This window comes from Agathobaculum sp. Marseille-P7918 (genome assembly GCF_964248325.1).
GTDB lineage: Bacteria > Bacillota > Clostridia > Oscillospirales > Butyricicoccaceae > Agathobaculum.
In genome coordinates, this window is sequence record NZ_CAXTXI010000003.1 from 114,175 (window position 1) to 226,822 (window position 112,648).

The window sequence follows — 112,648 nt, forward strand, 5'->3', positions numbered from 1 at the left end:
AACAACACAGGAGGAACTGCTCGGCCTGATTGCACAGCTCAATGAAAGTCCGCAGATTTCGGGCATTCTGTGTCAGATGCCGGTACCGAAGCATATCTCCGAGCAGGCGGTTATCGACGCCATCGACCCGAAAAAGGATGTTGATGCGTTTCATCCGGTCAACGTCGGTAAGATCATGACCGGGAATTTCGACTTTGTGCCGTGCACGCCCGCAGGCGTCATGGAGCTGCTCGACGAATATCAGATTGATCCCAAAGGCAAGGAATGCGTCATTGTCGGACGGTCGAATATCGTCGGAAAGCCGATGAGCATGCTGCTGCTGCACCGTCACGGCACGGTTACCATTTGCCACAGCCGCACGCAGCACCTCGATGAGGTCTGCCGCCGCGCGGATATTCTGGTTGCGGCAGTAGGCAAGGCAGGCTTTATTACGCCCGATATGGTCAAGGACGGCGCGGTTGTGATCGACGTGGGTATCAACCGCAATGCCGAAGGCAAGGTCTGCGGCGACGTGGACCCCGCGGTGGCGGAAAAGGCGTCGTACATGACGCCGGTTCCGGGCGGCGCAGGCCCCATGACCATCACCATGCTGATGAAAAATACACTCAAGGCTGCCAAACTGCAAAATCACGCATAAACCGCTCTGCTTTTGCGTGGAAATCATTGACCTTTTTTGCCAATCATCTTATAATAAAGATAATAAGGCGGCCGGGGAGAATCGGCGCGGATGGCAGGGAGGAAAAACAATGGATATGAAAAAACTGGCGGGCGACAAAGCCGCAGAGTACGTAAAGGACGGCATGGTCGTCGGTTTGGGCACCGGCTCGACCGCGTATCATATGGTGAACGCAGTGGGCGAGATGGTCAAGAACGGCCTCAAGATTCAGGCAATTCCGACCTCCAAGGCCACGGAAGCACAGGCACGCGAACTGGGCATCCCGCTGCTGACAATCGATGAGGTCGATCATGTCGATCTGGATATTGACGGCGTGGATGAGATCGACCCGCAGTTTAACGCCATTAAGGGCGGCGGCGGCGCGTTGTACCGCGAGAAGGTTGTGGCAACGCTCGCCAAGGAAGTCATCTGGATTATGGACGAAAGCAAGCTGGTCGATAAGATCGGCGCATTCCATCTGCCGGTTGAGATTGCACAGTACGGTTCCAAGCAGGCGATGGCCAAGATGGAGGAATACGGGTTTCACCCGGTGCTGCGTGTGCGCGACGACAAGACCTTCGTAACCGATAACGGCAACTTTATTGCCGACCTGCACCTCGGCGCGGGCTTTGATATCGAGGATGTCCGCGAGAAGATCAGCGGCATTGTGGGCGTGCTGGAGCACGGCCTGTTCCTCAACATGTGCAAACGGATGATTGTTGGCTGCGCTTCGGGCGAGGTCAAGGTCATCGAGAACCCCGCAAAGTGATGGGAGATAGACGCACATCCGGACACCGGATTGGAGACCGAATTGGAGGTACTCCCATGGAGCGGACGCCGGCACGCCGCCGTTCGTCCGCAAAGCCGATGAAGCTCAATTACCGCATGCTGCTCTGCATTGCTGTTTTGGTGTTTTTCCTGTTGGCATTGCTGTTTTTCATTTTGTTTTTGTCGCGCGGCGGCAAAATTGATGAACTGAACAAGCAGGTGGAAACGCTCAATGGGGAAAAAACCAGCCTGTCCGAGCAGGTTAATACCCTGACGCAGGACAATCAGACCATGCTGGCGGGGCTGACGGCTGCTTTGCCTGACCCGACCACGGCGCAGACCGATGATCTCACCGCTCTCATTCCTCAGCTGACCGAGGGCGTGTATGTGGTGCGCAGCACAGGAACGCAATACCAGTATCTGAGCGTGCCAACCGGGTATCTGCAGGATAAGCTGACCGCTTATCGCGACAATGCGGAAGGATATTCCGTTGTGGAAGGCGATGCGCCTGCCTGCACCTGCTGGGTGCTGTTCCCGGACCGGGTTATCGGTCTGGCAGAGGGGGATAAAGGCTTTGTCAGCATGGACCGCGCCGCTACCGGCAGCGCAACCACTGTGCCGAGCGGGATGTACGCCTTTGTGGCGAGTTTCTTCGCATAAAATTGCAAAAAAACGCGCGGCAGGACTTGACATGGTCCTGCCGCTTGTGTTATGCTACTAAAAGCCGCATTGTGCATTGGCCCCAGTTAAGTGCGCCCGAATCCCGGTCGCCGCCGTGCCAAGCGTGACTCTACAACGAAAGAGAGGGAAAACCAACATGTATGCCATTTTGAAAACTGGCGGCAAGCAGTACAAGGTATCTGAGGGCGACGTGATCTACGTGGAGAAGCTCGGCGTAGAGGACGGCGCGACCGTTACGTTTGACGAGGTTCTGGCTGTAGGCGAAGGCGACTCGCTGACCGTCGGCGCTCCGTATGTTTCCGGCGCCGCTGTAACCGGTACGGTCGAGAAGACCGGCAAGGGCAAGAAGATCAACATCTTCAAGATGAAGCCCAAGAAGGGTTACCGCAAGCGTCAGGGCCATCGCCAGCCGTACACCAAGGTGACCATCGCGTCCATTAAGGCGTAAGGCTGTGACGAAGGTCACATTTTCGTCGCGGGAGGATAAACTCCTTTCGGTGGACATCCTCGGTCACGCGGGCTACGCGGACGAGGGTGAGGACATCGTTTGCGCGGCGATTTCCAGCGCGGTCATGCTGACCCATGCTTTGCTGTTTGACGTACAACGCATCCCGGTCGATACTCTGATTGAGGATGACGGCGCGCATATCCGTATCACCCTGCCCCAAGGCGCGGGGATGGAACGCGGACAGGACGCGCTTCGAGCGCTCCGGCTGCATTTTACCGAGCTGGAACAGAATTATTCGGAATTTTTAAGCGTAATGGAGGTGCACACAGATGCTGAAGATTAGCTTACAGTTTTTCGCTCATAAAAAGGGCGTAGGTTCGACCAAGAATGGTCGTGACTCCGAGGCAAAGCGCCTTGGTGTTAAGCGTGCGGACGGCCAGACCGTTCCGGCGGGCAACATTCTCGTCCGTCAGCGCGGCACGAAGATCCATCCGGGTCTGAACGTAGGCCGCGGCAAGGACGACACTCTGTTTGCAAAGGTCGAGGGCGTTGTTCGTTTCGAGCGCCTGGGCAAGGACCGCAAGCAGGTTTCCGTTTACCCGCAGTAAACAATTGAGTATAGACAAAATCCCAGACGGTTGTCTGGGATTTTGTTTTAACAACCACATGAAAGGAGGACTTCCCTGTGTTTATTGATATTGCCAAAATTAAAATCGTGTCCGGCAAGGGTGGCGACGGCAAGGTCGGCTTTCACCGCGAGAAGTATGTCGCGTCCGGCGGACCGGACGGCGGTGACGGCGGTCGCGGCGGTTCCGTCATTTTCAAGGTGGACGATAATCTGTCCACACTGCTCGATTTCCGATATAAGAAGAAATACGTTGCCGGTGCGGGCGAAAACGGCGGCAGCAAGCGCTGCAAGGGCAAGGACGGTGCGGATTTGATCATCCGCGTGCCGCGCGGTACCATTATCCGCGACCAGAAAACCGGTCAGGTTATCAAGGATCTGTCGGATGACGAGCCGTTTGTCGCGGCCAAGGGCGGCAACGGCGGCTGGGGCAACACGCACTTTGCCACCCCGACCCGTCAGGCGCCGCGCTTTGCCAAGCCCGGACAGCCGGGCATCGAGCGCGATATTATTCTGGAGCTGAAGCTGCTTGCGGACGTGGGGCTGGTCGGCTTCCCGAATGTCGGAAAATCGACGCTGCTTTCCATGGTGTCTGCGGCACGCCCCAAGATCGCAAACTACCACTTCACTACGCTGGTCCCCAATCTGGGCGTGGTGTCGGTCGGTGAAGAGCAGAGCTTTGTCATGGCCGATATTCCCGGCATCATTGAGGGTGCGGCCGAGGGCGCGGGTCTGGGACATGACTTTTTGCGTCATATTGACCGCTGCCGTCTGCTGCTGCATCTGGTGGATGCGGCGGGCAGCGAGGGTCGCGATCCGCTCGACGACATTGAAAAAATCAACGCTGAACTGACCGGTTACAGCGAATTTCTCGCAGCGCGCCCGCAGATTATCGTGGCCAATAAGGTCGACCTGCTGGGCGACGATCGTGAGCCGGTGGAAAAGCTCAAAAAATATGCGGAAGAGCACGGCTTTTTGTTCGCGGAGCTGTCCGCGGCAACCAATCAGGGCGTAGCGGAGCTGATGCGCCTGACGTGGAACGAGCTGCAGCAGCTGCCGCCAGTGTTCACCTATGAGCCGGAGTTTGTCGAAACACCTGAGGACACCACGGGCGAGCGTGACTGGACGGTCGAAAAGGTGGACGACTATTATGTTGTCTCGGGCGCATGGGTGGACAAGATTATGGGTTCGGTCAACATCGACGACTACGAATCCCGTCAATATATGGATCGCATGCTCAAGAGCGCAGGCGTATATGACAAGCTCGAGCAGATGGGCGTGCAGGAGGGCGATTTTGTCGTCATCGGCGATCTGGAATTTGAGTACGTTTATTGATGGCCTGCCGCGATTGCCGGCAAAGCAGAAAGCGTAAAAAGTGAATACGGAAAATTGTTAAATTTTCTACAATTTATGTCTTTACAAGATTCCCGCTTTGCGGTATCCTGATAATAGGTATGGATATGCGCTGTCAAGGGACAGCGTACCGCCCTGCATCCAAATGAACGACTTGAATACAAGGGGGATATGAAAATTATGAGAGGCGTAGAGACCCGCATTCAGGAGATCCGCCGTCGTATTTTCCGCGAGGTGGCCCGCATGGCCTACCACACGGAGTGGCCGACGGACAGGCGAATCGAAGCGCTCCCGTATGAAATTATTCCGGGCGAAATCGGCAATTTCCGCAACGATATTTTCCTCGAGCGTGCAATTGTCGGCGAACGCTTGCGCTTGGCGATGGGCTTGCCCTGCCGCAATGCGGCGGAGCATTCGCCGGTATCGGATAACATCGAAGCCGCGACCCGTGAGGAAACCTATTACACGCCGCCGCTGGTGAATATCATCAAGTTTGCCTGCAATGCATGCAAGGAAAATGAGATTATGGTCACCGACGGCTGTCAGGGCTGTCTGGCGCATCCGTGCGTAGAGGTCTGTCCCAAGGGCGCCATCACGCTCGACCGCTATAACGGCCGCTCGCACATCGATCAGGAAAAATGCATCAAGTGCGGCCGCTGCGTGGACGTTTGCTCGTATCACGCCATCATTCATCAGGTGCGTCCGTGTGCCGCAGCCTGCGGTGTGGATGCGATCCGCAGCGACAAGAACGGCAAAGCGGATATCGACTATGAAAAATGCGTTTCCTGTGGCATGTGTCTGGTTAACTGCCCGTTCGGCGCGATTGCGGACAAATCTCAGATTTTCCAGATGATTCGCGCGATTCAGGCGGGTGAGCGCGTATATGCAGCCGTTGCGCCTGCTTTTGTCGGCCAGTTTGGTCCGAAGGTTACGCCGGGCAAGCTGCGTGCTGCGATGAAGCAGCTCGGCTTTGCCGACATTCTGGAAGTTGCCATCGGCGCGGACCTGTGCGCAGCGCAGGAGGCGGAGGACTTTGTCAAGGAAGTGCCGGACAAGCTGCCGTATATGGGTACATCCTGCTGCCCGGCATGGTCCGTGATGGCAAAGAAGATGTTCCCCGATCAGGCGGAGTGCATCTCCATGGCGCTGACGCCCATGACGCTGACCGCGCGCCTGATTAAGCACCATCATCCGGATGCCAAGGTCGCCTTTATCGGTCCGTGTGCAGCGAAAAAGCTGGAGGCAATGCGCAAGGATGTCCGCAGCGAGGTCGATTTCGTATTGACCTTTGAGGAAATGACCGGCATTTTTGACGCGCGCCATGTCGATCTGGAGTCCCTGCCCGAAGACCCGCATGGTGTTAACGACGCCTCCACCGACGGCCGTAATTTTGCTGTTTCGGGCGGTGTGGCGCAGGCAGTCGTCAACGTCATCAAGGAGAAATATCCCGAGCGCGAGATCAATGTGGTCAACGCCGAAGGTCTGCGTGAGTGCCGCAAGATGCTGCAGGCGGCCAAGGCCGGCAAGTATAACGGCTATCTGCTGGAAGGCATGGCCTGCCCGGGCGGCTGTGTTGCCGGTGCGGGTACCATGCAGGCAATCAAGAAGTCGGCGGCTGTGGTTGGGCTGTACGCCAAGCAGGCAGAGCACCCGACTGCGACCGGCACCGAGTATGTCAAGGAGCTGGACAAGCTCGTCGACTAATGGTTCCATGGAAAGGAACACCATTCCATCAGTGCAAAAAAGAACCGCCATTTGGCGGTTCTTTTCATTTTATGAGAGCAGTCAGGTTGTGATAGCGACTTTGCAGACCTCGTCGCGCCGCGCTTCAAACAGCGCGTAAGCTGCGTCGATTTCCGAAAGCGGGAAAATATGCGTGATAAGCGGGGTTGTGTCCAGTTCGCCCGCTGCAATCAAACGGAGGATTTCGGCGCAGTCGCAGCCGTCCACGCCGCCGGTCTTGAAGGTCAGATTTTTGCCATACATATCAGGCAGCGGCAGCACCTGTGGGCGGTCGTACAGCGCAACAATGGTGACAATGGCGTTGGGGCGCGCGCATTCCCATGCAAGCCGGAAACTGTCCTCCGTGCCCGCAACCTCGAGCACCACGTCCGCGCCGCCGTGTCCGCTGTTGTGCCGTACAAACTCAAGCGCATGCGCGGGCGAGACGGTCAGCACATCAGGGTAGTGTTCCTGCACAAAACGCCGCCGCACAGGGTCGCTTTCGCACATGATGATGCGGCGCGGACGGTGCAGCATGGTGCAGAGCAGCGTACAGATGCCGGTCGGACCCGCGCCGATAATAAATACGGTATCATTGGGGTGAATTTCCGAAATACGGGCGGCCCAGAAGCCGGTCGCAAGAATGTCGCCGGTAAACAGCGCCTGTCGGTCGGATACGCCGTCGGGAATGCGGTTCAGACCCTGGTCGGCATAGGGGACGCGGACATATTCCGCCTGTCCGCCGTCGATGCGGCAGCCGAGCGCCCAGCCGCCGTCCGGGTCCTCGCAGTTGTTGACAAAGCCGTTCTGGCAGAAAAAGCAATGTCCGCAAAAGGTTTCCACATTGACCGTGACCCGGTCGCCGGGTTTGACGGTCTGTACGGCCTCACCGACCTGCTCAACCACACCGACCATTTCATGTCCGACGGTTATGCCGGGGACGGCGCGCGGTACCGAGCCGTGCTTGATGTGCAGATCGCTGGTGCAGATGCTGGAGAGGGTGACACGAACAATAGCGTCGCGTACATCGCGTAGAACCGGTTTTGGTTTGTCGAGCAGGGCAAAGTGCCCCGGTTCTACATAGGTGTATGCAAGCATGCTTTTCTCCGCCCCTTTCCAATTGCATTTATTATAGAGCACGGCGCGAATAAAGTCAAATGCAGGCGCTTTTTGGCAAAGCGAAATACACGCATGGCTGACATCATACGGCTTTTATGGTATAATGATGCAATCAAACAGAAAAGGAAGGATGGACATGCCGGAAAAGATAACCGTGCTTCACTTCAGCCCGACAGGGGGGACGCGGCGCGCCGCGCTGCTGCTTGCGGGACAGATTGCATCACAGGTGGAGGAAATCGACCTGACCTTGCCGCAGCCTCAGGAAAAAACCTTCACGCCGCAGGACGTGGTGCTGGTGGCTGGACCGGTTTACGGTGGGCGGCTGCCCGCGCTGATGGTCGAGCGTCTGCGGCACTATACCGGCGGCGGTGCGTGCGCGGTATCCGCAGCGGTTTACGGCGGTCGAGCCTATGAGGATGCGCTGGTTGAGTTGGATGACCTTCTGGAAGCACAGGGGTTCTGCGTGACGGTAGGGACGGCTCTGCTGGCTGAGCATTCAATCGCACATACGCTGGCAGTCGGTCGGCCGGATGCGCAGGATGCGGCGCAGTTGGCCGGATTCGGCGCTCGTATTGCGGAAAAGCTCGATAAGGGTGATGCGAATGCGCCGCAGGTGCCGGGCAACCGCCCGTATCGGGAGTGGGCCGGTATGCCGGTTGTACCCATTGCAAGCGACGCCTGCGTCGGCTGCGGGGAATGTGCCAAAGTCTGCCCTGCACAGGCCATTCCGCTTGAGAATCCGTCGCAGACCGACAAGACGCGGTGCATCACCTGCATGCGGTGTGTGGCGGTTTGTCCGGTGAAAGCGCGTGCGCTGCCTGCACAGGTGCAGGATATGCTGGCGCAAAAGCTCGCGCCGTTTATGGAACGCCGGCCGGAGAATGAACTTTATCTGTGAAAATGCAAAAGAGGCTGACCCGTATCGGGTGCAGCCTCTTTTGCTGTAAGGGAAAGAGATTAACCGCGTACAATGTTGCGGTAGCGGCCGAGCGCGTCGTTCCAGCTGCTGTCATGCGCGGCGTCGCGCTGATCGGGCAGCGAATAGGTTTCCTGCAGGTATTTCCCGAGGAAAGCCGAAACCTTAACCGCTCCGGCGTAGTTGAGGTGGTCGCCGCGGTCGCGCGTGTCGCGCGTCCAGTCAATCGGCACCTCCTTGGGCATGGTGTTCAAATCGAGATAAGTCAGGTTGTTTTCCTTTGCAAAAGCCGCGATGCTGTTGTGTCGCGCCTGATTCCAGTTGATGGTACTCGGTGTGCTGACCAAAATCAGTTCGGCATTTTTTTCCTCACACAGTGCAAGCATATCCTGCAAACAGGATTCATTGAGCGTGGGAATCGGCGCGGACGTGTCAGTCGGCACCATGTAGTTTTTGGTGCTTGCGGCCGCAACGGCGGAGTTGTAGCGGAAGCCTTTGAGGTCGTCCGTCCAGGTGTATTCCACCGGACGGCCGAAGTCGTTGACCTTGAGCGACTTCCAGCGGTCATGATATCGAAGTACGGAAAACAGGTTTTTCGCGCGGGAGAGCAGATAGTCATTGAGCTTATACGGACGGAAGATTGCGTTGGTTTCCAGTATAACAACCGAGGGGCTTTGCCGTTCGAGCGCCTGCCGCAGGAAACGGTAGGAATCATAGAGCGGCTGGGCGGGAGTGCTGCACAGATAAGAGCGGAAACCGCGCTCTTCCCACATCTGCATAGGGGAGATTGAACTGTATGCCTCGCTGTCGCCCACAACCAGCACGTCGATAGAGTTTTCTCTTTCGCCCAATATGCCGCTGGCCAGCATTTCGGCGTCATTCACGCCAAAGGCTTTGTGGTTGTTTTTGGGCATGAACAGATAGGAGGCGGCCAGCATGAGTGCGCACAGCAGCGTCAGAAAACAGGCGCTTTTGACAAAGAGCGCAATATGTTTTTTCAAGTGGGACACACCTCCTTAGAATGCGGCATAAATCGGGTCAACCGGCACATAGCCGACGCCGTATGCGCCGAAAATGACCAGAAAGAAAAATGCGGCGTAGTAAACCGACCAGCGCAGTGCGAGCGGATGGCGGGCGATTGTCTCGCGCAAAGGGATGCCGCGCTCCCGCAGAATTCCGACCAGAAGCACCAGTCCGACAGCAACAGCAACGATGATAAAGTCCATCTTGTCCATGCCGAGCATCAGGAAACTGCGGTCGGTAAAAGAACCCAGTGAGAAATCCGTGACCATTGTGTGGAACATCGCCAGTCCCGTGCGCAGGCCGTTTGCACGGAAGAACAGCTCGCCCACACAGACCAGCAGTGCGGTGCGCACGATCTGCATGATGCGGTAGGGCAGGCAGGTGCGGTCAATGTGCAGAAATTTGGTCACGCGCTGCGCAATCGGGTCAAACAGACTGCCTGCAAGGATGAGTGCAAAGTGATACAGGCCGAAAAAGATGTAGTGCCAGCCCGCACCGTGCCACAGGCCGTTGCACAGCCAGACGACGCCAAGCACGAACGAGCCGGAGAGCAGCGGGCCATAGTGGTTGCCCAGACGGCGGCGCGCCGCACCCGTCAGCTTTTTCAGCGGGCCGGACATGGACAGCGGATAGAACACATAGTCCTTGAACCAGGTGCCCAGCGTGATATGCCAGCGCATCCAGAACTCGGAAATGCTGCGGGAGAAAAACGGCTGACGGAAGTTTTCGGGCAGGTGTACGCCGAAGATCTCGGCGCTGCCGATGACTACATCCATCGTGCCGGAGAAATCCATGTAAAGCTGGCAGGTGTAGCACACCATCGCCAGCGCGATCACACCGCCGTCATACAGGGCGTAATCGTTGAAAACAGTTTTGATGAGCAGATTGAGACGGTCGGCAATGACGATTTTTTTAATCAGACCGAACAGAATGCGCTGCATGCCGAAGGTCAGGCCCTGCCAGGTGACCGGACGGCCCTCCCAGAGCTGCTGCGCGGTCTGCCCATAGCGGCAGATCGGCCCTTCCATGATCTGCGGGAAAAAGCCGAGGAAGATTGCAAGGCGCGCCAGATTGCGGTCGGCGCGGATTGTGCCGCGGTAGACATCGAGCAGATAGGAAAGGGCCTGCAGCGTATAAAATGAGATGCCAATGGGCAGTAAGAATGCAGGCACGGGCAGCGAAACCGGAAGGCGCAGCGCGTGCAGCAGTGTGTTGAGATTTGTGCTGAAAAAGGCCGCGTACTTGAGTGTGATCAAGGTGCCGACTTGCAGGAGCGACGCGAACAGGAGAATGCGACGCTGCCGTCGTGTGAAGCGCTGCCGAATGGCTTTGCGCTCGCTAGGGGCGGCAGCGGCAAGACAGCGGTCTCGGTCCTGTTGTTCGGCGGTCAGCCAAAGGCCAAAATAGTGAATAGAAACGGTAGAAAACAGCAGAAACACCAACAGCTTGCCGCTGACTGACCAGAAAAACGCATAGCTTGCCGCAAGAAGAGCGACCCAGCGCAAACGCTGCGGCAGAATACGGTAAACGAGGACCGCCGCCGGCAGAAAAACGGCCAGATACAGCAGCGAGCAGTAGGATGTCATCGTTTAGCCTTCCTCCTGTAGACGGACGATCATGGTCCACATATCCTCGGCGGAATTGAAGTTAGCGGGAATGATCTCAACGGTTGGGATGGTGATATCAAACGCCTCCTCCAGCTCGGCGACCAGCGCAAGGATAGTCAGCGAATCCAGACAGTGCGAATCGATCAGGGTGCGGCAGGTGGTGTAATCCACGCCGGGTTGAAGTTCCTCCAGAATTGCAAGCAGTTGTTCCATAATAATCCGTCCTTTCATAAGCAGGTGAGTTGATTTCGTCAGTGGGCAGCGCATCGCGTACAAGAAGCGAACGGCCGTCCGGCATCAGCAGTACAATGCGCGGCAGCGCACGGCTGAGGAAAAGGGAAATGCCTTCGGTCATGCAGTAGGCGCCGGTATTCATAAAGGCGAACAGGTCGCCGCATTTGAGATCGGGTACCGGCAGCTGCTTGACCAGAATATCATTGACAGTGCACAGCGAACCGCACAGATTCCACGGCTCCGCCTCGCCCAGACGCGGCGGATACAGCCGGTGCGGAGGAAGCTGCATGGCCATGCGCTGTCCGTAATAGACCAGATGATGAATGCCGCCGTCCAGAATGGCGTAATTCTGGCCTTTGTTGTGCTTGACGTCGACCACGCGGGTCAGATAGGTGCCGCAGCTGGCGGCAATGCTGCGCCCAAGTTCCAGTGTGATATGCGCTTTGCAGCGCAGATTTGTCAGCATGGCGGAGAAGCCCGACAGAAACTCGGCTTCGTCAAAGTCCTCGGGGGAGAAATACTGTACCGGAAAGCCCGGGCCGAATTCCAGCTCGTGCACGATAAAGCCCAGCTTTTCCGCCAGCGAGCAGGCAAAGTCATCGAGCATGTCCAGTTCGCGCTGCAGCCGTTTGAGCGACGCCTTCTGCGTACCGGAGAAGTATTGCAGACCGCGGATGAGAATAAAGGGATGGTCGGTGCGGCTGCGGATGATTTGGATGATCTCCTGTTCCTCCAGCCCGAACTGGCTGCCGCTGGTCAGACGCAGCAGCACATGAATGGTGACGCGGTAGCGCGCAGCCAGTTGGCTGAGCAGCGCAAACTGACGGGCTGACTCGACTGTAAACAAACGCGGGCCGTTTTTCTGCGCAATCATTCGCTCGATATCCGCCGGGGTTTTGTACACGCCTGAGATGACCTGCGATTGGGCAGGGATATGCAGGCGGCGGCAGATCGCGGCTTCGCCGGGGGAGCAGACCTCAAAGCGCTCTACCTGGCCGCACAGCTCGCGCAGCAGAAAGGGATTGGCCTTGATCGCATAGCACAGGCCGACGCCGGTCGGCAGGCTGCGCCGCAGCAGTGCCACACGCTGCCGCAGGGCCTGCACATCGAACACATACAGCGGGGAGCCATATTGTGCGGTGAGGTTTTCAATTTGATGTTCGGTCATACGATCTCCTTTCTTGCCATGGCAAGCAGTCGCTTGCGGTCGGTTTTGCCGTTTTCGGTCAGCGGCAGGCTGTCCAACGGCTCGAGCGTGCGCGGCAGCATAAAAACGGGCAGCCGCTGCGCGAGTGCGGCGCGTACCGCAGCCTTATCGGCCGCGCCGGTATAAAAACCGTGCAGCCGTTCTTTCTGCGCGTCGTATACGCAGCAGCACCGGCTGACGCCGTCGACCTCCTGCACCGCGCGTTCGATTTCCTCCAGCTCGATGCGGTGGCCCATGTGTTTGATTTGAAAATCCTTCCGGCCGAGGAAGTACAGCTCGCCCGCAGCGCTCCATCGTCCAAGGTCGCCTGTACGATAGATCGGCTGCAAATAGCGGCTGTGGCCGGGGTGTTGCATGAATGCGGTTTGTGTCTGCGCGGGATTGTTGTAGTATCCGAGCGCAAGCGCTGCGCCGCTGACACAGATTTCGCCCGCCTGATCCGGCGTATGTATTTCCTGTCCCGCCTCGTCCAGCAGGAACACCCGCTCGTTCGGGAACGCCGTCCCGAGCGGGATACCCGCTGTATAATCTCTATCACTCTCTATCCTATGGTACGTGCAGTTGCACGTAATCTCGGTGGGGCCGTACAGGTTGACGAAATCCGCGTGCGGCAAATGCTCCATCCAGTTTTTCAGGTGTTTGGGCGGCATCACTTCGCCGCTGAACAGCACCTTGTTTACCGTTTCCGGCGTGCGGTAGTCCAGACCATGGAAGGAGGACACCAGGCACAGCGCGGAGACAGCCCAGATGAGCGTGGTGACCCGGTGCATGCAGAGCGCATCCATCAGCGCGGACGGTTGGGAGAACAGCCGCCGCGGCAGCAGCACGAGCGTGGCGCCGGTGTACAGAGCAGAATAAATATCCTTGACCGAAACATCAAAGTCAAGCGGCGCCTGATTGCAGATGACATCGTCCGGACCTATCCGGAACAGTTCGGTGAAGGGAAGAATGAAATCCAGCACGGAGCGGTGACTGACGACCACGCCCTTGGGCGTGCCGGTCGAACCGGAGGTAAAATTGCAGTACAGCGGGTCGCCGTCGATAGCGCCAAGGCGGATGCGCGTCAGCAGGGTATCGTCGGGCTGCGTTTGCAGCAGCTCTTCAACCAGAAAAATGCGTCCCACGCCGGGCAGCTGCGCGGCCAGCGCGGCATGTTCCCGGTCGGTCACGATGCAGGGGGCTTGCAGGACCGAGAGAATCTGCGTCAGCCGCGGCTGCGGCAGCGCGGGAGAGAGCGGAACATAAAAGCAGCCTGCGTACGCCGCGCCGAAAAAGGCGTACAGAGCTTCACGGCTCTTGTCCAGCAGCACCGGAACCGGTGCGGTGGGGGAGAGGTGCGCGGCAAGCGCGGTGCCGCAGCGGCGGCTGCGGTCAAGCAGCGTGTCAAAGCGGTCTGCGCCGTTTTCGTCGATGACGGCGGTTTTTTCCGGCCGCGCGGCGGCGGTGTGCTCTAAAAGTTCCAGGATGTTGTTCATAATTACCTCATTTTTGCTTCGTGCCGGTTTTCGGCGGGATGCTTATTTCTTATTGGCGGCCGGTGTGGAGGCGGCCTTCTGAGTGGATGTGGTCTTGTTGGAGGCCGTTGCGGCCTTCTGAGTGGATGCGGTCTTGCTAGAGGACGTTGCAGCCTTCTGAGTGGATGCGGTCTTGCTAGAGGACGTTGCAGCCTTCTGGGTGGAGGAGGACTTACCGGAAGCCTTCTTCACACTCTTCTTGGAGGATTTGACGCTGCCGGACTGCTTGACTGCCGCCTTCTTTTTGGTGGAGGAGCTGGCTTTGCTCTTTGTATCCGTGCTGGATGTGTCCTTGGTGTCGGCAGTGGTCGTTTGCGTCTGTGTCTGCGTGGTTGCCTCCTGTGCGGGTTCGGCGTTCTGGTCGGATTTGATAAGCGAAGAACAGCCGGTCAGCGCGGGCAGTGCCATCATCATAGCCAGAGAAATAGCGGCAACGCCTTTTGCGGTTTTATGATTCATTGACTTCATGTGTAAGATCTCCTTTGGTGTTTGGTGAAGAGCACTTGCTCTTGATGATGTTAAGATACTACGGCAGTATTTATAGACTCTTCAGCAAACCTAAAAAAATCTAAAGAAAGCAAAAAAATGGACAGACCCGTGAAAAAGGGTCTGTCCTTGGAATAGGGGATAGTATATAGAGAGGTATCAGAAGAGAGGATGACATCAGTGGAAATTCTCTTTTTCGATATTTTTGACCTCACTTAAGAAGATTGGCAGGTTTTCCGTCTGCCATTCAGTGACGCCTTCGAGAAAATCCGTGTTCAGGAAGGTGTCGGTGATGGCGATGCCGGTATACGGCGGCGTGATCCAGCCGCCCATGGTCAGTACGTTGGCATTGTTTACGGCGCGGCAGTTGTGCGCGCAGAAGGTATTTTCGCAAAGCGCAGCATAGACGTTCGGATATTTGTTAGCAACGATGCTCATGCCCATGCCTGTGCCGCATACCAGGATGCCGCGTTCAAATTCACCGCTGCTGACGCGGGGCGCTAAATTCTTTGCGGCCTGCCAATAGGCCATGCCGCCGTCTCCGGTGTCCTTGCTGCCCACATCGGTCACTTCGTATCCCAGTTCGGTCAAATGCTCCTTGACCGCTTCCTTGAGTGTAAAGCCTGCGCGGTCGGATGCTACAATGATTTTTTTCATGGCTTGCGGCGAAATTCGCCTTTCCTCCTTTGGTATTCAGGTTTATTTCTTACGGGCGACGGCGCGGCGCGCAGCCTCCGCGATATCCTGTGCGGTCAGCCCGATGGCTTGACGCAAATACTCCATTTTTCCCACTTCACCAAACCGGTCGCGGAAACCGACGCGTTCCATCGGGCAGGGGGCGTGCTCCACGAGGCATTCGGCCACCGCGCCGCCAAGCCCATTGAGGATGCTGGCGTTTTCTGCGGTGACGGCGCAGCCCGTGCGCGCGGTGCTGGCAAGCACCAGCTCTTCATCAAGCGGCTTGATGGTGTGAATGTTGATAATTTCGGCGGAAATGCCCTCGGCTTGCAGCAGCTCTGCGGCGTCGAGTGCCTCTGCAACCATGATGCCGCTGGCGAAAATCGAAACGTCGCTGCCTTCGCGCAGCAGGTTGCCCTTGCCGAGCGTGAACGGTGTGCTTTCATCATAAATATGTACTGCCTGTTTGCGCAGCAGCCGGATGTACACCGGTCCGTTGTGTGCAAGGATTTGCGGGAAGGCGGCGCGCAGCTGGGTGCCGTCCACTGGCTCATAGACCACCATGCCGGGGATATTGCGCATGATTGCAATATCTTCGGTGCTCATATGGGTGCCGCCGTTGAGTTCGGCTGTGATGCCGGGGTCGCTGCCGACCATTTTGACATTCAGTCCGGCATAAGCGACCGACAGCGTCACCTGATCACAGCAGCGGCGGGTGGCAAACGGGGTGAAGCTGTGCGTAAACGGGATTTTTCCCATCGCAGAGAGTCCGGCGGCGACACCAATCATGTTGGCCTCGGCAACGCCGACGTCAATCGCGCGTTCGGGGAAAACTGCCTGAAACCGAAGCACGGAAGAGGCGTTCATCAGGTCGGCGTCTACCGCGCAAATGCGAGGATCCTGTTTGCCGTATTCGATCAGCAGGTCGGAATATACTTCACGCAGACCTTGCGTTTCCAGTTCTCTTGCCATCATTGCACCTCCTGCTGTTCGAGCTTGCGGATTGCATTCTGCCACATATCCGTGGTTATCCCCTTCATGTTATGACTGCCAAGGCGGTTTTCCGCAAAGTCACAGCCTTTTCCCTTGATTGTGTCCAGAATGATCATGGACGGGCGGCTCTGGATTTTCTGTGCGGTGTCGATTGCGTGCGCAATGGCATCCACATCGTGGCCGTCCACCGTCTGCACATGCCAGTTGAACGCGCGCCACTTGGCGTCCAGCGGTTCCAATCCGTTGACCTGCTCGATGCAGCCGTCAATCTGCATTTTGTTGTAGTCGGTAAAGGCGATGAGGTTGCCCAGATGCCGGCTGCCCGCCAGCATGGCGGCTTCCCAGACCTGACCTTCCTGGCTTTCACCGTCTCCGATGCAGGCGTAGATGAAGCTGGGCAGTGCGTCCATTTTGGCGGCGATCGCCATACCGACCGCACAGCTGAAGCCTTGCCCGAGCGAACCGGTAGTCATGTCAATGCCGCGGGTGCGCTGCATATCGCAATGGCTGGGCAGCTGCGTGCCGGGACGGTTGAGCGTGGCGAGCGCCTCCTCCGGCAGATAGCCGCGCAGTGCGAGGGTCGCGTATACCGCCGGGCCGCCGTGTCCCTTGGACAGCACGAAGCGGTCGCGCTCGTTCCACTCCGGCTGCTCGGGACGGATACGCATGGCGTGGAAATACAGCACCGCGAGCAGTTCACACAAATCGACCGAACCGCCGATATGCCCGGCGGACAGTTCGCCAATCTCCCGGATGGTCATTTTTCGGATCAGCTGCGCCTTGTCGCGCAGCATCCGGCTGGTTTGCATGTCCATTTGGCAGCCTCCTTATAAAATCGTGCGGAGCAGGCGGCACAGTGTCTCCTGCGTCATGGTGGCGGGTGTCAGCTGCATCTGCGCGGCGGCGCCCATGCCGACCGCTGCAATATGCTCAATGTCCGCATCGGTCACACCCAGCTGCGACAGACGCACGGGCATCCCCATGCCGACCATCAGCTGTTCGATGCCGTCGGCCAGCGCCTGCACATCGGCATAGCCGAGGAACTGCGCGAGCGCCTGCATTTTGTCCGCCGCCATCTCAGTGCTGACGCGGATGAAGGCCGGCAAGGTGATGGCGCAGGCGGTGCCGTGGTTGGCGTGGAATTCGGTCGTCAGCGGGAAACTGACTGCATGCACGCCGGTGGTGCGCGTCTGGCTGAATGCTACGCCCGCCGTCAGTGCGGAGACGATCATCGCCGCGCGCGCCTGTGCATTTTGCGGCTCATCATAAGCGGTGCGAATATTTTTCAGAATGGTTTTCATGGCACCCATCGCCAGATAGTCGCACATCGGCTGGCTTTCGCGGTTCCAATAGGCTTCGATGGCATGACAGAATGCGTCCATGCCGGTTGAAGCGGTCTGCCCCTTGGGCAGCGTATAGGTCATTTCCGGGTCGATCAGCGCCACATCCGCCCAGAACTCGCCGCAGACAAACGGCATTTTAATGCCCGCGCGCGGATCGGTGAACACGCCGACGTTGGTCACTTCGCTGCCCGTACCTGCGGTAGTTGGGATGAGGATGAGGCGGGTGGTACGCGGTGCAAACTGCTTGGTACCGCCTGCGTAGTAGTCATAGATGCTGCCCTCGTTGGTGGTCAGGCAGGAGACGACCTTGGCTACGTCCAGACTGGAGCCGCCGCCTAGACCGACGATGGTTTGCGCACCGGCCTGTCGCGCGAGCGCAGCGCAGGCATCTACGCTGGTTGTGCTTGGGTTGGGCTCAATCTCGGAAAAATAGGTCACGGTTTTGCCGGTCAGCGCATTGCCGATCTGCTCCGCAGTGCCATTTTGATACAGGAAGGGGTCGGAAATGATGAGCACGCTGTCGCCGCGGATTTCATCGAGCATATTGCGTGCTGCTCCTTGCCCGCAGCGGATATGCGCGGGCATCCAAAAGCGAAATTCGGAATTCATGTTGCTTGCTTCCTTTCTTGTATAGAGGAGTTACATTTGGTTTGCCAGTTCGCCTTCCTCTTTTCTGCGCTGTTCGATAAGAATGCCCAGCGCGCCGATCAGCACGACCAGCATTCCGGCGATCTGCTTTCCTCCAAGCTGTTCGTCAAACAGGACAAACGAGATGACGCTGGAGACGACCGGCATGAACAGCAGAAAGATTTTGACCAGCCAGACGGGGAAATGGGAAAGGTTGTAGTAATAGACAATATATACCAGCGTCTGCCCCAGACCCGCTATGAGCAGGGCAAGCGCGAGCGGGCGGCTGCTGCCGATGCGCGCAAACTGATCGAAGGTGTGCATTGCCGCAGCGGTAGCGAGGAAAAACAGCATGGTAATGAAGTTGTTGTAATACGCAATCACCCGGTTGGAAACCGGATTGACCGGACTGCGCTGCACACTCTTGATCAGGAATGCATTGATCGAGACAAACAGCGCGCTGAGGATAAAAAACAGACAACTGGGGTCGATTTGCGATAGGCTGGATAAGCCAAGCCCCATCACCATCAGCACGCCGAACAGCATCACAAACGTGTACAGCCATTCGCGGCGGCTGAAGTGCTGCCGGTACAGGATGACGCTGATCAGATTGACAAACAGGATGTCTGTTTTGAGCAGCGCCGTGCCAATCCCGGCTGAGGCTGACATCTGTAGGCCGACAAACGCCGTATAGTCCAGCAGAAAGCCCATCAGGCCGATAAGGAACAGCCGGAACCGCACGCCGCGCGTGTGCAGTAAGGTATGCATTTCGCCTTTTCCGAGCATAATTATGGTTAAAAACAGCATGGTCAGCAGCCGGATAATGATGCCGACATTGAAAACCGACATGGATTCGACAGCTTTATTGCTGGCGACATAGTAGGTACCCCAGATCACGGCAAGCGAGAGTAAAGGGATCAGGTTTTTTGGTTTCATATTCGTTTCGCCTGCGATTCCCGCTTACTGCGCGTTTTTCTCCGCCTGCTTGGCTTTCCGCGCTGCGTTGATCTTGCGCAGAATGACCGGCAGGAACACAGAGCCGAAGGCGATGAGCAGCAGTGCGAGCGAGATAGGACGGGTGAAAAAGATCGAGAAATCTCCCTTGCTGACCAAAAGGGCGCGCTGGAGGTTCTTTTCCAGCGTGTTGCCGAGGATCAGGCCGAGAATGATGGGCGGCATCGGGAAATCGAGCTTGATCAGGAAAAAGGCAATAAGGCCGAAAATCATCATCAGGAAAATATCGTTGACGCTGTTATTGAGTGCAAACGTGCCGACGATGCAGAATACAAACACGATTGGGGTCAGGTATTTATTGTGGACGTCGCCGATCTTGGCGAACAGACGGATGCCGCCGAAGCCCAGCAGGCCCATGAACAGGTTGGCGATGAACAGGCCGACAATGATGGTGTACACCTTGGTCTGCTCCGAGGTGAACAGCAGCGGACCGGGGACGATGCCCTGCATCATCAGTGCGCCCAGCATGACGGCGGTGCCGGCGTCGCCCGGAATGCCCAGCGTCAGCAGCGGGATAAGTGCGCCGCCTGAGACGGCATTGTTTGCTGCCTCCGGTGCAGCGACGCCTTCAATGCGGCCGGTGCCGAATTCTTCGGGGTTTTTGCTCCAGCGGCGCGCTTCATTGTAGGCAAGCCACGAAGCGATGTCGCCGCCCGTGCCCGGAATCGCACCGATCAGCGTGCCGATCACACTCGAGCGCAGCATGGTCGGGAAGGTGGTGCGGATATCTTTGAGGGTCGGGAAGGTACGGCGCAGCTTGGTCTTGGTGCGCTCCGCGGTTTGAGAAATGGTTTCGGCGTTGAACAGCCCCTGCGAGAACGCATACAGACCGATCAGCACCGGCACCATGGCGATGCCTGCGAGCAGATAGGTCGAACCGAAAGTGAACCGCTTGGCGCCGGTCAGCGCATCCATGCCGACCGTGGCGAGCATCAGACCGATGACCGCGCTGATCAGGCCCTTGGTAACATCCTTGGAGGACAGGCTGGTGACCATGCTCAGGCCGAAGATAGCAAGCGAAAAATATTCGGCAGAGGTAAAGGACAGCGCAACCTTGGAAAGCAGCGGTGCGGTCCAGAGCAGCATGACGGCGCTGAACAGGCCGCCGAACGTGGATGCAAAGGTGGAAATGCCGAGCGCGCGCGCTGCTTCACCGCGCTGGGTCAGCGGATAGCCGTCCAGTACGGTTGCAGCGGAGTTGGCAGTACCGGGGGTTTTGATCAGAATCGCGGTGATCGAACCGCCGTAGATCGCGCCGCAGAACACACCCAACAGCATCAGGATACCGGTTGTGCCGTCAAACCGCAGGGTCAGTGGCAGCATTAGGCTCAGGCCCATGATCGAGGACAGGCCGGGCATTGCACCGACAAAGATACCAACAAAGGTACCCAGCAGCATGATGAGTAGATTCGTCGGCTGTAGGACAACGCCGATGACCGAAATTAAGCTTTCTAACATAGTTTCGCCTCCTTAAAACGAAAGAAGGATGCCGCCGGGCATTTTGAGCTGCAGCAGCACGACAAAAACGATGACGATGAACACGACAATGCCGGCCGTCAGTCCAATCAGCACCAATGGACGCCGTTCGCCCAGCAGGAACATAACCGAGGGGATCAGATAGATGATTGCTACATAGAAACCGAACAGTTTGAGCAGCAGGCAGAATAAGGCCAGCAGGCCGATCAGGATATAGATGCGCTTCATGCCGGTGGAGCGGAAATCAATCGGTTTTTCCTCTCCCTCCGGACGCGGGCGGACCAGTGTTTGTATGATCAGAATGACAGACAATAGTATCATTGCCACGCTAAGGATCATGGGCCAGACACCCGGCCCCATGGCTGTGCCCTGTACCGCCGCACCGCTTTGCAGGCTGCTGCGGATCATGAGCGCGGACAGCAGGATCAGGATGACCGAGATCCCGATGTTGTATTTTTTCATACGCTTTCACCTCGCAGGATACAAATAGGGCGCGAACCTAACACGGAGTGTTCGGTTCGCGCCCCGCTGTTACAGATATACGATATGGCTGGGTCAGCCAACCAGAGTGGTATAATAATCCGACTGCTCTGCAATAAAGCCGGCCAGATCGTCAACACCGATGGTGATCGGATCAAAATAGAAGCCTTCACGGGTCTCCGCATACTGATCGGAAGCGACGGCTTCGCTCAGTGCGTCCTGCAGGAATGTAACAATGTCATCCGGAGTGCCTGCGGGAGCGGCGATCATAATCCAGCTGAGCAGGTTTACATCGGCAAAGCGGTCATCGGTTTCCGCCATGGTCGGGACATCCGGAGAAGCGGTCGAACGCTCGGCGGAGGTCACGGCAATCGGAACCAGATCGCCGGAATCAATATTGCCGACTGCCGGCGCCATAGCGGAGATGCACAGTGAAACTTCACCGGACAGTACGCCCGCGATGGCATCCGGTGCGGAGTCATACGGAACGGAAGAAACCTGCAGGCCGGCACCTGTCAGAATAGAACCGAGCAGGTTGGGCACGGTACCAACGCCGGTGACGCCAACAGCCAGTTCGCCCGGATGTGCTTCGGCGTAGGAGATGAACTCTGCAAAGCTGGTAAACGGTGCGTCTTTGGATGCAAGCAGCAGATACGGGTCCTGTTCTACCGCAGCCAGCGGGATCATCGCTTCGGTCGGATTGATGTCGGTTGCACCGGAAACGTAATTGAGGACGAGGTCACAGTTGACCAGACCGAGTGTGTAGCCGTCCGCATCCCGTGTCAGGAAGTCCTCGGTGCCGATGAGGCCGGAGCCACCTTCCTTGTTGGTTACCGTGATCTGCTGGTCGATTACGTCTTTGGGGATGGCGTCCAACACGCCGCGGACCGCCAGGTCGGTTGTGCCGCCGACCTTATACGGGACGATGACTTCGATTCCCTTGGAGGGGTAATCTGAACCGGCGGTATCATTGCCGGAATCGGCGGTGTCGCTTGTGCCGCCGTTCGAGCTGCTGCACGCAGCCAACGATGCAGTCATGGTCAGGGCCAGCAACATAGCAAGAAATCTTTTCATTTCGCTCTCCTCCATATTGTTTCGAAACATACGAAACTAAAATTTACGAAATACGAAAGCTAAAACGAGCAATCGTTTTTCTTTTATGTTTTATATATATCATAACTATGATAAAGTGTCAATTTATTTTCGCATTTGATTTCGTATAAATTTCGAAAGAAAATTTGTGCATTCTGTTTTGCGCTTCATCAGAAAAAAGGACGCAGGAAAGGCAGCAGGTAAATGAGCTTTGTGTTCTATTATTTACTGCAAGCAGAGAGAAAACGGAATGAGAAAGTAATGCTGTATATGTTTGCCATTATTGTTATGCTCACTGGTTGACAATACTTTCCGTGATATGCTATAATGCAGAAAAGGAAAGGGTTTTAACTTCTAAACTTTCGAATTCACTTTCGAATTATTGCAGAGGTGGAATATGGGAAACACAAGGAGTCAGTATATCCTGAGTGCGCTGCGGGATCGTGGGACATTAACCGTGGCAGAGTTATCCGAGCAGCTGGGGGTTTCGCTGGTAACCATCCGAAAGGATGTTCGTGCGCTTGCCGCGCAAAATCTGATTGTTCGGCAGCATGGCAAAATTTCGCTGCCGCTCTCCACACAGCAATCCTATCTGCCATTTAATATGCGCTCGATTTCGCAGATTGACGACAAAAAACGCATTGCGCAGGTTGCGGCATCCATGATCGATCGCGATGACACGATTATTCTGGATGCAGGCACTACCACTTTGGCAATCGCCACCGAAATTCGTGGGCGGCCGCCGGTCAATATTGCGACCAACTCGATCAGCATTCCATATACTCTTTCGGACAGCGACCATTTAATCAGTGTGGCTGGCGGACAGATGCTCAACCACAGCCTGTGTACCGCAGGCTCGGATGCCGAGCATTTCTTCCGCAGTATTCAGGCGGAAAAAGCGTTTATCGGCCTTTCGGGTGTATGGGATAACCTCAGCCTGACGACCGGTTTGAAAGCGGAGGCGGCTGTCAAAGGGGCAATGATCGCGGCGGCGAAGAGGGTCATTGTCGTGGCGGCCAACCAGAAGTTTTATCATAGTCAAATGTTCAATTTCTGTGATGCGGACAAGATTGACACCATCATTACCACCGGACCGACTTTGCCGGAGAGCATATTGGAGCAAATCGAACGGTATCATATCCAGCTCATCTATGCCGATGCGGAGCAACCGGATCCGGCGGAGACATCGGACTGACAGCATGAAAAAAGGTAGACGGGATACCGTCTACCTTTTTGTTTTTATGTGGGTTCGGTTGGCGCTGCCGGTCGGGGCAGCGTCAATTCAAATTCGGTGTGCCAGCCGTCGTGCGGCGGACGCACCAGTCGGATAGAGCCGCTATGCAGCTCCGCTACCTTTTTGACGATCGCCATGCCAAGTCCCGTACCGCCGCCCGAGGTTCTGGCCCGATTCCCGGTGACGAACGGCTCAAACAGAGTGTCTGCCAACTCAGGGGGAATACCGACACCGTTGTCCGCCACCGTTAGTTGTACGGCATCAGGAGTGTCTGTCAGCCCGAAGAACAGCTTTGTTCCGGCAGGATTGTATTGCAGGGCGTTGCTGGTCAGGTTTTCCAGCAGCCGTCGCAGCAGGCGGGGATCAAAAGAGGCAGTGACCGACTCATCCGGCAGGTCGAGCGAGAGGGAAAAACCGCGAGACTCGATTTCAGGGTACTTTTCCGCCAGATAGCTTTTGCAGAATTCGCACAGGTCGGCAGTTTCCGCCTGCAAAACATAGTCCGGATGGTCGAGGCGGACGTAATCAAACAGCGTGTTCATCAGCACGGTGCTGTCCGAGGCTTTGCGGCAGATGGTTTCCAGATACTGCTGCTGCTTGTCGGGCGGCACTACGCCGTCGACCAGTGCTTGCGCATAGCCTTGGATGACGGTCAGCGGCGTTTTCAAATCATGTGACAGGTCGGCAAGCATACGCTGCTTGTCCTCATTGGCCGCTTGCTTTTCTGCACTGACCTGCTCTAATCGATCAAGCAGATGAGTGAAGCTATCGGTTACCTGCCGGAATTCGATGGGAAGCGCATCGGTGTTAACCTCCACACGACGGCCTGCGCCGTAAGCGACAATCGCTTTGTGCAGCGGCAGGATAGCGCGGCGGATTTTACGGCTGAACAGAATGGCCAGCAGAAGGATGACCACCAGAATGATAGGAAGGGAGAGCAGCGACAGTCGGTTGGCACTCTCCAGTGCTTTCAGATAGGCGGTTTCGGTAAAGCGCGGGCAAACAAAGACCAGCGTACGCTCCTCGCCGGTCGTCGTATTATAAACCGCTTTGGTAATGTCCCACTGGCCCTGATAAATGCCTTGCAGCAGCTCAAACTCCCGGTCGGATAGCTGTTCGAGCCATGGGAACAGATCGCCCTCGACAATCCGGTAATTCTCGTCGACAATGCAGTAATCCAGAAAATCAGCCTCGCCGGTTTCGCTGTCATAGCGGTGCAGCGCAATATAGTAATATCCGTCCCTTGGCATATCTGCCATTTCCTGTACGGTATAATACAGGTCGGAATCATATTCGTTAATCATCCAGAGGTCATCTGGGTGAAAATGCTCTTTGAAGTCGTTGTCTGAGGCATAAAGAATATTACTGTCCGCGTCAAACACCATAAAAGCGCAGCCGTTGAAGCGGCGCATGGGAATGGAGGCGAAATCATCCTGTTCCAGCGCCTCGCGGTATTGCAGCATTGTGCCGAGGGAGGGAAAGGCGTTGTCCAGGCGCTTGGAGATCAGTGCGTTGAGCGCGGCGTTGCTGAGAAACACCAGCAGCGAGCAGAGGATGAAATAGGAAATGCAGGTGCGCAGAAAACTTTTGCTCAGCAGCAGTTTATTGGTCTTCAATTTTGTAGCCCAACCCCCTGACTGTTTTAATATACTGCGGATTGGCCGGATCGTGCTCAATCTTGGCGCGCAGGTTGGAGATATGTACCATCATGGTGCTGTCATCGCTTTCGTAAAAGGTGCCGCCCACACATTCATACAGCTGTGCGCGGGTGAATACCCGGCCGGGGCAGCGCATCATTTCCGCAATGATTTTCAGCTCGGTGGAAGTCAGCGGAACGGTCAGACCATTTTTCCGCAGCACAAATTTATCCGTATCCAGTTCTAACTCACCGACGGTAAGCACGCGCGGCGCAGCAGTGGACACATTGTCCGCCCCGAGTTGATAATACCGACGCAGCGCTGATTTGACATAGGCAACAACTTCAAGCGCATTGAAGGGCTTGGTGATATAGGCGTCTGCGCCGATGTTCAGTCCGAGCACCTTGTCTGTGTCCATGCTTTTGGCGGACAGAATGATGATGGGCAGGTTGCTGAATTCGCGCACGCGCTGGATCAGCTCATACCCGTTCAGACCGGGCATCATAATATCCACCAGTGCCAGTGAAATGCCCCCTGCACGGATTTGCTCAAGCGCTGCAGTACCGTCCATGACGGACTGCACGGTAAATTCACTGCTCAGATACAATGTCAGCAGCTCGATGATGTCGCGGTCGTCCTCGGCAATCAGAATGGTATACTTCAAGATTTTCTCTCCGTTTCCGTTGCCCGGCAGACAAATCCACCGGAAAATCCTTTTATTGACAGGCACTTTGTGTGCTTTTCCTAATACTACTATAATCTTCTGCCAATAGCAAGAGCGATGGAAGGAAAAAGGATTGACAGAGCCTTTTGGCAGGGCTTAAGATTATGCAGGGAAAGAAAGGAAGTATGGAAATGAGGAAATCCTATGAAATCGACATGACGCGTGGGCCGCTGCTCAGCCGACTGCTGCTGTTTGCGCTGCCGTTGATTTGTTCGGGCGTGCTGCAGCTGCTGTTCAACGCAGCGGATATCATCGTGGTCGGTCGGTTTGCAGGCAGTCATGCGATGGCTGCGGTCGGATCCACCAGCTCGCTCATCAACCTGCTGGTGAATTTTTTTATCGGCATTTCGGTCGGTGCAAACGTGTTGGTGGCGCGCTTTTGCGGTGCGAATGATTTTGATGATGCGCAGGAAACCGTGCAGACCGCTTTGATTACCGCAGTGGCGGGCGGCGTGATTCTTGTTGTGCTGGGCATCTGTCTGGCGCGGCCCATGCTGGAGTGGATGGCGACGCCGGTTGAGGTGCTGGATCAGGCGGTGCTGTACATGCGTATCTATTTTATTGGCATGCCCGCGACCATGCTGTATAACTTCGGCGCGGCAATCCTACGCGCGGTGGGCGATACCCGACGGCCGTTGTATTTTCTGCTGCTGAGCGGCGCGGTGAATGTGGTGTGCAATCTGTTTTTTGTCATTGCGTTGCACATGGGCGTGGCGGGTGTTGCCACGGCAACCGTGATTGCGCAGGTGATTTCGGCAGTGCTGATTGTGTTGTGCCTGATGCGGGTGGACGGCATGTGCAACGTCAACCTCAAGCGGATGCATTTCCATCGGGATAAATTTGCCCGTATTATGCAGGTCGGTCTGCCGGCAGGTCTGCAAAGCGTGATTTTCAACATTTCAAACGTGTTGATTCAGTCATCGATTAACTCATTCGGCGCGATTGTGGTTGCGGGCAACACTGCGGCAAGTAATATTGAGGGCTTTGTTTATACCTCGATGAATGCGCTGTACCAGACCTCGCTCAGCTTCACCAGCCAAAACCTTGGTGCAAAGCAATACCGCCGCATCGATCAAGTGCTGGTGCGCTGTCTGGTGATGGTTGTTTTGATTGGCGTGGTGCTTGGCAACGGTGCGCATCTGCTGGGACAAAGCCTGCTGGGCATTTATTCGACCGATCCGGAGGTCATTGCCTATGGCATGATGCGTCTGGGCGTGGTAAGCGTTACTTATTTTCTGTGTGGCATGATGGACGTGGTCGCGGGCAGCGTGCGCGGCCTTGGGTATTCCATCCTGCCGATGCTGGTATCGCTGGCGGGCGCGTGTGTATTCCGCATCATCTGGATTTTTACCATCTTTCAGTGGCAGCACACGCTGTTCAGCCTGTATGTGTCCTATCCGATTTCGTGGGCACTGACCATCTGCGCGCATCTGGTGTGTTACTTTGCGGTACGGCGGCGGGTCTTTCCGAAGGCCGAGGAGCAGGCCGCTTGACGGCAGACCGTATAAAAAAAGAGCGTGCAAACCGTTTTCCGGTTTGCACGCTCTTTCGTTTTTCAGCGGTGGGATACGGTCCGTGCGCGAAAGGCGCGCAGGATGTGGCCTATCGTCAGACCAAGCAAGGAGATGACCGCGCCGATGAGCAGCGCGCTCCAGTCGGGAGCGTGCAGGCGGTGGGTGGACAGCATGTTTGCCAGCGTAAACGTCAGGTATGGTACCAGCATGTACAGCACGCCGCACAGCGGCAGGCAGAGCCAGAAACCCTTGTTCCAGCAATTGGTTTCTGCAACCAGAAGGGAAAATACAAAGGTTGCAGCGGGCAGCGCCAGCCACATAACCAGCAAGCCATATGCCATGCCGTCGGTCGCGCCGGTAAAGCACCAGAAGAACAGCAGAGCCAGCAGCCAGACAACAAAATAGCCTGCGGGTAAAAGAAAACGGGCGCGGTTCGGGTGTTTCGTCATAAGACCGCCTCCTTTGGCGCATATAAAGCGGGTGAAATGGCCTTCCGGATACCCTCAGTATAGCATTGCGTGGGGGCGTGCAAGGAGAGAATAGAAATTTGCCTGTCCGGTGAAAAAAAGCTGGGCATCTGCCGGCGCATGTGATATAATGGGTCGGAAAGCTGTCTTGACAGCGAAATTGACACATCGCGTGCGGCGCGGTAAAGAAGGGACAATATGGACAAGGTAAAAGAATTTCTCAAACGCAAGGATATCGTGATTTCGGTCAAACGATATGGTATTGATGCGCTCGGCGCGATGGCGCAGGGCCTGTTCTGCTCGCTGCTGATTGGCACCATCATTGACACGGTGGGCAAACAGCTGGGCATCCCGTTTCTGACGATGACGGTTGCGACGGTCAACGACACGGCGTATACGGTCGGATCGCTGGCTTCGGCCATGAGTGGTCCGGCGATGGCGGTCGCCATTGGCTACGCGCTGCGCTGTCCGCCGCTGGTGCTGTTTTCGCTTATCAGCGTGGGTTTCGCGTCCAATGCGCTAGGCGGCGCGGGCGGACCGCTCGCCGTGCTGTTCGTGGCAATCATCGCAGCGGAGCTTGGCAAGGCGGTCGCGGGAGAAACCCGCATTGATATTCTGGTGACGCCTCTGGTGACGATTGGCGTGGGTGTGGCGCTTTCTGCATGGTGGGCGCCTGCGCTGGGCGCGGCGGCGATGCAGGTGGGCAGTCTCATCATGTGGGCAACCAACTTGCAGCCGTTTCTGATGGGCATTTTGGTGTCCGTGCTGGTCGGCGTGGCGCTGACGCTGCCGATTTCTTCCGCCGCTATCTGCGCGGCGCTCGGCTTGACCGGCTTGGCCGGCGGTGCGGCGGTTGCGGGCTGCTGCGCGCAGATGATTGGCTTTGCGGTTATGTCCTTTCCGGAAAACCGTTGGGGCGGTCTGGTGTCGCAGGGTATCGGCACCTCCATGCTGCAAATGGGCAATATCGTGAAGAATCCGCGCATCTGGATTGCGCCCATTCTGACTTCGGCCATCACCGGTCCGATTGCAACCTGTCTGTTCCGGCTGGAGATGAACGGCCCGCCGGTATCCTCCGGCATGGGTACCTGCGGTCTGGTGGGGCAGATTGGCGTGTATACCGGCTGGTTGGATGATGTGGCTGCCGGTGTAAAGACGGCGGTTACCGCGCAGGATTGGGTGGGACTGCTGCTGATTTCGTTCGTACTGCCCGCAGTGCTGTGTCCGCTCATCAATCTTGCTCTGCGCCGTATCGGCTGGGTCAAAGACGGCGATATGACATTATAAAAAGAGGAGGCCGTGCGGCCTCCTCTTTTTATGCTTACAGTGTGCCCAGTGCGGGGAAAAAACGCGCGAGAAAGAAGAAAATGATGGGAAAGAGCACGGCAGGCAGCAGGTTGCCGACCTTGACCTTTTTGTCAAACATCAGGTTGAAGCCGATGGCAAAAATCAGCACCGAGCCGATGCAGGATATCTGGCTGATGAGCGCGTCGGTCAGCCACGGACGGATGAACCGCGCCAGCAGTGTGATGCCGCCCTGATAGATGAAAAGCGGCAGGATGGACAGGTAAACCCCCTTGCCCAGTGACGCTGCGAAGATCACGGAGGATACACCGTCGAGCACCGCTTTGGCAATCAAAATGGATGGGTCACCGTTCAGTCCATCCTCCAGCGCACCGACAATCGCCATAGCGCCCACGCAGAACAGCAGAGACGCGGCCACAAAGCCCTGCACGAATTTGCCGTCCTCGCTGCTGCCGGAAAAGCGGGTCTGGCACCAGGAGCCAAAATCGTTGAGCCGTGTTTCGATATCCAGCGCTTCACCGACGACTGCGCCCAGCACCAAACTGAGCACCAGCAGCATGGTGTGCTGCGTGGAAAGGGTGCCGTCTTCGATGGTCAGCAGGCCGCTTGCCGCGCCGCCGATGCCAATGAAAAACGTGCACAGCCCGAGCGCCTGCATGATGGTGGTTTCAAAACGCCGCGGCAGTCCGCCCTTGAGAAAAACGCCGAGTGTGGTGCCTGCGGCGATGGTGGCGCAGTTGACTATGGTGCCCAGTCCGATCATGTTGTGTATTACCCCTCTTCTGCTTTACTGTACTAAATTGAATTGTACGGCAAAAGCGGGGTAAAGTCAATTCTTTTCGGGCGTTCAATTACGGCGACGGTATTCTTCATAGGCTGCGATGGCAGCGGTGACTGCGGAGCAGAACAGGAAGATGACCCAACCCGGATGCCACAGGCCATAGAATATGCCAATGCACACATAAACTGCTGCTGCAACCGGAAACGCAATTGAGGCGAACAGCGAGCTGATCGGATGTTTTCGATCGTCGTCGGCATCCTTATCGCCATGGCGGCCAAGACCATACAGTTCACGGTAGTAGCCATCTTTGCGGCCGGACAGGATGCACAAAGCCACGCCTGTCGCGATTATAGCGAACATCACAAAGGTGCCGGGTGTTTCGCGGGGCAGCGCATCATTAAAAAAAGAGCGGGTGAACGGCGACAGGATGAACAGCGCGACCGCGGTTGCAATCATAATGTGCTTGCGCGTTTGGTAGCGGCCATACTCCTGCACAACGGCAGGATCGGGCTGTGCGCTTTCCGCGTGCGGTACAGCGTCCGGCTCTGCGGGCGCGGGCTCATCGGCAAAGCCGAATGTCTCGCGCAGTTCATCGGCTGAACCAATGGATGCAATGACAATACCGGTCGCCTCGGCTTCGTTTTTGCCCTCTTCCAGCAGGGCGTGATACTTTTCTTCCAAATTCGACAGCATATCGGCTTTGATGCGCTGCGTGTCCGCGTTCTGCGGCAGTGTAGCGAACAATGCTTCTATATAGTTACGAATCGTTTCCATTTCCCATATCCTCCTTTGTAAAACGATCGATCACGGTTTGAAGTACGTGCCATTCGGCACATTTGGCAGCATAGGCGCACCGCCCCTCGTCCGTGATGGTGTAATAGGTGCGCGGCCGGCCCTGCGTTTCGCTGCCTTGATAGGGCACGATCCAGCCCTGTTTTTCCAATCGTCCGAATGCGGAATACAGTGTAGTTTCCTTGATCGGGTACTCGCCGCCGCTGCGCCGCTCGATCTCGCGGGAAATCGCATAGCCGTACGAATCCCCCTCGCACAGCAGGCACAGAATCAGCATATCGTTATAACCGCGCATCACGTCGCTTCCCAGCATGGCGGGCCTCCTTTCTACTCCATCTGATGCAGTAATAATAACACAACTACTACGACAGGTCAAGTAGTTTGTGCGGGTTTTTCGATAAAAAAGAAAGCGGCCCATTTGGGCCGCTTTTTGTGCGGTTTCAGCAGTTTTCCAAATCAATAATCAGCTTTTTGCAGTAGGAACAGTACCATGCACGTGCTTCGGCGCGCTGCGTGGGCGTGTGGGAGCCGACCGTCAGTCCGCCACAGGCCCACAGGCCGAACAGCATTTTCTTGTCCTGCGGCTGCCAGCGCAGCGCTTTGTGGTCGCCCAACAGCTTGCCGTCGAGCATTTCTTTTCCGCAGTAAGGGCATTGCATCATCGGTCATACCTCCCTTAAAGATGTCGGTGGGTGAAACGGGTCATGACAGGCAGAATGGGGACTTGCGGAAGTGGTCGCCGCCGACGCGCAGCGCGGTGTCGGGATAGGCGAGGGCGTACAGGTCATCCGCGAGCGCATCGTGTGCCAGAGCGGGTTGCAGTGCGTCCGGCAGCGTGCGTTCGGTGACCGGTTTGACGATAACCGGCAGCGCGCAGGTGTCTTTCATGCGGCGCAGGATGTCCCGGCCGCGCGCACCGACGGCCAGAACGCGGACATATGCTGCGGTCGGCGGGATGCTGGTCGGCAGGTCAAGCCACGCCCGCATGAGCGCACGGCGTACCCGCGCGAGCGGATAACGGCGGGTTTGGGCGGCGGCGCAGACCGAAGCAAAGCTCGTATTGTCACGAATGGCGGCACGCAGCCGGTGCTCCAGTCCGTCGCCGCCGCAATAGCGGGCGAGTTCATCGGGCGACAGCCGCCGCAGATGTGCGAGGATGGCTTGGTCGACCGCGTTGCGCGTTACCGGTGCCGCGCCTTGTTCTATCGCCTGCGTAAGCGCTGCAAACGACGCCTCCGGCATCAGCGAACGGCAGGCATCCGCATCGCCTTGTGCAATCAGCTTGCGAAGATAGGATGCTGAGGGCAGACCGTCCTCCGGGACGTCGCTGTCGTGCGCACTGCCCGCACGTAAAACGGCAAGCGGCTGCATCATGCTCTCGAGCGTGTCCAGCGCGCACAGATATTCGACGGCGAGGGTGTTGTTGGGGCTGGTCAGCAGCGCGCCGGCTTCCGGGTCGGCTGCGCTGACCGCCTGCTGCATGGCGGCGGCATAGGGCAGTCCGGCCCCAAGCGCCTGACGCAGCGCGTCTGCGTGTTCTCCTTCTGCGCGCGACAGGTCGGCCGCGCGGCGCAGCAAGGCAAGGTCGGCATGCTCCGCGCCGAAGGACAGATGGGTCACGCAGCCCAGCGCATCCAGCAGCGAGACTGCGCCGAACGCAAAACCGGACGCCGACCACAGACAGGCGGACAGCGGTGTTTCGAGCACCAGATCCACGCCGCACTGCACGGCGGCCTCCGCACGGCGGTACTTTTCCATGACCGCAAGGTCGCCGCGCTGGACGAAATTGCCGCTCATCGCGCACACAATGGCCGTGTCTGCGCCCAGCGCGCGGCGGGTTTCGGCAAGATGATGTGCATGTCCCGCGTGGAACGGATTGTATTCGGCAACAATGCCGCAGACGGTCATAAACAGGCTCCTTTAAATCGCAAATACACAGGGGCATAGAGTAAAATTTGGCTTGTACATTTGCGCCAAATCGTGTAATATAAGAATGTAACATTATTATATCGGCTTCCGCGGCTTTGTGCAAGCCGCCAAATACGGCACAAGGGAGTTTTGCAAATGAAAGTTCTGGTTATCAACGCCGGCAGCTCTTCGCTCAAGTATCAGCTGCTCGACACTGAGTCCGGCGAGGTCATGGCCAAGGGTTTGTGCGAGCGCATCGGCATCGACGGCGTGCTCACCCACACCGGCAACAAGTCGGATGAGAAATTCAAGTTTGATATCGCAATGCCGACGCATAAAGAAGCGATCCAGGCGGTTATCGACGTACTGCTGGATCCCGAAAAGGGCGTTATCTCCTCGATGAGCGAGATTGACGCGGTCGGTCATCGCGTGGTACACGGCGGCGAGTTCTTCTCGGACAGCGTCATCATCACCGAAAAGGTCATCAAGGCGATCGAGGACTGCGTACCGCTCGCACCGCTGCACAATCCGCCCAACCTCATCGGCATTCAGGCTTGCCGCGACGTTATGGGTCCGGACGTTCCGATGGTTGCGGTATTCGACACCGCGTTCCATCAGACCATGCCGCAGTCGCATTACATGTATGCGATTCCGTATGAGTACTATGAGAAGTACAAGATTCGCCGCTACGGTTTCCACGGCACCAGCCACAAGTATGTTTCCCAGCAGGCTGCCGAGATGCTCGGCCGTCCGATCGAGGAGCTGCGCCTTATCACCTGCCATCTGGGCAATGGTTCTTCTATCTGCGCGATTAACCGCGGCAAGAGCTATGATACTTCGATGGGCTTCACTCCGTTGGACGGTCTGCCGATGGGCACCCGCGCGGGCAATCTGGACCCGGCTATCATTGAGTTCCTGGCTGAGCATGAGAATATCTCTGCGGCAGATGTTATCAATATTCTCAACAAGAAGTCCGGTATGCTGGGTATTTCGGGCGTTTCGTCCGACTTCCGCGATCTGGACGCCGCCATTGCCGACGGCAATGCGCGTGCGGCGCTGGCCAAGGAAATGTTCAACCTGTCGGTTAAGAAGATTATCGGCTCGTACATCGCGGAGATGGGCGGCGTAGACGCTATCATCTTTACCGCGGGCGTAGGCGAAAACGACCGTTCGGTTCGTTGGGACGTTTGCGAGCACATGGAGTATCTCGGCATCAAGATCGATCCGGAGAAGAACAAGTATCGCGGCACGCAGATGGATATTTCCATTGACTGGGCGCGTGTGCGTGTGCTGGTCATCCCCACCAACGAGGAACTGATGATCGCCAAGGACACCGAGCGTCTGGTAAACGAAGCAAAGTAACAAAGAAAACGGAAAAACGGGGCGGGGCAACAAGGCTTTGCCCTGTTTTTCTGCCGTCAGGGAGGACAATATGCAGGAAAACACACTTCGACAGGAACGGAAATACTGCGCGCGGCTGGGCTGGGCGATGGTGCTGACAACCGTGATCATGCTGGTGTGGCAAATGGGGCTGATGGCTTTATCGCTGGCCGGACGTTTGGCTGGCGGCGAGAGTACGTATATGCTGCTGGCGCTTGTGGGCTATTATCTGCCCGCGCTGCCGCTGTCTTATTGGCTGTGCCGCCGGATACCCGTACCCGAGCGCGTGCAGCGTCCACTGACCGTGCGTTTGCTGGTGCGCTGGTTTGTCATCGGCATCGGCCTGATGTGGGTGGGGTCGCTGATCGGATCGTGGCTCAATGATCTGGTCTATCAGATAGCAAATCTGGAGACAGTCGATCTGGTGACCGAAACCTTTAACGAAATGCCGCTGGTGGTCATGCTGCTGGGCGCATGCGTGCTGGGTCCGCTGTGTGAAGAGCTGTTGTTCCGTGGTCTGATTGCCGGGCGGCTGGCGCGGTATGGACAAAAACCGGCAGCATTTATTTCCGCGCTGCTGTTCGGTCTGTATCACGCAAACCTGTCGCAGTTTTTCTATGCGTTTCTGCTGGGATTGCTGCTGGCCTATGCGTATTTTTATACCGGAAAGCTCAAAACATCGGTCGTGCTGCATATGCTGTTTAATTTTTACGGGTCGTTTGTCATCTATCTGCTGCCCGAGGATGGAGTGCTGCCCGTACTGTACGGGCTGAGCTGGCCGGTTCTGACCATTGTGGGCGCGGTGCTGCTGGTGCGCGGCAGAAAACAGCAGTTGTGGGCGCATGGTCCGTGTGCGCCGTCCATGCGGACGGTATTTGGCAGCGTCGGCATGACCCTGGCTATCATTCTCTGCTTTGTGCAGGCGGCAACCATGTATGTTTACTAGAAAGGCGGAAATAGGCAATGCGAGTGGATTTGCATATGCATACGGGGTATTCGGCGGACGCCGCTTTCCCGCAGACCGTGGCGGATAAAGTGCACGCCTGTCGGGCGGCAGGGCTGGATATCATCGGCATCACCGACCATCTGGATTTTTACCGTACTCATGGTCCAGCGGAAAACCGGGACGCGGAAGCCTGCCTGCGCGACGTGCGGGCAGCCAAGGAAGCGGCGGAAGGGATTGAGGTGCTGGTTGGGATTGAAATCGGACAGATTCACGCCGATTCCGCGGCGGATGCGTTTGTGCGCGGGCACCAGCTGGACATGGTAATTGGCTCGCTGCATGCGATGCCCAACGACCTGGACATTTATTTTCACGATTATGAGCATCTGGACTGCGATGTGTTTTTGCAGGAATATTTTGATCAGGTACTGGAGATGGAGGCGCACGGCGGCTTTGACGTGCTGGCGCACATCGACTATCCGCTGCGCGTGATGAAGCACGGGGACTATGTGCCTTCCTTCGACCAATATATGGATCGCGTGCAGCAGGTGCTGCGCACCTGCATCGACCACGGCTATGCACTCGAACTGAACGCCGCAGGGCTGGCCGGATGGCAGAAAAAGGTCGGTCCGCCGCAGAATATCCTGTATGAATACCGCCGTATGGGCGGCGAACGCATCTCTATCGGCTCGGATTCACACACGCTGGATACGGTTGGCCGCGGCGTGGCGGACTGCACGGCGAATGCGCTGGACGCGGGCTTTACGACGGTCACCGTGTTCCGCGGACGCAAGCCGGAACAGGTGTCATTAACATAATAAGCAGGGAGAAATCATGTTATTTCATAATAGAAACGAAATCACGCACGCCGAAACCACAGTGCAGGGGCGCGCAAAGATCAATCTGACATTGGATGTGACCGGCCGCCGGGACGACGGCTATCATACGGTTAAAATGGTAATGCAGTCGGTCACACTGCATGACGAGGTCAGGGTGACTATTACCCACGGCGAGAAAAAACCGCGCGGCATTGTGCTCAGCTGCAACCTGCCCTATCTGCCGCTGGACGAGCGCAATCTGGCTTATCGCGCAGCGGATCTGTTCTATCAGCAGACGGGAACACTGCTGGAAACGTGCGAAATTCATATTGAAAAGCGCATTCCGGTGGCCGCGGGGCTGGCCGGTGGCTCGACTGACGCGGCGGCGGTGCTGCGCGCGCTCAATGTGCTGCATGAGACCGGACTGAGCGACGACGAGCTGTGCGAGATGGGACTGAAGATCGGCGCGGATGTGCCGTACTGCCTGCGCGGCGGTACGATGCTGGCCGAGGGTATCGGCGAGGAGCTGACCGCCTTGTCGCCCATGCCACATTGCTGGGTTGTGCTGTGCAAGCCGCCGTTTGGGGTTTCCACCAAGGAGGTTTATACGGAAATCGACGCGGTGGAGCTGAAAAACCGGCCGGATACGGCGGGCATGATTCGCGCGCTGGAAAACGGCGACTTTGCAGGAGTGTGCAAACGCCTGAGCAATGTTATGGAACTGGTGACGGCAACAAAGCGCCGCCAGATCGGAGAAATCAAGGCGTGTCTCGAGGAAAACGGCGCGGACGGTACGCTGATGAGCGGCTCTGGGCCGACCGTATTCGGCCTATTCTCGGATGAGGGCCGCGCAAAGACCGCGGCGAAAATGCTGTCCCGCCGCTTTGCGGATACTTTCCTGACTGAAACGGTATAATGAACCTGCCTTCCGGGCATACTGGGGACACCAGATGACGGAAGGCGGTATTTTTATGACACAGCAGACCAAACGGGCGGTAATTGCGGTGGTGACCGCGTGCAGCATACTGTTGGCAGGGGCATTTGCGCCGCAGCAGATGCGCAGCGCGTGGTGGTGCACGGCGTTTTCCGTCACCTGTGACGAGGCGGCGGCACCGTCGGAAAATGGAAATTCGGTTACATTTCGATGCAAATTGGTCGATTGGTGGTGCGAGATCACGGGATAAAACTTGCCGCGCCTGTCCCTCTGTGGTATAATAGCCGCAAAGCGGCATTCCTGTTTCGTACCGGAAAACCGGCCGCAAACCTACCAACGGAGGAAAAACATGAAGATTATCAATGAAAAGGGCAAGCTGTTCGGCATTATCAATATCGTCGACCTGCTTGTGCTGGTGGCGGCCATCGCTGTTATTGCGGGCGTAGGCTATAAGCTGTTTGCGCCTCAGATTGCAAATGCAGCTGCCAAACAGGTTCCCATGACCGTCACCGTCCGTGTGCGCGGCGCAACGCCCTTCCTGGTGCAAGAGGTGCAGCGCAACAGTCAGGTTGGCAAGAAAATCGTCAGCGGCAGCTCGTATACCGATGCGGTGATTACGGACATGCAGATTCAGGACTACGTACAGCAGGTGACTACAGCGGATGGCAGCATTGTCGATGCGCTGGACCCGAGCAAGAAGGATCTGGTGTTCACGATTGAAACCACAGTAGCAGAAGGAACAGCGGCGCCTGCCATCGGCACGCAGGAGGTGCGCGCGGGCCGCACGTTTATTGTAAAGACCAACGACTTTGAGACGACCGGCAACATCGACATGGTCGATATCGCGGATTCAGCGGAATAAGCCTATGAAAGCGATTTTTCAAAACAGCCTGCTGGTGCGGGCAGTGCTGCGCTTGCGTGAATGGTATCACGAGGGCGCAATCGCGGGATTTTTCCGGAAGGTCGCGGGTGCGTATCCGGATTCCCGGTTTCGCCGCATGTGGGACGGTTTTTGCGCCGCACCCATCTGTACGGCGGCCAACAGCCGCTATGCGCGCATTATCGCTGCGCTGCGGCGCTTTGTCGAACATCTGGGCGATGCGGCGGCGCAAAGCCTGATTTACCGGATCTGCCTTGCCATATGGAGGCCGGTTTCGAACTTCCTCGGCGGCGGCGTGGTCGGCCGGGTATGCCGGTTTTTCGGCGTGCGCGGTCTGCTGCTTGTATGTTTGGCAATGTATCTGCCGCTGGATGTACTCGTTCGGTGGCTATCCACAACCAAGGGATACCTGCCCGGCTTTGTCGGTTCGGTATGGGATGAATGCCTGATGCTCGCGGCCTTTGCCTACATTCTGTGGCACACCGCGATGCGTCGCGCGCCGCTTCAGTCGCGTGCAACGCCTGTGGATGCATATCTGCTGCTGTTCATCGGCGTGGGCTTTTTCCTGATGTGCGCAGTGTCGCCCTATCCGTCCATTGCGGTGGCTGGCTTGCGCGCGGTGGTGCAGTACCTGTTCTGGTTTTTCCTTGTCACGCGACTGATTGAGGACGACCGTGACTTTGCCATTTTTTACGGCGCGCTGCTTGCCATGGCGATTCCGATTACGCTGCACGGCATATATCAGTATATTGTTGCCGCGCCCATTCCGGCGGGCTGGGTGTCCCAGACCGAGGAAAGCGTGCGCACGCGCGTCTATTCGCTGACCGGCAGCCCGAATATCATGGGCAGTCTGCTGGTGCTGTTCGCGCCCATGGCGGCGGGTTTGGCGTATTACTGCAAAAAGATGTGGGTCAAGGTGCTGGCCATCGGCGTGACCGGTATGATGTGCCTGTGTTGCATCTTCACCTTCTCCAAGGGCGCGTGGGGCGGCTTGGCGGTCGCGGTGATTGTGTTCGCCATCTTCCTGGACCGCCGTCTGATTGCATTGATGGCCGTGGCCGGTGCGGGCGCGCTGCTGGCAATCCCGTCGATCGCCAATCGTATCACCTATATGTTCACGGCGGACTATATGGAGGCCAGCCAACGGGCGGGCCGTATGGTGCGCTGGGAGACCGGACTCAACCTGTTGCATGAGTCTAATCCGTGGCTGGGCTTCGGACTGGGCCGCTTCGGCGGCGCGGTTGCCATGCAGAATAAAATCATCGAAGAGACGGACACCTTCGAGTATTTCTACATGGACAACTATTATCTGAAAACGCTGGTGGAGATGGGCTATCTCGGCTTGATTTTCTTCATCATTCTGCTGTTCGGTATGATGCTCTGGTGTCTGCGCGCAATCGGTCGGACGAATTTTAATCAGACCGACCGAACTCGCGTGCTTGCGGTGTCGATGTTTGCGGGCATGTGCGGCGTGTTGGTGCACTGCTATTTCGAGAATATCTTCGAAGTGCCGTACATGATGGCCTATTTCTGGAGCATGGCGGCGGCGATATTGTATCTGGGATATTTCCGTAAACGAAAACAGGATCCGGCGGGAAAACGTTGACCTGCTTTTGCAAAGAAAACAGTATAATCCATGAAAAAGGACGACAAAACTGCGGTTTTGCCGTCCTTTTTTGCGCACTTTACACAATCCTTTTTGCTTTACACGGATTTTACAAACACGGACTTTTGGATTTTACATTGTCCCCGTAATATATGCTTGTAACGAAAAAAACGATCTGAATGAAAAGGAGAAATTCAAGTTATGAAAAAGAGTGTATCCCTGCTTTTGGCAGGCCTGATGCTGTGCGGTGCGCTGGCTGGCTGCGGCAGCAATGATGCAAACACGAGCAATTCCAGCACGGACGACAGCGCCTCTACCGGCATGTCCGGCGCGATTACAGTTATTTCTCGCGAGGACGGTTCGGGCACGCGCAGCGCATTTGTTGAGCTGACCGGCGTAGAGGACGACAACGGTGACAACACCACCGCAGAGGCGGAAATCGCCAACAAGACCGATGTGGTGCTGACCAGCGTAGCCGGCAATGAGAGCGCGATTGGCTATGTTTCGCTCGGCTCTCTGAACGATACCGTCAAGGCGATTCAGGTAGACGGTGTGGACGCTACGGTGGAGAACGTCAAGAGCGGCGACTACACGCTGTCCCGTCCGTTCAACATTGCCACCAAGGGCGAGCCGACCGGCGTTGCGGGGGACTTCATTAACTTCATTCTGAGCGCTGACGGTCAGGCAATCGTGGAAGAAGAAGGCTACATCAAGGTCAACGATGCAGCGGAAGCCTTCACCACGGACGGTTCGGAAGGTCAGATTGCAGTTGGCGGTTCCTCCTCGGTTTCTCCGGTGATGGAAAAGCTGATTGAGGCTTATAAGGCAGTAAACCCCAAGGCTAAGATTGAGCTGCAGACCTCGGACTCCACCTCCGGTATGACCGGCGCAATGGACGGCACCTTTGCCATCGGCATGGCTTCCCGTGAGCTGAAGGATGAGGAGAAGGCGGAACTGACGCCCACCTCTATCGCACTGGACGGTATCGCGGTGGTCGTTAACCCGGCCAACAGCATTACGGGCCTGACGATGGATCAGATTAAGAGCATCTACACCGGCGAGACCACTGACTGGGCCGACGTAGCTGCGTAAGAATAACCGAACACGGGAAATCAGGGCGAAATCCGTTTCGCCCTTTCCCACTGTCTATGGGGTGAAAACATGAACGAATCCGCAACTCGGCAGAAGGGCGGCATGAGAAACCTGCTTGAAAAGGTGATGCACGGCGTGTTTTTTGTCTGCGCGCTCGCGTCCATTCTTGCGGTAGCCCTGATCTGCGTTTTCCTGTTTGCCAACGGCATTCCCGCCATCCGCGAAATTGGTGTGCTGGACTTTCTGACCGGCACGACATGGAAGCCGGGCAACGATGTTTACGGCATTCTGCCGATGATTGTCGGCAGCATTTACATCACAGCCGGCGCTATTGTTATCGGTGTGCCGATTGGCCTGCTGACCGCGATTTTTATGGCATTCTATTGCCCAAAGCGCATTTACGGCGTGCTCAAGCCCTGCACCGAGCTGCTGGCGGGCATTCCGTCCATCGTGTACGGCTTTTTCGGCATGGTGGTTATCGCGCCGGTGGTACTCGATGTAGCCAAATTCTGCGGCTCAAAGATATCCTCCGGCTCGACCATTCTGTCTGCATCCATCCTGCTTGGCATCATGATACTGCCGACCATTATCGGCGTATCCGAAGCGGCGCTGCGTGCGGTACCGAACGCCTATTATGAGGGTGCGGTCGCCATGGGCGCCACCCATGAACGCGCGATTTTTTCGGTCATGCTGCCGGCTGCGAAGTCCGGTGTGCTGGCCGGTATTGTGCTGGGCATCGGCCGTGCCATCGGTGAGACGATGGCGGTTATCATGGTCGCGGGCAATCAGCCGCGACTGACCGGCAGCCTGCTCAAGGGCATCCGCACGATGACGGCGAATATCGTCATCGAAATGGGCTACGCGACCGGCCTGCACCGTGAGGCCCTGATCGCCACGGGTGTGGTTTTGTTCGTGTTCATCTTGCTGATTAACCTCACCTTCTCGGTGCTGAAAAGGAGGAAGGACGCATGACAACCGAAGCGACGACTGCTGTCAAGAAAACCGCAGTCCAGACGGCGGAAAAGCGGCCGCGGGTATACGGACGCGGCAAAGCGCGCCTGCAAAAAGGGCTGGTGTACGGTGCGGCAATCCTCACCTTTGCCGTGCTGCTGTTTCTGATTGCATATATTCTGATTAACGGTGTGCCGCACCTCAAACCGTCGCTGTTTGAGTGGACCTATAATTCAGACAACGTATCCATGATGCCGGCCATCATCACAACTGTGGAGATGACCTTGCTTGCGCTGCTGCTGGCGGTGCCGTTCGGCCTGTTCACCGCAGTGTATCTGAACGAATATGCGTCCCGCGGCAACAAGCTGGTGGGTGTCATCCGCATCACCACTGAGACGCTGTCCGGCATCCCGTCGATTGTTTACGGTCTGTTCGGCATGCTGTTTTTTGTCACCCAGCTGCACTGGGGATATTCGCTGCTCGCAGGCGCAATGACGCTGGCCATCATGATTCTGCCGCTTATCATGCGCACGGCGGAAGAAGCGCTGATCTCGGTGCCGGATACCTACCGCGAAGGTTCGTTTGGCTTGGGCGCAGGTCGTTTACGCACGGTGTTTCGCATCGTGCTGCCCAGCGCGATGCCGGGCATCCTGTCGGGTATCATTCTGGCGATCGGCCGCATCGTGGGCGAAACCGCAGCGCTGATTTTTACGGCCGGTACCATGGCGCAGATCCCGGGTTTGTTCCAGTCCGGTCGTACGCTTGCCATTCATATGTATGTGTTGTCCGGCGAGGGCCTGAATATGAATGAAGCCTATGCCACCGCGGTGGTTCTGCTGGTGGTTGTGCTGCTGATGAATACGATTTCGGCGATTGTTGCTAAAAAGCTGACCAAAAAGTAATCGGAGGAAGCTATGGAGCAGAATAAAATTGAGATTCGGGACATGAACCTCTATTACGGGGACTTCCATGCCCTGCACGATATTGATTTGGATATCAAGGCCAATGAGATTACGGCGTTCATCGGGCCTTCCGGCTGCGGAAAGTCAACGCTTTTGCGCTCACTCAACCGTATGAACGATTTGGTCGAGGGCTGCAAGATTACGGGCGACATCCGTCTGGACGGAGAGGACATCTATCACGACTGTGATGTGAATATTTTGCGCCGCCGCGTGGGTATGGTATTCCAGAAGCCCAATCCGTTCCCGATGTCCATTTATGACAATATTGCCTATGGTCCGCGCACGCACGGCATCAAGAGCCGTGTCAAGCTCGATGAGATCGTCGAGACTTCGCTGCGACATGCTGCCATATGGGATGAAACCAAGGACTGCCTGAAAAAGTCCGCGCTGTCCATGTCGGGCGGCCAGCAACAGCGTATCTGCATTGCCCGCGCGCTTGCAGCCGACCCGGAAGTGCTGCTGATGGACGAGCCGACCTCTGCGCTCGACCCGATTTCCACCGCGAAGATTGAAGACCTTGTACTCGAACTGAAAAAAGATTATACTATCGTTATGGTCACGCACAATATGCAGCAGGCCACCCGCGTATCCGATACCACCGCGTTTTTCCTGCTTGGCGACATGATTGAGGTTGGAGATACCGAAAAGCTGTTCTCCATGCCAAAGGACAAGCGCACCGAGGATTACATTACGGGGAGGTTTGGCTGATGAGAAACCGTTTTGATTCGCAGCTTCTGGAGCTGAATAACGAGCTGATTGCTATGGGGGCGCTGTGCGAGAATGCGATTGCAAGTTCGGTCAAAGCGCTGCTCGGCGGCGACACCCAGCTGGCTGCATCCGCTATCCGCATCGATCAGGAGATCGACCGCAAGGAGCGTGAGATTGAGTCCATGTGTCTCAAGCTCCTGCTGCAGCAGCAGCCGGTGGCAAGCGATCTGCGCCTGATTTCATCTGTCCTCAAGATGATTACGGATATTGAGCGCATCGGCGATCAGGCAAGCGATATCGCAGAGATTGTCACCTATTTGTCCGGCGCGTGCGGTCACAACCAGCATATCCAGGAAATGGCGCAGGCGACTATCAAAATGGTGACCGACAGCCTGGATGCATTTGTGCGCCGCGACCTGACGCTCGCGTGGAGCGTAATCGAGTATGACGACGTGGTCGACAATCTGTTTGCCGAGTGCAAGAAGGATTTGATTGCAGAAATTGCACAAAATGCGGACGACGGCGAGCGTGTGCTGGATATCCTGATGATTGCCAAGTATCTGGAGCGCATCGGGGATCACGCAACCAACATCGCCGAGTGGGTGGAGTTCTCCATCACCGGCACACACAAGACACCGGCCAACTGAGGTGCGGTATCATCGATAAAAAGGTTTGGAAATGCAGCTGCTCCGGGCAGCTTTGAGGAGGAAACGCAATGATTTATTGCGTGGAGGACGATGCAGGCATTCGGGAACTGGTCGTCTATACACTGCAAAACACGGGCATGGAAGCCCGTGGGTTGGAGGATGGCAGCGCGCTGTTTGCGGCGCTGCGTGAGAAAAAGCCGCAGCTGATTCTGCTGGATATCATGCTGCCGGGGGAGGATGGCATCACCATCCTACGCCGGCTGCGTGAAACACAGGATACGGCGGCTATCCCGGTCATTCTGCTGACGGCAAAAAATACGGAATATGACAAGGTGGTCGGGCTGGACAGCGGCGCGGACGATTATGTCGCCAAGCCCTTCGGAATGATGGAGCTGGTGGCGCGCATCCGCGCGGTGCTGCGCCGCACGCAGACCGAGCCGGGCGGCGGAGAGGAAACACGGCTTCTGGTTGCGGGGGATATCTGCGTAGACGAGCGCGCGCACAGCGTGTTTGTCGGTGAGCAGGAGGTGCAGCTGACGCTCAAGGAGTACCAATTGCTGTGCCTGCTGATGAAAAACCGTGGCGCGGTGCTCACGCGCGATGTGCTGCTGGAGAATATCTGGGGCTATGGCAACGAGAGTGAAACCCGGACGGTGGATGTGCACATTCGCACCCTGCGGCAAAAGCTGGGCGCGGCGGGTTCGATGATTGAAACTGTGCGCGGCGTTGGCTATCGCATGGGGGAACATGCATGAGAAAGCGCGTTTTCAGCAGCATTTTTCTCACCGCGCTGGTCACGCTGATCGTTACGGTATCCCTGCTGCTGGTGGCGGTGCATTCCGGGCTCTCGCAGGATTTGCGGGAGCGTCTGAGCGAGGAGTGCAATTACATCGCCGCAGCGGCTGACACCGGAGAGGAACAGGAGCTGCAGCGTATCGGCAATGTGTATGCCGACCGCATTACGCTGGTCGACGCAGACGGCACCGTGCTGTATGACAACAAGAGTGACGCGGCACAAATGGAAAACCATGCTTCGCGTCCCGAAATTGCCGAGGCGCTGGAAAAAGGCGTGGGTGAGTCCAGCCGCCTGTCCGATACGTTGGCGGAGCAGACCTATTACTATGCAATCCGACTGGCAGACGGCACAGTGCTGCGGGTTTCCTCGACGGCGGACAGTGCGTTCGGCGCATTATCATCCGCCTCGCCGTGGATTGTGCTCGTCGTGCTGCTGGCGCTGCTGGTGGCGGCGCTGCTGGCAAGCTGGCTGACCCATGTGTTTCTGGCGCCGATTGTGGCGCTCGATCTGCATGAACCGCTCAAAAATGATGCGTATGATGAGTTGTCGCCGCTTCTGCACCGGATGGATAAGCAGAACCGCAAGATAGAGTCGCAGCTGTGCGAACTCAAACGGCGGCAGGCGGAATTTGACGACATCACCGCCCGCATGGATGAAGGATTGGTGCTGTTTTCTGCACAGGGCGACATTCTGTTTGCCAACCGCGCGGTGCGGGTACTGTTTCCCAAGGACAGCGCGACCGGAGGATACATGACGCTGTGCCGTGATGCGGAGTATATCCGCGTGGTGGAGAAAGCGCTCGGCGGCGAAAGCGCGCACGGACGGATGGAAAAGGACGGGCGTGTGTACTCGCTGACGGCAAGCTCGGTCGCCGGAGAGGGGCAGAGCCACGCGGCGGTGCTGTTCGTGGTGGATATCACCGAGCGTGAGCAGGCTGAGCGCCAGCGGCAGGAATTTACGGCAAACGTTTCACACGAGTTGAAAACGCCGCTGACCAGCATCATGGGCTTTGCGGAGATTATGGAGAACGGCATCGTTCGGCCGGAGGATATCGGTCGCTTTGCCGGTAAAATCCGAAGCGAAGCCATGCGCCTGCTGACACTCATTGAGGATATCATCCGTCTGTCCCGGCTGGACGAGGGTTCGTCCGTACCGTTTGAATCGGTGGAATTGTCCGCGCTGTGCGGCACAGTGCGCGATCGACTCGCACACAAGGCGGCGGAGCACAAGATAACCTTGTATCTGACGGGCAAACCGGTTACGGTGTCCGGTGAGCGGCGCACGCTTGAGCAGATGGTATTTAATCTGGCGGACAATGCTATCGCGTATAATAAGCCGCATGGATCGGTGACGCTCCAAACGGGTGAGGAAAACGGCGTGCCGTTTGTGCGTGTGTCGGACACCGGTATCGGTATCGCGCCTGCCGATCAGCCGCGCGTGTTCGAGCGGTTTTACCGCGTGGACAAGAGCCACAGCAAGCAGACCGGCGGTACCGGCCTTGGACTGTCGATTGTCAAGCACGGTGCAGCGCTGCACCATGCGCAGATCGATCTGCACAGCACGCTGGGCGAGGGCACCGAAATAACACTGCGTTTTCCCAAAGCAGAATAAAAAGAAATCCCGCAGGGATTCTCCCTGCGGGATGCTTTTTTTATCAAGACAAACGGTTTTTGAAATCCTCATAGTCAAACATGCGCACGGCCTCATCCGTGCCGTCCGCGCGGCGAATCGCGATGAGCGGCAGCGGTACACCGTTAAAGGTATTGGTTTTGACCATGGTGTAGAGCGCCATGTCCTCAAACATGACCTGATCGCCCGGACGCAGTGTGTTGTCGAAGGAATATTCCCCAATCACGTCGCCCGCGAGGCAGGAGCGGCCGGTGAGCAGATAGGTAAACGCTTTTTTGCCCGGCTCGTCCGCACGGGACACCGGCGGACGGTAGGGCATTTCCAGCACATCCGGCATGTGACAGGCCGCAGATGTGTCCAGAATGGCGATCTCCTTGCCGTTTTTCATCACTTCGAGCACGGTGGAAATCAGATAGCCTGCGTTGAGCACAACAGCCTCGCCCGGTTCCAGATAAATCTGCACGTTGTACTTTTCGCGCAGATAGTTGACGCACTGCACCAGCGTTTCCACGTCGTAATCGTCTCGCGTGATGTGGTGACCGCCGCCAAGGTTGAGCCACTTCATCCCTTCCATATACTTGCCGAAGCGTTCCTCGAATGCCTCGACCGTGCGCACCAGATCGTCCGCGTTCTGCTCACACAGGGTGTGGAAGTGCAGACCGTCGATGCCGGTGAGCAGCTCGGGCTGGAAGTTCGCCTCCGTGATGCCCAAGCGTGAAGCTGGACCGCAGGGATCATAAATCGCATGCTCGGCGGGCTGGGTGGAGCACTCGGGATTAACGCGCAGGCCGCAGCTTTTGCCCGCTGCGCGCGCAAGGCTGCCGTACGCCTTCCACTGATGGAACGAGTTGAACACGATGTGGTCGGCGTAGTTTAAAATCTCCTGAAATTCGCCCTCGGCATAGGCGGGGGAGTAGACGTGCGTCTCACCGCCGAACTCTTCCTTGCCAAGTCGCGCTTCGTACAGGCCGGATGCGGTCGTGCCCGCCAGATATTCGCGCAGCAGCGGATAGACCGAGAACATGGAAAACGCCTTTTGCGCCAGCAGGATTTTTGCGCCTGTGCGGTCGGCCACATCACGCAGGACGGCCAGATTCTGCACCAGACGGTTTTCGTCCACGAGAAAGCAGGGCGTGGGCAGTTCGGTAAATTTCATATCAGTCCACCAATACCGGATTTTCGTTGATTTGCCACGGCAGACCCCATTTATTCAGGGCTTCCATGTACGGATCGGGATCGAACTCCTCAACCGTATATACGCCGGGCTTGTTCCACTTGCCGGTCATCAGCATGGCAGCGCCGATCATGGCGGGCACGCCTGTTGTGTAGCTGATGGCCTGCGAGCCGACCTCGCGGTAGCACTCTTCGTGGTCGCAGACGTTGTAGATATAGGCAGTCTTTTCCTTGCCGTCCTTCTTGCCGGTGAAGATGCAGCCGATGTTGGTCTTGCCCTTGGTGCGCGGACCGAGGGTTGCGGGGTCGGGCAGCAGCGCCTTGAGGAACTGAATCGGCACAATCTGATGTCCCTCGAATTCGATTGGGGTGGTGGACAGCATGCCGACGTTCTCCAGACACTTCATATGGGTGAGATAGCTCTGGCCGAAGGTCATGAAAAAGCGGATGCGCTTAACGCCCGGGATGTTCTTCGCCAGCGACTCGATTTCTTCATGATGCAGCAGGTACATGTCTTTGTGACCAACCTGATCAAAGTCATATTCACGCTTGATGGACATGGCCGGGATTTCGACCCAGTGGCCGTTTTCCCAGTACGATCCGGGTGCGGAAACCTCGCGCAGGTTAATTTCGGGGTTGAAGTTGGTGGCAAACGGATAGCCGTGGTCGCCGCCGTTGCAGTCGAGAATGTCGATGGTGTCGATCTGGTCAAACAGGTGCTTCTGGGCATATGCGCAGTAGGCCTGCGTGACGCCCGGGTCAAAGCCCGAGCCTAAAAGTGCGGTTAGGCCTGCCTTTTCGAACTTTTCCTTATACGCCCACTGCCATGAATAGTCGAAGTAAGCGGTGAAGCCCTCTTCCTTGCAGCGCTTTTCGTAGATTTCGCGCCACTTGGGGTCGTCAGTGTCCTCCGGCTCATAGTTTGCCGTGTCCATATAGTTGACGCCGCACTTGAGGCATGCATCCATGATGGTCAGGTCCTGATAGGGCAGGGCGATGTTCATGACGATATCGGGCTTATACTCGTCGATGAGTGCCACCAGCTCGTCAACGTTATCTGCATCGACCTTCGCGGTGCGGATTTTGGTGGGCGTGGTACCCTCCAGCTTTTCCTTGATTGCGTCGCACTTGGATTTGGTGCGCGAGGCAATCATGATTTCCTCAAATACGCTGCTGTTCTGGCAGCACTTGTGAATGACAACCGAGGCTACGCCGCCGCAGCCGATGATGAGTGCTTTTCCCATAAGTGAAACCTCCAATTTCTATATAATGCGATAATGTGCTGTGCGTAAATTTGAATCGAAAACCGCTATGCGGCTTTCATCAAAAATCAGGACATGAGCCTGACTTTTGATACTCCGACTTAGCCGCCTTGGGCGGCGTCCGGGGGTATCGAAAACAGGTTTTTGTGGAACCTGTTTTCGTATATAGGGGGTATGGATACCCCTATACTTCCTCCACTTTTTCCAAAAGTTTTTGAACGTAATTCGGCAAATAGAATGCACCTTTGTGCAGGTTGGTGTTGTAGTATTTGGTTTCGATGCCGCGGGCGTTCCATGTGTCCGCATCGAGATCGTGCACCGGATGCACGCCGCGCGACGAGAAGCCGAACAACCAGTGACCGGATGGATAGGTCGGGATGTGCGCCTGAAACAGGCGGGACAGCTCAAACGAGTGGACGATGTTGCGGTGCGCACGCTGGCAGGCGAGCGCGTCGCCCTTGTAGAACGGGCTTTCGTGCTGGTTGACCAGAATGCCGTCCGGTTTGAGCGCCTTGTAGCAGTTGCCGTAGAACTCCATCGTGAACAGGCCTTCGCCCGGACCGAACGGGTCAGTTGAGTCAATGATGATGAGGTCGTATTCATCCTCGATACGGCGGATGTATTTCAGGCCGTCCTGATAGAGAATGTGCACGCGCGCATCGTCCAGACTGCACGCCACGGTCGGCAGAAATTCCTTGCACACCGCGACCACGCGCTCGTCAATTTCGACAAGGTCGATGTGCTCAATGTGCGGATAGCGGCACAGTTCGCGTACACAGCCGCCGTCGCCGCCGCCGATGACGAGCACTTTTTTGATTGCGTCGCCCCGCACGGCAAGCGGGACGTGTACCATCATTTCGTGATAGATAAATTCGTCGCGCTCGGTCAGCATCATGTAGCCGTCGAGCGTCAGAAACCGGCCGAACTCCTCGCACTCGAATACGTCGATGCGCTGAAAGTCGCTCTGCTCGGTATAAAGCTGCCGGTCGACCTGAATTTGCAGGCCGACGGTCGGCGTGTGCATTTCGGTAAAGGTTAATCGCATGAATAAGACTCCTTGCGTTAGTCGCAGGGGCTGATAACGCCCCGAATCACCTGCAGGTTGTTCACATCCGGGTCCTCGGTGCCGAGCAGCATGCAGTTTTTCTCTTTGGCATAGCGGATATAGTCGAGAATTTCGCGTGTAATGCGCTCACCCGGCGCAAGAATTGGGATGCCGGGCGGATAGCACATGACGAACTCGGCGCAGATGCGTCCGACCGAGTCATCCAGCGCAATCGTCTGCTTGTCCGCATAGAAGGCTTCCTGCGGGGCGGCAACCACCTGCGGCGAGATATACTCCTGCCGCATGAGCGTAGCCTTGTCCCGCTTATAGCGGCGGCGGATGTCTGCCAGTGCAGCCACCAGCCGTTCGAGGTCGCGTTCACGGTCGCCGACCGAGACATAAGCGAGCAGGTTGCCCAAATCGCCGAACTCGGTTTGGATATCATAAAAGTCGCGCAGCACGTCGTATACTTCGATGCCGGCAAGGCCGACGTCCAGCGTGTTGACGGCGAGCTTGGTCACGTCAAAGTCGTAGACCGTGTCGCCGTTGATAAGCTCGCGGCCGTAGGCGTAATAATCGCCGATCTGGTTGATTTCATCGCGGGCGTATTCGGTCAGGTGCGTCACCTTGCGGAAAATTTCCTTGCCGTAGAGCGCGAGGTTTTTGCGCGAAATGTCCAGACTGACCATCAAAAGGTACGAGCCGGACGTGGTTTGCGTCAGGTTGATGATTTGGCGAACATATTCGGCGTTCATGGACGGACCACACAGCAGAAAGCTCGACTGTGTCAGGCTGCCGCCCGATTTGTGCATGGAAACCGACGCCATATCTGCGCCCGCAGCCATGGCAGACACCGGCATGTTTTCGCCGAAGTAGAAGTGCGTGCCGTGCGCTTCATCCGCCAGCACCTTCATGCCCTTTTCATGTGCAAGCCGCACGATTTCTTTGATATCCGAGCAGATGCCGTAATAGGTCGGGTTGTTGACCAGCACAGCCTTGGCGGACGGATGTTTTTCGATGGCGGCTTTCACATCCGCGACCGACATGCCCAGCGAAATGCCGAGACGGTCGTTCATCTGCGGGTTGACGTAAACCGGAATGGCGCCCGTCAGCACCAGCGCGTTGATGACGCTGCGGTGCACATTTCGCGGCAGGATGATTTCATCCCCGCGGGCGACGACGCTCAAAACCATCGACTGCACCGACGAGGTCGTGCCGCCGACCATCAGGAAAGCGTGCGCTGCGCCGAAGGCTTCGGCGGCCAGCTCTTCCGCTTCACGGATGACGCTTGTGGGATGACACAGATTGTCGAGCGGTTTCATGGAGTTGACGTCCACGGTCATGCACTGCTCGCCCAGAAAGCGCGTCAGTTCGGGATTGCCGCGTCCGCGTTTGTGTCCGGGGACATCAAACGGCACGATGCGCATATCTTTAAAGTGTTCGAGCGCCTCCTTGATGGGCGCACGGGATTGATCCATAATACAACCTTCTTTCGGAAGGGAATAGAGTGCGCGCAGAGCGCGCAAATCAGCGTGAAGGACGCATCCGGACAAATTCCGGTGCGTCCTCTCGGTCGGAAATGCATTTCCGACCGAAGTGTCAGTATACGTTCTTGCCTGAGAAAATTTCGATCATTTCGCGCCGCAGATCGGAATGAATCTTGAGGCGCGTCTTGGGCGGCAGCTCGTAGATGTCGGTGTTGAACAGGTAGTTCTGCAAGTCAACCTCCTTGAGCAGCATGCGCGTGTGAAACAGGTTGGACTGATAGACGTTAATGTCGTATGCGTCGTAGCGGTCGAGGGTTGTGGGGTCGATAAAATCCTGAATCGAGGTGATATGGTGATCCATAAACAGCTTTTTGCCCTCGATATCGCGGGTAAAGCCGCGTACGCGGTAGTCCATGGTAATGATATCCGAGTCGAACGAGCCGATGAGATAGTCGAGCGTGGACAGCGGCGTAATCTCGCCGCAGGTCGCCACATCGATATCCACGCGGAAGGTCGCAAGGCAGGTGTCCGGATGGTACTCGGGATAGGTGTGGACGGTGACATGGCTCTTGTCCAGATGCGCCACAATGGTATCCGGTTCAATGGCAGGCTTCATGTGCTCTTCCGCAATCAGGAACGTGACCGATGCGCCCTGCGGGTCGTAATCCTGCTTGGAGATATGCAGAACATGTGCGCCAATCATTTCGGTGACGCGCTCCAGAATGCCGGTCAGACGCTCGGAATTGTACTGCTGATCAATATAGGCAATATAATCCCGCTGTTCGCGCTCGGTTTTGGCGTAGCACACGTCATAGATGTTGAAGGAAAGTGCCTTGGTCAGGTTGTTAAAGCCGTAGAGTCTGAGTTTGTTCTGCATATCTGATTATCCTCACAATAAAATAAAAAAATCCTCAAGCAAAAGAAAAGCCCCGCGAACGGCGGGACGTACTTTCCACTTGAGGAAGGCAATCTCTCTCTTGGTCCGGGCTGTTCCGGACGGTCTGTATCTGGAAGAGGAAAGAGTCTATATAGCAAGAATCTACTTTTACTACTCTTATTGATTGTTTCACAAGTGTGATGCGCCCGCGGCACACGGCTTTTAGTCAGCCAACTTATAAAATTCAATAAGGCAACAAAGTTGCCAAGTGCGGCATTTGACCCGGCTGTCCGTATGGCCTTGGCGCCTTCCGGGTGGGAAGGGCGGTCAAAGAATTCTGCTGAAAGGCTTTGCCTCTCCGAGTGAATATTATTATATCGTACAGAACGCCGGATTGCAAGGCTTTCTTGCAGGTTTTACGTGCCGCAGACAGGCATTTTGCATGGAAACAAAAAGTTTACAGTCGAACCTTTGAAAAAAAGCGCGAAACGTAGTACAATAAAACAAACACAGTCAATAATGGGGAGACTATGCACCGTGAAGATAACAGGGTTTCATACGAAGCGAAAGGGAAAACGCACAGGCGGAGGTCGTGCGCTGGCAGTGGTGGGGCTGGTGATCGTCTCATTTCTGGCAGGCATGTTTACCCACAGCGCGATCAGCCGTCCGCCGCAGCCGGACGCAGGCCTGTCCTATATTGAGGACATCCCGGTTTACACGGATTATCTGCCCGAGGGCAGCCGGGCACGGCCCGGGGAAATCCGAGAAATCAAGTATCTGGTCATCCATGAAACGGATAACTTTTCCGCCGGAGCGGACGCCGCCGCGCACAATTCCTTTATCCATCAGAATGCCAATGCGGAAACCGGCATCGTTTCGTGGCACTATACGGTCGACGATCATGAGATCTACCATCATCTGCCGGACAACGAAACCGCCTACCACGCAGGCGATCAGATGGAGAAGAATGGCGGCAATATGAACGGCGTGGGCATCGAGATGTGTGTCAACGAGGACGGCAACTATGAGCAGACGCTCATCAACACCGAAAAGCTGTGCGCGCGATTGCTGCTTGAGTACGACCTCAATCCGGATAAGGCGCTGAAAAAGCATCAGGACTTTTCCGGTAAGGTCTGTCCGGCAAAACTGATAAACGACGGCCGGTGGGATGAGTTCTGCGCGGCGGTCAAACAGAAGTACGAAGAGCTGAAAGCAGCGCAGGCAAATGGTTAGTGCTGTGCAACTGCGTGCGAAACCAAACCAAAAAGAAAGGGCGATTTGTGGTAAATCGCTCTTTTCTTTTGGGTAATTTGGTGGTATACTGGCAGAGCTTACATTTTCAACTGATAAAGGAGTGAATTATCGTGATCGTTGTACTCAAACAGAACAGCGACAAGGAACGTGTTGAACGTCTGATGCAGCATTTTACGGATATGGGGCTGCGAATCAACTATTCCGAGGGTGCCAATACGACCATTCTTGGTCTGATGGGCGACACCACCAAGCTCGATGAAGGGGACATTATGGCCTATGACGTGGTCGAGCGTGTGCAGCGTGTGACCGAGCCATTCAAGGCCGTCAACCGCAAATTCCATCCCGAGGACACGATCATCGAGGTCGCGGGACGCAAAATCGGCGCGGGATACTTCAACGTCATGGCAGGTCCCTGCTCGGTTGAGAGCGAGGCGCAGATCGTCGAGGTAGCCGAGGCGGTCAAAAAGGCGGGCGCATCCTTCCTGCGCGGTGGCGCGTTCAAGCCGCGTACCTCGCCCTACTCCTTCCAAGGTCTGGAGGCCGAGGGTCTCAAACTGCTGCTTGAGGCCAAGCGCCAGACCGGTTTGCCGATCGTGACCGAGATCATGAGTGAAAAGCATCTGGATCTGTTTGCGGATGTGGACATCATCCAGCTTGGCGCGCGCAATATGCAGAATTTTATGCTGCTCAAAGAGTTGGGCCGCTCAAATAAGCCCATTTTGCTCAAGCGGGGTCTGTCCGCCACGATGGAGGAGTTCCTCATGGCGGCGGAATATATCTTCGCGGGGGGTAACACCAACGTTATCCTGTGTGAGCGCGGTATCCGCACGTTTGAAAACCTGATTCGCAACAATCTGGATATTTCCGCCGTGCCACTGGTCAAGATGTTCAGCCATCTGCCGATCATCATTGACCCGAGCCATGCCGCCGGACGGCGCGATATGGTGCAGCCGCTTTCGCGTGCGGCGATCGCCGCGGGTGCGGATGGTCTGATTATCGAGGTGCATAACGATCCCAAGAACGCCCTGTGCGATGGCGCGCAGTCGCTCGACATCTCGCAGTTTGACACGGTCATGTCGGATATTAAGCGCCGGGCGGAATTTGAAGGAAGAACGATGATGCTACAGTGAACAATTTTGTCCGGTTTGGTGTGATTTTGCACCACACTGCAACGATTGTGGGCTGGGTTTTCTGCCTGATTTTGCTTGGACATCCGGAGGAGCGGTCGGTGGTCGGTTTTGTGCTGCTTCTGGCATGGACGTTTTTGCAGAGCATCGGGGCGCTGGAACTGATTGCGCGCTTTCTGCTCGGCCGTTTGGATGAAAAGGCGGAACGGATGCAGCAAAGTTTTGTGCAATGGCAGACACTGTTTGGGGAGAAAAAAGCCAAACGTGCGTTTATAGTTTTGCTGGTTGCTATGGTTGCGAGCAAACTGGTGCTGCCTATAGGGCTGAACCAGATCTAAAAGAAAAAGCGAGGCGTATGCCTCGCTTTTTGGCGTTTTGCATTAAATTTTAACCAGTTCGTATTCGCGCGTGCCCAGCCCCAGCTTTTCCGCGTGCTCGAGCGCGGACTGCCAATTGGTGTCCGGATGGACGGCGTGGAAGTGGTCGTTCGGGTCATGGATGTGGTGACGCTCATGCTCGTCACACAGCAGGCTTGCCGGATTGACCGGTGCGGCGTTGACCGCATCCGCGCACGCCTGATCGAGCGCGACAGGGTCAAAGGATGCAAACATGCCGATATTCGGCACGATAGCCACGTCGTTTTCCGCGTGGCAGTCGCAGTTGGGCGACACATCGATAACCAGCGAAATGTGGAAGCACGGACGGCCGTCCACGACTGCTTTGGTGTATTCCGCGATTTTGCGGTTGAGAACGATGTTGGATTCATCATAAGCGCATCCAATCGCGTCGGTCGGGCACACGCCGATGCAGCGGCCGCAGCCGACGCACTTATCGTGGTCAATGTGCGCTTTTTTGTTTGTGATGGTGATGGCGCTGTGTGCGCAGATACGTGTGCACATGCCGCAGCCGACGCAAGGGTTCTGGTCCACCTGTGGCTTGCCTGCATTGTGCTGCTCCATCTTGCCGGCGCGCGAACCGCAGCCCATGCCGATGTTTTTCAGGCAGCCGCCGAAGCCGCTTGCCTCGTGGCCCTTGAAGTGGGTCAGAGAAATAAACACATCCGCGTCCATGATGGCCTGTCCGATTTTGGCCTCCTTGACGTATTCGCCGCCCTCAACCGGCACATACGCTTCGTCCGTGCCCTTCAGACCGTCTGCGATGATGACATGGCAGCCGGTGGAGAACGGTGAAAAGCCGTTGAGATAGGCGGAATCCAGATGGTCGAGCGCGTTCTTGCGTCCGCCGACGTACAGCGTGTTGCAGTCGGTCAGGAACGGCTTGCCGCCGCGTTCCTTGACGAAGTCCGCGACCGTTTTGGCCCAGTTCGGCCGCAGAAATGCGAGGTTGCCCGGCTCACCGAAGTGGATTTTGATGGCGGTGAACTTTTTGTCAAAGTCGATGCTGTCCATGCCCGCCGCTTTCATCAGACGGGTCAGCTTCTGCTGCAAATTCTCGGTCAGCGTGGTGCGGAAATCCGCAAAATAAACCTTGGCTTTGTCCATGGAGATTCCTTCCTTTCTTGTCTTGCCCTATTTCAATAGTATAGCACAGGAAAATATGGTAAAACAAGTGAGAATGCGGTCGGGCAAAAAAAGAGCCGCACCGGATTTCCGGTGCGGTTATTTGCGGAAGGGCGTACAGTCGTCCGAGCGGCCGAGCAGGTAGTCCAGACTGACATTATAAAAGTCGGCAAGGCTGCACAGTACATCGTTCGGGATGTTTCGGCGGCCGGTTTCGTAATTGCAGTAGGTGGCACGCGGGATATGCAATGCTTGTGCGACAGCTTCTTGGCTTAAATCGCGATCTTCACGCATATCCTTGATTCGTAGCTTCATCATACCACCTCGCATGGTATCAGTATACTTTTCAGAAAAGATACCCTTGCATTTTGTGTCAAAATGACACAAAATATAGGTGAGGTGATTAAAATGAATGTAATCCATGAAAAAACGCCGGAATTCGCGTCCGAGCTGCACTACAAAACCGCCTATCTGCATTTGTTCGGCGCGATAGCCGGTCTGGCCGAGCGCATCGAAGCCGCGGACAGCAACATAAGTCTCGCAGATGTCCGCGGCTCACTGGAACAGGCGCTGCGCGATGCGGAGGAGTGCGCCTGCGCAGATTAAGCGGTCGTCAGGTCGGTCAGACTGCCGAAGGTATAGCCCTCGTTCTCCCAGCGGGTGAGCAGCTCGTCGAGGATGCGCGCGTTGGTCTCGCTCGTCGAGTGCAGCAGCACAATGGCGCCGTTATGGATGCGCGGCAGCAGCTTTGCGAACGCCTGCTCGTCGGTCGGCTGGTTGTCGGTGTACCAGTCGACATACGCCAGCGACCAGAACACGGTCGTATAGCCCAGCTCCTGCGCCTGTTTGAGGTTCTCCTCGCTGAATTTGCCCTGCGGCGGACGATAGAATTTCTGCATCGGCTGGCCGGTCAGCGCGGTGAACTTCTCTTCCAGTCCGTTGAGTTCGGCGGCAAAGGCTTCTTTATCCGAAATCGAGGACATATCCGGATGGTGCAGCGTGTGGTTGCCGACGATGTGCCCCTCATCCACCATGCGCTGCACCAGATCGGGCGCGGAGTCAATAAAGTTGCCCACAACAAAAAAGCACGCGGGCGCGTTGTGCTTTTTCAGCGCATCCAGTATCGCACCCGTGCAGCCGTTTTCGTAGCCCGCGTCAAAGGTCAGATAGATGGTGTTTTTGCTGGTGTCGCCCACATAGTAAGCGTTCCATTGCAGCAGCGTGTCGGCGGGTACGTTGCCGACCGGCGGCTGGCCTTCGGTCTGGAAGGACAGCCCCCAGTCGCTGATAGACGTGGGTACGGCCTGCTCCGTGTCGGCGGCAGTTTGCTGCGCCGTCGCGCCCCTGTCGTCCTGCGGCACAAGGAAAAACAGCGCGGCAAGCAGCGCGCACACGCCCGCCGCCGCACCGATGCGGTACAAAGTATCCCGGGTGATGGTGATAAACATAAGTAAACGCCCCCTTGGTGATACGGTATGCAGGGAATAGAACGGATATGCCTTGGCTCATAAAAACAGCGGGCGTTTGCCCGTCGTTTTTATGAGCCGTAGTCCTCTAGCAGACGGGCAAGCGCCTGCGCGTCCGACAGCAGAATGCCGTCCTCGAGCGCCTCCCGGTCGGCGGCGGGCAGGGTGCGGACGTCAATATCGGTGCGAATGACGATTTCCCCGCCGCGGGAGACGACCAAACGGCCCTCATCCGCTTGGGCAATATAGGGCAGCTCGGTCGTGCTGGCAGGTACGGCCGGAGTCGAAAACCAGACGCGCGCGGCAAAAAATGCGCTGATGAGTGCTGCTGCGCAGGCCAGAAGCGCGATGCGCCGCTGTCGTTTGGCACGCAGCATGGCCAGCATGTAAAAACCCTGCATCACGGAAATTACCTCCTTATATTCCTGGAATTTTCTTTGAGTATGCCCGGAATTTTGGAAAGTATTCGCAAACAGGTGTAAAATTTGTTTGGAATTTGCGGAATAATGTGGTATAATAGCCGCGAACGACTGTGACCAACAGAGGGAGACAGGAAAAAATGTATGCTTTTAAAACGCCTGTTTCTGTGGTATAATGACTGAAAGCAGATAAAAACTGCTTATTTTCAAAGAATATCGGGAACAAAACGGACGCCTCATACGTCCGACCTGATAAGACCCGCGGCATGAATCTGGCGGGCAAGGAGGAAACCGAATTGGCAACTGGCAAAAGAAAAGGATCGGGCGTCCTGCATGTGATATCCCGCGTGCTGCTGACGCTGCTGCTTATCGGTGTGCTTTGCGCCTGCTTCTGCGGCATTGCATTTGCGTATTATGTACATGCATATATCAACCCGTCTGCGCAGGAAACTGCAACCGACCTGAGCAAGGGTTTGGGCTTGGATTTGAACTCCTTCATCTATGCAGTCGATTCCACAACGGGCGAAGAAACGCTCTATGAAACCATTCGCGGCATGGAAAACCGCATTTGGGTGGATAGTGAGAACATTCCGGATAATTTGAAGAACGCGGTCGTTGCCATTGAGGACGAACGCTTCTACAAGCATCACGGCGTGGACTGGAAGCGCACGTTTGGCGCGGTTGCCAACTGGCTGGTTGGCGATGACCAGTACGGCGGTTCAACCATCACCCAGCAGCTCATCAAAAACGTCACCGATGAGGACGATTACTCGGTCAAGCGTAAGGTTAACGAGATTTTCCGCGCGCTGGCGCTGGAGGATGAAATCGGGGATAAGGACCGTATTCTGGAGATGTATCTCAATACGATCTATCTCGGCTACAACTGCTATGGCGTGAAAACCGCTGCGACCACCTATTTCGGCAAGGATGTATCCGAGCTGAGCCTCGCGGAGTGTGCTGCGCTGGCCGGCCTGACCAACAATCCGTCGATTTATGACCCGTATAACCATCCGGAAAAGGTCAAGGAGCGGCAGCAAAACATCCTCGGCAAGATGCTGGAACTGGGCATGATTGACCAGACCGCGTATAACGAGGCAATCGCAACCGAGCTGGTTTACCGTCCCTATGAGCAGTATCAGCAGGATATCAGCGATATTTATTCCTACTTTACCGATGCGGTCATCAAGGACGTAACCAAAGACCTGATGGAGCAGAAGGGATATTCCGAAGTCGTAGCCAGCAACATGGTCACCTCGGGCGGCCTGAAGATTTATGCTACCATTGACACCAAGGTGCAGAGCGTCGTCGATCAGGTGTGGGCGGATGATTCTGTATTCCCCAATACCGAGAAATACGGCGAGCGCCCGCAGAGCGCCATGGTCATTACGGATAAGCAGGGCAGTATTGTTGCCATTGCGGGCGGCCGCGGCGAAAAGACGGAAAATCTGGCCTTCTCGTATGCCACGGACGCGCGCCGTCAACCGGGCTCTTCAATCAAGCCGCTGTCTTCTTATGGCCCCGCTATGGACAAGGGGATTATTGTTCCGTCCACTACGGTATACGATAAGCCGCTGTACATCGGCGATGATGGAAAACCGTGGCCGATGAACGACGGCAAGATGCCAACGGGCAAGGCGATGACGATCAAGAGCGGTATTACCAGCTCGGTTAACACCATTGCCGTGCAGGTGATGGATATGCTGACGCCGCAGGCATCCTATGATTTCCTGACACAGCGCCTCGGTATCCAATTGGTTGGCAGCCGAACCTATGAGGACGGCACGGTCAAGAGCGATATCGACTATTCACCGCTGGCACTGGGCGCGCTGACCGACGGCGTGACCGTACGAGAGATGGCGGGCGGATTCTCCGCCTTCATCAATGACGGCGTGTTCGGCGGCACGCGCACCTACACCAAGGTGCTCGATTCGGAGGGCAATACGGTGCTCGAAAACAACCCGAGCACGGATCTGGGCTTTGAAAATGTGCGCACCGCATATTACATGCTTGAGTGCCTGCAAAACGTCACGGCTTACGGTACCGCGTCCGGCACGCAGATTTCCGGCGTGCAGACTGCCGGTAAGACCGGTACGACGACCTCCAACACCGATATCTGGTTCTGCGGCGTAACACCTCAGTATTCCGCTGCGGTTTGGGTAGGTTATGAGCATAACTATACGCTCAATGGCTTGTATGGCCGTAATGCTGCGGCAATCTGGCTGGCAGTAATGCAGAAGGTGCATGAAGGCGACTCCGGTCTGGTGTTCGACTCGCATCCGCAGGATTTCACGACGGTGACCTATTGTATGGATACCGGTCTGCTTGCTTCCGGCGCCTGCCGTGCGGCGGGACGTGCCGCAAGCGGCCGTTTCTGGAACGATGAAGTACCGACCGAGACGTGCAGCCATCAGGGCATTACCACGAGCTACAACTTCGCTAAGGTTGGCGTAACCGATTGGAAGGAAGAAGAGGAAGAGGAGGAGAAGCCGGAAGAGGAGAAGAAACCGGAAGAGCAGACGCCGACTGATCCGAACGATCCTTCCATTGATCCGGAAACCGGCCTGCCGACTACTCCGACTGATCCGGAGGGCGGCGAGACTGGCGGTAATACCGGCGGAGAAACCGGCGGCGAGACCGGTGGAAACACTGGTGGCGAGACTGGCGGTAATACCGGAGGCGAAACCGGCGGCGGCACGGGTGGCGAAACCGGTGGCGGCACCGGCGGAGAAACCGGAGGCGAAACCGGAGGCGGCACCGGCGGAGAAACCGGTGGCGGTACTGGCGGCGAGACCACACCGTCGCCTGACGATCCAGAAGCATAAAACCGGCTGGAACGCATAAAATAACAACCGAATATCTGTTCAGCGCCGCACAAGGCCGCACACATCGGGGCGTTAGCGGTGTCCTGTACCCGCAATCCGCTACAGCGGGGATGATGCGGGCAAGGAGGGACGTACGCGCGGCGAAGCAGCTGCCAACAGGGCGATGAGAGACCGGTACTGCGCAACGGAGGACCGTGAACCATGTCAGGCGGGGAACCGAGCAGCATTAAGCGGAAACCATCGTGTGCCGCAGAGCTGCCGATTTTGAGCCCAAACCGCGGAAAGGCAGTCGGGCGTGCGCTTTCGAATTGCCCGTGTGCGGTCTTGTGGGGCGCTGAACGGATTTCGCTTGAAACCACGCTTTCAAGCGAGCGGATGCACCGAGCATGGCTCGGATACATCCGGCCGGGACAAAAGTTCCGATAAGCGAAACTTTTGCTCCGACTGGTATAAAAACCCACGCGCATGTCGCGGGTTTTTATGGATTGGATTGCGCGCTTGGCGCGCAGAAGAGAACGCTGGGAGGCGGGCTTGCGCCCGCCTCTTTTGTGGTATCACGGGCAAGGAAAGGAGTGGGCGCATGTATCAGGCGCTGTATCGCAAATGGCGGCCGCAGACCTTTGCGGACGTAATCGGCCAGCAGCATATCACGGATACACTGCGCGCGCAGCTCCAGTCCGGTCGGCTGAGCCATGCCTATCTCTTTACCGGTACACGCGGCACTGGCAAGACAACCTGCGCTAAGATTTTGGCGCGCGCGGTCAACTGTGAGCATCCGGTGAACGGCGACCCTTGCAACGAGTGCGCGGCTTGCCGCGGTATTCTGGATGGATCGGTGCTTGATGTGACCGAGATTGACGCGGCTTCGAACAATGGTGTCGACAATATCCGCGATTTGCGCGACGAGACGCGATACACACCTGCGCAGGTGAAAAAGCGCGTGTTTATCATTGACGAGGTGCACATGCTCTCGATTGGCGCGTTCAACGCGCTGCTCAAGACACTCGAGGAACCGCCCGAGCATGTGCTGTTTATCTTAGCAACCACCGAACTGCACAAGGTGCCCGCGACCATTCTGTCGCGCTGCCAGCGGTTCGATTTCCGGCGCATCGGCGCGGAGGATATTGCGCGCCGCCTGCTGGATGTAGCGGCGGGTGAGAGCATCGCGCTGACGGAGGGTGCGGCGCGCCTGATTGCGCGGCTGGCAGACGGCGCGATGCGTGATGCATTGTCCATGCTCGACCGCGCGGCGGCGGCGGGCGCGGTGGATGAGCAAACCGTGACCGCAGCACTTGGCGTGATGGGGCAGGACGACGGTATTCGACTGGCAGAGCACCTCAAAACCGGCGATTTGGCCGCGGCCATTGCGCTGATTGACGAATATTACAACGCAGGCCGGGATTTGGCTGCGGTTTACGACCAGATGCTGGGACTAATCCGCGACGCGCTGCTGGTTAAGACCAGCAAAACCGATGTATCCGCGCTGATTTCTCCGGCGTATACGGTGAAAAGTCTGCAAAAGCTGTGCGATGGATTGGCTTCGTCCACACTGATCGCATGGAGCCGTGTAATAGGGGAAGCGCTTGATCGCATGCGCAGCGCAGCCAACCGCCGGGTCGAAGCGGAGTTGTGCGCGGTTCGACTATGCAGTTTGGGCGCAGAACAATACGATACATTGAGCGGGCGCGTGGAGGCGCTGGAGGAAAAGATGAAGCATGGCGTACCGGTTGCAGCGGCACCGGCGCAAACCGTGCGACAAGCGAGCGATATGCCGCCTCCGCCGGGCGACGAGGACGCTCCGCCTCCGCCGGATGACGGCGATGCACCGCTTTGGGCGGAGGAAGAGGCCGCGGCCGGACAACCGGTAACGCCGGCGAAGCCCGCTGCGGCGGTGGCTCAGGCAGCTGCATGGCCGAAATGGACGCAGCTGCTGGAAATGCTCACCGGTAAAATCAATACCGGCGCGCATACCAATCTTAAGGTATCCGCCAAGGGCATGCTGGAGGATGACGCGCTGGTTATTCTGTGTGAGGACAGTATCACGGCGATGCTGGCGAAAGCGGAGCCGACGATGAAGGTGATCCGGGAACAGGCAGCAGCGCTGGCGGGCGCGCCGATCAAGGTTAAGGTGCGTGAAGCCGGGGATGAACCCGTGATACAAAAAAACGCCGCGGTCGATGAGATCATCGGTCGGGCGAAAGCATTTGATATTCAAGTAAAAGAACTTTGAGGAGGACATAACAGATGGCAAAGGGAAAAGGCTTTGGCGGCGGCTTCGGCGGCGGCATGAACATGCAGGCAATGATGAAGCAGGCGCAGAAGATGCAGGAAAACATGATGAAGGCGCAGGAAGAGATTGCGCAGATGGAGACCACCGGCACGGCAGGCGGCGGCATGGTGACTGCGACCGTAACCGGTACTTCAACGCTGAAATCCATTGAGATTAAGCCCGACGTAGTCGACCCGGATGACATTGATATGCTGCAGGATCTGGTAGTTGCGGCGGTCAACGAGGCGCTCAAGGCTGCAAATGAGAAGTCCCAGAGCCAGATGAACGCAATTACCGGCGGCATGGGCGGCCTAGGCGGCGGCCTGTTCTGATGGACTTTTTTGCACCGCCGGTCGAGCGGTTGATCGAGGAATTTGCAAAGCTCCCCGGTATCGGGCAGAAAACCGCGCAGCGGCTGGCATTCCATGTGCTCGATCTGTCCAAAGAGGACGCGGAACGATTTGCTGACGCAATTCGTGAGGCAAAAGCCAAGACCTTCACCTGCAAACGGTGTCAGAATCTGGCCGACAGCGAGATTTGTCCGATTTGCGCGGATAAGACCCGTGACCAAAAGACCATCTGCGTGGTGGCGGAACCGCGTGACGTGATTGCGTTCGAGCGCACCAAGGAGTATCATGGCTTGTATCATGTGCTGCACGGTACGCTTTCCCCTATGGGTCACATTGGACCGGACGATATTCGCATCCGGGAGCTGGTGCAGCGCGTGGCGGATGAGGACACCGAGGAGGTTATCCTTGCCACCAATCCGGACACCGAGGGCGAGGCTACAGCCATGTACATTTCCCGCCTGTTACAGCCCTTCGGCATTCGTATCACCCGCCTTGCCTACGGCATTCCCGTGGGCGGACATCTGGAATATGTCGATGAGGTTACGCTGACCCGTGCGCTCGAAGGTCGGCGGGATTTGTAAATATGGTATTTCTGCTTTGTTCCTGCCTTTTACGCGGGGCTGCCGCGCATCAGAAAGAGCAGCTGCGCCAAACGCGCGTAAAAACAGGAACGGCCGGACTTTCGTCCGGCCGTTCCCGCAATAAAAGGTAGGATAGAGAGTAGAAAGCAAGAACATGTGGGGGGATCTTACGCTTTCCACGGTTATTATAATATAGGGAAAATGTGAACATTCTGTGTACATTTCGCAACAAATTTTTGTTTTTGTATAATCGGGAGGAAAAAAGTCATTGGCAGAGCTGAAAAAGGAAATTGAGAACCGGCGCACTTTTGCGATCATTTCGCATCCGGACGCCGGTAAAACCACCATTACAGAGAAATTTTTGCTGTACGGCGGCGCAATTCAGGAGGCCGGCATGGTAAAAGGCAAGAAAAACAGCCGCCATGCCGTATCCGACTGGATGGAAATCGAGAAGCAGCGCGGTATTTCAGTGACCTCCTCGGTGCTGCAGTTCCGCTATGAAGGCAAGTGCATCAACATTCTCGATACCCCCGGGCATCAGGACTTTTCTGAGGATACCTACCGCACGCTGATGGCGGCGGATTCGGCGGTTATGGTCATCGATGCATCCAAGGGCGTCGAGGCGCAGACACGCAAGCTGTTCAAGGTGTGCGCGATGCGGGGCGTGCCAATATTCACCTTCATCAACAAGATGGATCGAGAGTCGCGCGACCCGTATGAGCTGCTTGAGGAGATTGAGAACGAGCTGGGCATCGGTACGTATGCGGTTAACTGGCCGATCGGTTCGGGTAAACGCTTCAAAGGCGTCTATGATCGTATGGACGACGAGGTTATCGCCTTTGAAGGCGCGGATTTTCGTCATGAGGTCAAGGCGCAGCGTCTGTCGATTGACGATCCGATCCTTGAGGGGCTGCTGCCTGAGGATCAGTATCAGACGCTGATTGACGACGTAGAGCTACTCTCCGGTGCAGGTGATGAGTTCGATTTGCAGGCGGTGCATGAGGGCAAGCTGTCGCCAGTGTTTTTCGGTTCAGCACTGACCAACTTCGGCGTAGAACCGTTTCTCAAGAAGTTCCTGCAAATGACCCCGCCGCCGACCGCCCGCACGGCCGACATCGGTGTAATTGATCCGTTTGAGGACCATTTCTCGGCTTTTGTCTTTAAAATTCAGGCCAATATGAACAAGGCGCACCGCGACCGCATTGCATTTATGCGAATTTGCTCGGGCAAATTCGAGCGCGGTCAGGAGGTGCTGCATGTGCAGAGCGGCAAAAAGATGGTGCTGGCTGCGCCGCAGCAGCTGATGGCGCAGGACCGCTCGATTGTGGATGAAGCGTATGCAGGCGATATCATCGGAATCTTTGATCCGGGTGTGTTCTCGATTGGCGATACCGTGTGCGATCCGAAGCGCAAATGCATGTTTTCGGGTATCCCAACCTTTGCACCTGAGCTGTTTGCCACCGTTCGGCAGAAAGACACGCTCAAGCGTAAGCAGTTCGTCAAGGGCGTGGAGCAGATTGCGCAGGAGGGCGCCATCCAGATTTTCCGCGAACCGGGCGCCGGCATGGAGTCCGTCATTGTGGGCGTGGTGGGCGTGCTGCAATTCGAGGTGCTGGAATACCGCTTGAAAAACGAGTATAACGTTGAGATCATCCGCGAAAACCTGCCGTATGAGCATGTGCGCTGGGTGGAAAATGACGAGCCGGATTTTGATATCAAGGCGCTTCAGCTTACAAGCGACACCAAAATTGTTGAGGATCTCAAGGGGAACAGTCTGCTGCTGTTTTCCTCTCCGTGGAATATCACGTATGCGCTTGACCATAACGAAAACCTGCGTCTGGCTGAGTTTTCGGAAAACGCATAAGCGTCTGATAGGATAAAAGCAGCCAACAAAGCGATAAAACAGGCTCCATTTATGCATACAGCATAAATGGAGCCTGTTTGCAGATCCATCGGAGATTTGCCGCTGAAACAAGTGCATGATCTCTTATCCGGTTTGCACACTGGTCAGAGGCACAAAGGCAGACGTGCCGAAAATGCCCACCTGCTCCGCGTCCTGCAGTGTGACCAGACCGGTTTCACGGTCCACGTAAACCACGAGCCATAAGTCGGTATTTTCCTGCCGGGCGTCATATCTGTCATACAGATTGCCGTCGTAGCTCCACTCGCTGCACGACAGGGCGAGGGTCAGACTGTCATATTGCGCGGGTGGAAAGTTTTCATCATAGATTCCTTCGTCGGGGTAATTGTAAATACACCAAGTATATCCATGTTCCTCGTAGGTACCGGTGCCGTCATCCATGCGCAGCGTATAATCACCCATTTCTCCCGGCTCGACCTGCAAATCAAGTGTCGTGCCGTCTGCCAGTGTTGCCGCTGTGTGTTCGCCCGTCAGGTCGTATAGAGCGGCATAGATGCTGACATAATTATCCGAGTCATATGCATATTCCTGGCCTCGCTCGTAATACAGTGCGCCATCATCATAGCTGACCCAATCCTCAGCTTCGGCTTCTGCATCCGGCTCGTTTGAATCCCAATCATCGAGAATCATTTCAAACGAACTGCTGCCGTCAAAAAAGTTATCGAATAGGTTCTTTACCATCGGAATCAAAGAAGGCAGCACATTGATCAGCAAGATGGCAACCACAACAACTGCAACAACCTTGCCGGTTCCTTTTTTTACTTCACGAATCGGTTTCACGCTGGCTTTGGCTTTTTGTGCACGTATGGGTGTTTTTCGTGTGCGCGTTTTCTGATAGGTTGGCTCATCTTCGAATTGCTTTTCCCGCCATGCGGCTGCCTTCTTTTCCAGTTCGCCGACACGCCCGCGAGTACCTGCACGTGCGCCGCAGATCGGACACTCTCTCTCCTCGTCGCTGTAGTTGATGCCACAATGCTGACACTTCATATGGAAAGCCCCCCTTCTATGGTTTCATCATAGCAGAGAAGGGAGGCGTGCGCAAGTTTAATTCGGCAAATTGTACAGCAGCATTTCAATTCTGGCCGGTTCAATCACCTGAAGTTCGTCCTGTGCTGCTGAGTGGACCGCAATTCCCTGTCCGGTGTTCGGATGCAGTGTGGAAGCACAAAAATCCAGTGCAAACAATGCAATCAGCAGTACGCACAGAAGCGGGAACACGTCATGCGGCAGCTGTCGAAACATTCGCAGCAGCATGGGCGCAGCCAGATATACCGCCGTACAGCAGCCCAGGCCGAACACCAACGCGGTTGGCAGACTCACCAAACCATCTATGTTGAGCGGATATCCGCTGTAATCCCACCAGCGAAGGTCGTAAACGGCCAGCAGATACCGGCCTGTTGCAAACTCCATGACCGTGGAAAGCATCGCGCCCAACGCAAACACAAGAATCGGCTGTGCGGAAAAACGATCCAGCAGCAGTACGGACAGCAACCCGCCCACGCCGTAAATCGGGAGCCAAGGTCCGAGCATGGTGCCGCGGTTGACCAGTTCGCCGTCAAGCAGCAGGTGCAGTCCAACCTCCCACAGCCAGCCCGCCGCCGAAAAGGCCAGAAACAGGCCCGCGATCTCGTAAAGCGTATATCGTCCCGCCGCATCAAAGCGCGTTCGATGCACATATCGGAATACCGCCGTCATATCTATCCCTCCCGCTGTTGCCCTTTCATTGTACACAGAAATTCTTTGTAATTTCACCGCAAAACTCTTAAGATTTTATGAGTATTTTGCAGTTTAGGGTGCAAAAAGGGACGCGCGGAAACGCGTCCCCGTGTATGCGCTGCTTATTCCAGATTCAGCTTATGCTGAAGGATATAATGTGTGCCGGCATAACAGATTGCACCCGGTATCGCCGCTGCGACACAGAAGCTGAGCAGCACTCCGTGTACCAACGTCTGCTGCGGCACGCCGTTGAGCGCATTAGCCAGCGCAGTCATCACGTTTTCCATCGGGCCGTTCGCCAAACCGACCATCACAAAACTCAGTACGAACTGCGCTGCGGTGGACAGCACGAAATACCACACGACCGACATCAGTACGCGATGCTTTTTCGCGAGATGACCAAGTGCCATGCACAGGTAAAGATACAGCACGCCGCTGATTATGGAAATCACCAACAGTAAAATTCCCTCGATCAGATACCCCAGTACGTTTGGATCTTCAGCTACCGAGCGACCAAACTCGCCCAATACCATACTGATGCCCCAAATCAGACCGGTGTTCGCGCCGAGGATTGAAATGCTCAACGCTGCGACGATGCCGCTCAGGCAGCAGATTGCCACCGCAATGATCACCTTGCTCCAAATGTGTTGTGTGACCGTCACGGGCAGTGTAAACATCAGATAGCCCTCGTCACCGAGCAGATTTTTGTAAAACCGTTGGATCAGGATAACCGCGGTCACGACGAACGTCGCAACCAGCAGTGCAAAGTACAGCATCGCAAGGATGGCGGTTGGGATACCGTTCATAATATCCTGTGCGCCATCGGTCGCCATCAGAGCGCTGACGATGCTCATCAACAGCATCGCGCCGTATAGCGGCAGGCAGATACGCGCGCACGCTTTCCATTCGTATTTTAACAGCTTCAGCATGCGAACACCTCCCGGAACAGCATATCAACGGATTTTCCATGTTCCTCCCGAATCGTGTCCACGCTCTCATGCAGCGTCATCACGCCGTTTTTCAGGAAGATGACCTCGTCGAGCACACGCTCGATATCCGCAATCAGGTGCGTAGACAGCAGCACCGCGGCATCCTCGCTGTAATTCGACAGGATTGTGTTGAGGATGTAGTCGCGCGCGGCCGGGTCCACGCCCGCGATAGGCTCGTCGAGCAGGAACAGCTTGGCCTTGCGGCTCATCGTCAGGATGAGCTGCACCTTTTCCTTCGTGCCCTTGGACAGCGTCTTGAGACGGTCAAGCGAATTGATGTGCAGCGATTGCAGCATATCGTTTGCCTTGACACGGTCAAAATCCGCGTAGAAATCGGCAAAGAAATCCATCAGGTCGGATACCCGCATCCAGTCGTTCAGGTATGCCCGGTCTGGCAGATAGCTGACTACACTGTGCGTATGCACGCCGGGCGCCTGTCCGTCTACCAGCACACTGCCGGCGGTTGGCTGAATCAAGCCGTTAATCAGTTTAATCAAAGTTGTCTTACCCGAACCATTCGGACCAAGCAGACCGACAAACCGGCCGCCGCTCAATGTCAGGTTCAGATTGTCGAGTGCCTTTACGCTGCCATAGGTCTTGGTCAGACCCGCACAGACAATCAGCTCATTTTTTTGTTCCATTCTGATTTCCCTCCCCTTGACGCTTTTCGAGCAGACGGTATACCTCCTGCTCGGAGAAGCCAAGCTGGCTCATGCCAGCCAGAAATTCCGCAATACGATCCCTTGCGATTTGTTCCCGAATCTTCTGAATCATCTCTTTATCCTCCGTCACATAGCGTCCGCTGGTCCGGTTGGTGTGCATCAGCCCTTCGCGCTCCATATCTGCCAGCGCACGCTGCATCGTGTTGGGATTCACCCCTGCCTGCGCTGCCAGTTCACGTACCGCCGGGACTTTATCTCCCGCCGCCAGCTGGCCGCTGACGATCTGTTCGGTCAGTATTTCTACCAGTTGCTGGTAGATTGGACGATCGCCTCGCAGTTGCCATTGCATAGCCTCGCTCCTCTCTTGTCATGTTGTATTATGATAATAATACAATGATACACGATTGTCAACCCCTGACAAAAAATATTTTTCATCTGGCGTTGGCTATGCTATAATAGGCCATATCGGAGGAAGGATATTTATGAGAATTTACCCCCATCTACGTGTGCTTTGGGTCGCTTCGGCCGTATCTGCAGCAACCAATCTGGCAGCGCTGAGCAATTCCATGTCGGTTTTGCTGGCCGCCAACATCATTAATCTGATATGTTATGGCGTAATCGCTTATGCATTGTATCGTCTTTCAGACGAAAGTGCGCTGCTGGGCCGTGCGTTTCCTGCGCAACTGCTCTGTATTGCACTGATTGCACTGGCGCTGGTGTGTACGCAGCTGGCAGACGGCAACATCATGCTGCAAAACTTTATGTCCCTGCTGTCTATGGCAGGCAGCGTCGCGGGATTGCTCAGTGAGTATTATCTGTACTGGGGACTGGATGAGCGTATCATCCCCTATGCCTATAACTATCCCGCGCGCCGCATTCGCTGGTGCCTGTATGCACCGCTGCTGGGCGCATTTGTCGCCAGTGCACTCATCCTGATCGCACTGCCGCTGCCTGCGGTATTCGTGCAGCTGGTGGCACAAATCATACCGCTTGTGCTGCTGTGGCAGTACATGCGTGCGGTACAGATGCGCGAGGACGAGCCGCTGTCCTTTTAACGAGAGAAAATCCCCGGAAGCAATAAACAGGTACTTTGCCTGCAAGTTTATTGTTCCGGGGCTAATTTATGCATAAAAAAGCATCACACTCGCTTCTCTGCGGGTGTGATGCAAGTGAAAAGTGTCATTGTATCGCGGGTATGGTGACGAACGTCAGTTGTGTGCAGATATCTGCACAAGACGCGGCAGGGAAGTGCTCACTGTGATTTCGCAGAACGCAGGTTCTGCAGGGTTTCCGCAACGTTTTCCTGATGCAGCTCGGCTGCGCGGAAGTGCAGGAAATGAAAATTCAGGTTGAACAGTGAGCCTAGGCCGACGGCGCAGATTACCGTGCCGATACCCACTTGACCGCCAAGCAGAAAACCGGCGATGATGACGAAGATTTCGACGGTGGCACGGCACAGGCCGACCGACCGTCCGGTTTTACGTGCGAGCGCCACCATGAGCGCATCGCGCGGACCGGCTCCTAATGCGCTTTTCATGTACATCCATGTACCCAGCGCGAGCAGTTCCAATCCAACCAGCAGCATCGGGAGGCCGGTGAGAAGGGAATGCATCGGTGGAATCCAGCCCAGCCAGAGCAGGCCGTCGATGAACACCGCGCACAGGATGATATTGATGATGGTGCCGAAGCCGAAGCTCTCCCCGCACAGTATGGCTGCGCCTATGGCAACCGCGCCGACAATCATGGAAGCGGTGCCGTAGGTGATGCCGAGAGTCTGTGCCAGCCCCTGCTGCAATACGCTCCACGGTTCCAGGCCGATGTTGGCTTGCAGCATCATGGTGATGCCAACTGCGCTGACCAGCATGCCCGCAACCAGCCAAAGCAGGCGGCGGATATAATGATTGGGCATCGGTTACCCCTCCGCGGCAAAGGTGCGTACCAACTGTGCGGTTTGCGTGCAATCCTCACGGGAGATGTCGTGATGGCAGACCATACGGTACTCTCCGCCCGTGCATCCGGTGACCTTGACGCCGTGTTCCAGCATCCAAGCCGGATAGCGAGCGGCTTTATCCGCGCTCCAGTCGGCGGTGAAGAATATCATATCGATATCCAAACGGTCGCGCAGTACCTGCACCCCGTCGATTTCATCCAGCAGTGCTCCCAGATATGCGGCGTTTTCGTGATCTTCCTTGACCCTGTCGGTCATATCGCGCAGCGCAACCAATCCTGCGGCTGCCAAAAAGCCTGCCTGCCGCATGCCGCCGCCGAGGATACGGCGCGCGCGGCGCGCCCGCCAGATGAGATCCTTTGGTCCGGCGACAATCGAGCCGACCGGTGCGCACAGGCCTTTGGACAGGCAGCACATCACCGTGTCGCAGTACTGGGTCAGCTCACGCACATCGGAAACGCCGAGCGCCGCCGCGGCGTTAAACAGCCGCGCGCCGTCCAGATGCACCGCCACGCCCTTTTCGTGCGCGACCTCATAGACGGCACGCATGTTGTCGAGCGAGACGACCGCGCCTGTGGAATGCGCATTTTCCACCACCACAAGCGTCGCGGGCGCGACCTGCACGTCGCTGTCGTCGGTCAGGCAGTCGCGCACGGAGTCCGGATCCATTGTGCCGTTGACACTCTGCGGAAAACGCAGCGAAACACCGGAAAGCTGGGCGTAAGAGCCGGCTTCGTGGTCGGCAATATGCGAATGCGGGTCAATGATAACGCAGTCGCCGCGGCGGGTGTGCGCCAGCAGTGCGCAGGCGTTGCCCTGCATACCCGATGTGACAAACACCGCAGCCTCCTTGCCCAGCCGCTCGGCAGCATAGGCCTCCAGCTCGTGCAGAGTCGGATCGTCGTCAAATACATCGTCGCCAACCACGGCGGCAGCCATCGCATCCCGCATGGCCTGTGTCGGCTGGGTGACGGTGTCGCTTCGTAAATCAATGTAACGCATGGGGGTTCCTCCCTTTTAGAAATAATAATATGGTTTGGTTTGTCGGCCGGCAGCCGAGGGGGACGGGGCATTGCGTTTGCGCTCCGGGTAGTGAAAAATGAGCGCAACGCGCTCATTTTTGCTTGTTCACCGGAATTGCATCAGGTTTCATCTTTTTTGATTTGCGAAAGGTAGCGGTAAACGCTCGCTTGTGAGCAGTGCAGCGCATCGGCGACATCTTTGACCGCGCCCTTGAGCAGGAAAATGCCGCCTGCCTCGAGCGAGGAGATGATTTGGATGCGTTCGTCAGGTGTCAGCCGGTCGGCAGTCACGCCCAGCCGTGCCAGCTCGCGGCTCACCGCATCACCTGCAACAGCGTCAATTGAGTTGTGGAAGCTCTCGGTCGTGGCGGGGACGGCTCGTATGGTTTCGCCGCTTTGTGGTCTGTCGGGTTGACAGTGATCTTCCACAAATGCATCCGGATGACACAGGCGCAGGATGCTTTCGCTGGCCTCCTGATACCGACTGTCATCAAAATTGATGCAGAGCATGCCAATCAGACGGCCGTTTTGTTTGATAAACAGCGTGGAAGAACGCAAGGTCTTGCCTGCGGCGGATACACCGCAATAATGCAGCCGATAGTCCTGCGACTCGTAGCTTTTATCCATCAGAATCTTGAGCGCTACGTTGGTTAGAGGGGCGCCCACCTCGCGTCCGCTGACATGGTTGTTGGCGATGGCGATGATAGAGCGGTTCTTATCGGTCAGATCGTGCAGCGCGACCTCGTAATCGGGGCCAAGCGCCTGACCGAGAAATTCGGTCAATTTCATATAATGTTGCAACAACGGATTGGCCATACGCTCACCTCATTTTCAAAAATCAGACAGGTTTTTGACCCTGATTTTATTATACCGTAATAAAAAGAGATTTGTCAAAAAAGATGAGAATAAATTATCACAATTAAAAGAAATAATTATTATATATTTTTGACAAAACCTATATAAAATTCATACAAAAAGCAAAAATAAAAGTGTGCCACCGTACAAAATACACAAAAGGCGCTTGACAAATTATTATTCTGGTGATAAATTTATCTCAGAAAAGGAGGCGTGGAAAGGATGAAAAAAGTCATCAGTACGGATTTGGCCCCCGCGGCTATCGGACCGTACGCACAGGCCGTTGCAGTAGACGGACTGGTTATTACATCCGGGCAATTGCCCACAAACCCGGCGACCGGCACGTTCCCGGAAGGCATTGAGGCACAAACCAAACAGTCTCTGGAAAATGTTAAGGTCATTCTAGCCGAGGCAGGCACCGGTATGGATCGTATTATAAAGACCACCGTGTTCCTCAGTGATATGAACAACTTTGGCGCGATGAATGAAGTGTATGCCACATTCTTCGGTGAAGGTGGATACCCGGCTCGCTCTGCCGTTCAGGTAGCGCGCCTGCCCAAGGATGCACTGGTCGAGATTGAGGTTATCGCGGCCCTGTAACATCCCCTGATATTCGTTTACGTTAGTAAAAGATACTGTCCGCCAGTCGGAATTGTCGGAAGCGGAAAACCGGCAATCGATGACCGGGGTATCCTCTAAAAATAACGGCGCAACGCGCCAAGAAAAATGGAGGTAATTTATATGGACAAGAACATGGCTCACTACCCGCTGGATGTACCCGCACCCCATCATTTCACGTTTGCTGTTCGCGATCTGCCGGACGTTACGATTGAGCAGCGCGAGCGCGCTCTGAATGCAACTCACTGGAATGAATTCGCGTTCCCGGCCGGTATGCTGACCGTTGATATGCTGTCCGACTCCGGCACCACCGCGATGACCAACCAGCAGTGGGCGGCGCTGTTCCTCGGCGACGAGGCGTATGGCCGCAACACCGGTTATTATGTACTGCTCGATACCTTCCGCGACATCTTTGAGCGCGGCGGCGAGAAGAACTGGAAGAAGATCATCGACCTCGTGCGCACCGACTGTCGCGACGTAGAGAAAATGATGAACGAAGTTTACCTCTGCGAGTATGAGGGCGGCTTCTTCAATGGTGGCGCAAAGCAGATGGAGCGCCCGAACACCTTCATTATCCAGCAGGGTCGTGCAGCTGAGTCCGTCCTGATGGAAATTGTTCGCAATATCCTCAATCGCCGTTACCCCGGCAAGAAGTTTACCATCCCGTCCAACGGCCATTTCGATACCACCGAGGGCAACATCAAGCAGATGGGCTCCATTCCGCGCAACCTGTACAACAAGGAACTGCTGTACGAAGTACCGGAAGGCGGCAAGTATGAGAAGAACCCCTTCAAGGGCAACATGGACATCGAGAAGCTCGAGCAGCTGATCCAGGGCGTCGGCCCCGAGAACGTTCCGCTGATTTTCACCTGCATTACCAACAACCCGGTTTGCGGCCAGGCGGTTTCCATGGCAAACCTGAAGGAAATCAACCGCGTTGCGCATAAGTATGAGATTCCGGTGGTATTCGATACCGCTCGCTGGGCTGAGAATGCATACTTCATCAAGATGAACGAGGACGGCTATGCCGACAAGTCTATCGCGGAGATTGCAACTGAAATGTTCCAGTATTGCGATGCATTCACCATGTCCGCCAAGAAGGACGGTCATGCTAATATGGGCGGCATGCTCGCTTTCCGCGACAAGGGCCTGTTCTGGCAGAAGTTCTCCGATTTCGACGAGAACGGCAATATCATCACCGATGTAGGCGTTACCCTGAAGGTTAAGCAGATCTCCTGCTACGGCAACGACTCCTACGGCGGCATGTCCGGCCGTGACATCATGGCTCTGGCCGTTGGCCTGTATGAGAGCTGCGACTTCAACTACATGAACGAGCGCGTTGCACAGTGTAACTATCTGGCAGAAGGCTTCTATAAGGCCGGCGTCAAGGGCGTTGTACTTCCGGCAGGCGGCCATGCAGTGTACATCAACATGGATGAATTCTTTGACGGCAAGCGCGGCCACGATACCTTCGCAGGCGAGGGCTTCAGCCTTGAGCTGATTCGCCGCTATGGTATCCGTGTATCCGAGTTGGGCGACTACTCCATGGAGTATGACCTCAAGACGCCGGAGCAGCAGGCAGAGCTGGCGAATGTGGTTCGTTTCGCAATCGACCGCAGCCGCCTGACGCAGGAGCATCTGGATTACGTTATCGCAGCAGTTAAGGCGCTGTACGAGGACCGCGAGTCCATTCCGAACATGCGCATTGTATGGGGCCACAAGCTGCCGATGCGTCACTTCCATGCGTTCCTCGAGCCGTACCCGAACGAAGAGAAGTAATCTGAGGGAGACAATATGGGCGTAACCTGCGCCGCGTGGAAAGAGCGCAGGAAATGAAAGGTAAAGGTCACCCGCGGAAAAGTGAAAAATTCCGCGGGTGCTTTTATTATCGGTACGACCGGTAGAAAAAGGGGTGTAAAGTATGAGTAATGAAGAAACCAAACGCGATGGCTTTAAGAGCAAATGGGGCTTTATTTTAGCTTGTATTGGTTCTGCGGTTGGTATGGCGAACATCTGGCGTTTTCCGTATATGGTGGCGACCTATGGTGGCCTGACCTTCCTGCTTCCGTACTTTTTGTTTGTACTGCTGATCGGTGCATCCGGTGTTATGGAAGAGTTCTCTCTCGGCCGCTGGGGCGGTGCGGGTCCGGTCGGCTCGTTCGGCAAAGCGATGGAGGACGGCGGCAAGTCCAAAAAGGCCGGCGAAGTCATCGGCGCGCTGCCGGTTATCGGTTCCATGGGTCTGGCGATCGGCTACTCGGTCGTTATGGGCTGGATTTTCAAATACGCCAAAATGAGCATCACCGGTGAGATGTTCGCTATGGGTCAAAACATGGATAATATTGTCGGCACCTTCAGCGCAGCAGCGCCGGAAACCAAGACGCTTGGCGAAGGCATTAGTACGATGTTGCAGAACGGCATTTTTGGTATCGGTAATGGCTTCTGGATCATTGTTGCAATCGTTGTATCGGTCGTCATCATGGCGTTGGGTGTTGCGGGTGGTATTGAAAAGGCCTGCAAAATCATGATTCCGCTGCTGTTCGGTCTGTTCCTCATTATGGCGGTTTACATTGCGTTCCTGCCGGGTGCAGGCGATGGCTATAAGTTCATCTTTACGCTCGATCCGGCTGGACTGCTCAACTGGAAGGTTTGGATCTATGCCTTCGGTCAGGCGTTCTTCTCCCTGTCGGTTGCCGGCAACGGTTCGGTTATTTATGGTTCCTATCTGGGCAAGGATGTGGAAATTTCTTCTTCGGCCCGCAACGTAGCAGTATTTGATACGTTGGCAGCGCTGGTTGCGATGTTCGTAATCATCCCCGCAATGGCAACTACGGGCAGCGCGCTGGAGACCAACGGCCCTGGCTTGATGTTTATTGCGCTGCCCGGCGTGTTCAACGGCATGGGCGGCATCGGCTGGGCGATCGGTGCATTCTTCTTCATCGCGGTGCTGTTTGCCGGTACGACCTCGATCATCAACCTGTATGAGACGCCGGTTGCATTCATGCAGGAGAAACTTAAACTCGGTCGTATTCCTTCGGTTGTTATCATCCACGCTATTGGTCTGATTGTTGCGCTGCTCATTCAGCCGTGGACCTCGCAGTGGATGGATATGGTTTCGATTTACATTTGTCCGTTTGGTGCGGCGCTTGCCGGTATCATGTTCTTCTGGATCATGAAAAAGCAGACTGCACTCGACGCGGTCAATCAGGGTTCTCAAAAGGAAATCGGCGGCTGGTTCTATCCGTTCGGCAAGTGGATTTATGTACCGCTTTGCATCATTGCGTTGATTGCAGGCGCAGCACTCGGCGGTATTGGCTGATTCCCAAGCTGGAAAAAAATAATCACTCCCCTTCCCACGGGAATTGCCCGCCGCCTGTTGCAGACGGCGGGCAATTTGTGTTATACTAGTGGAGCAAATGGAACGGAATATGAGGAATGAAGGAGAAAAAGATGAACTCAGATCTGCGCGACAAGATATCCAGTGCCGCCACTGCGATTGAGATCACACTTGGCCTGATTATCCTGCTGGCCTGCGTTGTAGGCAGCGTGGGGCTGGTGTGTACGACTGAGCTGAATCAGATGCTTCTGGTGCCGGATTATTTTCAAGAGCGTCTGAGCGACGCTTGCCTGATCATCATCGGCATCGAGTTAATCAAGATGATTACCAGCTACACAATTGACTCTGTGGTGGATGTGATGCTGCTGGCGATTGCCCGTCAGATGATCGTCGAACATACTTCACCGCTGGAAAATCTGTTGGCGGTGCTTTCGGTTGGCGTACTGTTCGTCATTCGCAAGTATTTGTATATTTCGCGTCTGGATCGTCCGAAGAGAAGCAAGAAGGATATTGAAAACGATGTTCAAGCCGAAGTAATGGGGTTTGACGCATCGAAAGAAGAGAGAGAGAAGGAAGGCCGTCCCTGATGGGGCGGCCTTCGCCGTATTTACCGGACAGTGACGATAAAGCATACGCCGGTTTCGGTATTTTCCGCGCGGCATGCAAGACCGTGCAGCGCGAGAATTTTCTGCGTAATGGCAAGACCGAGGCCGTGCCCGCCGGCGCGGTTTCTCGCCTTATCACTGCGGTAGAACATCTCGAACAGACGGGGCAGTTCGCTTTCCGGAATGGGTTCGCAGTCGTTTTCGACTGTGAAGAGCGGTCCGCCGCTGCGGCGCAGCGTAACGGTCACGCGCCCGTCTTCGGGTGAGTATTTTGCGGCGTTTTCTAGCAAACAGCCAAACGCGCGGCGCAGCAGCGTTTCGTCACCGCGGATGCGGATGCCGTCCGTCAGATGGAGCGTCAGGCGGCGGTGTTCGAACAGCGGCGCGTATTCTTCAAGGAGCGACCGCAGCAGGGCGGAAAGGTCGATGGCGGTGCGGTGTTCCAGCTCATTTGTGCGGTCCAGACGGGTGTAGTCGAGCATTTCGCGCACCAAGCTGTTCATGCGGCCGGTTTCCTGCTCGATGGCGGCGAGGTAGCGCGCGTTCTCCTCGGGCGAAATGTCCTGCGCGATGGCTTCGGCGTAGCCGCCGATGAGCGCGAGCGGAGTTTTGAGGTCGTGGCTTGCCGCTGCGACAAACTGCTGCCGCCGGTCTTCGAGGTCGCGCTCACTGTCCCAGCGCTGGTGCAGATCGCCTGCCATATCCGTGAGCGCGCGGTTGAGGTCGCCTATCTCGTCGCCGCGGGAGGTGTCGGGATGAAAGGCATCGAATTCGAGGTGCGCGACGTGCTGCGCCTGACGGGTGGTGTCGTACAGCGGGTAGACAACAGCCCAGCGCACACCCTGATAGAACAGGAACAGCACAAGTATATAAAGCAGCGCCATCAGGAATGGGATATATCTGAAATAAAGGGAAATTTCGTTCGTATAATCCAAAGCATACGCCAAAAACAGCGTAGAATAACCGTTGCCGGATACTATGGAAGAGAAATCCCGCGTTTGCAGTGCATCCAGTCCGGTCTGCGTTCGATCTTCCCGCTGCCAATACTGAAGAAAGTGGAGCGCGTCGAAATACTGTTCCATTGCATTGTTATCTGTAAAAATATTCTGAAAGAAGAGGCGCTGCGAGGTGGTTTCCTCCACGGGCGTCTGCGCGTGCCAGGTCTGCCCATCCACAACGGAAACGATGCGGTTGGCTACGAGATAAGTGATTTTGGAAAACTCGTCCTCTTCCAATCCTTTCACCGTGCCATAAACTGTCCAATATGGACTGTTGCCTGACCATTCCGGTGTAACCGTTTGCGCGCATTGCTGTAAGGAGCAGATGTCCGCCTCGGAGAAGTCGCTTAGATCAATGATTACGTTATGGTAGACCGGTGCGTCATGTGCGCTGACTGTCTGTATGATGGTAAGCGGTGATGTTAAGGAAACGATCTCATTACCCACCGCATATTGCAGGATAAAAGGTGTAGAGGAATTTGTACTCGTCCATCGAGCGTAATCAAATCGCAGTTTCCAATAGGATTCGGAGTCCGGCAGGGGAAGGTGATCCGAATCTGGCACATGTAATTCCAGCTTGTCGAGCAAGAACTGCTGAATGTATTCCAGATAGGAATAACGCTGCTGTATGATGTGATCATTCGCGCGCTGTATGGAAAACCATGTCCACAGCGCGCACACCAGCGCCAGCATAAGCGCCATCAGCGCCGTCAGCCTTGTTGCGATGCTGCGCCGCAGCCAGAATGCTTTGAGCTTTTTCATCATGATCCCCCCAATCGGTAGCCCTTGCCGTAGACCGCTTTGATGTGCTGCGCCGCCGTGCCGAGGGCTTTGCGCAGGCTTGCCACATGGCGGTCGATCATGCGCTCGTCGCCGTCGAAGTCCACGCCCCACACGCGTTCGATCAGCAAATCGCGCGACACCGTGCGCCCCTGTTCGCGCAGCAGCAGCTCGAGAATCTGCGCTTCCTTGGGACGCAGAGACACCGGCGCGCCGTCCACCGTGACCGCGTGCGTCGCGGTGTCCAGCAAAATGCTGCCGTAGCCCAGCTCGGTTTCGCCCAGTCGCAGGCCGCGCGCCCGGCGCATGAGCGCCTGCGCCTTGGCGACCAGAACGGGGAAGGAAAAGGGTTTCACCACATAATCATCCGCGCCTGCGCGAAAACCCGCGAGCGTGTCGCCCTCCTGTCCGAGTGCGGTGACAAAAATCACCGGCACATCGCTCTCGCGCCGCACGGCTGTGCACACCTCCAGACCGTTCAGCTGCGGCATCATCACGTCCAGCACCAGCAGGTCGAAGCTGCGTTCCTGCGCGAGTGTGAGCGCCTGCTCGCCATCATACGCCGGGGTGACGGCGACGCCGGCCGCCCGAAAAAAGTCCTGCATGAGCGCAGAGAGCGCCTTGTCGTCCTCCGCCAGAAGAATATGTCCCGCCATGTGCATCCCCTCCTTTTGTTGCTTTCAGTATAGCATGGAATTGTCTGAATTTTATCTGTGCATCATAAAAAAACAGCCTGCCGTAAGGCAGGCTGTTGGTAAGAATGGCTTCATTTTCCGGGAGGGATGTCACCCACGCCGTTCAAGATATAGTGCGGACGGTAAGCGTAGTTTTCCACATCCGCGCGCGTGGTGCAGCCGGAGAGCACCAGTACGGTGTCCAGACCGGTTTCAATGCCCGCGACAATGTCGGTGTCCATACGGTCGCCCACCATGACGGCTTCATGTGAGTGCACGCCCAGCATACGCAGACCGGTGCGCATCATCAGGGGATTGGGCTTGCCGACATAATACGCGGTCTTGCCGGTCGCAAGTTCGATCGGCGCAACCAGCGCGCGGCAGGCCGGAATGATGCCCTGCTCGGAAGGCCCGGTCAGGTCCGAGTTGGTGGCAATCAGGCGCGCGCCCTTGTTGACCAAATCGACCGCTTTGAGGATGGTCTGATAGTTATAGGTGTTGGTTTCGCCTGCGATGACATAGTCCGGGTCAACGTCGTTCATCACGATGCCCGCCTCATACAGTGCGCCGACCAGACCGGGCGCGCCGATGACATAGGCGGATGCGCCGGGCTTCTGGCTGGCGACAAACTTGGCGGTTGCCAGCGCGGAGGTGTAAAAATGCTCTTCGCCGATTTCCAGTCCCATGCGGGCGAGCTTCTGCTGCAATTCCAGCGGCGAGCGCTCGGACGAGTTGGTCAAAAACAGAAAGCTCTTGTTTTCCTTTTGCAGCCAGTCGACAAATTCGGTTACGCCTTCCAGCAGACGGTTGCCGTGATAGATGACACCGTCCATATCGCAAATAAAACCTTTTTTCTCACGAAGCAATTCCAGTGTTTCGCTCATTTCGGTTCTCCTTTCGCTTATGATGCACTACTTCTATTATGCGGAGTGTACGGTGGTTTCGTCAAGAGAAAAAATTGCGCAGGTGTTAAATAACTGTAAAGGATAGATGCTTTGCGCGGGCGGGCAAAGCATGGTATACTGTAAGGGAATTGAGGGAATGGAGAGCGAATCATGGCAATCAGCAAAGCCATGCGTGCCGCGCTGCACGCACTGAGCTATACGGCAAATATTGATTTGGAAAAAACCTATCGGGTAGAGCGCGCGGTGCGAGGCCTGCGTACGCCGCTCGCGCCGCTTTACCATTTGTGGGACCATAAAATCGAGCGGGACGGGCACGATATTCGCGTACGCATCTACACACCCAAAAAGCAGACGGACGGCCGCTTGCTGCTGTTTTTCCACGGCGGCGGCTGGGTGCTCGAAAGTGTGGACACCTATAATGCGGTCTGCCGCAATCTGGCGCGGCGCACGGGCTGCCGTGTGGCCTCGGTGGAGTACGGCCTTGCGCCCGAGCATGTGTTTCCCGAAGGCCTGGAGGACTGTTACGCCGCTGCGCGTGAGGTTTACCGGCATCCTGAACAGTTCGGCGTGCGCTCGCAGGAGATTACGCTCGTGGGTGATTCCGCGGGCGGCAATCTGGCAGCAGCGGTGTCGCTGATGGCTCGCGACCGCGGAGAATTTGAGGTCGCGCAGCAGATTCTGATTTATCCGGCGACCTATCACGACCATTTACCCGACTCGCGCTTTGATTCCGTGCGGGAAAATGGCGCAGACTATTTGCTTACCGCCAAGCGCGTGTGTGATTATATGATGCTGTATGCGGGAGGAGACCCAAAACACATGCGCAATCCGTATTTTGCGCCGCTGCTTGCGCCCGATTTGTCTCGCCAGCCGCGCACGCTGGTCATCACCGCAGAATTTGACCCGCTGCGCGACGAGGGAGAGGCTTATGCCCGCGCGCTGCGGGATGCAGGCAATTCGGTGGAGCAATACCGCATGCCGGATGCGCTGCACGGCTATTTTTCGCTGCCGGTGCGGTTTCCGATGGTGCGGCGCACCTATGACTTAATCGAACAATTCCTGAATGGGGAGTCAATCGCATGCCAAACGATAAACGCAACCGAAAAAATTTAAGCTGGAGCCGTCTGGATAACGCGGCGAAGATATTTCCACCGACCTCACACGGGTCGGCGACGGGCGTGTTCCGCCTGTCGTGCGAGCTGACCGAGCCGGTCGCGCCCGACGTGCTGCAAACCGCGCTCGATCGCACGCTGAAGCGCTATCCGCATCTGCTGATGGTCATGCGTCGCGGTGTGTTCTGGTACTACCTGGAACAGACTACGCTGCGGGCTTCGGTCGTACCAGAGCATGCGCCGCCGTGCGCGGCGCTGTATGAGGGCAGCCGCTCGCTGCTGTTCCGCGTGAGCTATTGGCGGCATAAGGTCAGTCTGGATATGTACCATGTGCTGGCGGACGGAGCGGGTGCAATCGAGTTTTTCGAGTCGTTGATGACCGCCTATCTGATATTGCGCCATCCGGAGGCAGGGGTGGACGGGCTGCCGCAGGCATCCGTATCCCAACGCTGGGCAGACAGCTTCCAGAAGTATTACAAGCCGCATAGCGGCGGTAAAGCTTCCGAAGGGCTGGGTCGTGCCTACCGTTTGCGCGGGGTGCGCCGTGCGGACGGTGGTCTGACCGTTATTGAGGGCGTGGCAGATGTGCGGCAAGTGCTTGCGGCGGCACACCGCTGCGGCGCGACGCTGACCGTCTATATGACAGCACTCCTGCTTTCTGCTATTCACAGCGAAATGTATGTGCGCGAGCAGAAAAAACCGGTCATTTTGACCGTTCCGGTCGATTTGCGCAGCTTTTTCCCCTCGCGCACAACGCGCAACTTCTTTGGGACGATTCGGGTCGGATATGATTTTTCGCGCCGCTCCGGTGAACTGGAGGATATTGTCGCGTGCGTCGCAGCGGCATTTAAGGAAGAACTGACGCCCGAACGGTTGGGCGCGCGCATGAACCAGTTGGCCGCGCTCGAGCACAATCCCGTGCTGCGGCTGATTCCGCTGGCACTGAAAAACCCGGTTTTGCGGCTCAGTGGTGCGGTGTCCGACCGCGGAGAGACTGCGGCGCTGTCCAACGTGGGTAAATTACATCTGCCCGAAGCGCTTTGTCCCTTTGTGCGCGGCTTCGGCGTATTCATGTCGACGGGTGCGACGCAGCTTTGCACCTGTTCGTTTGGCACCAGCCTGCATTTTGGTTTTACTTCGGCCTTTGAGAACACCGAGGTGCAGCGTCGCTTTTTTGAGCTGCTGGTGGATGAGGGAATCGAAATCGAGATTCGAAGCAATGAATATCATGAAGAGGAGGAAACGTCATGCAGCGATGCCCCAGCTGCCGAGTGACCGTCGCCGGTCACAAAACCTGCTGTCCGCTGTGCGGCGGGCAGCTTTCCGGCACGCCGGAGCCGGATACCGAGGTGTTTCCGGCGCTGGAAAAGCCGCGCTTTACGACCGGTTTTGTGCTGCGGCTGCTGGCGTTGATTGCGATTGCGGTCAGCGTTATCTGCGTGCTGGTCAACATTGCAACCGGATGGCACGCGCTCTGGTCGCTGTTCGTGGTGGCGGGCGCGGTGTGCGTCTGGGTGGCGGCGGCGGTCGGCGTGGCCTATCGGCGCGACATGACACAGAATATCGGCTGGCAGGTCGTGCTGATTCCGGTTCTGTCGTTTTTATGGGATTGGTGGACGGGCTGGCGCGGCTGGTCGGTGGATTTTGTGCTGCCGTGTGTGTGCATCGTGGGTATTCTGGCGATGCTGCTGATTGCAGTGCTCTGCAAAACGCCGCTCCGGCTATTTGCCGGACCGTTCATCGGCGCATGCTTTTTCGGGCTGCTGCCCCTTGTTCTGATTGCGTGCGGACGGGTTCGGGTGCTGCTGCCCTCGCTTTTGTGTGCGGGACTGGCGATTTTGTCGCTGGCGGCGCTGGTGTTATTTCAGTGGCAGACCATCAAGGCGGAGCTGCAGAGGCGGTTCCATTTGTAAACAAAAAGAGCCGCACAGCGGCTCTTTTTGCATTTGGGTGCATTTGTGCTGAAATGGGTTGCATTTTGGCGCGAAAAGCCGTATACTGTCAGGATAAGACGGAAGGACGGCTTTGAAATGGACAAAAAACAACTGCTGCGGCTCGGCGGCAGCGCTGCGGGTGCGGTGCTGCCGTTTTGGCTGCTTGACCTTACTTTACGCACCGCAACAGGGTGCGCGGCGTGGTATCCGCTGTATGCGGTCGCGCCAAACCTGTTTTCGCTGGGCTTTGGAGCGCTGTTCGTGGCGCTGTGTCTGCTGCCGCAGCGGCGGACGGTCGGACGAATACTGTACGGATTGATTTATGCCGTTTGGGCGGTGTATGCGGTGGTGCAGTACGGCATCTGGCGCATTTTTGACCGGTTTTTGTTTCTGTCGGACTTCCTGTTTGCGGGAGAAGGGCTGGGCTTTGCGGGCTATATCCGGCAACTGATTGACGCACGCTTTGTGCTGGTAGCCGTGCTGCTGGTGCTGTGGGGCGTGCTGGGCGTGTGGCGGCTGCCCGAGAGTCTGCCGCGGCGGCGTGTCTGTCCTGTGCTGGTGCTGTTCTTTGCGCTGACGCAGTTTGTTGCGCCGCGTCTGTATGCGCCCGTACCAGAAACGCTCGACTGGGATTCTTGGCAGTCGAGTGGGTACGAATACGAGCGATTTTCTTCATCCACCTATGACCTTGCACTGACCGGCCCATATCAGTTTGTCGTACGGGATGCATGCCTGTCCATTGTACCCGACGCAGACGCGGCCGAGCAGCGTGCGCAGATTGATGCCTTTTTCGACGAGCGGCCCGCGCACGAGAACAACCAAATGACCGGTCTGCTGTCAGGCAAAAATCTGATTCTGGTGCAGCTAGAGAGCGTGGACGATTTTGTGCTCAACGACAAAAACACGCCGACACTCGCGCGATTACAGCGCGAAGGCATCAATTTTGCGGAGTTTTACACGCCGCAGTACGCGAACGGCTACACCTTCAACACCGAGTTTGCCGCGCAGACCGGCATTTATCCATACGCCAACGGAAATGTCGCCTATTCACTCAGCCGCAGCGCGTTTCCGTATGCACTCGGCAATCTGTTCGAGGATGTTGGCTATGCTGCCAATTCCTTTCACAAGAGCGAGGCCAAGTTCTACAATCGCGGTGCGATGCATCAGGCGTTCGGATACGAGCAGTATCATTCTGCGCTGGCTTACGCGCAGGATGAGCTGCAGGCGGGCGATGATAGGTTTTTGATTGACTGTGATGAACTCTACAGCGCGATGATCGCGCAGCAGCCGTTTGCGGATTTCCTCATCACCTACAGCGGACACCTTGGCTACGACGAGATAGACGCGCTGACTACCTATGCGCTCGAACAGTTCCCGGAATACAAGGATGACAGCCGTCCGTATGAGATAAACGGTCTGCTTGCCAAGGCGCGGCTGACCGACGAGATGTTCGCGCATCTGCTCGCGCGGCTGGAGGAGGATGGCCTGCTGGAAAACACGGTGATTTGCGTGTACGACGACCATTACGCCTACGGCTTGACCGACCGTGCGGTGCTGGAGGAATACTCTGAAGCCGCGGGCGGCCGCCTGCTTGAGCGCACGCCGTGCTTTATCTGGTATGAAGGCTGCACGCCGCAAACGGTGACCAAGACGCTGCAAACGGTTGATTTACTGCCGACACTGGCCAATCTGTTCGGAATGAAAGTGCCCGATACGATGGGACGGGATGCGTTTGATCCGGATTATGAGGGGTATGTCATTTTTCCGAACGGCGGCTGGCTCACCGATACGGCTTATGCGGAAAACGGGCAGATCGTATGGAACAACGGCATGACGGACGCGGAGGTGTCTGAAATGAACGCCTATGCCCGCCGCTTTCAGGAGGTAAACGACGCGATTCTGGACACGGATTACTATGCGCAGGCAACAGAGTAAAATAAAAGGACGTTTCCAAGTGGAAACGTCCTTTTGTCGTTTGTCCGTCAAATCTCGCCGAAAAAACGGCGGATTTCGATTTCTGCGCTTTCGGGGGAGTCCGAGCCGTGGATGACGTTATAGGTGGTTGAGCAGGCGAAGTCGCCGCGGATGGTACCCGGCATCGCGTTCTCGTTCTTGGTCGGACCCATGAGGGTGCGCATGCCCCCTATAACGTTTTCGCCCTCGACGACCATCGCCAGCACGGGGCCGCTCGTCATATACTCGACCGTGGGCGGGAAAAACGGCTGGTCGACGATGTGCGCATAATGCTCGCGCAGAATAGGCTCGTCCAGCTGCATGGTTTTCATGTGAGTGATGCGGTAGCCCTTGCGCTCAATGCGCGCGAGGATTTCGCCCGTGATGCCGCGCTGCAAAGCATCCGGTTTGAGCATGATATAGGTTCTTTCCATAAAACGCCTGCTTTCTGTTAAAGTGGTTACAGTCAGTATAGCACATTCTGCGACGGGAGAAAAGCGGCTGCGGTATCAGGTGTGCGCAGGGTTTTCGCCGCGTGCCAGAATGCGCAGCACCGGGACGGTCACAAAGATGGACAGAATGAATGCGAACAGGTCGCTGAGCGGCTGGCACAGCTGTACGCCGAGCAGTGCAAAAAAGATCGGTAACACAATGGCCAGCGGAATGAAGAACAACCCCTGCCGCGCCGCGGCAACCAGACTGGCGCGCATGGTCAGCGCGATGTTTTGCAGCAGCATATTGCACATGGTCACCCAGCCGATGAGCGGGAAGGACAGGCATTGCAGCCGCAGTGTCAGCGTGCCGATGCGGATAACTTCGGGGTCGTCCGCACGGAAAATGGCGATAATCTGGGGTGCGAAAATCCAGCCCAGCACAGCCAGCGCAAGCAGCACCAGAAACGAGGACTTGACGCAGAACCAGAAGCCGCGCCGCACGCGGTCATATTTGCGTGCGCCGTAATTATAGCCGCAGACCGGCTGGAAGCCCTGTCCAAAGCCAATCATGGCCGAACCGGCAAACTGCGAGACGCGGGAGACAATGCTCATCGCGGCGATGGCGGCATCGCCGTAAGGGCGCGCGGCGGTGTTGAGGAAGGTAACCGCAACCGAGGCCAGACCCTGCCGGCACAGGCTGGGCAGGCCGCCGCCCGCGAGCGCGGCAAAACGGCTGATGCTGGGAGAAAACTGCCGCAGGCGAATCTGTACGCCGCGCGACAGACGAATGCCGAGCAGAAGCAGCAGAAAGCTGATGAGCTGGCTGAGAATGGTCGCATAGGCCGCGCCGCTGATGCCCAAATCAAGCACAAAGATAAACAGCGGGTCAAGCACGATGTTGAGCACACCGCCCGATACCAGCCCGACCATCGCATAGGTCGCGTTGCCCTGCTGACGCAGCTGATTGTTGAGGACAAGCGCGGCCATCATATACGGCGCGCCGCACAGAATGATTTGCATGTAGGCAAGCGCATATGGATAGATGGTTTCGGTTGCACCGAGCAGGTGGCATAGCGGACTGCGCAGCAGCAGACCGAAAACCAGAATCAGAATACCCGTGATGAGCGCGGAAAAGAAGCCGGTCGCCGCCATGCGCTCGGCTTCCTCCTGATGCTGCGCGCCGAGCTGGCGCGAAATATAGCTGCCCGAGCCTTGCCCGAAGAAAAAGCCGATCGACTGGATAAGCGCCATAAGCGGGAACACCACGCCGACCGCACCGGTTGCGCTGGTGCCCAGCTTGCCAACGAAAAAGGTGTCGGCCATGTTATAGATGGAAGTGATGAGCATGCTGATGATGGTCGGAACGGCCATTTTGCAAATCAGCGGCTCGAGCGGCGCCTCGGTCATCTGGTGGAAGCGGCGATCCTGCGCTTCACTGGTGGTTTGTTCGGCCATGGTATTTCGCCTCCGTTCGTGTAATCTGTTCGCATAACCACTCGGCTGCACGTTCAAAGCTCTCATCCGCAGATGCCAGCGGAGAGCGGAAAAAACCGGCGGCTTCCATGGAAATATAGCCGTGCAGCGTACTGCGGATTAAACGGGATAGATGCACACGCTCCTCCGCCGGCAGGCCGAGCGGTGCAAGCAAGCGCACAAACAAATCCATAAACGCCTGTTTACGCGCAATCAAACCGGGATCGGAAAACTGCGGCAGCATCATCATTGCACGGTATAACTGCGGCTGCTCATGGGCAAAGCTGCGGTAAGCCGCAGCCAGCGCGCGTAATGCATCTGTAACCGGACGGATATCGACCGCTTGCTCAAGCGTTTCCATCAGACGGTCAAGCGCGCACTCGGCCAGCCGCACATTCAGTTCGGGCAAGCCCTGCAAATGATTGTATAGAGAAGCCGGTTTGACATCCAGCGCGTCTGCCAGTTCGCGCAGCGTCAGGTTTTCCATGCCTTTTTCCTCGGCCAGTGCCGCGGCCGCATCGACAATGGTATCGCGGCTGAGCCCCTTTCTTGCCATGCGATATTCCTCCAAACTAACAATATTAGTTTTCTTTGTTTTCAGCATAAACTAACGGTGTTAGTTTGTCAAGCGCGAGGCGCGCGAAGAATGGGGAAACTGGACGCAGATAGGCTTGACATATATAGGTCATCTATATATAATAAATATATCGAACACCGATATAGGGAGGGATGGAAAATGGCAATCGACAAAAGTTTGCTTGCGGGCAGTACGGGGCTGCTGGTGCTGCGTCTGCTCGAAGAGGATGACCTGTACGGTTATCAGATGATCGAGCGGCTGCGCGAGCGGTCGGACGACACCTTTTCGCTCAAGGCGGGTACGCTCTATCCGCTGCTGCACACGCTGGAAACGCAGGGGTTGGTGCAGAGCTATGAGCGCGCCGCGGACGGTGCGCGGGTGCGCAAGTATTACCATCTGACCGACGCGGGACGCACGCGGCTGGCGGAAAAAACCGAGGAATGGCGGCAGTTTTCCGGCGCGGTCGAGCGCGTGCTGAAGGGGGGAGAAAGCCATGCGTTTGCCTGACGGCGTGCGGCGGTATCTGCTGCATTTGCTCGAGCGCGATGCTGCGGAGCGGGCGCTGGATACGGCAGAACTCGAAGCGCTGGCCGCAGCCGCCGAGGGGCGCAGCGCAAAGCCGCTGCCCGAACTGCTGCGCGGCTGGGTGAGCAGCGCGACCGCTCAGATGCGCTGGAAACGGGCGCGCCCGGTGGCGGCAAAAGAGTTGGCCGACCACCTGAGCGACCAGTACGAGGCGTTTCTGGATGAGGGCATGGACGAAGAAGCAGCCGCGCAGGCGACCGCGCGAGAGATGGGCGACGCGGTCAAAACCGGCACGCAGCTTGACCGCGCGTGGCGTCCGCGGCCGGACTGGGTGATGCTGGGCATCGTGCTGGTGGTCGCGGCGGTGGGACTGGTGCTGCAATACAGCATGCGTCCCAATAATGATTTGGAATGGTACATGTTTTTCGGAAAATATGTGGCGGGCGCTGTGTGTCTGCTGGCGGCGTATTTTGTGGACTATACCATCCTCGGTCGGCGCTGCTGGCTGCTGTACGGCGCGTGGGTCGTCGTTGGGCTGCTGCTGACCCGAGGGCCGATCTCGATGGGCAAGCTGTATCATCTGGGGTGTTGGGTGTGGTTCTTCCCAGTGCTGTTTGCAGGCATTTTGTTCCGGCAGCGCGGCAAGGGGATGCGCGGCATTGGCATCTGCCTGCTGTCACTACTCGCCATGTGGTTTCTGGCAATGCAGGCACCTTCAATGGCGGCAATTGCTGTGCAGACACTGGTCAGCTGCGGCATACTGGCTGCGGCGGTCTGGCGCGGCGCGTTCGGACGGCGCAGCATGGGCAAGCTGGCGCTCGCGGCGTCGCCGGTGCTGGCGATGCTGTTCTACTTCCTGTTTCAGCTCTATGCGTATGAGCACATACGGGAAAGGCTGGCAGCTGCGCTGCATCCGCAGCGTGATGCATTGGCGCAAGGCTGGCTGGGCGCGCTTGTTCAGTATATCATGTTCGGCATCCGGTATCCGAACTGTGAAAAGGGCGGCTATGAGACATTCGTGCGGTATGAAGGCACCACAGACCTGCTCTTTGTTTCCGCAAAGTATTGCTGGGGCTGGGCGGCGGTGCTGCTGATTTTGGCGGCGGTCGTGCTGCTGCTTGTCTGGGGGTTCCGTATTGCGGGCAAACAGACCGGTCTGCTTGCCCGCAGTGTGTGCATGGGTGTGATGGTGACCTTTGCGCTGCAAACCCTCATGTATGTGCTGCAAAACTGCGGCATCATCCTGATTGCAGCCTATGGCCTGCCGCTGCTGTCCTATGGCAGCCTGTACCTATGCCAGACCATGCTGCTGCTCGGCCTGCTGCTGTCCGCGCAGCGGTCGGGACAACTGGAAAGCGGCCTTGCGCCGCAAAACGCGCGTTCTGTTCCGTAACCACAATCTATGCTATACTGAAAGACAGTCCTTCGGGGCTGTCTTTTGCTTTTGCAAAAAATTTTCCCTCCCACTGTCAGCAAACGGACCGCTCATTCGTATTGTAGGTGAAGCGACGTTGCTGACACGGCCGGACGGCCGCCAAAGGAGTTGATGAAACCATGATACAACTGGACAGGGCCGAGGCCGAACGGTTGGTGAACACTTATTCCGACCTGATTCTGCGGCTTTCGTATACCTATCTGAAAAATACACAGGACGCGGAGGATATCTGCCAGACCGTGTTCCTCAAACTGCTGACCAGCGGACAGGTTTTTGACAGTCCGGCACACGAAAAGGCGTGGATCATCCGCGCGACCGCAAATGCTTGTAAGGATACGATGCGAAACGCCTTTCGGCAGCGCACGGTGGCGCTCGAAGCGGTGGCGGAAGCGCCTGCGCCCGCCGCACCGGAAAACGATGTGCTGGAAGCGGTGATGGCGCTGCCGGAAAACTACCGCGAAGCGGTCTACCTGTATTACTACGAAGGCTACTCCGTCCGCGAGATTGCAGGCCTGTTGGGCCGCAGCGAGTCCGCGGTGACCGCGCACCTGAGCCGGGGACGGCAAAAGCTGCGCATGACTTTGGGAGGGAATGAATATGAACAGAGCGTATAATGATAACAGAGAGTATACTGATGCACTGGATGGTCTGCGTTTCTCGGACGAGGCTAAGGCGCGCATGGTGCAGAACCTGCTGGATGCGGCGGGCGAGGGCGCACCGAAGCAGGCAAAACCGCGTAAGCGGAAATTTGGACTGCCGCGCGTGGCAGCGGTCGGTGTAGCGGCGGTACTGGTGCTGGGTATCGGCGCAGGTGCGTCGGGCGTGTTCAAAACCGCGGGTGAAGCGTTCTCCGGTGTATTCGGCCCGACGGCTGACACCGAGATCATCGACCAGATCGGTCGCCCGATCGGCGCGAGCGACACGGATAACGGCGTGACCGTCACAGCGGATGCCATCATCGGCGACAAGTACCATTACGCAATCACCTATTCGATCGTCCGGGACGATGGCGAGGCGTTTGACATCGACCTGAGCAAAACGGTGGGCGACGGCCTGCTGCCGCTGAATTTTGCGGAAGAGGATACCACGCTGGTGGGCTATTTCGGCGGCACGCATGGTGGTTCGTATTTTTACGACGCGGACCCGAGCGATCCCTCCATTCAATATGTGGAAACGCGCGAGCTTAGCGATGGCGACGTGCATGGCCGCACGGTGCAGGCGAAATTCAGCGATTTGTATGTGTTTGACGAGGATATGAACCGCACCGTGATTGCTGAAGGCGATTGGTCGTTTAAGTTCAATCTGGATTTCGAGGATACTTCAATCAATCTGCCGGCGGGTCAGAGCTTTGACTTGAACGGTATGACTGCAACCATCGACGAGATCACACTGTCTCCGCTCGCGCTGCGCGTGGATTACACCGTCGACAGTGAGGTGCAGTGGGGCGAGAACGCGCAATCGGGCAAGCAGAGCGACCATGACAGCGCGCAGATGCAGAAGTATTTTGACGATGTGCAAATTCTGATAAACAAGGCGGACGGTACCAGTTTGGATATGTCCTATGCAGGCGGCAGCATCAAGCCGCAGGACGGAAAAACCATTTGCCAGAAGGGTGATATTTTCAGTGAGATTATCCCGATGGAGGATATCGTTTCGCTTACGATCGGCGGCGTAGAAATCCCCGTTCAGCAGTAAAACCAAACAAACAGCGGCATCCGATAACGGGTGCCGCTGCTTTTTGTTACTATACACAGTGTTCGGAAATAGTAAAATCCGACTGGATTCGATTTACAAATCTTCCAGACAGTGCTACAATCAAAACGGGAAATCACTACATGCTGACCTCGGAGGGAATAGGAATGGATATGCTCAAGGATTATCCGCTGCTCCGCACGGATAGTTACGCAAAGATTTTTCTGTATAATACCCACGAAACCGTAGCCTGTGTGCCAAGACATATCATCCGCATGCGCGATAAGGTGCGGCCGGACAAGCTGCAGCAGGCGGTGGAGCAGGCGTTGCTGCGCTTCCCGCATATGATGCTCGGTGTGGAGGCGACCGACACCAGCTTCCGCTATCGCCAGAATGTTCTGCCACCCGTGGTGCTGCCGTTTGACGGGGTGGAAAAACGCTATACCATTGGTTCGCCCGATACGCACGGCTATCTGTTTCTGGTTGGCTATCAGGATAATACGATCACCATGGAATATCAGCACTCGATTTCGGACGGCCGCGGCTTTGAGGAATTCATCCGCTGCGTGCTGTTCCAGTATCTGACGCTGTGCGGGTATCCGGTTGAGAACGACGGCTCAGTGCGCGGCATGGATACGCGCTGGTCGCCGGAGGAGAGTGCGGATGGCTACCGCCAGCTTGCCGATCAGGAGTTCTCGCCTGCGGGCATCTGGAAAAAGCCCGAAGCGTCTCATGCGTGGGATCTGACTGACAAGGGCGATGGACCGGAGATTGTAACCGACGTTACCTTTCCGTTTGAGCAGCTGCACAGCTACAGCAAGTCGATTGGCGTCAGCCCGTTGTCCATTGTGGCGCCGCTGCTTATGCGCGCATTCGACCAGAAATATGGCGAGCCGGACAAGCCGGTCATTTCGCAGATCCCGGTTGACTTGCGGCCGCTGCTGCCGTCGGCAACCACACGGTACTTTATCTGCTTTATCGACCTTCCGTACTTACCGGAGTATCGTGATTTGCCGCTGCCCGAAGTATTCCGCAAAACAAAGGAATTCTTAAACAGCCAGATGGAGCGCGAACAGCTGCTCTATCGCGCGAAGGCTGCGTCCGACCGGTGCAGCGAGCTGCATGAGGCGAATATGCCGCTGGCGGAAAAGATGAAGGAAGGACAGAAGCTATGTCGGGATTTTGTACTGGAGGACAGCTTCCTGATCACCAACGTCGGCCGCTTTAAGATGCCGGAAAGCTGCATGCCGTACATCCTGGATTATGGCGCGGTGCTGCCATGCGCCGTGCAGCCATTCGCCATGCTGGTGTCGTCCTTCGGCAGCCGCATGAAGCTGTCGGTCGCCCAGCGGGACCACGATATGCAGGTGGTGGAGGCATTGGCTGCAGGGCTTGAAGAGATCGGTGTGCAGGCCAAGATGGTCCATTACCCGTTCCGTGTGACCAAATACAATGGTTTGGCATGCGGCCAGATGAAATAAATCCAAAGAGGGCTTTTTTGCAAGCCCTCTTTTTCTGTTTTTTTAAAGGATTAGCAAAAGCTAACTGAAAAACTTTCCTTTTCGCGGAAAACGTGGTATACTATCTTTATCTGGAATTAAAATTCAAAATGAGGCGAAACAAATGACGAAAATTGATATTATTTCGGGTTTTCTGGGCGCCGGTAAGACCACGCTGATCAAGCGGCTGCTGGCAGATGCCCTGAAAGGCGAGCAGGTCGTGCTGATTGAAAACGAGTTCGGTGAAATCGGCATTGACGGCGGTTTCCTCAAGGATTCCGGCATCGTGGTAAATGAAATGAACGCGGGCTGCATCTGCTGCTCGCTGGTTGGCGACTTTGGTAAGGCGCTGCACGACGTAGTTGAGCAGTACCACCCCGACCGCATTCTGATTGAGCCGTCCGGTGTGGGCAAGCTGTCCGATGTCATCGGCGCAGTACAGAACGCACATCTGGATGTGCAGCTCAATTCGTTCGTGACGGTAGTTGACGCGCTCAAGGCCAAGATGTATCTGAAGAACTTCGGCGAGTTCTTTGAAAATCAGGTGGCGCACGCAGGTGCGATTTTGCTGTCCCGCACGGCGGAATGCCCGGCAAAGCGTCTGGACGAGGTGGTTGGCTTGCTGCGCGGACTGAACGCGCATGCGCGCATCGTGACCACGCCGTGGAAGGAACTGACCGGCATGCAGCTGCTCCAGACGATGGAGGGCAGCCGCGATCTGGTGCAGGAGGTGCTCGACGAAATCGCGCGTGAGCCGGTGCATGAGCATCATCACCATCACGACCATGAGCATGAGCATCATCACGAGCATGACCATGAGCATCATCACGAGCATGACCACGACCACGAGCATGAACATCATCATGATCACGGCCCGGACTGCACCTGTGGCTGCCATGACCACGACCATGAGCACCATCATCACCACGACCACTGCGGCTGCGGTCATGACCATGACGCGGATGAAGTATTCACCTCTTGGGGGGTAGAGACACCGCACAAGTACACCGAGGAGGAGCTGAACCGCGCGCTCACCGCACTGGGCGACCCGTCGCTCGGCACGGTCCTGCGCGCGAAGGGCATTGTGCCCGCCGCGGACGGCGGCGAGTGGCTGCACTTTGATTATGTGCCCGGCGCACCGGAAATCCGCCGCGGTGCGGCCGATTATACCGGTCGTCTGTGCGTCATCGGCGCGGAGCTGGACGAAGAGCGCATTGCCGATCTGTTCGGTGTTGCCTAAAGGAGGAAAACGGTATGCCAAATAGGGAACCGATTCCGGTTTATGTGTTTACCGGCTTTCTGGAAAGCGGCAAAACCCAGTTTATCAAGGAAATCATTGCCGACCCGAATTTTACGGAAAATGAGCGCACTGCGCTTTTGATGTGCGAAGAGGGCATCGAGGAATATGACGAGCGTGAGCTGCTGCATTTTGGAACGGCGCTCGTGCCAATCGAGTCAGCTTCCGACCTGACGCCCAACCGGCTCAAGCGGGTGGAGCAGAAGTTTGATCCCGATCGCATCATCATCGAATACAACGGTATGTGGAAGCTGGATGATTTGCTGGCTGCATTTCCCTCGCGGTGGGAGCTGTACCAGATTGTTACGACTGTGGATGCGTCCACTTTTGAACTGTATTCCAACAATATGGGGCCGATGATGTTCGAGCACATCACGACCGCCGATCTGGTGGTATTCAATCGCTGTACGGACGCACTCAAAGAGATGCTTTACAAAAAGAACATCCGTGCGATGAACCCGCGTGCAACCATCTATCTGGATGATGTGGACGGCAACTCGGAGGATTATGCGCGCAATATGCCGCTGCCGTTCGATGTGGATGCAGATATCATCGACATTGCGCCCGCGGACTACGGCCTGTGGTATATCGACGCGATGGGCGATCCGAACAAGTACGACGGCAAAACTGTGCGGTTTCTGGCGCAGGTCTATGTCGGCAGCAACGTGCCGGCCGGCTCGTTTGTGCCGGGACGGTTCGGCATGGTCTGCTGCGCGGAGGACATCAGCTTTCTGGGCTTCCTCTGTCGCTGGCCGGGGGCGAAGGACCTCAAACAGCGTGACTGGGTGCGCGTAACTTCGTCCATCACGGTCGAGACGCTGCCGCAATACCGCGGCGAAGGCCCGGTGCTGCACGCTTCCGAGGTGATTCCGGCGGAAAAGCCGGAGGAAGAACTGGTATATTTTAATTAAGTCGTTTGAAGCGTACAGCTTCAAACGAGGCAGTCGTGCCGCACTGTGTGCGGACACAGCTGGAGCGAAAAAAGTTCCGACGAGCGAAACTTTTTCCCGCCCTTGTAGCAAACGGCAGGCGCATGTCCTGCCATTTGCTGAAAACAGACCGCCTAAAGCGGCCTGTTTTCTATTTTATGCGCGCTGTCGCGCGAAAGGCGCTGCCAAATAGAAAAATCCCCTCAGGCATTGCCTGAGGGGATTCATTATGCGTTTTTTGCTTATGTAAGGAAGGATTACTCCTCAACCTTTACGTAAACACCGCCGTTGCGGCAGGACTCGGTTGCAGCCTTCGCCATGAGAACCGGACGCAGGCCGTCGATAGCGCCAACCGGAACCGGCTTGTCGTTGTTGATTGCATCAACAAACGCGATAACCTGCTCGATAAACGCCTGATTGTAACGCTCGAGGAAGAACCACAGCGGCTTCTCGGAGTGAGCGCCGTCCTTGGTCATAACGGTCGTGGTGTTGATAAGGTCGTTGGCATCGGAAGCCATGCCCTTGGAGCCAAACGCCTCAACGCGCTGGTCATAGCCGTAAACAGCCTGACGGGAGTTGTTGATGACTGCGATGCAGCCGTTTGCCATCTTCATGGTGACGACAGCAGTGTCAACGTCCGGGATACCGGACTCTTCCTGCAGGTTCGGGTTAACCAGGCAGGAGCCGACAGCGGAGATCTCAACAGCCTCGGAACCGGTGACGTAGCGCACCATATCGAAGTCGTGGATCATCATGTCGTAGAAGATACCGCCGGAAACCGCAACATAGGATGCCGGGGGCGGCTCCGGGTCACGGGAAGAAACGATAACAATGTGCGGATCGCCGATCGTGCCGTCCTTGACAGCGTCAGCGACTGCCTTGTGGTTGTGGTCGAAGCGGCGGTTGAAGCCAACCTGGAACTTAACGCCCTTCTCTTCAACCAGTGCGAGCAGCTTCTTGATCTTCTCGATATCATAATCGATCGGCTTCTCGCAGAATACGTGCTTGCCGGCGTTAACAGCCGCCATGGAAACGTCGCAGTGCGTGTCGGTGGACGAGCAAACGAACACAACGTCTACTTCGGGATTGTTGATAACGTCCATGAAGTCCGTGGAAACGTTGGTGATCTTGCGCTCTGCCAGCCACTCGCGTGCGCCGGACTTATCCAGCATCGGATCTGCCGCAGCTACGACCTGCACGCCCGGTACGCTGTTGATCAGGTTATTGATGTGCAGCTTGCCGATACGGCCGCAGCCAACTACGCCGATTTTTAAAATGCCCATTTCAAATCTCTCCTTTTACATAAGGTGACTTTATTATAGACCACTTGAAGAGGAGCATCAAGAGCATGGCCGGAATTTCGGCGCACCGCCCAATTTTGAAAAGCGTGATTGGTGAAAAATGGCGGCGCAGAACCGCTGTAAAGCGTGCAAAAAGCCTGTGCATTGTGCGTAAAAGAAAAATGCACGGAAAAGGGCGTTTTACGGGGAAAGTGTGCAAAATGCACAGAATTGCTTGTGCCATGCAAGCTACTGTGATAAAATGGCTGTATATTGCAGACAGCCCGCTGCAATAGCACAGGTAAAGGGGAATCAATTGATGAAGGTAACTGCACAGTGGATAGCGGAGCAATGCGGCGTTTCGCGCGGCACGGTTGACCGGGTAGTGAACGGACGCCCGAACGTAGCGCCTGAGGTGCGTGAGCGAGTGCAGAAGATGATTAACGAATACGGCTATAAAACACCGGCGCAGCGGCAGGCAGCGCGGGTGGGACGGGGTGCTTACCGGATTGGCGTGATTTTGCCGAGCTGGGATGCCTTTTTCATTCGCCGTATGCGGGAGGGTATCCGCGTGGCGGTGCATAACCGTGGTTTGAATGACGTAAACGTATTGGTGGAAGAGCTGAAGAACCGTTCGCATCGCTCGTATTTCGAGGCGATCGAGCGGCTGGAGGGACGCGGGATCGACGGCCTCATCCTGACCGCGCCGGATACGCTCGCGATGAGCGAGGAAATCGACCGGCTGGTGACGGCAGGCATTCAGGTTGTCACTTGTGACTCTGACGTGCGTCAAAGCCGCCGTTTGTATCATATCGGACAGGATATGGTCAAATCCGGACGGGTGGCCGCGGGTCTGCTCGCGCCGTACATATCGGGTGCAGAGGTGCTGGTGGTGACGGGAAACCGTGAGTTTACTGCCCATGGATTGCGCGTGCGCGGCTTTCTGGACCGAATTTACGAGATTTTCGGCGGCAATGTCAATGCGCACGTAATTGAAAGCGTAGAGCAGTATGAACTGACCTACGACGGCGTTTTGCAGAACCTGCGGCAAAATCCGCGTCTGCGCGGCATATATATGGCAAACGAATCTGTCCGCGGCTGTATGGATGCACTCGAGCGCGCCAAGCCTGCGCGCCGTGTGCATGTGGTCTGCCACGATTTGACGCCGCATGCACGGCAGTATCTCGAGGATGGACGGCTGGATTTTATCATCGATCAGGATTTTTCCGCGCAGACGACGCGAGCGATCGAGGTGCTGGCGCATACGCTGCGCACGGGAGAGCCGCCGCGGCAGGAGATAGAATATATCCACACGAGCATTATTACGCGCGAATTGCTCTGAACAGCGGGAGGAGACGACGACAGAACAGATGAAACGAATACGAACAGGCGCTTTGTTGGCCGGAGCGCTTTGTGTGCTTATGGTTGTGCCGGCCGGTGCGGTAAGCGTGCTGGATGTGGCAGGGGCCGGCATGTGGGCAACGGTTTCTGCGGCGCAGAATGCGCTCGGGCGCGACGGCGTGAATGCAGCACCGCCGGTACAGGATGAGCAGTCAATCGGCTTTGTCGGGCTGGAAAAAACCGTCCGGGCAAACAACCAGACCATTCAAGGCTTTCAGAAAACACTGGCGAGCATCCAGAACACCAATCTTGATGGACAGTTTGTGCAGCAGGCGTTTCAGTATCAGGCGCAGTACAATCAATACAAGATAGAGTACGATGCCTATAATGAATTTATCAATGCGCTGGGAGAGACGCAGGACTCGACCGTGCAGGCGCAGATTGCAATGGCGACCAAGCTGCGTGCGTTGGCGGAATCCGGAATGAATAGCATGAAAAAGATGATGGATGGACTGGATGAAGCACAGGAAGAAGCGGAGACCCAGCTCGAAGATACCTATACCAGCACAAAAAAACAGCTGGATAACACGGCAAATCAGATTGTTGTAGGCGCGCAGACCGCGTATATCGGCATCATCACCACGCAGGAGGGTATCGCAACGCTCGACCGCAATTTAGCGGCGCTTGACCGCCAGATTGCAGCGGTGGAAAAACAGGTGGAGATAGGGATGGCTTCTCAGCTGACGCTGGATAACCTGCGCCAGACGCGCCGCACGACAGCGGCGCAGCGTGAGACGCTCACGCTGATGCAGACGACAACGGAAAACCAGCTGTCGCTGCTATGCGGCAATACGGCGGCGACCACGGTCAAGCCGACCACGCTGCCGACCGTGACGGAAAAGCAGCTGTCGGATATGAATTACGAAGAGGATCTGAAAAAGGCGATGGACAACAGCTATTCCATCTGGTCTGCACAGGAGCAGGCACGCGAGGCGTCAAATGATTACGCGGATGGCGTGGCTGCAGGCGTGGATTCCTATGAGGCTGCCAAACTCAATTTGGAATATGCCAAGGAGAGCGCCGAAAACACCTTCCGGCAGCTTTATCTGGATGTGCAGGACAAAAAACGTCTGCTGGACGAAGCCAAAGCCGCATATGATACAGAAAAGAAGAATTTTGATGTGGATGCGCTGCAATATGAACGCGGCATGATCTCCCAGCTCGATTATTTGACGGCACAGGACGATCTGGCCGCCAAACAGGATGCCGTGAACACGGCTGAGCATGACCTGTTTACGGCATATAATACCTACGATTGGGCCAAACGAGGCTATATGGCAGGCGGCGCGATGTGACGGCGAATCGGAAAAGCAAGCAACGGAGGACACAGATGAAGAGCAAACGTATTTTGGCTGCTGTGATGGCGGCGGCGCTGCTGTTGGGTGCAGGCTGCGGCAAGGAGCAGGAGCAAACGGAAGAGGTGCCGGCCGGGACCGCGGTGGAAGTGATGACGGTTGCGTCCGGCCTGATGAATGCGGAGTATTCCGTGACGGGCAAGGTGGTTGCGGTCAATGAAGTGCAGGTATTCCCGCTTTTGGCGGGGCAGGTGCTGACACTGCCGGTCAAGGAAGGCGATAAGGTCACCAAGGGACAGGTACTGTTTACCGTGGACACCTCGACGGTCACCTCTACGCTGGGCGCATTGCAGCAGTCGTACAGCGCCACCAAGGCCGCGACCGATGGCGCCATTTCTTCGGCGCAGCTCGGCGTACAGCAGGCGCAGATTGGTGTGGATCAGGCGCAGCAGGCGCTGGATAACACCAAGGCGCTTTATGAAGTCGGTGCGGCAGCCGCGCAGGATGTGACGCGCGCGGAGCAGGCGGTCGAGCAGGCGCAGGGGGCGCTGCAGCAGGCGCAGGCGGGCGTGTCGCAGGCGCAGGCGCAGCAATCCGCGTCTCTTGCGCAGATTCAGGCGTCAATGGATCAGATTACCACGCAGGCGGCGCTCGGCACGGTCAAAGCGCCTTGCGCGGGTACCGTGACGGCGGTCAATGTGGTGCGCGGCGGTATGGCCTCGTCCGCACAGCCCGGTGTGGTCATTGCGGAGGACGGCAAGGTGGAGGTTACCGCTTCGGTGGCAGAGGATGTGTTCACCAACATCCATGAGGGCGACAGTGCGGGCATTCTGATTTCGGTGCTGTCGGACGACATGCTGCAGGGAACAATCGGATCGCTGCCCGCAGCGGCCAATGCACAGACCAATCTGTATGATATTCCAGTCGCGCTGCCCGCAGGCACTGCACCACCCATCGGCGCGTTTGCCACCGTCACGTTTTACACGGCCCGCCGCAGCGATGCGCTGTCCGTGCCGACCGAGGCAATCCTGACCGGAACGGGCGACGAGCGGTACGTGTTTGTGGTTGACGATTTCGGAGAGGGCGATACTGCCACGCGCGTGGTGGTACAGACCGGGCTGGTCAGCAAAACGGATACCGAGATCGTGTCCGGCCTGGCCGAGGGCGACCGGGTGGTCGTCAAGGGGCAGTCCTATCTGTCGGACGGCGCGGTGGTGCGCGTGGTGTCCGGCGAGGATGATGCATCCGCTGATGATACCGCGGCGGGCGTCACCAACGACACCGCGGATGCCGCAGCGGACGGGGAGGGCTGACACCCCTATGAAAATTGCGGAAAACTGTATCAAACACAACGTCATGACCATTCTCGCGTACATATTGGTCGTTGTGTTTGGCTTTTATTGCTTTCAATCCCTGCCGCTGGCATTGATGCCGGATATGGAGCTGCCGGTGGCGATTGTATATTCGACCTATGCGGGCGCGGGACCGGAGGACATCGAGCAGCAGGTGACCAGACCGCTCGAGTCTGCCTGTGCGGGCCTTGCGGGTTTGGAGACGCTCAGCTCGACCTCGGCGGAAAACATGTCCATGGTCATCGTGCAGTTTGCCTACGGCACCAATCTGGATAAGGCGATGACCGATATGCGCGACAAGGTCGATCAGGCAAAATCCCTGTTGCCGGAGGACGCGACCGACCCGACTGTCATGTCGATTGACATCGACTCTATGCCGGTCATCATGGTCGCGCTGCGCGGCAACGATTTGGCAAGCCTGCAGTCGATGGCGGAGGATGAGATAGCGCCCGCGCTCGAACGTCTGGACGGCGTGGCTTCGGTGGATATTTCGGGCGGCTATGAAAATGAAGTTGCGGTCAAAACTGACGCGGCGCGCCTGAAGGGCTATAACCTGACGGTCAGCTCGGTAGCGCAGCAGCTCGGCGCGGACAATATGGCCGTGCCGGGCGGCGAGCTGGACAGCGGTTCGCAGACCCTGTCCGTGCGCACGGACGGCGAATATCAGTCGATTGAGGACGTGAAAAACGCCCTGATTTCGCTGCCTGCAGGCGGCACGGTGCGCTTAAACCAGATTGCGGATGTGTCTCTGCAGCCCAAGGACCGCGATGCGCTGGCCAAGGTCAACGGCGAGGAATGCCTGATGCTGTCGGTCAACAAGCAGTCCGGCTCGAACACGGTCGAGATTGCCGAGCGTGCAAAGGCGCAGCTGGACAGCCTTATCGAGAATAACGGCGCGTTGGAATGGGATTTGGTCATGGACCAGTCCGACTACATCAACATGACGGTGGACAACGCGATGAGCAACATCTGGATGGGCGTGCTGTTTGCGGCGATTGTGCTGCTGGTGTTTCTGCGCGACTTCGGCGCGACGCTGGCAATTTCCATCGCCATGCCCTGCTGCATCCTGTTTACCTTCCTGCTGATGTTCGCACTGGACATCACGCTCAATATCATGTCACTGGGCGGTATTGCGCTGGGCGTCGGTATGATTGTGGATAACTCCATCGTGGTGCTGGAAAACGTGTTCCACTACCGTGCGGACGGCTTTGACCGCTGGGATTCCTGCGTTAAGGGTACGCATGAGGTGGTGCTGTCGGTCACGGCGTCCACCCTGACCACCATTGCCGTATTCCTGCCGATTGGTCTGTCCGGCGGTCTGACCGGTATGATGTTCAAGGAGTTCTGTATCACGATTGTGGCGCTGCTGGCTTCGTCGCTGCTGATTTCGCTGACGCTTGTGCCGCTGCTATGCTACATTCTGCTCGACCGCGGCGGCGTGCACCGTCTGTCTGCTGCGGCGCCGGGCCTGCGAGAACAGGTTATCGCGGATAAGCCGGCAATACGGCTGTATAAAAAAGCGCTTAAGCTGTTTATCACGCGCCGCTGGATCGGCATTGCGGTGACCGTATGCATCTGTGTGGTTTCCATTGTCAGTATTGCGGCGGCCGGCGCGGAGCTGATTCCCGAGATGGATCAGGGACAGGTGGATGTTTCGGTCAGCATGCCCAGTGGATCGACGATGGAGGAAACGGCTGCCATTCAGGACCGCATTGTAACGATTGCGGAGCAGACCATCCCCGAAATCGATTTGATCTATTACAGCACGGGCAGCTCGACCTCGATTATGTCCAGTGCATCCGGGGCGAGTGTGACGATTATGCTCAAGCCGGTCGAGGAGCGCGACCGTTCGGCCGCGCAGATTGCCACGCAGCTGCGCCGCGATTTGGCAGATATCGCAGGTTGTGAGATCACCGTGTCGGATGCCGGTATGATGGTGATGGACAGCGGTTCGGATATCAGCGTGCAGCTGTCCGGTAAGGATTACGATGAACTGGCCAAAACGGCGGAGGATCTGGCGCGTAAAATCGAAGCGCTGCCGGATGCGGTCAACGTCGAGTCCTCTGCGGGCGATCAGGTGCCGCGTGTGGCAATTAAGGTTAACCGCGAAAATGCGTCCCGCTTCGGACTGACAGCCGCCACCATCGGCACGCTGGTGCGCGGTGAACTGACCGGATCGGTGGCGACCACGCTGCGCATGAGCGGCGAGGAATACGATGTGACGATTTCGGGCGATGAAACGCTCACACAGGATATGGATGCGCTCAAGTCTTTGCAGCTGCCCGCACCCACCGGCGGCACGGTACCGCTGTCCATGGTTGCGGACGTGTATACCGAGCTGTCGCCGCAGTCGATTTCGCGTATTAATCAGTATGAAACGGTCACCATTACGGGCGAGACCGAGTCGGGCGACAGTGTGAACATTATGCAGCAGGTAAACGCTCTGATTGCAAACTATCAGATGCCCGAGGGCATCGAAGTCGAAAATGGCGACACGTCGGCTTCCAGTATTGAGGAGACGACCCGGTCGCTGATGACCGCGCTGATGGTGGCGATTTTGCTGGTGTATTTCATTCTGGCCAGCCAGTTCAACTCGTTCGTGCTGCCGGTGGCCATCATGCTGATTCTGCCGATCGGTTTGCTTGGCTCACTGATGATGCTGTGGCCGACCGGAAACAAGGTGTCCATGGTGGCACTGCTGGCGGTTATCATTCTGGCCGGTACGGTGGTCAACTCGTCGATTGTTCTGATTGACTATATTCTGCAGCGCCGCGAGCGAGGCGAGGATAAGCAGACGGCTATCCTCAACGCCTGCCCGCGTCGTGTGCGGCCTGTACTGATGACCGCGCTGACAACGATTCTCGGTCTGGTGCCGATGGTGTTCTCCGGCGGTGAAGGTTCGGAAATGATGAAGCCGATGGGCGTGGTAATGATGACCGGTATGGTGATTTCCACGGTGGCGACGCTGTTTATCACACCGGTGTATTATTCGTTGACCGACGGTTTGACCGAACGTGTGAAAAAACGCTTTCAACGCCCGAAAAAAGAACGTCATTGGCTGAAAAAGTTGAAAAAAGGCGGGGAATGACGGAAATTTAGGATAAGTGACCGTTGCAATTTTGCGCCGGATACGGTATGATTAAGGCGGCACCGCAGGGAGCGGTGCCGCCTGATTTGTAGAGGAAGAGAAGAATAAGGGAGGCGGGCAGAATGAAACGATCGATTGCCGTAATGGTGCTCGGCATCCTGCTTTTGTCCGGGTGTACACAGCAGACCGATGTGATGGAGCCGACGGCGGAGGAGACTGTCAAGGTCAATCCGCAGACACAGGCGCTGGAGGCGGCGACGCAGGCGGGACTTCTCAGCGAGGATACGACAGTTGGGCTGAGCGAACAGGAAGCGCTGCAGCAGGTTGCCGGAGCGGTGGATGAGACACGGTACGACGTAGAGGCGACGGAAGAGACGCTTTCTGTCGGCGCGGATGCGGCGTCGGCGCGCGAATACTATGTGTTCGTGGTCAGCGATACCACCGGCCGGACGGTTGGCAAGGTGGCGGTGGACCGGGAGACCGGCGAGAAATATAACTATCTGGGGGACGGCGTGTTGGATGATTACGCCACCTTCCCTCTGTATGACGCGGAGGCCGAACAGCACAAGGGATGGCCGGGCAGCTATGTCAGTCCTGCGGGCGTGACGCTGACCATCACGCAGGAGGAAGAAACCGGGATTGCGTATTGCTTTTCCGACGGCACAGAGGGCACGGCAGCAGTCAATGGCGAGACGGCCAAATCCGCAGACGAGCAAATGAATTTCCTGCTCGCGGACGGGATTGTAACGGTCGCCGGCGGTGGCCTGACGGGCAATTATATCGCACAGTGAGGAAAAGGGGGAGATGCAGTGCGCAAGCAACGGAAAGGCTTTGCGTTTTTGCTTTTTGGTATCCTGCTGGTGCTGATGGAGTATTCCGATCCGTGGATACCGATTATTGATGACATGCCATGGAGCCTTTTGGGGTTGGTGGCTGGTATCGTGGGTCTGATACTGGTGCTCAATGGTGGAAAAGACGAATAACGGCCGCACATAAAGAGCCGCGGGGCAAACGCCTCGCGGCTCTTTTCATACCTGGTTTCTTATTCGACTTCGCTTTCGCCCAGCAGTTCGAGCACATCGACCGGTGTGCCTGCGCGGGCAGCTTCCACGTGCAGATGCGGGCCGAGGGCCGCTTCCGCGTCGATGGTTTCTGCAACCGTGCCGAGCGCTTCGCCTGCGGCAACAGCCTGTCCTTCTGCGACGCGTACATCGGTCACGCCGCAATAGGTCGAGGTCAGGTCTGCGTCATGCGAGAGCGTGACACATGTGCCGTACAGTCCGTCTTGGGTGACCTTCTGTACTGTGCCGTCGGTCAGCGCCATGACGGTTTCCCCGGCTTCGGCGGCAAAGTCCGTGCCGGTGTGCACGCGCCAGTCGCCAAAGGTCGGCTGAAACAGCAGTTCATCGCCGGAGAACGGTGTGATAACCGCGCCGGAAACCGGACGCACATAAACCGGTGCGGATACGGTTTCGACCGGTGTAGGAGCAGGTTCTGCGGTTTCAGCGGCAGTATCCTCGGTTTCTTCGCTTTCTTCGGGCTGTGCATCCTCGTCCTCATCTGTCGGAACTGTTGCGTCGGTCTCGCCGTTCTCCTCGGACAGCACCGGCGTGTCCTCGCTCAGGTCGGGCAGTGTCTCCGCGGGCGTGACGATGGGCAGGCTGGCCTGCGTTTCATCATCTGCGGGCGCGGTGGCGTCCGACCAGAGCACCCACGCGGATGCCGCGATAATCAGGGCGCAGACGGTCAGAATGGTGTAGAAGCCGCGGGTCGAAAGGACTGCGGTATGTTTGGAATGATATTGTTTCATATCCCTTTACCTCCGTTTTCCTCAGTATGACCGCGGAGAAAAGGGTTTATACATTGCCAAGCACAGTATTCGGATAATAATGCGCTAAAATTTCTGTGTAATCTGCGCCCTGCTCGGCCATGTACTTGGCGCCGTATTGCGACAGGCCGACGCCGTGCCCGTAGCCGATGGTATGGAAGGTGATGCTGTCATCTGTGGTGGTGATGGTGAAGTTGGTCGATTGCAGACCGAATAACTCGCGCACGGCGGTGCCTTCGACGGTCACACCGCCGAGCTGTACCGTGATGATACCGCCCGCATCCGAACGGACGGATGCTTTAAACCAGTCGTTCGGCGGGCCGGATACATCCGCTGAAGGAAATGCCTCCGCCACTTTCTCTCGAAATTCCGCTGCGGAAACGGTCACCGCTGCCTCATAATTGCTGTATGCTGTGCCGCCCGGACTGACCACGCTTTGCAGATAGGGCACGTCCTCGCCCCATACGTCGCGCGCGGCTTCGGTGCGCGGACCGCTGACACAGTGGAACACAGCAGCAATCGGCGCGCCGTCATAGGTCAGGATTTCTCCCTCGGTGTCCTGCACGGCCTGCTGTACGCGCGACAGGTCGCTGCCGGATGCGGTTTCCACCGCAATATCACGGTAGGCGGCACAGTGATGGTAGTCGTCACAGACGTCGGCGTCGGGATGCGCGGCAGGACGGCCCGCCGCCATTTTATAGACCGCATAAGTACGCGCAGCAACCGCCTGCGCTCGAATCGCTTCAAGCGGGAAGTCGTTGGGAATCTCGGCCGCGACCACACCGGCAACATAGTCCTCCAGCGGCAGCTGGGTCGGCTGATTGTCAACCAAAACCGTGACGGTGGAGTAATCGCCTGTCGGCGCGGTTTCCGTTGCAGTCGGTACGGAAGCGGATGCTGTTTCGCCGGTTTTCGGCTCGTCGTCGTAAAGCAGAAGGGCGGGCGCCAGATATAACGCCAAAACCAGCCCGCATCCGGTGAGCAGCAGTTTACGCATGTCCGATGCCTCCTTTCTCTGATAGTATATGCGGGTTAAAAATTTGATAGCACACCAAATGTAGGCGGATGTTGACAAGCCTTCCAATATATTGTATTATAGAAATCAAGAAATACGAACAAATGTTCGATAAAAGCAAGGAGGCATGAAATGCAGCTGCAAGAAATGGCAAGGGAGTACCGGTCCAACACAGCGCTTCTGGAGCTGCGAGTGAAACAATTGCAAACGGCGCGGCGCCGTGCGGAACAGAATGAGGTGAAATATCGGCTCAAACGGCGCATCAACTGTCTGCAGGCCATGATCAACGAAAACCGCAAAACAGCTTTTGTACTGGAGCATTATTATGACAGAGGAGGAGATGCACATGAAAACGGAAAGGCTGTCTGAGCAGGCGGCAAATCACGCAGCATACGAGCGGTATGTGGCGGAGATGGGCGAGGATGACAGCGCGTTTCGCGCAAAATTCCGCGAGGCATTTTTTGATGCACTGCAGGAGCAGCTGACCGCGCGGCAGTATCAAGTGCTGTGGCTGAGCGAAGTCGAAGGGCTTTCCGGCAAGGAGATCTCCTATCGATTGGGCATCAGTCAATCGGCGGTGTCGCGCCATCTGACACGCGGAAAAAAGCGGTTGCGGGTGCTGCTGGCCTATAATTTGGAGCTGCGGAACAATGCATATGCATAAACACAGCGGTTTGCCGCTGCTGTATGGAAAACAGTATATGCCGGATGAAAATAAAAAACGCCTCCGGGAGCAAAATGTCCCGGAGGCGCAGCGGCAGACAAAAAAGAACGCGACATCAGGCCGCGCTATTGCACCGCCCCGTCGCGTGTCTTTAGCAATAAATAAAAACGGTTTCGAGCGAAAGTTGTTCAGCTGTCCACCGAGGATGCTAGAATTATAGCACCGGCAGAACAGCAAGACAAGGTTAAAATCCGACAAAATCTTGTTTACAATTTATTCATAATTGTACAATTCGACAAAACAACGAAAGAAAAGTACAAAAATGCGGCAAAGTAAATAAAAAATAAGAAATTACTTTACAAATTCGTGCGGACATGGTATCATATATTGTACTTTCGCCCCGTGCTTAGCTGCCGGAATCTCGGGCATGTCCCTACCGTGCCCATTTCACCAGCCGCAGCCCAGCCTGTGGGTAAGTAAAAAATATTATTTGAAAGGTGAAACGCAACATGATCCGTAAGGAAGAAAAGACTGCCGTTATCGAGGCAAACCGCACTCATGCAACCGACACCGGTTCTCCGGAGGTTCAGGTAGCCATCCTGACCGCGCGCATTCAGGAGCTGACCGAGCACCTGAAGGTTCACAAGAAGGACAACCACTCCCGCCGCGGCCTGCTCAAGATGGTCGGCCAGCGCCGTTCCATGCTGGCTTACCTGCAGAAGAAGGACATCAACCGCTATCGTGCGCTGATTGCCAAGCTCGGCATCCGTAAGTAAGAAGAACAAGCAAATAGGGGAGCAGTCTGCTCCCCTGTTTCTGTTTTCAAAAAGAAGGCGGCAAAACCGCTTTTTAGCAGTTGAAGCAGAGCCGGAGCCGGGTTTTCCGTGTTTGCTTCAAGTGCTAAAAAAGGGATGAGCCGCCCTCCGCAACACAAAAAAGGAGGAAAAAACATGGCAAACATCAACCACTTTGACTTCAAAAACTATCGTGTTTTTGAAACCGAGATCGCCGGCCGCAAGCTGACGGTCGAAACCGGCAAGATGGCGCAGCTGGCCAACGGTTCCTGTCTGGTGCGCTATGGCGACACCGCCGTGCTGGTCACCGCGACTGCATCGGCCAAGCCGCGCGACGGCATCGACTTTTTCCCGCTCTCGGTTGATTTTGAGGAGCGCCTGTACGCAGTAGGCCGCATTCCGGGCAGCTTTATGCGCCGCGAGGGCCGTCCGAGTGAGCGCGCGATTCTGGCGTCCCGCCAGATTGACCGCCCGATGCGTCCGCTGTTCCCGAAGGACCTCAGAAATGACGTGTCTATCGTCTGCACGGTGCTGGAAAACGATTATGATAACTCTCCCGAGGTAGTGGGCCTGCTGGGCGCGTCCATCGCGGTTTCGATTTCGGACATCCCGTTCGACTACGTTGTTGCCGGCTGCCAGGTCGGCATCATCGACGGCAAGACCGTCATTAACCCGACGAGTGAGCAGCGCAAGCAGTCCGAAATGGACGTTACTCTGTGCGCAACCAAGGACAAGATTGTCATGATCGAGGCGGGCGCGAAGGAAGTGCCCGAGGACGACATGTTCAACGCTTTGATGGAAGCGCATGAGGAGCTCAAGAAGATGTGCGCGTTCATTCAGGGCATCAAGGATGAAATCGGCAAGCCGAAGTTCGAGTATGAGCATCACGACATCGACCATGACTTGTTCGACAAGCTTGAGGCAGAGTGCAACGACAAGTTCGAGGTTGCGATGGATACCGACGACAAGACCGTCCGCGATGCAGGCGTGCGCGAAATCGTCGATGCGTTTGAGGCTACTCTCTCCGATGAATACAAGGAAGAGCATGGTGCAAACCTCGCTGAGTGCGTGGACAAGCTGGAAAAGAAGATTGTGCGCCGCTGGCTGGCAAACGGCAAGCGCGTCGACGGCCGCGGCATGGAGGAAGTCCGTCCGCTGGCAGCCGAGGTGCATGTGTTGCCGCGCGTGCACGGTTCGGGTATGTTCACCCGCGGCCAGACGCAGGTGCTGACGCTCTGCACGCTGGGCACGCTGGGCGATGCGCAGGAGCTGGATACCATCTTTGAAGAGACCGAAAAGCGTTATATCCACCATTACAACTTCCCGTCCTTCTCGGTCGGTGAAACCCGCCCGTCCCGCAGCCCCGGACGTCGTGAGATTGGTCACGGTGCGCTGGCCGAGCGCGCACTGCTGCCGGTTATCCCGCCGGTCAGCGAGTTCCCGTACGCGCTGCGTCTGGTTTCCGAGGTCATTTCCTCCAACGGATCGACCTCGCAGGGCTCGGTCTGCGGCTCGACTCTCGCCCTGATGGACGCCGGCGTGCCGATCAAGGCGCCGGTTGCGGGCATTTCCTGCGGTCTTATCACCGACGGCGGTCAGGAGACCACCTTCACCGATATTCAGGGCGTGGAGGATTTCTACGGCGACATGGACTTCAAGGTTGCCGGCACTAAGAAGGGCATCACGGCCATTCAGGTTGATATCAAGGTTGATGGCCTGACTCCGAACATCATCAAGCAAGCGTTTGAGAAGTGCCGCGTGGCACGTTACGGCATTCTGGATGAAATTATGCTCAAGGCCATCCCGGCACCGCGTGAGGATGTGTCCGAGTGGGCGCCCAAGATGACCACCATGCACATCCATCCGGATAAGATCCGTGAGGTTATCGGCAAGGGCGGCAGTGTGATCCAGAATATCGTAGCCGAGTCCGGCGCGAAGGTTGATATCGAGGATGACGGCACAGTCACCATCGCGGCGGTCAAGGCTTCCGATGCGGACAAGGCCAAGAAGATGATCGAAGCGATCGTCAAGGAGCCGGAGCCGGGCGAAATCTACTACGGCAAGGTTGTGCGCCTGATGAACTTCGGTGCGTTCGTCAACCTGCTGCCGGGTAAGGACGGCATGGTGCACATCTCCAAGATGGCGGACCACCGCATCGAAAAGGTGGAGGACGCTGTCAAGGAAGGCGATATGGTCTGGGTCAAGGTCATGGAGATCGATGACAAGGGCCGTGTCAACCTGTCCATGAAGGACGTCAAGGAAGAGGAAAAGGTTAAGTAATTCCATCTTGCAAAGATAGAAATACAAGGGACTCCGGCAGTCGAATGCGCCGGAGCCCCTTTTCCATTTGCCCCGCATATACAGCGTGTGTTATAATAAAAAACAATCCCGATTTGGAAAGGAAATGAACCGATGGCCCAGACCTCCGTATCGCTCCCTGAGGGCGACCTGCGTGTCGCGCGCTGTGACATGCTGGACAAGCTGATTGCCGCTGCGGACGGCGACGCGGCGCTGTTGTATCTTTATGTTCTGCGGCATGGTAGCGCGGACGGAAAAACCGCGGCGCGTGCGCTGCATCTGTCGCAGGAGCGATATGAGCGCGCGGCGTTCACGCTCAACGGCTTGGTCACGCCTGCTGTGCCGCCGCAAGCGGACAAACCTTCGGATACGCCGCAATACACGGCGGACGAACTGCGCCGCGCACGGCTGGACGACCACAAGTTTGCGGCGGTCTGCGACAGTGCGGAGAGCGTGCTCGGCCGCACCCTGACCGAGGGACAGCTGCGCTGTCTGCTGACGGCCTACGATCACCTTGGCCTGTCCGCGGGCGCGATTATTGAGCTTCTTTCCTATCTCAAGGGCGAAAAAGGCGTGGTACGGCTGAGCGACATCCGACGCGAAACCTATCTGTGGGCGGATATGGGGGTGGTTTCCGCGCAGCAGGCGCAGCAGTATCTGGCACGTAAGGCAAACGAAAAACCGTTGAGTGAGGCGGTTTACAAGGCACTCGGCGCAGACCCGGCGCAGCCTGCACCCAAGGAACAGCGCGTGTGCCGCTTTGCACTCGCGCACGGCTTCCCGCCCGAGGCGATCGAACTGGCGGTTCGTCGCACGGACAAGCAGCAGGGACACAAGAGTCTGGACTACACGCTGGGCATTTTACGTCGCTGGGACGAGGCGGGTGTACATACGGTCAGTGAAATCACCGCGCTCGAACCCGAGACGCGGGCGGCGGTCGGACAGACCCCGGCGCAGCCGACCGATCCCGGCACGCTGGCCGCGTGGGAACAAGACTGGGCGGCGCGCGTGCGCAGTCATCGCCGCAAAACGGAGGAATAAGCCATGGGATACGACAGAAAACTTTTGGCGGCGGCGCGGCGTGAGCTGGAACGTGAGCGCACAGCGCGGAGTGAAGCATTTGAGGCGCGTCGGCGTGAGGTATATGCACGAGAGCCGCGTATTCGCGCAATCGATCGCACGCTGTCGCAGACGGCGGCATCGGTATTGCGCGCGGCGCTCAATACAGGCGGCGACCCGGCCGCAGCCATCGAGCAGCTGCGCGGGCAGAATCTGGCTTTGCAGGCCGAGCGTGCGGAACTGCTGCGCGGCATGGGACTGGATGCGGATTATCTGACCGAAAAACCGATGTGTGAAAAGTGCGGCGACACGGGTTATGCAGGCAGCGCAACCTGCGAATGCGTCAAAGCGCGGTATGCCGCTCTGCTGCGCGAGCAGCTGTCCGCAGTGCTGCCTATCCGCGACCAGAATTTTGCGCATTTCCGTATGGATTACTATTCCACCCGACCGGACGCGCGTCTGGGTTTGTCTCCGCGGGAAAATATGGAGTATAATCTGGATGAGTGTAAGGCATATGCCGAAAAATTCGGTGCGCATTCGCCCAATCTGCTTCTGTATGGCTCGACCGGGCTGGGTAAGACCTTCCTGTCGTCCTGTATTGCCGAGGCGGTGGCCGCGCGCGGATTTTCAGTGGCGTATGATACGGCAATCAATATCGTCGCGGCGTATGAGACGATAAAATTCGGCAATGGCGACGGCGAGGCCGCGGCCGAGCGCGCGGCACGCTATGAGCGCGCCGATCTGCTTATCATTGACGATATGGGAACCGAAATGGGCACGGCATTTACGGTGTCTGCTTTGTATAACCTTATCAACAACCGCTTGATGGCGGGGCGGCCGATGATTGTCAACACCAACCTGCCGCCGGAGGCGCTGGCGGAAAAATATTCGCCCGCCGTGGCGTCGCGTCTGTTGGGTGAGTTTGTGTCGCTGCGCTTTTTCGGGGACGATATTCGACTGATGAAAAAGCAAAAGAAAATGTAAACAATTCTTTCACAGCACGTTCAAAGTTTATTCACATATTCCCTGGCTGTATGGGGTATACTAAGCATGTCGATAAGGGAAGCCGCAATCCCGAATCGACAGCCTACCGATCTTTTATTTCTCTTTTACCCCCCTTTATTTTGTGAAATGAGCGAAAACCCCCCGGTTCCATTTCCCCCATGGACCGGGGGTTTTTCCCGCTCTTCTGGCGGCGCGGGCAATGTCATAAACCTTTCAAAGTCTGTTCAAAAGCTGTTCACACTTTTTCGGCCCGCGTGC

112 protein-coding genes and 1 other RNA gene (1 of these 113 cut by a window edge) are annotated in these 112,648 nt (G+C 56.6%); 64 read left to right on the forward strand and 49 right to left on the reverse strand.

The features are described 5' to 3' along the window. The 8 genes from folD to ACESSO_RS05795 form a co-directional block, all read left to right on the forward strand. Positions 1 to 637 carry the 3' portion of a bifunctional methylenetetrahydrofolate dehydrogenase/methenyltetrahydrofolate cyclohydrolase FolD gene (folD, locus tag ACESSO_RS05760; RefSeq protein WP_373164107.1) on the forward strand. The gene continues 215 nt to the left of window position 1, outside the view, so 637 of the gene's 852 nt are visible here — the last part of the coding sequence; its start codon lies beyond the left edge, outside the window; its stop codon occupies positions 635 to 637. A 109-nt stretch (positions 638 to 746) separates the two neighbouring features. Next, positions 747 to 1,424: a ribose-5-phosphate isomerase RpiA gene (gene rpiA, locus ACESSO_RS05765; protein ID WP_373164108.1), complete on the forward strand. Its 678-nt coding sequence runs from the start codon at positions 747 to 749 to the stop codon at positions 1,422 to 1,424. Positions 1,425 to 1,480: 56 nt separating this feature from the next. Further along, a complete protein-coding gene (locus tag ACESSO_RS05770) occupies positions 1,481 to 2,083 on the forward strand; it encodes a bZIP transcription factor (RefSeq protein WP_373164109.1) in 603 nt (200 codons plus the stop codon). Positions 2,084 to 2,240: 157 nt separating this feature from the next. Next, on the forward strand, positions 2,241 to 2,552 hold the full coding sequence (gene rplU, locus ACESSO_RS05775; RefSeq protein ID WP_297283272.1) for a 50S ribosomal protein L21: 312 nt from the start codon (positions 2,241 to 2,243) through the stop codon (positions 2,550 to 2,552). Between the two features lie 4 nt (positions 2,553 to 2,556). Further along, positions 2,557 to 2,895, forward strand: coding sequence for a ribosomal-processing cysteine protease Prp (locus ACESSO_RS05780; protein ID WP_373164110.1), 339 nt, complete (start codon positions 2,557 to 2,559; stop codon positions 2,893 to 2,895). Further along, on the forward strand, positions 2,882 to 3,160 hold the full coding sequence (gene rpmA, locus ACESSO_RS05785) for a 50S ribosomal protein L27 (RefSeq protein WP_031476960.1): 279 nt from the start codon (positions 2,882 to 2,884) through the stop codon (positions 3,158 to 3,160). Before ACESSO_RS05780 ends, rpmA begins: the two co-directional genes overlap by 14 nt. 77 nt (positions 3,161 to 3,237) lie before the next feature. Continuing rightward, positions 3,238 to 4,512, forward strand: coding sequence for a GTPase ObgE (gene obgE, locus ACESSO_RS05790; protein ID WP_373164111.1), 1,275 nt, complete (start codon positions 3,238 to 3,240; stop codon positions 4,510 to 4,512). 198 nt (positions 4,513 to 4,710) lie between these two features. Next, entirely contained in the window at positions 4,711 to 6,234 is a 1,524-nt protein-coding gene (locus ACESSO_RS05795) for a 4Fe-4S dicluster domain-containing protein (protein ID WP_373164288.1), read from the forward strand. Positions 6,235 to 6,315: 81 nt separating this feature from the next. Here ACESSO_RS05795 and ACESSO_RS05800 read toward each other — a convergent pair whose 3' ends face one another. Continuing rightward, positions 6,316 to 7,350 (reverse strand): alcohol dehydrogenase, encoded by a 1,035-nt coding sequence (locus ACESSO_RS05800; RefSeq protein ID WP_373164112.1) that lies wholly within the window; start codon positions 7,348 to 7,350, stop codon positions 6,316 to 6,318. A gap of 157 nt (positions 7,351 to 7,507) precedes the next feature. Here ACESSO_RS05800 and ACESSO_RS05805 point away from each other — a divergent pair, with 157 nt between their 5' ends. Next, positions 7,508 to 8,269, forward strand: coding sequence for a 4Fe-4S dicluster domain-containing protein (locus ACESSO_RS05805; protein ID WP_373164113.1), 762 nt, complete (start codon positions 7,508 to 7,510; stop codon positions 8,267 to 8,269). Between the two features lie 59 nt (positions 8,270 to 8,328). Here ACESSO_RS05805 and ACESSO_RS05810 read toward each other — a convergent pair whose 3' ends face one another. The 14 genes from ACESSO_RS05810 to ACESSO_RS05875 all read right to left on the reverse strand — a co-directional run bounded on the left by ACESSO_RS05810 (position 8,329) and on the right by ACESSO_RS05875 (position 22,043). After that, on the reverse strand, positions 8,329 to 9,288 hold the full coding sequence (locus ACESSO_RS05810; RefSeq protein WP_373164114.1) for a hypothetical protein: 960 nt from the start codon (positions 9,286 to 9,288) through the stop codon (positions 8,329 to 8,331). A 15-nt stretch (positions 9,289 to 9,303) separates the two neighbouring features. After that, positions 9,304 to 10,896 (reverse strand): MBOAT family protein, encoded by a 1,593-nt coding sequence (locus ACESSO_RS05815; protein ID WP_373164115.1) that lies wholly within the window; start codon positions 10,894 to 10,896, stop codon positions 9,304 to 9,306. 3 nt (positions 10,897 to 10,899) lie between these two features. After that, a complete protein-coding gene (locus ACESSO_RS05820) occupies positions 10,900 to 11,064 on the reverse strand; it encodes a phosphopantetheine-binding protein (RefSeq protein WP_346705029.1) in 165 nt (54 codons plus the stop codon). Continuing rightward, a complete protein-coding gene (locus ACESSO_RS05825; RefSeq protein WP_373164116.1) occupies positions 10,994 to 12,319 on the reverse strand; it encodes an alanine racemase in 1,326 nt (441 codons plus the stop codon). Before ACESSO_RS05825 ends, ACESSO_RS05820 begins: the two co-directional genes overlap by 71 nt. Beyond that, positions 12,316 to 13,833, reverse strand: a complete 1,518-nt coding sequence (locus tag ACESSO_RS05830; protein WP_373164117.1) for an amino acid adenylation domain-containing protein — start codon at positions 13,831 to 13,833, stop codon at positions 12,316 to 12,318. The genes ACESSO_RS05825 and ACESSO_RS05830 overlap by 4 nt, the downstream gene beginning before the upstream one ends. Before the next feature lie 42 nt (positions 13,834 to 13,875). Further along, on the reverse strand, positions 13,876 to 14,340 hold the full coding sequence (locus ACESSO_RS05835) for a hypothetical protein (protein ID WP_373164118.1): 465 nt from the start codon (positions 14,338 to 14,340) through the stop codon (positions 13,876 to 13,878). A gap of 195 nt (positions 14,341 to 14,535) precedes the next feature. Next, on the reverse strand, positions 14,536 to 15,015 hold the full coding sequence (locus tag ACESSO_RS05840) for an RpiB/LacA/LacB family sugar-phosphate isomerase (protein ID WP_373164119.1): 480 nt from the start codon (positions 15,013 to 15,015) through the stop codon (positions 14,536 to 14,538). 42 nt (positions 15,016 to 15,057) lie between these two features. Beyond that, entirely contained in the window at positions 15,058 to 16,008 is a 951-nt protein-coding gene (locus ACESSO_RS05845; protein ID WP_373164120.1) for a transketolase family protein, read from the reverse strand. Next, positions 16,008 to 16,844: a transketolase gene (locus tag ACESSO_RS05850; protein ID WP_373164121.1), complete on the reverse strand. Its 837-nt coding sequence runs from the start codon at positions 16,842 to 16,844 to the stop codon at positions 16,008 to 16,010. The genes ACESSO_RS05845 and ACESSO_RS05850 overlap by 1 nt, the downstream gene beginning before the upstream one ends. Positions 16,845 to 16,856: 12 nt before the next feature. Beyond that, a complete protein-coding gene (locus ACESSO_RS05855; RefSeq protein ID WP_373164122.1) occupies positions 16,857 to 17,981 on the reverse strand; it encodes an iron-containing alcohol dehydrogenase family protein in 1,125 nt (374 codons plus the stop codon). 30 nt (positions 17,982 to 18,011) lie between these two features. After that, positions 18,012 to 18,935, reverse strand: a complete 924-nt coding sequence (locus tag ACESSO_RS05860) for a DMT family transporter (RefSeq protein ID WP_373164123.1) — start codon at positions 18,933 to 18,935, stop codon at positions 18,012 to 18,014. Positions 18,936 to 18,959: 24 nt separating this feature from the next. Further along, positions 18,960 to 20,471 carry a tripartite tricarboxylate transporter permease gene (locus ACESSO_RS05865; protein WP_373164124.1) on the reverse strand — a complete coding sequence of 504 codons (1,512 nt, stop codon included), beginning with the start codon at positions 20,469 to 20,471 and terminating at the stop codon, positions 18,960 to 18,962. A gap of 12 nt (positions 20,472 to 20,483) precedes the next feature. Next, entirely contained in the window at positions 20,484 to 20,951 is a 468-nt protein-coding gene (locus ACESSO_RS05870; protein ID WP_373164125.1) for a tripartite tricarboxylate transporter TctB family protein, read from the reverse strand. Between the two features lie 93 nt (positions 20,952 to 21,044). Next, positions 21,045 to 22,043, reverse strand: a complete 999-nt coding sequence (locus ACESSO_RS05875; RefSeq protein WP_373164126.1) for a Bug family tripartite tricarboxylate transporter substrate binding protein — start codon at positions 22,041 to 22,043, stop codon at positions 21,045 to 21,047. 415 nt (positions 22,044 to 22,458) lie between these two features. On the opposite strand from ACESSO_RS05875, the gene ACESSO_RS05880 reads away from it, so the two are divergent. Further along, positions 22,459 to 23,256, forward strand: coding sequence for a DeoR/GlpR family DNA-binding transcription regulator (locus ACESSO_RS05880; RefSeq protein ID WP_373164127.1), 798 nt, complete (start codon positions 22,459 to 22,461; stop codon positions 23,254 to 23,256). Positions 23,257 to 23,300: 44 nt separating this feature from the next. Here the strand turns inward: ACESSO_RS05880 and ACESSO_RS05885 are convergent, their stop codons facing one another. Beyond that, positions 23,301 to 24,911 carry a sensor histidine kinase gene (locus ACESSO_RS05885; RefSeq protein WP_373164128.1) on the reverse strand — a complete coding sequence of 537 codons (1,611 nt, stop codon included), beginning with the start codon at positions 24,909 to 24,911 and terminating at the stop codon, positions 23,301 to 23,303. Continuing rightward, on the reverse strand, positions 24,898 to 25,596 hold the full coding sequence (locus tag ACESSO_RS05890) for a response regulator transcription factor (RefSeq protein ID WP_373164129.1): 699 nt from the start codon (positions 25,594 to 25,596) through the stop codon (positions 24,898 to 24,900). The genes ACESSO_RS05885 and ACESSO_RS05890 overlap by 14 nt, the downstream gene beginning before the upstream one ends. A 191-nt stretch (positions 25,597 to 25,787) precedes the next feature. Here ACESSO_RS05890 and ACESSO_RS05895 point away from each other — a divergent pair, with 191 nt between their 5' ends. Beyond that, complete coding sequence (locus ACESSO_RS05895) at positions 25,788 to 27,149, forward strand: MATE family efflux transporter (protein WP_373164289.1); 1,362 nt, start codon at positions 25,788 to 25,790, stop codon at positions 27,147 to 27,149. A gap of 62 nt (positions 27,150 to 27,211) precedes the next feature. On the opposite strand, the gene ACESSO_RS05900 is transcribed toward ACESSO_RS05895, so the two are convergent. Further along, the gene (locus tag ACESSO_RS05900) at positions 27,212 to 27,619 is read right to left on the reverse strand and encodes a hypothetical protein (protein ID WP_373164130.1); all 408 of its coding nucleotides are present in this window, start codon (positions 27,617 to 27,619) and stop codon (positions 27,212 to 27,214) included. 216 nt (positions 27,620 to 27,835) lie between these two features. Between ACESSO_RS05900 and ACESSO_RS05905 the strand changes: the two genes are divergently transcribed. Next, positions 27,836 to 28,924, forward strand: coding sequence for a PTS transporter subunit IIC (locus ACESSO_RS05905; RefSeq protein WP_373164131.1), 1,089 nt, complete (start codon positions 27,836 to 27,838; stop codon positions 28,922 to 28,924). Between the two features lie 34 nt (positions 28,925 to 28,958). Here ACESSO_RS05905 and ACESSO_RS05910 read toward each other — a convergent pair whose 3' ends face one another. From ACESSO_RS05910 to ACESSO_RS05930, 5 genes are all read right to left on the reverse strand, one after another. After that, positions 28,959 to 29,705, reverse strand: coding sequence for a DUF554 domain-containing protein (locus ACESSO_RS05910; protein WP_373164132.1), 747 nt, complete (start codon positions 29,703 to 29,705; stop codon positions 28,959 to 28,961). Between the two features lie 84 nt (positions 29,706 to 29,789). Further along, positions 29,790 to 30,497, reverse strand: a complete 708-nt coding sequence (locus tag ACESSO_RS05915) for a permease prefix domain 1-containing protein (RefSeq protein ID WP_373164133.1) — start codon at positions 30,495 to 30,497, stop codon at positions 29,790 to 29,792. Next, positions 30,481 to 30,828: a PadR family transcriptional regulator gene (locus ACESSO_RS05920; protein WP_373164134.1), complete on the reverse strand. Its 348-nt coding sequence runs from the start codon at positions 30,826 to 30,828 to the stop codon at positions 30,481 to 30,483. The genes ACESSO_RS05915 and ACESSO_RS05920 overlap by 17 nt, the downstream gene beginning before the upstream one ends. Positions 30,829 to 30,955: 127 nt before the next feature. After that, entirely contained in the window at positions 30,956 to 31,177 is a 222-nt protein-coding gene (locus ACESSO_RS05925; protein ID WP_373164135.1) for a PF20097 family protein, read from the reverse strand. Positions 31,178 to 31,217: 40 nt separating this feature from the next. Then, positions 31,218 to 32,423, reverse strand: a complete 1,206-nt coding sequence (locus ACESSO_RS05930) for a nucleotidyltransferase family protein (RefSeq protein WP_373164136.1) — start codon at positions 32,421 to 32,423, stop codon at positions 31,218 to 31,220. 156 nt (positions 32,424 to 32,579) lie between these two features. Here ACESSO_RS05930 and ACESSO_RS05935 point away from each other — a divergent pair, with 156 nt between their 5' ends. The 14 genes from ACESSO_RS05935 to ACESSO_RS06000 all read left to right on the forward strand — a co-directional run bounded on the left by ACESSO_RS05935 (position 32,580) and on the right by ACESSO_RS06000 (position 45,751). Further along, positions 32,580 to 33,785, forward strand: coding sequence for an acetate/propionate family kinase (locus ACESSO_RS05935; RefSeq protein WP_373164137.1), 1,206 nt, complete (start codon positions 32,580 to 32,582; stop codon positions 33,783 to 33,785). A 70-nt stretch (positions 33,786 to 33,855) separates the two neighbouring features. Beyond that, on the forward strand, positions 33,856 to 34,749 hold the full coding sequence (locus ACESSO_RS05940; protein ID WP_373164138.1) for a type II CAAX prenyl endopeptidase Rce1 family protein: 894 nt from the start codon (positions 33,856 to 33,858) through the stop codon (positions 34,747 to 34,749). 17 nt (positions 34,750 to 34,766) lie between these two features. Continuing rightward, positions 34,767 to 35,564 carry a histidinol-phosphatase HisJ family protein gene (locus ACESSO_RS05945; RefSeq protein ID WP_373164139.1) on the forward strand — a complete coding sequence of 266 codons (798 nt, stop codon included), beginning with the start codon at positions 34,767 to 34,769 and terminating at the stop codon, positions 35,562 to 35,564. A gap of 16 nt (positions 35,565 to 35,580) precedes the next feature. After that, the gene (gene ispE, locus ACESSO_RS05950) at positions 35,581 to 36,480 is read left to right on the forward strand and encodes a 4-(cytidine 5'-diphospho)-2-C-methyl-D-erythritol kinase (RefSeq protein WP_373164140.1); all 900 of its coding nucleotides are present in this window, start codon (positions 35,581 to 35,583) and stop codon (positions 36,478 to 36,480) included. Between the two features lie 55 nt (positions 36,481 to 36,535). Further along, positions 36,536 to 36,748: a hypothetical protein gene (locus ACESSO_RS05955; RefSeq protein ID WP_373164141.1), complete on the forward strand. Its 213-nt coding sequence runs from the start codon at positions 36,536 to 36,538 to the stop codon at positions 36,746 to 36,748. 99 nt (positions 36,749 to 36,847) lie between these two features. Next, positions 36,848 to 37,360, forward strand: a complete 513-nt coding sequence (locus ACESSO_RS05960) for a DUF4330 domain-containing protein (protein ID WP_373164142.1) — start codon at positions 36,848 to 36,850, stop codon at positions 37,358 to 37,360. A 4-nt stretch (positions 37,361 to 37,364) separates the two neighbouring features. After that, positions 37,365 to 38,984 carry an O-antigen ligase family protein gene (locus ACESSO_RS05965; RefSeq protein ID WP_373164143.1) on the forward strand — a complete coding sequence of 540 codons (1,620 nt, stop codon included), beginning with the start codon at positions 37,365 to 37,367 and terminating at the stop codon, positions 38,982 to 38,984. Positions 38,985 to 39,185: 201 nt separating this feature from the next. Beyond that, complete coding sequence (locus ACESSO_RS05970) at positions 39,186 to 40,076, forward strand: substrate-binding domain-containing protein (protein ID WP_373164144.1); 891 nt, start codon at positions 39,186 to 39,188, stop codon at positions 40,074 to 40,076. Positions 40,077 to 40,178: 102 nt separating this feature from the next. Then, the gene (gene pstC, locus ACESSO_RS05975; RefSeq protein ID WP_373164290.1) at positions 40,179 to 41,048 is read left to right on the forward strand and encodes a phosphate ABC transporter permease subunit PstC; all 870 of its coding nucleotides are present in this window, start codon (positions 40,179 to 40,181) and stop codon (positions 41,046 to 41,048) included. Continuing rightward, positions 41,045 to 41,929 (forward strand): phosphate ABC transporter permease PstA, encoded by an 885-nt coding sequence (pstA, locus tag ACESSO_RS05980; protein WP_373164145.1) that lies wholly within the window; start codon positions 41,045 to 41,047, stop codon positions 41,927 to 41,929. The genes pstC and pstA overlap by 4 nt, the downstream gene beginning before the upstream one ends. Before the next feature lie 12 nt (positions 41,930 to 41,941). After that, a complete protein-coding gene (pstB, locus tag ACESSO_RS05985) occupies positions 41,942 to 42,697 on the forward strand; it encodes a phosphate ABC transporter ATP-binding protein PstB (protein ID WP_373164146.1) in 756 nt (251 codons plus the stop codon). Beyond that, entirely contained in the window at positions 42,697 to 43,344 is a 648-nt protein-coding gene (gene phoU / locus ACESSO_RS05990) for a phosphate signaling complex protein PhoU (RefSeq protein WP_373164147.1), read from the forward strand. The genes pstB and phoU overlap by 1 nt, the downstream gene beginning before the upstream one ends. Before the next feature lie 68 nt (positions 43,345 to 43,412). Beyond that, positions 43,413 to 44,099 (forward strand): winged helix-turn-helix domain-containing protein, encoded by a 687-nt coding sequence (locus ACESSO_RS05995; RefSeq protein ID WP_373164148.1) that lies wholly within the window; start codon positions 43,413 to 43,415, stop codon positions 44,097 to 44,099. Then, positions 44,096 to 45,751, forward strand: coding sequence for an ATP-binding protein (locus ACESSO_RS06000; protein WP_373164149.1), 1,656 nt, complete (start codon positions 44,096 to 44,098; stop codon positions 45,749 to 45,751). Before ACESSO_RS05995 ends, ACESSO_RS06000 begins: the two co-directional genes overlap by 4 nt. 43 nt (positions 45,752 to 45,794) lie before the next feature. On the opposite strand, the gene nspC is transcribed toward ACESSO_RS06000, so the two are convergent. From nspC to speD, 5 genes are all read right to left on the reverse strand, one after another. Further along, positions 45,795 to 46,925, reverse strand: a complete 1,131-nt coding sequence (gene nspC / locus ACESSO_RS06005; protein ID WP_373164150.1) for a carboxynorspermidine decarboxylase — start codon at positions 46,923 to 46,925, stop codon at positions 45,795 to 45,797. A 1-nt stretch (position 46,926) separates the two neighbouring features. After that, on the reverse strand, positions 46,927 to 48,186 hold the full coding sequence (locus tag ACESSO_RS06010) for a saccharopine dehydrogenase family protein (RefSeq protein WP_373164151.1): 1,260 nt from the start codon (positions 48,184 to 48,186) through the stop codon (positions 46,927 to 46,929). 202 nt (positions 48,187 to 48,388) lie between these two features. After that, complete coding sequence (gene speE, locus ACESSO_RS06015; protein ID WP_373164153.1) at positions 48,389 to 49,249, reverse strand: polyamine aminopropyltransferase; 861 nt, start codon at positions 49,247 to 49,249, stop codon at positions 48,389 to 48,391. A 17-nt stretch (positions 49,250 to 49,266) separates the two neighbouring features. Continuing rightward, the gene (locus ACESSO_RS06020) at positions 49,267 to 50,727 is read right to left on the reverse strand and encodes an aminotransferase class I/II-fold pyridoxal phosphate-dependent enzyme (protein ID WP_373164154.1); all 1,461 of its coding nucleotides are present in this window, start codon (positions 50,725 to 50,727) and stop codon (positions 49,267 to 49,269) included. A gap of 121 nt (positions 50,728 to 50,848) precedes the next feature. Beyond that, complete coding sequence (speD, locus tag ACESSO_RS06025; RefSeq protein ID WP_373164155.1) at positions 50,849 to 51,613, reverse strand: adenosylmethionine decarboxylase; 765 nt, start codon at positions 51,611 to 51,613, stop codon at positions 50,849 to 50,851. 537 nt (positions 51,614 to 52,150) lie between these two features. Between speD and ACESSO_RS06030 the strand changes: the two genes are divergently transcribed. The 3 genes from ACESSO_RS06030 (at position 52,151) to ACESSO_RS06040 (ending at position 54,332) form a co-directional block, all read left to right on the forward strand. Next, on the forward strand, positions 52,151 to 52,846 hold the full coding sequence (locus ACESSO_RS06030) for an N-acetylmuramoyl-L-alanine amidase family protein (RefSeq protein WP_373164156.1): 696 nt from the start codon (positions 52,151 to 52,153) through the stop codon (positions 52,844 to 52,846). Positions 52,847 to 52,977: 131 nt separating this feature from the next. After that, complete coding sequence (gene aroF / locus ACESSO_RS06035; RefSeq protein ID WP_373164157.1) at positions 52,978 to 53,997, forward strand: 3-deoxy-7-phosphoheptulonate synthase; 1,020 nt, start codon at positions 52,978 to 52,980, stop codon at positions 53,995 to 53,997. Continuing rightward, the gene (locus tag ACESSO_RS06040) at positions 53,994 to 54,332 is read left to right on the forward strand and encodes a hypothetical protein (protein ID WP_373164158.1); all 339 of its coding nucleotides are present in this window, start codon (positions 53,994 to 53,996) and stop codon (positions 54,330 to 54,332) included. The genes aroF and ACESSO_RS06040 overlap by 4 nt, the downstream gene beginning before the upstream one ends. A gap of 42 nt (positions 54,333 to 54,374) precedes the next feature. On the opposite strand, the gene ACESSO_RS06045 is transcribed toward ACESSO_RS06040, so the two are convergent. Beyond that, positions 54,375 to 55,496, reverse strand: coding sequence for a DUF362 domain-containing protein (locus tag ACESSO_RS06045; protein WP_373164159.1), 1,122 nt, complete (start codon positions 55,494 to 55,496; stop codon positions 54,375 to 54,377). Between the two features lie 117 nt (positions 55,497 to 55,613). Beyond that, positions 55,614 to 55,829 carry a helix-turn-helix domain-containing protein gene (locus ACESSO_RS06050; RefSeq protein ID WP_373164160.1) on the reverse strand — a complete coding sequence of 72 codons (216 nt, stop codon included), beginning with the start codon at positions 55,827 to 55,829 and terminating at the stop codon, positions 55,614 to 55,616. Between the two features lie 63 nt (positions 55,830 to 55,892). Here ACESSO_RS06050 and ACESSO_RS06055 point away from each other — a divergent pair, with 63 nt between their 5' ends. After that, positions 55,893 to 56,120 carry a hypothetical protein gene (locus ACESSO_RS06055; protein ID WP_373164161.1) on the forward strand — a complete coding sequence of 76 codons (228 nt, stop codon included), beginning with the start codon at positions 55,893 to 55,895 and terminating at the stop codon, positions 56,118 to 56,120. Here ACESSO_RS06055 and ACESSO_RS06060 read toward each other — a convergent pair. Both ACESSO_RS06060 and ACESSO_RS06065 read right to left on the reverse strand, forming a co-directional pair. After that, the gene (locus ACESSO_RS06060) at positions 56,117 to 56,962 is read right to left on the reverse strand and encodes a polysaccharide deacetylase family protein (RefSeq protein ID WP_373164162.1); all 846 of its coding nucleotides are present in this window, start codon (positions 56,960 to 56,962) and stop codon (positions 56,117 to 56,119) included. The genes ACESSO_RS06055 and ACESSO_RS06060 overlap by 4 nt on opposite strands. A gap of 89 nt (positions 56,963 to 57,051) precedes the next feature. Continuing rightward, positions 57,052 to 57,384 (reverse strand): hypothetical protein, encoded by a 333-nt coding sequence (locus ACESSO_RS06065; RefSeq protein ID WP_373164163.1) that lies wholly within the window; start codon positions 57,382 to 57,384, stop codon positions 57,052 to 57,054. Between the two features lie 311 nt (positions 57,385 to 57,695). Between ACESSO_RS06065 and ACESSO_RS06070 the strand changes: the two genes are divergently transcribed. The 6 genes from ACESSO_RS06070 (at position 57,696) to ACESSO_RS06095 (ending at position 65,285) form a co-directional block, all read left to right on the forward strand. Beyond that, positions 57,696 to 60,221 (forward strand): transglycosylase domain-containing protein, encoded by a 2,526-nt coding sequence (locus ACESSO_RS06070; RefSeq protein WP_373164164.1) that lies wholly within the window; start codon positions 57,696 to 57,698, stop codon positions 60,219 to 60,221. Positions 60,222 to 60,276: 55 nt separating this feature from the next. Beyond that, positions 60,277 to 60,543, forward strand: an RNA gene (ffs, locus tag ACESSO_RS06075) — signal recognition particle sRNA large type. A gap of 258 nt (positions 60,544 to 60,801) precedes the next feature. Continuing rightward, the gene (gene dnaX / locus ACESSO_RS06080) at positions 60,802 to 62,451 is read left to right on the forward strand and encodes a DNA polymerase III subunit gamma/tau (RefSeq protein WP_373164165.1); all 1,650 of its coding nucleotides are present in this window, start codon (positions 60,802 to 60,804) and stop codon (positions 62,449 to 62,451) included. 14 nt (positions 62,452 to 62,465) lie between these two features. After that, the gene (locus ACESSO_RS06085; RefSeq protein ID WP_373164166.1) at positions 62,466 to 62,822 is read left to right on the forward strand and encodes a YbaB/EbfC family nucleoid-associated protein; all 357 of its coding nucleotides are present in this window, start codon (positions 62,466 to 62,468) and stop codon (positions 62,820 to 62,822) included. Beyond that, positions 62,822 to 63,421, forward strand: a complete 600-nt coding sequence (gene recR / locus ACESSO_RS06090) for a recombination mediator RecR (protein ID WP_373164167.1) — start codon at positions 62,822 to 62,824, stop codon at positions 63,419 to 63,421. The genes ACESSO_RS06085 and recR overlap by 1 nt, the downstream gene beginning before the upstream one ends. A 268-nt stretch (positions 63,422 to 63,689) precedes the next feature. Then, a complete protein-coding gene (locus tag ACESSO_RS06095) occupies positions 63,690 to 65,285 on the forward strand; it encodes a peptide chain release factor 3 (RefSeq protein WP_373164168.1) in 1,596 nt (531 codons plus the stop codon). A gap of 123 nt (positions 65,286 to 65,408) precedes the next feature. Here ACESSO_RS06095 and ACESSO_RS06100 read toward each other — a convergent pair whose 3' ends face one another. The 5 genes from ACESSO_RS06100 to ACESSO_RS06120 form a co-directional block, all read right to left on the reverse strand. Then, positions 65,409 to 66,329, reverse strand: coding sequence for a zinc ribbon domain-containing protein (locus ACESSO_RS06100; protein WP_373164169.1), 921 nt, complete (start codon positions 66,327 to 66,329; stop codon positions 65,409 to 65,411). A 57-nt stretch (positions 66,330 to 66,386) separates the two neighbouring features. Beyond that, positions 66,387 to 67,037, reverse strand: a complete 651-nt coding sequence (locus ACESSO_RS06105; protein ID WP_373164170.1) for a putative ABC transporter permease — start codon at positions 67,035 to 67,037, stop codon at positions 66,387 to 66,389. A gap of 143 nt (positions 67,038 to 67,180) precedes the next feature. Next, positions 67,181 to 67,987, reverse strand: coding sequence for a hypothetical protein (locus ACESSO_RS06110; RefSeq protein ID WP_373164171.1), 807 nt, complete (start codon positions 67,985 to 67,987; stop codon positions 67,181 to 67,183). After that, positions 67,981 to 68,688, reverse strand: a complete 708-nt coding sequence (locus tag ACESSO_RS06115) for an ABC transporter ATP-binding protein (protein ID WP_373164172.1) — start codon at positions 68,686 to 68,688, stop codon at positions 67,981 to 67,983. Before ACESSO_RS06115 ends, ACESSO_RS06110 begins: the two co-directional genes overlap by 7 nt. Beyond that, the gene (locus tag ACESSO_RS06120; RefSeq protein WP_373164173.1) at positions 68,672 to 69,058 is read right to left on the reverse strand and encodes a GntR family transcriptional regulator; all 387 of its coding nucleotides are present in this window, start codon (positions 69,056 to 69,058) and stop codon (positions 68,672 to 68,674) included. The genes ACESSO_RS06115 and ACESSO_RS06120 overlap by 17 nt, the downstream gene beginning before the upstream one ends. 133 nt (positions 69,059 to 69,191) lie before the next feature. Between ACESSO_RS06120 and ACESSO_RS06125 the strand changes: the two genes are divergently transcribed. After that, positions 69,192 to 69,764, forward strand: a complete 573-nt coding sequence (locus tag ACESSO_RS06125; RefSeq protein ID WP_373164174.1) for a hypothetical protein — start codon at positions 69,192 to 69,194, stop codon at positions 69,762 to 69,764. Between the two features lie 197 nt (positions 69,765 to 69,961). Here the strand turns inward: ACESSO_RS06125 and ACESSO_RS06130 are convergent, their stop codons facing one another. The 3 genes from ACESSO_RS06130 to ACESSO_RS06140 form a co-directional block, all read right to left on the reverse strand. Next, positions 69,962 to 70,618 (reverse strand): YitT family protein, encoded by a 657-nt coding sequence (locus ACESSO_RS06130; RefSeq protein ID WP_373164175.1) that lies wholly within the window; start codon positions 70,616 to 70,618, stop codon positions 69,962 to 69,964. Positions 70,619 to 70,621: 3 nt separating this feature from the next. Continuing rightward, entirely contained in the window at positions 70,622 to 71,659 is a 1,038-nt protein-coding gene (locus ACESSO_RS06135; protein WP_373164176.1) for a low specificity L-threonine aldolase, read from the reverse strand. A gap of 140 nt (positions 71,660 to 71,799) precedes the next feature. Beyond that, on the reverse strand, positions 71,800 to 72,495 hold the full coding sequence (locus tag ACESSO_RS06140; protein WP_373164177.1) for a transcriptional regulator: 696 nt from the start codon (positions 72,493 to 72,495) through the stop codon (positions 71,800 to 71,802). A gap of 261 nt (positions 72,496 to 72,756) precedes the next feature. Here ACESSO_RS06140 and ACESSO_RS06145 point away from each other — a divergent pair, with 261 nt between their 5' ends. From ACESSO_RS06145 to ACESSO_RS06160, 4 genes are all read left to right on the forward strand, one after another. After that, the gene (locus ACESSO_RS06145) at positions 72,757 to 73,134 is read left to right on the forward strand and encodes a RidA family protein (protein WP_373164178.1); all 378 of its coding nucleotides are present in this window, start codon (positions 72,757 to 72,759) and stop codon (positions 73,132 to 73,134) included. Positions 73,135 to 73,275: 141 nt separating this feature from the next. Beyond that, the gene (locus ACESSO_RS06150; protein WP_206426949.1) at positions 73,276 to 74,931 is read left to right on the forward strand and encodes a tryptophanase; all 1,656 of its coding nucleotides are present in this window, start codon (positions 73,276 to 73,278) and stop codon (positions 74,929 to 74,931) included. A gap of 142 nt (positions 74,932 to 75,073) precedes the next feature. Next, the gene (locus tag ACESSO_RS06155) at positions 75,074 to 76,471 is read left to right on the forward strand and encodes a sodium-dependent transporter (protein ID WP_373164179.1); all 1,398 of its coding nucleotides are present in this window, start codon (positions 75,074 to 75,076) and stop codon (positions 76,469 to 76,471) included. A gap of 131 nt (positions 76,472 to 76,602) precedes the next feature. Next, positions 76,603 to 77,076, forward strand: coding sequence for a phosphate-starvation-inducible PsiE family protein (locus ACESSO_RS06160; protein WP_373164180.1), 474 nt, complete (start codon positions 76,603 to 76,605; stop codon positions 77,074 to 77,076). A gap of 20 nt (positions 77,077 to 77,096) precedes the next feature. On the opposite strand, the gene ACESSO_RS06165 is transcribed toward ACESSO_RS06160, so the two are convergent. From ACESSO_RS06165 to ACESSO_RS06175, 3 genes are all read right to left on the reverse strand, one after another. After that, positions 77,097 to 78,854 carry a sensor histidine kinase gene (locus ACESSO_RS06165; protein WP_373164181.1) on the reverse strand — a complete coding sequence of 586 codons (1,758 nt, stop codon included), beginning with the start codon at positions 78,852 to 78,854 and terminating at the stop codon, positions 77,097 to 77,099. Further along, positions 78,854 to 79,534 (reverse strand): response regulator transcription factor, encoded by a 681-nt coding sequence (locus ACESSO_RS06170; protein ID WP_373164182.1) that lies wholly within the window; start codon positions 79,532 to 79,534, stop codon positions 78,854 to 78,856. The genes ACESSO_RS06165 and ACESSO_RS06170 overlap by 1 nt, the downstream gene beginning before the upstream one ends. A 104-nt stretch (positions 79,535 to 79,638) precedes the next feature. After that, positions 79,639 to 80,430 carry an HAD-IIA family hydrolase gene (locus tag ACESSO_RS06175; protein WP_373164183.1) on the reverse strand — a complete coding sequence of 264 codons (792 nt, stop codon included), beginning with the start codon at positions 80,428 to 80,430 and terminating at the stop codon, positions 79,639 to 79,641. A gap of 171 nt (positions 80,431 to 80,601) precedes the next feature. Between ACESSO_RS06175 and ACESSO_RS06180 the strand changes: the two genes are divergently transcribed. From ACESSO_RS06180 to ACESSO_RS06195, 4 genes are all read left to right on the forward strand, one after another. Then, a complete protein-coding gene (locus tag ACESSO_RS06180; protein WP_373164184.1) occupies positions 80,602 to 81,564 on the forward strand; it encodes an alpha/beta hydrolase in 963 nt (320 codons plus the stop codon). Next, a complete protein-coding gene (locus ACESSO_RS06185; RefSeq protein ID WP_373164185.1) occupies positions 81,531 to 82,838 on the forward strand; it encodes a hypothetical protein in 1,308 nt (435 codons plus the stop codon). The genes ACESSO_RS06180 and ACESSO_RS06185 overlap by 34 nt, the downstream gene beginning before the upstream one ends. Continuing rightward, positions 82,811 to 83,476, forward strand: a complete 666-nt coding sequence (locus ACESSO_RS06190) for a DUF6320 domain-containing protein (RefSeq protein ID WP_373164186.1) — start codon at positions 82,811 to 82,813, stop codon at positions 83,474 to 83,476. Before ACESSO_RS06185 ends, ACESSO_RS06190 begins: the two co-directional genes overlap by 28 nt. Before the next feature lie 117 nt (positions 83,477 to 83,593). Next, positions 83,594 to 85,432 carry an LTA synthase family protein gene (locus ACESSO_RS06195; RefSeq protein WP_373164187.1) on the forward strand — a complete coding sequence of 613 codons (1,839 nt, stop codon included), beginning with the start codon at positions 83,594 to 83,596 and terminating at the stop codon, positions 85,430 to 85,432. Positions 85,433 to 85,479: 47 nt separating this feature from the next. On the opposite strand, the gene ndk is transcribed toward ACESSO_RS06195, so the two are convergent. The 3 genes from ndk to ACESSO_RS06210 form a co-directional block, all read right to left on the reverse strand. After that, positions 85,480 to 85,884 carry a nucleoside-diphosphate kinase gene (gene ndk, locus ACESSO_RS06200; protein ID WP_373164188.1) on the reverse strand — a complete coding sequence of 135 codons (405 nt, stop codon included), beginning with the start codon at positions 85,882 to 85,884 and terminating at the stop codon, positions 85,480 to 85,482. Between the two features lie 75 nt (positions 85,885 to 85,959). Then, positions 85,960 to 87,339, reverse strand: a complete 1,380-nt coding sequence (locus tag ACESSO_RS06205; RefSeq protein WP_373164189.1) for an MATE family efflux transporter — start codon at positions 87,337 to 87,339, stop codon at positions 85,960 to 85,962. Beyond that, a complete protein-coding gene (locus tag ACESSO_RS06210) occupies positions 87,317 to 87,913 on the reverse strand; it encodes a TetR/AcrR family transcriptional regulator (protein ID WP_373164190.1) in 597 nt (198 codons plus the stop codon). The genes ACESSO_RS06205 and ACESSO_RS06210 overlap by 23 nt, the downstream gene beginning before the upstream one ends. Before the next feature lie 180 nt (positions 87,914 to 88,093). Between ACESSO_RS06210 and ACESSO_RS06215 the strand changes: the two genes are divergently transcribed. From ACESSO_RS06215 to ACESSO_RS06245, 7 genes are all read left to right on the forward strand, one after another. Further along, positions 88,094 to 88,441, forward strand: coding sequence for a PadR family transcriptional regulator (locus ACESSO_RS06215; RefSeq protein ID WP_373164191.1), 348 nt, complete (start codon positions 88,094 to 88,096; stop codon positions 88,439 to 88,441). Further along, entirely contained in the window at positions 88,428 to 89,852 is a 1,425-nt protein-coding gene (locus ACESSO_RS06220; protein ID WP_373164192.1) for a permease prefix domain 1-containing protein, read from the forward strand. The genes ACESSO_RS06215 and ACESSO_RS06220 overlap by 14 nt, the downstream gene beginning before the upstream one ends. Before the next feature lie 161 nt (positions 89,853 to 90,013). Then, complete coding sequence (locus tag ACESSO_RS06225; protein ID WP_373164193.1) at positions 90,014 to 90,508, forward strand: RNA polymerase sigma factor; 495 nt, start codon at positions 90,014 to 90,016, stop codon at positions 90,506 to 90,508. Then, entirely contained in the window at positions 90,492 to 91,589 is a 1,098-nt protein-coding gene (locus ACESSO_RS06230; RefSeq protein WP_373164194.1) for a DUF4179 domain-containing protein, read from the forward strand. Before ACESSO_RS06225 ends, ACESSO_RS06230 begins: the two co-directional genes overlap by 17 nt. Before the next feature lie 164 nt (positions 91,590 to 91,753). Continuing rightward, on the forward strand, positions 91,754 to 93,067 hold the full coding sequence (locus tag ACESSO_RS06235; RefSeq protein ID WP_373164195.1) for a hypothetical protein: 1,314 nt from the start codon (positions 91,754 to 91,756) through the stop codon (positions 93,065 to 93,067). Positions 93,068 to 93,209: 142 nt separating this feature from the next. Next, the gene (locus ACESSO_RS06240; RefSeq protein ID WP_373164196.1) at positions 93,210 to 94,325 is read left to right on the forward strand and encodes a CobW family GTP-binding protein; all 1,116 of its coding nucleotides are present in this window, start codon (positions 93,210 to 93,212) and stop codon (positions 94,323 to 94,325) included. Between the two features lie 14 nt (positions 94,326 to 94,339). Further along, positions 94,340 to 95,293: a GTP-binding protein gene (locus ACESSO_RS06245; RefSeq protein WP_373164197.1), complete on the forward strand. Its 954-nt coding sequence runs from the start codon at positions 94,340 to 94,342 to the stop codon at positions 95,291 to 95,293. Between the two features lie 275 nt (positions 95,294 to 95,568). Here ACESSO_RS06245 and iolG read toward each other — a convergent pair whose 3' ends face one another. Next, complete coding sequence (iolG, locus tag ACESSO_RS06250) at positions 95,569 to 96,588, reverse strand: inositol 2-dehydrogenase (RefSeq protein ID WP_373164291.1); 1,020 nt, start codon at positions 96,586 to 96,588, stop codon at positions 95,569 to 95,571. Positions 96,589 to 96,910: 322 nt separating this feature from the next. On the opposite strand from iolG, the gene ACESSO_RS06255 reads away from it, so the two are divergent. The 6 genes from ACESSO_RS06255 (at position 96,911) to ACESSO_RS06280 (ending at position 104,710) form a co-directional block, all read left to right on the forward strand. Then, entirely contained in the window at positions 96,911 to 97,933 is a 1,023-nt protein-coding gene (locus tag ACESSO_RS06255; RefSeq protein WP_373164198.1) for a LacI family DNA-binding transcriptional regulator, read from the forward strand. A 28-nt stretch (positions 97,934 to 97,961) separates the two neighbouring features. Then, complete coding sequence (locus tag ACESSO_RS06260) at positions 97,962 to 99,287, forward strand: TolC family protein (RefSeq protein WP_373164199.1); 1,326 nt, start codon at positions 97,962 to 97,964, stop codon at positions 99,285 to 99,287. Between the two features lie 35 nt (positions 99,288 to 99,322). Beyond that, a complete protein-coding gene (locus ACESSO_RS06265; RefSeq protein WP_373164200.1) occupies positions 99,323 to 100,600 on the forward strand; it encodes an efflux RND transporter periplasmic adaptor subunit in 1,278 nt (425 codons plus the stop codon). 7 nt (positions 100,601 to 100,607) lie between these two features. Beyond that, positions 100,608 to 103,727 carry an efflux RND transporter permease subunit gene (locus tag ACESSO_RS06270; protein WP_373164201.1) on the forward strand — a complete coding sequence of 1,040 codons (3,120 nt, stop codon included), beginning with the start codon at positions 100,608 to 100,610 and terminating at the stop codon, positions 103,725 to 103,727. 122 nt (positions 103,728 to 103,849) lie between these two features. After that, entirely contained in the window at positions 103,850 to 104,518 is a 669-nt protein-coding gene (locus ACESSO_RS06275) for a hypothetical protein (protein WP_373164202.1), read from the forward strand. Between the two features lie 18 nt (positions 104,519 to 104,536). Continuing rightward, complete coding sequence (locus ACESSO_RS06280) at positions 104,537 to 104,710, forward strand: hypothetical protein (RefSeq protein ID WP_373164203.1); 174 nt, start codon at positions 104,537 to 104,539, stop codon at positions 104,708 to 104,710. Between the two features lie 59 nt (positions 104,711 to 104,769). Here the strand turns inward: ACESSO_RS06280 and ACESSO_RS06285 are convergent, their stop codons facing one another. Together ACESSO_RS06285 and spoIID are read right to left on the reverse strand one after the other, a co-directional pair. After that, on the reverse strand, positions 104,770 to 105,537 hold the full coding sequence (locus ACESSO_RS06285; protein ID WP_373164204.1) for a peptidoglycan DD-metalloendopeptidase family protein: 768 nt from the start codon (positions 105,535 to 105,537) through the stop codon (positions 104,770 to 104,772). A 46-nt stretch (positions 105,538 to 105,583) separates the two neighbouring features. Then, entirely contained in the window at positions 105,584 to 106,552 is a 969-nt protein-coding gene (spoIID, locus tag ACESSO_RS06290) for a stage II sporulation protein D (RefSeq protein WP_373164205.1), read from the reverse strand. Between the two features lie 150 nt (positions 106,553 to 106,702). On the opposite strand from spoIID, the gene ACESSO_RS06295 reads away from it, so the two are divergent. The 6 genes from ACESSO_RS06295 to ACESSO_RS06320 all read left to right on the forward strand — a co-directional run bounded on the left by ACESSO_RS06295 (position 106,703) and on the right by ACESSO_RS06320 (position 112,369). Further along, on the forward strand, positions 106,703 to 106,939 hold the full coding sequence (locus ACESSO_RS06295) for a hypothetical protein (protein WP_373164206.1): 237 nt from the start codon (positions 106,703 to 106,705) through the stop codon (positions 106,937 to 106,939). Further along, the gene (locus ACESSO_RS06300; RefSeq protein ID WP_373164207.1) at positions 106,917 to 107,234 is read left to right on the forward strand and encodes an RNA polymerase sigma factor; all 318 of its coding nucleotides are present in this window, start codon (positions 106,917 to 106,919) and stop codon (positions 107,232 to 107,234) included. Before ACESSO_RS06295 ends, ACESSO_RS06300 begins: the two co-directional genes overlap by 23 nt. Before the next feature lie 509 nt (positions 107,235 to 107,743). After that, the gene (gene rpsO, locus ACESSO_RS06305; protein ID WP_297282848.1) at positions 107,744 to 108,010 is read left to right on the forward strand and encodes a 30S ribosomal protein S15; all 267 of its coding nucleotides are present in this window, start codon (positions 107,744 to 107,746) and stop codon (positions 108,008 to 108,010) included. A gap of 174 nt (positions 108,011 to 108,184) precedes the next feature. Then, positions 108,185 to 110,308, forward strand: coding sequence for a polyribonucleotide nucleotidyltransferase (locus tag ACESSO_RS06310; protein WP_373164209.1), 2,124 nt, complete (start codon positions 108,185 to 108,187; stop codon positions 110,306 to 110,308). 132 nt (positions 110,309 to 110,440) lie between these two features. Continuing rightward, entirely contained in the window at positions 110,441 to 111,367 is a 927-nt protein-coding gene (locus ACESSO_RS06315; protein ID WP_373164210.1) for a DnaD domain protein, read from the forward strand. A 3-nt stretch (positions 111,368 to 111,370) separates the two neighbouring features. Then, the gene (locus tag ACESSO_RS06320) at positions 111,371 to 112,369 is read left to right on the forward strand and encodes an ATP-binding protein (protein WP_373164211.1); all 999 of its coding nucleotides are present in this window, start codon (positions 111,371 to 111,373) and stop codon (positions 112,367 to 112,369) included. Positions 112,370 to 112,648: the final 279 nt, after the last annotated feature.

What these genes read in the sequence shown, in the direction of transcription:
- ACESSO_RS06155 (WP_373164179.1), top strand. Translation starts at nt 75,074, where the DNA reads ATGAGTAATGAAGAAACCAAACGCGATGGCTTTAAGAGCAAATGGGGC.
- ACESSO_RS05935 (WP_373164137.1), top strand. Translation starts at nt 32,580, where the DNA reads ATGAAAGTTCTGGTTATCAACGCCGGCAGCTCTTCGCTCAAGTATCAG.
- ACESSO_RS05925 (WP_373164135.1), bottom strand. Translation starts at nt 31,177, where the DNA reads ATGATGCAATGCCCTTACTGCGGAAAAGAAATGCTCGACGGCAAGCTG.
- ACESSO_RS06265 (WP_373164200.1), top strand. Translation starts at nt 99,323, where the DNA reads ATGAAGAGCAAACGTATTTTGGCTGCTGTGATGGCGGCGGCGCTGCTG.
- ACESSO_RS06295 (WP_373164206.1), top strand. Translation starts at nt 106,703, where the DNA reads ATGCAGCTGCAAGAAATGGCAAGGGAGTACCGGTCCAACACAGCGCTT.
- ACESSO_RS06315 (WP_373164210.1), top strand. Translation starts at nt 110,441, where the DNA reads ATGGCCCAGACCTCCGTATCGCTCCCTGAGGGCGACCTGCGTGTCGCG.
- ACESSO_RS05965 (WP_373164143.1), top strand. Translation starts at nt 37,365, where the DNA reads ATGAAAGCGATTTTTCAAAACAGCCTGCTGGTGCGGGCAGTGCTGCGC.
- ACESSO_RS06245 (WP_373164197.1), top strand. Translation starts at nt 94,340, where the DNA reads ATGCCAAATAGGGAACCGATTCCGGTTTATGTGTTTACCGGCTTTCTG.
- ACESSO_RS05945 (WP_373164139.1), top strand. Translation starts at nt 34,767, where the DNA reads ATGCGAGTGGATTTGCATATGCATACGGGGTATTCGGCGGACGCCGCT.
- ACESSO_RS05955 (WP_373164141.1), top strand. Translation starts at nt 36,536, where the DNA reads ATGACACAGCAGACCAAACGGGCGGTAATTGCGGTGGTGACCGCGTGC.
- ACESSO_RS05825 (WP_373164116.1), bottom strand. Translation starts at nt 12,319, where the DNA reads ATGACCGAACATCAAATTGAAAACCTCACCGCACAATATGGCTCCCCG.
- ACESSO_RS06300 (WP_373164207.1), top strand. Translation starts at nt 106,917, where the DNA reads ATGAAAACGGAAAGGCTGTCTGAGCAGGCGGCAAATCACGCAGCATAC.
- ACESSO_RS06110 (WP_373164171.1), bottom strand. Translation starts at nt 67,987, where the DNA reads ATGCTGAAGCTGTTAAAATACGAATGGAAAGCGTGCGCGCGTATCTGC.
- ACESSO_RS05960 (WP_373164142.1), top strand. Translation starts at nt 36,848, where the DNA reads ATGAAGATTATCAATGAAAAGGGCAAGCTGTTCGGCATTATCAATATC.
- ACESSO_RS05845 (WP_373164120.1), bottom strand. Translation starts at nt 16,008, where the DNA reads ATGGCAAGAGAACTGGAAACGCAAGGTCTGCGTGAAGTATATTCCGAC.
- ACESSO_RS05805 (WP_373164113.1), top strand. Translation starts at nt 7,508, where the DNA reads ATGCCGGAAAAGATAACCGTGCTTCACTTCAGCCCGACAGGGGGGACG.
- ACESSO_RS05895 (WP_373164289.1), top strand. Translation starts at nt 25,788, where the DNA reads ATGAGGAAATCCTATGAAATCGACATGACGCGTGGGCCGCTGCTCAGC.
- ACESSO_RS06145 (WP_373164178.1), top strand. Translation starts at nt 72,757, where the DNA reads ATGAAAAAAGTCATCAGTACGGATTTGGCCCCCGCGGCTATCGGACCG.
- rpiA (WP_373164108.1), top strand. Translation starts at nt 747, where the DNA reads ATGGATATGAAAAAACTGGCGGGCGACAAAGCCGCAGAGTACGTAAAG.
- ACESSO_RS06010 (WP_373164151.1), bottom strand. Translation starts at nt 48,186, where the DNA reads ATGGGAAAAGCACTCATCATCGGCTGCGGCGGCGTAGCCTCGGTTGTC.
- rpmA (WP_031476960.1), top strand. Translation starts at nt 2,882, where the DNA reads ATGCTGAAGATTAGCTTACAGTTTTTCGCTCATAAAAAGGGCGTAGGT.
- ACESSO_RS05865 (WP_373164124.1), bottom strand. Translation starts at nt 20,471, where the DNA reads ATGTTAGAAAGCTTAATTTCGGTCATCGGCGTTGTCCTACAGCCGACG.
- ACESSO_RS05855 (WP_373164122.1), bottom strand. Translation starts at nt 17,981, where the DNA reads ATGAATTCCGAATTTCGCTTTTGGATGCCCGCGCATATCCGCTGCGGG.
- ACESSO_RS05915 (WP_373164133.1), bottom strand. Translation starts at nt 30,497, where the DNA reads ATGGAAACGATTCGTAACTATATAGAAGCATTGTTCGCTACACTGCCG.
- ACESSO_RS05930 (WP_373164136.1), bottom strand. Translation starts at nt 32,423, where the DNA reads ATGACCGTCTGCGGCATTGTTGCCGAATACAATCCGTTCCACGCGGGA.
- ACESSO_RS06115 (WP_373164172.1), bottom strand. Translation starts at nt 68,688, where the DNA reads ATGGAACAAAAAAATGAGCTGATTGTCTGTGCGGGTCTGACCAAGACC.
- speD (WP_373164155.1), bottom strand. Translation starts at nt 51,613, where the DNA reads ATGCAGAACAAACTCAGACTCTACGGCTTTAACAACCTGACCAAGGCA.
- ACESSO_RS06120 (WP_373164173.1), bottom strand. Translation starts at nt 69,058, where the DNA reads ATGCAATGGCAACTGCGAGGCGATCGTCCAATCTACCAGCAACTGGTA.
- nspC (WP_373164150.1), bottom strand. Translation starts at nt 46,925, where the DNA reads ATGAAATTTACCGAACTGCCCACGCCCTGCTTTCTCGTGGACGAAAAC.
- ACESSO_RS06190 (WP_373164186.1), top strand. Translation starts at nt 82,811, where the DNA reads ATGCAGCGATGCCCCAGCTGCCGAGTGACCGTCGCCGGTCACAAAACC.
- ACESSO_RS06045 (WP_373164159.1), bottom strand. Translation starts at nt 55,496, where the DNA reads ATGGACAAAGCCAAGGTTTATTTTGCGGATTTCCGCACCACGCTGACC.
- ACESSO_RS05830 (WP_373164117.1), bottom strand. Translation starts at nt 13,833, where the DNA reads ATGAACAACATCCTGGAACTTTTAGAGCACACCGCCGCCGCGCGGCCG.
- ACESSO_RS05905 (WP_373164131.1), top strand. Translation starts at nt 27,836, where the DNA reads ATGGACAAGGTAAAAGAATTTCTCAAACGCAAGGATATCGTGATTTCG.
- ACESSO_RS06000 (WP_373164149.1), top strand. Translation starts at nt 44,096, where the DNA reads ATGAGAAAGCGCGTTTTCAGCAGCATTTTTCTCACCGCGCTGGTCACG.
- pstC (WP_373164290.1), top strand. Translation starts at nt 40,179, where the DNA reads ATGAGAAACCTGCTTGAAAAGGTGATGCACGGCGTGTTTTTTGTCTGC.
- ispE (WP_373164140.1), top strand. Translation starts at nt 35,581, where the DNA reads ATGTTATTTCATAATAGAAACGAAATCACGCACGCCGAAACCACAGTG.
- ACESSO_RS05870 (WP_373164125.1), bottom strand. Translation starts at nt 20,951, where the DNA reads ATGAAAAAATACAACATCGGGATCTCGGTCATCCTGATCCTGCTGTCC.
- ACESSO_RS05815 (WP_373164115.1), bottom strand. Translation starts at nt 10,896, where the DNA reads ATGACATCCTACTGCTCGCTGCTGTATCTGGCCGTTTTTCTGCCGGCG.
- ACESSO_RS06195 (WP_373164187.1), top strand. Translation starts at nt 83,594, where the DNA reads ATGGACAAAAAACAACTGCTGCGGCTCGGCGGCAGCGCTGCGGGTGCG.
- spoIID (WP_373164205.1), bottom strand. Translation starts at nt 106,552, where the DNA reads ATGCGTAAACTGCTGCTCACCGGATGCGGGCTGGTTTTGGCGTTATAT.
- ACESSO_RS06185 (WP_373164185.1), top strand. Translation starts at nt 81,531, where the DNA reads ATGCCAAACGATAAACGCAACCGAAAAAATTTAAGCTGGAGCCGTCTG.
- ACESSO_RS06165 (WP_373164181.1), bottom strand. Translation starts at nt 78,854, where the DNA reads ATGAAAAAGCTCAAAGCATTCTGGCTGCGGCGCAGCATCGCAACAAGG.
- ACESSO_RS06270 (WP_373164201.1), top strand. Translation starts at nt 100,608, where the DNA reads ATGAAAATTGCGGAAAACTGTATCAAACACAACGTCATGACCATTCTC.
- ACESSO_RS06020 (WP_373164154.1), bottom strand. Translation starts at nt 50,727, where the DNA reads ATGGATCAATCCCGTGCGCCCATCAAGGAGGCGCTCGAACACTTTAAA.
- ACESSO_RS06135 (WP_373164176.1), bottom strand. Translation starts at nt 71,659, where the DNA reads ATGCGTTACATTGATTTACGAAGCGACACCGTCACCCAGCCGACACAG.
- pstA (WP_373164145.1), top strand. Translation starts at nt 41,045, where the DNA reads ATGACAACCGAAGCGACGACTGCTGTCAAGAAAACCGCAGTCCAGACG.
- ACESSO_RS05800 (WP_373164112.1), bottom strand. Translation starts at nt 7,350, where the DNA reads ATGCTTGCATACACCTATGTAGAACCGGGGCACTTTGCCCTGCTCGAC.
- ACESSO_RS05880 (WP_373164127.1), top strand. Translation starts at nt 22,459, where the DNA reads ATGGGAAACACAAGGAGTCAGTATATCCTGAGTGCGCTGCGGGATCGT.
- ACESSO_RS05770 (WP_373164109.1), top strand. Translation starts at nt 1,481, where the DNA reads ATGGAGCGGACGCCGGCACGCCGCCGTTCGTCCGCAAAGCCGATGAAG.
- ACESSO_RS06210 (WP_373164190.1), bottom strand. Translation starts at nt 87,913, where the DNA reads ATGGCAAGAAAGGGGCTCAGCCGCGATACCATTGTCGATGCGGCCGCG.
- ACESSO_RS06105 (WP_373164170.1), bottom strand. Translation starts at nt 67,037, where the DNA reads ATGACGGCGGTATTCCGATATGTGCATCGAACGCGCTTTGATGCGGCG.
- ACESSO_RS06170 (WP_373164182.1), bottom strand. Translation starts at nt 79,534, where the DNA reads ATGCACATGGCGGGACATATTCTTCTGGCGGAGGACGACAAGGCGCTC.
- ACESSO_RS05835 (WP_373164118.1), bottom strand. Translation starts at nt 14,340, where the DNA reads ATGAAGTCAATGAATCATAAAACCGCAAAAGGCGTTGCCGCTATTTCT.
- ndk (WP_373164188.1), bottom strand. Translation starts at nt 85,884, where the DNA reads ATGGAAAGAACCTATATCATGCTCAAACCGGATGCTTTGCAGCGCGGC.
- ACESSO_RS05970 (WP_373164144.1), top strand. Translation starts at nt 39,186, where the DNA reads ATGAAAAAGAGTGTATCCCTGCTTTTGGCAGGCCTGATGCTGTGCGGT.
- ACESSO_RS06175 (WP_373164183.1), bottom strand. Translation starts at nt 80,430, where the DNA reads ATGAGCGAAACACTGGAATTGCTTCGTGAGAAAAAAGGTTTTATTTGC.
- ACESSO_RS06055 (WP_373164161.1), top strand. Translation starts at nt 55,893, where the DNA reads ATGACACAAAATATAGGTGAGGTGATTAAAATGAATGTAATCCATGAA.
- ACESSO_RS06225 (WP_373164193.1), top strand. Translation starts at nt 90,014, where the DNA reads ATGATACAACTGGACAGGGCCGAGGCCGAACGGTTGGTGAACACTTAT.
- ACESSO_RS05850 (WP_373164121.1), bottom strand. Translation starts at nt 16,844, where the DNA reads ATGGACATGCAAACCAGCCGGATGCTGCGCGACAAGGCGCAGCTGATC.
- ACESSO_RS06060 (WP_373164162.1), bottom strand. Translation starts at nt 56,962, where the DNA reads ATGTTTATCACCATCACCCGGGATACTTTGTACCGCATCGGTGCGGCG.
- ACESSO_RS06050 (WP_373164160.1), bottom strand. Translation starts at nt 55,829, where the DNA reads ATGAAGCTACGAATCAAGGATATGCGTGAAGATCGCGATTTAAGCCAA.
- rplU (WP_297283272.1), top strand. Translation starts at nt 2,241, where the DNA reads ATGTATGCCATTTTGAAAACTGGCGGCAAGCAGTACAAGGTATCTGAG.
- rpsO (WP_297282848.1), top strand. Translation starts at nt 107,744, where the DNA reads ATGATCCGTAAGGAAGAAAAGACTGCCGTTATCGAGGCAAACCGCACT.
- ACESSO_RS06260 (WP_373164199.1), top strand. Translation starts at nt 97,962, where the DNA reads ATGAAACGAATACGAACAGGCGCTTTGTTGGCCGGAGCGCTTTGTGTG.
- ACESSO_RS06130 (WP_373164175.1), bottom strand. Translation starts at nt 70,618, where the DNA reads ATGCCCAATCATTATATCCGCCGCCTGCTTTGGCTGGTTGCGGGCATG.
- ACESSO_RS06235 (WP_373164195.1), top strand. Translation starts at nt 91,754, where the DNA reads ATGGATATGCTCAAGGATTATCCGCTGCTCCGCACGGATAGTTACGCA.
- ACESSO_RS05795 (WP_373164288.1), top strand. Translation starts at nt 4,711, where the DNA reads ATGAGAGGCGTAGAGACCCGCATTCAGGAGATCCGCCGTCGTATTTTC.
- ACESSO_RS06140 (WP_373164177.1), bottom strand. Translation starts at nt 72,495, where the DNA reads ATGGCCAATCCGTTGTTGCAACATTATATGAAATTGACCGAATTTCTC.
- ACESSO_RS06285 (WP_373164204.1), bottom strand. Translation starts at nt 105,537, where the DNA reads ATGAAACAATATCATTCCAAACATACCGCAGTCCTTTCGACCCGCGGC.
- ACESSO_RS05860 (WP_373164123.1), bottom strand. Translation starts at nt 18,935, where the DNA reads ATGAAACCAAAAAACCTGATCCCTTTACTCTCGCTTGCCGTGATCTGG.
- ACESSO_RS05920 (WP_373164134.1), bottom strand. Translation starts at nt 30,828, where the DNA reads ATGCTGGGAAGCGACGTGATGCGCGGTTATAACGATATGCTGATTCTG.
- ACESSO_RS05910 (WP_373164132.1), bottom strand. Translation starts at nt 29,705, where the DNA reads ATGATCGGACTGGGCACCATAGTCAACTGCGCCACCATCGCCGCAGGC.
- recR (WP_373164167.1), top strand. Translation starts at nt 62,822, where the DNA reads ATGGACTTTTTTGCACCGCCGGTCGAGCGGTTGATCGAGGAATTTGCA.
- ACESSO_RS05995 (WP_373164148.1), top strand. Translation starts at nt 43,413, where the DNA reads ATGATTTATTGCGTGGAGGACGATGCAGGCATTCGGGAACTGGTCGTC.
- ACESSO_RS06125 (WP_373164174.1), top strand. Translation starts at nt 69,192, where the DNA reads ATGAGAATTTACCCCCATCTACGTGTGCTTTGGGTCGCTTCGGCCGTA.
- phoU (WP_373164147.1), top strand. Translation starts at nt 42,697, where the DNA reads ATGAGAAACCGTTTTGATTCGCAGCTTCTGGAGCTGAATAACGAGCTG.
- ACESSO_RS06180 (WP_373164184.1), top strand. Translation starts at nt 80,602, where the DNA reads ATGGCAATCAGCAAAGCCATGCGTGCCGCGCTGCACGCACTGAGCTAT.
- ACESSO_RS05940 (WP_373164138.1), top strand. Translation starts at nt 33,856, where the DNA reads ATGCAGGAAAACACACTTCGACAGGAACGGAAATACTGCGCGCGGCTG.
- ACESSO_RS05900 (WP_373164130.1), bottom strand. Translation starts at nt 27,619, where the DNA reads ATGACGAAACACCCGAACCGCGCCCGTTTTCTTTTACCCGCAGGCTAT.
- ACESSO_RS06275 (WP_373164202.1), top strand. Translation starts at nt 103,850, where the DNA reads ATGAAACGATCGATTGCCGTAATGGTGCTCGGCATCCTGCTTTTGTCC.
- ACESSO_RS06320 (WP_373164211.1), top strand. Translation starts at nt 111,371, where the DNA reads ATGGGATACGACAGAAAACTTTTGGCGGCGGCGCGGCGTGAGCTGGAA.
- speE (WP_373164153.1), bottom strand. Translation starts at nt 49,249, where the DNA reads ATGCGATTAACCTTTACCGAAATGCACACGCCGACCGTCGGCCTGCAA.
- dnaX (WP_373164165.1), top strand. Translation starts at nt 60,802, where the DNA reads ATGTATCAGGCGCTGTATCGCAAATGGCGGCCGCAGACCTTTGCGGAC.
- ACESSO_RS06215 (WP_373164191.1), top strand. Translation starts at nt 88,094, where the DNA reads ATGGCAATCGACAAAAGTTTGCTTGCGGGCAGTACGGGGCTGCTGGTG.
- ACESSO_RS06230 (WP_373164194.1), top strand. Translation starts at nt 90,492, where the DNA reads ATGAACAGAGCGTATAATGATAACAGAGAGTATACTGATGCACTGGAT.
- ACESSO_RS06150 (WP_206426949.1), top strand. Translation starts at nt 73,276, where the DNA reads ATGGACAAGAACATGGCTCACTACCCGCTGGATGTACCCGCACCCCAT.
- ACESSO_RS06255 (WP_373164198.1), top strand. Translation starts at nt 96,911, where the DNA reads ATGAAGGTAACTGCACAGTGGATAGCGGAGCAATGCGGCGTTTCGCGC.
- ACESSO_RS06205 (WP_373164189.1), bottom strand. Translation starts at nt 87,339, where the DNA reads ATGGCCGAACAAACCACCAGTGAAGCGCAGGATCGCCGCTTCCACCAG.
- pstB (WP_373164146.1), top strand. Translation starts at nt 41,942, where the DNA reads ATGGAGCAGAATAAAATTGAGATTCGGGACATGAACCTCTATTACGGG.
- ACESSO_RS06085 (WP_373164166.1), top strand. Translation starts at nt 62,466, where the DNA reads ATGGCAAAGGGAAAAGGCTTTGGCGGCGGCTTCGGCGGCGGCATGAAC.
- ACESSO_RS06220 (WP_373164192.1), top strand. Translation starts at nt 88,428, where the DNA reads ATGCGTTTGCCTGACGGCGTGCGGCGGTATCTGCTGCATTTGCTCGAG.
- ACESSO_RS06310 (WP_373164209.1), top strand. Translation starts at nt 108,185, where the DNA reads ATGGCAAACATCAACCACTTTGACTTCAAAAACTATCGTGTTTTTGAA.
- ACESSO_RS06160 (WP_373164180.1), top strand. Translation starts at nt 76,603, where the DNA reads ATGAACTCAGATCTGCGCGACAAGATATCCAGTGCCGCCACTGCGATT.
- ACESSO_RS05840 (WP_373164119.1), bottom strand. Translation starts at nt 15,015, where the DNA reads ATGAAAAAAATCATTGTAGCATCCGACCGCGCAGGCTTTACACTCAAG.
- ACESSO_RS06240 (WP_373164196.1), top strand. Translation starts at nt 93,210, where the DNA reads ATGACGAAAATTGATATTATTTCGGGTTTTCTGGGCGCCGGTAAGACC.
- ACESSO_RS06100 (WP_373164169.1), bottom strand. Translation starts at nt 66,329, where the DNA reads ATGAAGTGTCAGCATTGTGGCATCAACTACAGCGACGAGGAGAGAGAG.
- ACESSO_RS05875 (WP_373164126.1), bottom strand. Translation starts at nt 22,043, where the DNA reads ATGAAAAGATTTCTTGCTATGTTGCTGGCCCTGACCATGACTGCATCG.